88 protein-coding genes and 1 pseudogene (1 of these 89 running past the window's edge) are annotated in these 82,754 nt (G+C 57.8%); 51 read left to right on the plus strand and 38 right to left on the minus strand.

Going from position 1 to position 82,754, the window contains the following annotated elements; translation table 11 throughout:
- The 9 genes from EPL04_RS12825 to EPL04_RS12860 all read left to right on the plus strand — a co-directional run.
- On the plus strand, positions 1-232 hold the 3' portion of the coding sequence (locus EPL04_RS12825) for a DUF6166 domain-containing protein (RefSeq protein WP_128904648.1). It extends 173 nt beyond the left edge of the window; only the last 232 of its 405 coding nucleotides appear in the window; its start codon lies beyond the left edge, outside the window; its stop codon occupies positions 230-232.
- Between the two features lie 19 nt (positions 233-251).
- Entirely contained in the window at positions 252-530 is a 279-nt protein-coding gene (locus EPL04_RS12830) for a DUF7389 domain-containing protein (protein ID WP_128904649.1), read from the plus strand.
- A 39-nt stretch (positions 531-569) separates the two neighbouring features.
- Positions 570-1,241: an RNA polymerase subunit sigma-70 gene (locus tag EPL04_RS12835; protein ID WP_128904650.1), complete on the plus strand. Its 672-nt coding sequence runs from the start codon at positions 570-572 to the stop codon at positions 1,239-1,241.
- Positions 1,242-1,314: 73 nt separating this feature from the next.
- Complete coding sequence (locus EPL04_RS12840) at positions 1,315-1,536, plus strand: hypothetical protein (RefSeq protein WP_128904651.1); 222 nt, start codon at positions 1,315-1,317, stop codon at positions 1,534-1,536.
- A 53-nt stretch (positions 1,537-1,589) separates the two neighbouring features.
- Positions 1,590-1,889 (plus strand): hypothetical protein, encoded by a 300-nt coding sequence (locus EPL04_RS12845; RefSeq protein ID WP_128904652.1) that lies wholly within the window; start codon positions 1,590-1,592, stop codon positions 1,887-1,889.
- 155 nt (positions 1,890-2,044) lie between these two features.
- The gene (locus EPL04_RS12850) at positions 2,045-2,731 is read left to right on the plus strand and encodes a DUF6166 domain-containing protein (protein ID WP_128904728.1); all 687 of its coding nucleotides are present in this window, start codon (positions 2,045-2,047) and stop codon (positions 2,729-2,731) included.
- Positions 2,731-2,886, plus strand: coding sequence for a hypothetical protein (locus EPL04_RS18810; protein ID WP_164932745.1), 156 nt, complete (start codon positions 2,731-2,733; stop codon positions 2,884-2,886). Before EPL04_RS12850 ends, EPL04_RS18810 begins: the two co-directional genes overlap by 1 nt.
- A complete protein-coding gene (locus EPL04_RS12855) occupies positions 2,883-3,419 on the plus strand; it encodes a hypothetical protein (protein ID WP_128904653.1) in 537 nt (178 codons plus the stop codon). Before EPL04_RS18810 ends, EPL04_RS12855 begins: the two co-directional genes overlap by 4 nt.
- 171 nt (positions 3,420-3,590) lie before the next feature.
- Positions 3,591-4,751: a hypothetical protein gene (locus tag EPL04_RS12860; RefSeq protein ID WP_128904654.1), complete on the plus strand. Its 1,161-nt coding sequence runs from the start codon at positions 3,591-3,593 to the stop codon at positions 4,749-4,751.
- Positions 4,752-4,793: 42 nt separating this feature from the next.
- Here the strand turns inward: EPL04_RS12860 and EPL04_RS12865 are convergent, their stop codons facing one another.
- Both EPL04_RS12865 and EPL04_RS12870 read right to left on the minus strand, forming a co-directional pair.
- The gene (locus EPL04_RS12865; RefSeq protein WP_128904655.1) at positions 4,794-5,348 is read right to left on the minus strand and encodes a peroxiredoxin; all 555 of its coding nucleotides are present in this window, start codon (positions 5,346-5,348) and stop codon (positions 4,794-4,796) included.
- A gap of 101 nt (positions 5,349-5,449) precedes the next feature.
- Entirely contained in the window at positions 5,450-5,794 is a 345-nt protein-coding gene (locus tag EPL04_RS12870) for a winged helix-turn-helix transcriptional regulator (RefSeq protein WP_128904656.1), read from the minus strand.
- Between the two features lie 78 nt (positions 5,795-5,872).
- On the opposite strand from EPL04_RS12870, the gene merA reads away from it, so the two are divergent.
- Entirely contained in the window at positions 5,873-7,327 is a 1,455-nt protein-coding gene (merA, locus tag EPL04_RS12875) for a mercury(II) reductase (RefSeq protein WP_134671652.1), read from the plus strand.
- A gap of 2 nt (positions 7,328-7,329) precedes the next feature.
- On the opposite strand, the gene EPL04_RS12880 is transcribed toward merA, so the two are convergent.
- The gene (locus tag EPL04_RS12880) at positions 7,330-7,884 is read right to left on the minus strand and encodes an ArsR/SmtB family transcription factor (protein WP_128904658.1); all 555 of its coding nucleotides are present in this window, start codon (positions 7,882-7,884) and stop codon (positions 7,330-7,332) included.
- A gap of 131 nt (positions 7,885-8,015) precedes the next feature.
- Between EPL04_RS12880 and EPL04_RS12885 the strand changes: the two genes are divergently transcribed.
- Positions 8,016-10,292: a heavy metal translocating P-type ATPase gene (locus tag EPL04_RS12885; RefSeq protein ID WP_128904659.1), complete on the plus strand. Its 2,277-nt coding sequence runs from the start codon at positions 8,016-8,018 to the stop codon at positions 10,290-10,292.
- On the opposite strand, the gene EPL04_RS12890 is transcribed toward EPL04_RS12885, so the two are convergent.
- The gene (locus tag EPL04_RS12890) at positions 10,289-10,495 is read right to left on the minus strand and encodes a heavy-metal-associated domain-containing protein (protein WP_128904660.1); all 207 of its coding nucleotides are present in this window, start codon (positions 10,493-10,495) and stop codon (positions 10,289-10,291) included. The two genes, EPL04_RS12885 and EPL04_RS12890, sit on opposite strands and share 4 nt — an antisense overlap.
- 285 nt (positions 10,496-10,780) lie before the next feature.
- On the opposite strand from EPL04_RS12890, the gene EPL04_RS12895 reads away from it, so the two are divergent.
- From EPL04_RS12895 to EPL04_RS12905, 3 genes are all read left to right on the plus strand, one after another.
- Positions 10,781-11,782 carry a DUF6610 family protein gene (locus EPL04_RS12895; RefSeq protein WP_128904729.1) on the plus strand — a complete coding sequence of 334 codons (1,002 nt, stop codon included), beginning with the start codon at positions 10,781-10,783 and terminating at the stop codon, positions 11,780-11,782.
- Between the two features lie 75 nt (positions 11,783-11,857).
- Positions 11,858-12,205, plus strand: coding sequence for a hypothetical protein (locus tag EPL04_RS12900; RefSeq protein WP_128904661.1), 348 nt, complete (start codon positions 11,858-11,860; stop codon positions 12,203-12,205).
- A 112-nt stretch (positions 12,206-12,317) separates the two neighbouring features.
- Positions 12,318-13,247: an ArdC-like ssDNA-binding domain-containing protein gene (locus tag EPL04_RS12905; RefSeq protein ID WP_134671678.1), complete on the plus strand. Its 930-nt coding sequence runs from the start codon at positions 12,318-12,320 to the stop codon at positions 13,245-13,247.
- 124 nt (positions 13,248-13,371) lie between these two features.
- On the opposite strand, the gene EPL04_RS12910 is transcribed toward EPL04_RS12905, so the two are convergent.
- Both EPL04_RS12910 and EPL04_RS12915 read right to left on the minus strand, forming a co-directional pair.
- Positions 13,372-14,067 (minus strand): nucleotidyltransferase domain-containing protein, encoded by a 696-nt coding sequence (locus tag EPL04_RS12910; RefSeq protein ID WP_004594476.1) that lies wholly within the window; start codon positions 14,065-14,067, stop codon positions 13,372-13,374.
- A complete protein-coding gene (locus EPL04_RS12915; protein WP_134671679.1) occupies positions 14,064-14,735 on the minus strand; it encodes a helix-turn-helix domain-containing protein in 672 nt (223 codons plus the stop codon). The genes EPL04_RS12910 and EPL04_RS12915 overlap by 4 nt, the downstream gene beginning before the upstream one ends.
- A gap of 228 nt (positions 14,736-14,963) precedes the next feature.
- Between EPL04_RS12915 and EPL04_RS12920 the strand changes: the two genes are divergently transcribed.
- The 3 genes and pseudogenes from EPL04_RS12920 to EPL04_RS12930 all read left to right on the plus strand — a co-directional run bounded on the left by EPL04_RS12920 (position 14,964) and on the right by EPL04_RS12930 (position 16,969).
- Positions 14,964-15,782: a hypothetical protein gene (locus EPL04_RS12920; RefSeq protein ID WP_134671653.1), complete on the plus strand. Its 819-nt coding sequence runs from the start codon at positions 14,964-14,966 to the stop codon at positions 15,780-15,782.
- Between the two features lie 172 nt (positions 15,783-15,954).
- Entirely contained in the window at positions 15,955-16,278 is a 324-nt protein-coding gene (locus tag EPL04_RS12925; protein ID WP_004594473.1) for a hypothetical protein, read from the plus strand.
- A gap of 93 nt (positions 16,279-16,371) precedes the next feature.
- Positions 16,372-16,969: pseudogene (locus EPL04_RS12930) on the plus strand (hypothetical protein).
- Between the two features lie 454 nt (positions 16,970-17,423).
- Here EPL04_RS12930 and EPL04_RS12935 read toward each other — a convergent pair.
- A complete protein-coding gene (locus EPL04_RS12935; protein WP_004594472.1) occupies positions 17,424-18,680 on the minus strand; it encodes an orc1/cdc6 family replication initiation protein in 1,257 nt (418 codons plus the stop codon).
- 637 nt (positions 18,681-19,317) lie between these two features.
- Positions 19,318-20,346, minus strand: coding sequence for a Cdc6/Cdc18 family protein (locus tag EPL04_RS12940; RefSeq protein ID WP_134671654.1), 1,029 nt, complete (start codon positions 20,344-20,346; stop codon positions 19,318-19,320).
- Between the two features lie 527 nt (positions 20,347-20,873).
- Here EPL04_RS12940 and EPL04_RS12945 point away from each other — a divergent pair.
- The 5 genes from EPL04_RS12945 to EPL04_RS12965 all read left to right on the plus strand — a co-directional run bounded on the left by EPL04_RS12945 (position 20,874) and on the right by EPL04_RS12965 (position 28,864).
- Positions 20,874-21,557: a hypothetical protein gene (locus tag EPL04_RS12945; RefSeq protein WP_134671655.1), complete on the plus strand. Its 684-nt coding sequence runs from the start codon at positions 20,874-20,876 to the stop codon at positions 21,555-21,557.
- 135 nt (positions 21,558-21,692) lie between these two features.
- Complete coding sequence (locus tag EPL04_RS12950; RefSeq protein ID WP_134671656.1) at positions 21,693-22,880, plus strand: DUF5677 domain-containing protein; 1,188 nt, start codon at positions 21,693-21,695, stop codon at positions 22,878-22,880.
- Between the two features lie 83 nt (positions 22,881-22,963).
- Positions 22,964-26,299 carry a DEAD/DEAH box helicase gene (locus EPL04_RS12955; RefSeq protein WP_134671657.1) on the plus strand — a complete coding sequence of 1,112 codons (3,336 nt, stop codon included), beginning with the start codon at positions 22,964-22,966 and terminating at the stop codon, positions 26,297-26,299.
- The gene (locus tag EPL04_RS12960) at positions 26,296-28,008 is read left to right on the plus strand and encodes a hypothetical protein (RefSeq protein ID WP_134671658.1); all 1,713 of its coding nucleotides are present in this window, start codon (positions 26,296-26,298) and stop codon (positions 28,006-28,008) included. Before EPL04_RS12955 ends, EPL04_RS12960 begins: the two co-directional genes overlap by 4 nt.
- Positions 27,998-28,864 carry a phospholipase D-like domain-containing protein gene (locus EPL04_RS12965; RefSeq protein WP_134671659.1) on the plus strand — a complete coding sequence of 289 codons (867 nt, stop codon included), beginning with the start codon at positions 27,998-28,000 and terminating at the stop codon, positions 28,862-28,864. Before EPL04_RS12960 ends, EPL04_RS12965 begins: the two co-directional genes overlap by 11 nt.
- 51 nt (positions 28,865-28,915) lie before the next feature.
- Here EPL04_RS12965 and EPL04_RS12970 read toward each other — a convergent pair whose 3' ends face one another.
- From EPL04_RS12970 to EPL04_RS12990, 5 genes are read right to left on the minus strand one after another with little or no spacing between them, the layout of a single operon-like run.
- Positions 28,916-30,157, minus strand: coding sequence for an ATP-binding protein (locus EPL04_RS12970; protein WP_134671660.1), 1,242 nt, complete (start codon positions 30,155-30,157; stop codon positions 28,916-28,918).
- Positions 30,154-34,005 (minus strand): hypothetical protein, encoded by a 3,852-nt coding sequence (locus EPL04_RS12975; protein ID WP_134671661.1) that lies wholly within the window; start codon positions 34,003-34,005, stop codon positions 30,154-30,156. Before EPL04_RS12975 ends, EPL04_RS12970 begins: the two co-directional genes overlap by 4 nt.
- Positions 34,002-34,322 (minus strand): hypothetical protein, encoded by a 321-nt coding sequence (locus EPL04_RS12980; RefSeq protein ID WP_134671662.1) that lies wholly within the window; start codon positions 34,320-34,322, stop codon positions 34,002-34,004. Before EPL04_RS12980 ends, EPL04_RS12975 begins: the two co-directional genes overlap by 4 nt.
- A gap of 1 nt (position 34,323) precedes the next feature.
- On the minus strand, positions 34,324-35,082 hold the full coding sequence (locus EPL04_RS12985) for a hypothetical protein (RefSeq protein WP_134671663.1): 759 nt from the start codon (positions 35,080-35,082) through the stop codon (positions 34,324-34,326).
- 9 nt (positions 35,083-35,091) lie between these two features.
- Entirely contained in the window at positions 35,092-37,857 is a 2,766-nt protein-coding gene (locus tag EPL04_RS12990) for an alkaline phosphatase family protein (RefSeq protein WP_134671664.1), read from the minus strand.
- Between the two features lie 322 nt (positions 37,858-38,179).
- On the opposite strand from EPL04_RS12990, the gene EPL04_RS12995 reads away from it, so the two are divergent.
- Positions 38,180-38,356 carry a ribbon-helix-helix domain-containing protein gene (locus tag EPL04_RS12995; RefSeq protein WP_134671665.1) on the plus strand — a complete coding sequence of 59 codons (177 nt, stop codon included), beginning with the start codon at positions 38,180-38,182 and terminating at the stop codon, positions 38,354-38,356.
- Positions 38,357-38,386: 30 nt separating this feature from the next.
- Here EPL04_RS12995 and queC read toward each other — a convergent pair whose 3' ends face one another.
- The 3 genes from queC to EPL04_RS13010 are packed head-to-tail and all read right to left on the minus strand — an operon-like array spanning position 38,387 to position 40,363.
- A complete protein-coding gene (gene queC / locus EPL04_RS13000) occupies positions 38,387-39,097 on the minus strand; it encodes a 7-cyano-7-deazaguanine synthase QueC (protein WP_134671666.1) in 711 nt (236 codons plus the stop codon).
- A gap of 12 nt (positions 39,098-39,109) precedes the next feature.
- On the minus strand, positions 39,110-39,889 hold the full coding sequence (locus tag EPL04_RS13005) for a 7-carboxy-7-deazaguanine synthase QueE (protein ID WP_134671667.1): 780 nt from the start codon (positions 39,887-39,889) through the stop codon (positions 39,110-39,112).
- A gap of 6 nt (positions 39,890-39,895) precedes the next feature.
- Positions 39,896-40,363 carry a 6-pyruvoyl trahydropterin synthase family protein gene (locus EPL04_RS13010; RefSeq protein ID WP_134671668.1) on the minus strand — a complete coding sequence of 156 codons (468 nt, stop codon included), beginning with the start codon at positions 40,361-40,363 and terminating at the stop codon, positions 39,896-39,898.
- Positions 40,364-40,505: 142 nt separating this feature from the next.
- On the opposite strand from EPL04_RS13010, the gene EPL04_RS13015 reads away from it, so the two are divergent.
- From EPL04_RS13015 to EPL04_RS13035, 5 genes are all read left to right on the plus strand, one after another.
- Positions 40,506-42,440 (plus strand): tRNA-guanine transglycosylase, encoded by a 1,935-nt coding sequence (locus EPL04_RS13015; protein WP_167599473.1) that lies wholly within the window; start codon positions 40,506-40,508, stop codon positions 42,438-42,440.
- Between the two features lie 83 nt (positions 42,441-42,523).
- Positions 42,524-42,985: a DUF6884 domain-containing protein gene (locus EPL04_RS13020; RefSeq protein ID WP_368276181.1), complete on the plus strand. Its 462-nt coding sequence runs from the start codon at positions 42,524-42,526 to the stop codon at positions 42,983-42,985.
- A gap of 4 nt (positions 42,986-42,989) precedes the next feature.
- Positions 42,990-44,237: a tRNA-guanine transglycosylase gene (locus tag EPL04_RS13025; RefSeq protein ID WP_134671671.1), complete on the plus strand. Its 1,248-nt coding sequence runs from the start codon at positions 42,990-42,992 to the stop codon at positions 44,235-44,237.
- Positions 44,230-45,762 carry an ATP-binding protein gene (locus tag EPL04_RS13030; protein WP_134671672.1) on the plus strand — a complete coding sequence of 511 codons (1,533 nt, stop codon included), beginning with the start codon at positions 44,230-44,232 and terminating at the stop codon, positions 45,760-45,762. Before EPL04_RS13025 ends, EPL04_RS13030 begins: the two co-directional genes overlap by 8 nt.
- A 180-nt stretch (positions 45,763-45,942) precedes the next feature.
- Entirely contained in the window at positions 45,943-46,254 is a 312-nt protein-coding gene (locus tag EPL04_RS13035; RefSeq protein ID WP_134671673.1) for a hypothetical protein, read from the plus strand.
- A 10-nt stretch (positions 46,255-46,264) separates the two neighbouring features.
- Here EPL04_RS13035 and EPL04_RS13040 read toward each other — a convergent pair whose 3' ends face one another.
- On the minus strand, positions 46,265-46,903 hold the full coding sequence (locus tag EPL04_RS13040) for a helix-turn-helix domain-containing protein (protein ID WP_134671674.1): 639 nt from the start codon (positions 46,901-46,903) through the stop codon (positions 46,265-46,267).
- A 493-nt stretch (positions 46,904-47,396) separates the two neighbouring features.
- Here EPL04_RS13040 and EPL04_RS13045 point away from each other — a divergent pair, with 493 nt between their 5' ends.
- The 3 genes from EPL04_RS13045 to EPL04_RS18815 all read left to right on the plus strand — a co-directional run bounded on the left by EPL04_RS13045 (position 47,397) and on the right by EPL04_RS18815 (position 49,058).
- Positions 47,397-48,269 (plus strand): ParA family protein, encoded by an 873-nt coding sequence (locus EPL04_RS13045; RefSeq protein WP_128904668.1) that lies wholly within the window; start codon positions 47,397-47,399, stop codon positions 48,267-48,269.
- A complete protein-coding gene (locus tag EPL04_RS13050; protein ID WP_121513335.1) occupies positions 48,262-48,747 on the plus strand; it encodes a hypothetical protein in 486 nt (161 codons plus the stop codon). Before EPL04_RS13045 ends, EPL04_RS13050 begins: the two co-directional genes overlap by 8 nt.
- Before the next feature lie 146 nt (positions 48,748-48,893).
- A complete protein-coding gene (locus EPL04_RS18815; RefSeq protein ID WP_167599474.1) occupies positions 48,894-49,058 on the plus strand; it encodes a hypothetical protein in 165 nt (54 codons plus the stop codon).
- A 30-nt stretch (positions 49,059-49,088) separates the two neighbouring features.
- Here EPL04_RS18815 and EPL04_RS13055 read toward each other — a convergent pair whose 3' ends face one another.
- The gene (locus tag EPL04_RS13055) at positions 49,089-49,910 is read right to left on the minus strand and encodes an IS5 family transposase (RefSeq protein ID WP_134671675.1); all 822 of its coding nucleotides are present in this window, start codon (positions 49,908-49,910) and stop codon (positions 49,089-49,091) included.
- Between the two features lie 394 nt (positions 49,911-50,304).
- Here EPL04_RS13055 and EPL04_RS13065 point away from each other — a divergent pair, with 394 nt between their 5' ends.
- Complete coding sequence (locus tag EPL04_RS13065) at positions 50,305-51,537, plus strand: tyrosine-type recombinase/integrase (RefSeq protein WP_049987695.1); 1,233 nt, start codon at positions 50,305-50,307, stop codon at positions 51,535-51,537.
- A 33-nt stretch (positions 51,538-51,570) separates the two neighbouring features.
- Here EPL04_RS13065 and EPL04_RS13070 read toward each other — a convergent pair whose 3' ends face one another.
- The 3 genes from EPL04_RS13070 to EPL04_RS13080 are packed head-to-tail and all read right to left on the minus strand — an operon-like array spanning position 51,571 to position 54,392.
- Complete coding sequence (locus EPL04_RS13070) at positions 51,571-52,224, minus strand: hypothetical protein (RefSeq protein ID WP_004594625.1); 654 nt, start codon at positions 52,222-52,224, stop codon at positions 51,571-51,573.
- Positions 52,225-52,252: 28 nt separating this feature from the next.
- On the minus strand, positions 52,253-54,172 hold the full coding sequence (locus EPL04_RS13075) for a heavy metal translocating P-type ATPase (RefSeq protein WP_004594624.1): 1,920 nt from the start codon (positions 54,170-54,172) through the stop codon (positions 52,253-52,255).
- A 4-nt stretch (positions 54,173-54,176) separates the two neighbouring features.
- Complete coding sequence (locus tag EPL04_RS13080; protein ID WP_004594622.1) at positions 54,177-54,392, minus strand: heavy-metal-associated domain-containing protein; 216 nt, start codon at positions 54,390-54,392, stop codon at positions 54,177-54,179.
- Between the two features lie 201 nt (positions 54,393-54,593).
- Between EPL04_RS13080 and EPL04_RS13085 the strand changes: the two genes are divergently transcribed.
- Entirely contained in the window at positions 54,594-55,118 is a 525-nt protein-coding gene (locus EPL04_RS13085; protein ID WP_004048660.1) for an ArsR/SmtB family transcription factor, read from the plus strand.
- Positions 55,119-55,147: 29 nt separating this feature from the next.
- On the opposite strand, the gene EPL04_RS13090 is transcribed toward EPL04_RS13085, so the two are convergent.
- Positions 55,148-56,614, minus strand: coding sequence for an amidohydrolase family protein (locus tag EPL04_RS13090; protein WP_134671632.1), 1,467 nt, complete (start codon positions 56,612-56,614; stop codon positions 55,148-55,150).
- A 328-nt stretch (positions 56,615-56,942) separates the two neighbouring features.
- Here EPL04_RS13090 and EPL04_RS13095 point away from each other — a divergent pair, with 328 nt between their 5' ends.
- From EPL04_RS13095 to EPL04_RS13130, 8 genes are all read left to right on the plus strand, one after another.
- Positions 56,943-58,337, plus strand: coding sequence for a permease (locus tag EPL04_RS13095; RefSeq protein ID WP_004594620.1), 1,395 nt, complete (start codon positions 56,943-56,945; stop codon positions 58,335-58,337).
- A 125-nt stretch (positions 58,338-58,462) separates the two neighbouring features.
- A complete protein-coding gene (locus tag EPL04_RS13100; protein ID WP_011222408.1) occupies positions 58,463-59,062 on the plus strand; it encodes a helix-turn-helix transcriptional regulator in 600 nt (199 codons plus the stop codon).
- Between the two features lie 168 nt (positions 59,063-59,230).
- On the plus strand, positions 59,231-59,551 hold the full coding sequence (locus EPL04_RS13105) for a hypothetical protein (RefSeq protein ID WP_004594618.1): 321 nt from the start codon (positions 59,231-59,233) through the stop codon (positions 59,549-59,551).
- Between the two features lie 57 nt (positions 59,552-59,608).
- Complete coding sequence (locus EPL04_RS13110) at positions 59,609-59,962, plus strand: SHOCT domain-containing protein (protein ID WP_004594617.1); 354 nt, start codon at positions 59,609-59,611, stop codon at positions 59,960-59,962.
- Between the two features lie 95 nt (positions 59,963-60,057).
- Complete coding sequence (locus tag EPL04_RS13115) at positions 60,058-60,474, plus strand: DUF302 domain-containing protein (protein ID WP_004594616.1); 417 nt, start codon at positions 60,058-60,060, stop codon at positions 60,472-60,474.
- 3 nt (positions 60,475-60,477) lie between these two features.
- Entirely contained in the window at positions 60,478-60,831 is a 354-nt protein-coding gene (locus EPL04_RS13120; RefSeq protein ID WP_004594615.1) for an SHOCT domain-containing protein, read from the plus strand.
- A gap of 123 nt (positions 60,832-60,954) precedes the next feature.
- Positions 60,955-61,263, plus strand: coding sequence for a thioredoxin family protein (locus EPL04_RS13125; RefSeq protein ID WP_004594614.1), 309 nt, complete (start codon positions 60,955-60,957; stop codon positions 61,261-61,263).
- A 19-nt stretch (positions 61,264-61,282) separates the two neighbouring features.
- Entirely contained in the window at positions 61,283-62,029 is a 747-nt protein-coding gene (locus EPL04_RS13130) for a plastocyanin/azurin family copper-binding protein (protein ID WP_004594613.1), read from the plus strand.
- A gap of 284 nt (positions 62,030-62,313) precedes the next feature.
- On the opposite strand, the gene EPL04_RS13135 is transcribed toward EPL04_RS13130, so the two are convergent.
- The 5 genes from EPL04_RS13135 to EPL04_RS13155 all read right to left on the minus strand — a co-directional run bounded on the left by EPL04_RS13135 (position 62,314) and on the right by EPL04_RS13155 (position 65,435).
- On the minus strand, positions 62,314-63,066 hold the full coding sequence (locus EPL04_RS13135) for an ABC transporter permease (protein WP_004594612.1): 753 nt from the start codon (positions 63,064-63,066) through the stop codon (positions 62,314-62,316).
- Positions 63,063-63,665 carry an ABC transporter permease gene (locus EPL04_RS13140; RefSeq protein ID WP_004594611.1) on the minus strand — a complete coding sequence of 201 codons (603 nt, stop codon included), beginning with the start codon at positions 63,663-63,665 and terminating at the stop codon, positions 63,063-63,065. The genes EPL04_RS13135 and EPL04_RS13140 overlap by 4 nt, the downstream gene beginning before the upstream one ends.
- Before the next feature lie 127 nt (positions 63,666-63,792).
- A complete protein-coding gene (locus tag EPL04_RS13145; RefSeq protein ID WP_004594610.1) occupies positions 63,793-64,416 on the minus strand; it encodes an ABC transporter ATP-binding protein in 624 nt (207 codons plus the stop codon).
- A 216-nt stretch (positions 64,417-64,632) separates the two neighbouring features.
- Positions 64,633-65,235 (minus strand): AsnC family transcriptional regulator, encoded by a 603-nt coding sequence (locus tag EPL04_RS13150; protein WP_004594609.1) that lies wholly within the window; start codon positions 65,233-65,235, stop codon positions 64,633-64,635.
- 59 nt (positions 65,236-65,294) lie between these two features.
- On the minus strand, positions 65,295-65,435 hold the full coding sequence (locus EPL04_RS13155) for a YHS domain-containing protein (protein WP_011222411.1): 141 nt from the start codon (positions 65,433-65,435) through the stop codon (positions 65,295-65,297).
- Positions 65,436-65,729: 294 nt separating this feature from the next.
- Between EPL04_RS13155 and EPL04_RS13160 the strand changes: the two genes are divergently transcribed.
- Positions 65,730-66,269, plus strand: coding sequence for a universal stress protein (locus EPL04_RS13160; RefSeq protein ID WP_227262465.1), 540 nt, complete (start codon positions 65,730-65,732; stop codon positions 66,267-66,269).
- A 264-nt stretch (positions 66,270-66,533) separates the two neighbouring features.
- Here the strand turns inward: EPL04_RS13160 and EPL04_RS13165 are convergent, their stop codons facing one another.
- The 7 genes from EPL04_RS13165 to EPL04_RS13195 form a co-directional block, all read right to left on the minus strand.
- On the minus strand, positions 66,534-66,821 hold the full coding sequence (locus EPL04_RS13165) for a hypothetical protein (protein ID WP_004594603.1): 288 nt from the start codon (positions 66,819-66,821) through the stop codon (positions 66,534-66,536).
- 6 nt (positions 66,822-66,827) lie between these two features.
- A complete protein-coding gene (locus EPL04_RS13170; protein WP_004594602.1) occupies positions 66,828-67,361 on the minus strand; it encodes a DoxX family protein in 534 nt (177 codons plus the stop codon).
- Positions 67,362-67,680: 319 nt separating this feature from the next.
- On the minus strand, positions 67,681-68,856 hold the full coding sequence (locus EPL04_RS13175) for an NAD(P)/FAD-dependent oxidoreductase (protein ID WP_011222414.1): 1,176 nt from the start codon (positions 68,854-68,856) through the stop codon (positions 67,681-67,683).
- 28 nt (positions 68,857-68,884) lie between these two features.
- Positions 68,885-69,886, minus strand: a complete 1,002-nt coding sequence (locus EPL04_RS13180) for a DUF63 family protein (RefSeq protein WP_004594600.1) — start codon at positions 69,884-69,886, stop codon at positions 68,885-68,887.
- Positions 69,883-70,107 carry a DUF7123 family protein gene (locus tag EPL04_RS19530; RefSeq protein WP_004594599.1) on the minus strand — a complete coding sequence of 75 codons (225 nt, stop codon included), beginning with the start codon at positions 70,105-70,107 and terminating at the stop codon, positions 69,883-69,885. The genes EPL04_RS13180 and EPL04_RS19530 overlap by 4 nt, the downstream gene beginning before the upstream one ends.
- A 17-nt stretch (positions 70,108-70,124) precedes the next feature.
- Entirely contained in the window at positions 70,125-72,731 is a 2,607-nt protein-coding gene (locus EPL04_RS13190; protein ID WP_004594598.1) for a heavy metal translocating P-type ATPase, read from the minus strand.
- A gap of 94 nt (positions 72,732-72,825) precedes the next feature.
- On the minus strand, positions 72,826-73,416 hold the full coding sequence (locus EPL04_RS13195) for an AsnC family transcriptional regulator (RefSeq protein ID WP_049938493.1): 591 nt from the start codon (positions 73,414-73,416) through the stop codon (positions 72,826-72,828).
- A 134-nt stretch (positions 73,417-73,550) separates the two neighbouring features.
- Here EPL04_RS13195 and EPL04_RS13200 point away from each other — a divergent pair, with 134 nt between their 5' ends.
- Complete coding sequence (locus EPL04_RS13200; protein ID WP_049938510.1) at positions 73,551-73,748, plus strand: heavy-metal-associated domain-containing protein; 198 nt, start codon at positions 73,551-73,553, stop codon at positions 73,746-73,748.
- Between the two features lie 71 nt (positions 73,749-73,819).
- Positions 73,820-76,603, plus strand: a complete 2,784-nt coding sequence (acnA, locus tag EPL04_RS13205) for an aconitate hydratase AcnA (protein ID WP_011222418.1) — start codon at positions 73,820-73,822, stop codon at positions 76,601-76,603.
- Between the two features lie 11 nt (positions 76,604-76,614).
- Here the strand turns inward: acnA and EPL04_RS13210 are convergent, their stop codons facing one another.
- Both EPL04_RS13210 and EPL04_RS13215 read right to left on the minus strand, forming a co-directional pair.
- The gene (locus EPL04_RS13210) at positions 76,615-77,013 is read right to left on the minus strand and encodes an SHOCT domain-containing protein (protein WP_134671633.1); all 399 of its coding nucleotides are present in this window, start codon (positions 77,011-77,013) and stop codon (positions 76,615-76,617) included.
- Between the two features lie 28 nt (positions 77,014-77,041).
- Positions 77,042-77,602 carry a DoxX family protein gene (locus EPL04_RS13215; RefSeq protein WP_011222420.1) on the minus strand — a complete coding sequence of 187 codons (561 nt, stop codon included), beginning with the start codon at positions 77,600-77,602 and terminating at the stop codon, positions 77,042-77,044.
- Positions 77,603-77,716: 114 nt separating this feature from the next.
- Here EPL04_RS13215 and EPL04_RS13220 point away from each other — a divergent pair, with 114 nt between their 5' ends.
- From EPL04_RS13220 to EPL04_RS13235, 4 genes are all read left to right on the plus strand, one after another.
- The gene (locus tag EPL04_RS13220; protein ID WP_049938495.1) at positions 77,717-78,067 is read left to right on the plus strand and encodes an ArsR/SmtB family transcription factor; all 351 of its coding nucleotides are present in this window, start codon (positions 77,717-77,719) and stop codon (positions 78,065-78,067) included.
- 3 nt (positions 78,068-78,070) lie between these two features.
- Positions 78,071-78,346, plus strand: a complete 276-nt coding sequence (locus EPL04_RS13225) for a DUF7521 family protein (protein ID WP_004515576.1) — start codon at positions 78,071-78,073, stop codon at positions 78,344-78,346.
- Positions 78,347-78,483: 137 nt separating this feature from the next.
- Positions 78,484-78,879 carry a hypothetical protein gene (locus tag EPL04_RS13230; RefSeq protein ID WP_004594583.1) on the plus strand — a complete coding sequence of 132 codons (396 nt, stop codon included), beginning with the start codon at positions 78,484-78,486 and terminating at the stop codon, positions 78,877-78,879.
- 146 nt (positions 78,880-79,025) lie between these two features.
- The gene (locus EPL04_RS13235) at positions 79,026-79,223 is read left to right on the plus strand and encodes a heavy-metal-associated domain-containing protein (protein ID WP_134671634.1); all 198 of its coding nucleotides are present in this window, start codon (positions 79,026-79,028) and stop codon (positions 79,221-79,223) included.
- A gap of 173 nt (positions 79,224-79,396) precedes the next feature.
- On the opposite strand, the gene EPL04_RS19205 is transcribed toward EPL04_RS13235, so the two are convergent.
- On the minus strand, positions 79,397-79,990 hold the full coding sequence (locus EPL04_RS19205; protein WP_167599472.1) for an ArsR family transcriptional regulator: 594 nt from the start codon (positions 79,988-79,990) through the stop codon (positions 79,397-79,399).
- 6 nt (positions 79,991-79,996) lie between these two features.
- Positions 79,997-80,299 carry a hypothetical protein gene (locus tag EPL04_RS13245; protein WP_134671635.1) on the minus strand — a complete coding sequence of 101 codons (303 nt, stop codon included), beginning with the start codon at positions 80,297-80,299 and terminating at the stop codon, positions 79,997-79,999.
- Between the two features lie 295 nt (positions 80,300-80,594).
- Between EPL04_RS13245 and EPL04_RS19210 the strand changes: the two genes are divergently transcribed.
- The 3 genes from EPL04_RS19210 to EPL04_RS13260 form a co-directional block, all read left to right on the plus strand.
- Positions 80,595-80,942: a four-helix bundle copper-binding protein gene (locus tag EPL04_RS19210; protein WP_134671636.1), complete on the plus strand. Its 348-nt coding sequence runs from the start codon at positions 80,595-80,597 to the stop codon at positions 80,940-80,942.
- A gap of 43 nt (positions 80,943-80,985) precedes the next feature.
- Complete coding sequence (locus tag EPL04_RS13255; protein WP_134671637.1) at positions 80,986-81,363, plus strand: SPW repeat domain-containing protein; 378 nt, start codon at positions 80,986-80,988, stop codon at positions 81,361-81,363.
- A gap of 91 nt (positions 81,364-81,454) precedes the next feature.
- Positions 81,455-82,754 (plus strand): cell wall-binding repeat-containing protein (locus tag EPL04_RS13260; protein ID WP_209019623.1); only part of this gene is annotated, 1,300 nt, incomplete at its 3' end.

Consider the following 82,754-nt stretch of genomic DNA (forward strand, 5'->3'; position numbering starts at 1 on the left):
CTTCGAATGGGGATATGGTGGCAGCGGGCCGGCCCAACTCGCACTCGCCCTCCTGCTCGATTACACCGACGATGAGGAGGTAGCGCTTTCGGAGTACAAGGCGTTCAAGACCGAAGTAGTGAGCCAGCTAGAGTGTACAGGACCCGACGGCTGCTGGCGACTCACCGGACGCGAGATAGATGCTACCCTTCATGAGATAGTCGACGACCCAGTTGCACCGTCCGTCAACTAACGATCACAGAGCGCAATCAATGTCAGAACACACTCAGCAGCCTCGTGTGGACTCAGAATCGCAACAGAACCGTGAGCGTCAGGTGCCAACCGAGTACGTCGAGCGAAGCGATGTCGGCGTCTCACTCACCGTCAAACTCACTCGCGGTACTGGCACCCGCGATCAAGACAAGATCACGGCCAAAGTGAAGGGTAAGACGCTCGAAGACGCCCGCGAGGATATGGAAACCCTCCGCGAGTATATCCACGACCTCGCTGAGGACACTCGCCAGATCCAGCCAGCCGACCCACACGAATAGTACTTTTTTGACTATTGCACAGAATTGTGTAGCCGCAGGATGTACGAAGTGTGCGGTGAGAAGGAACTCAAGGTTATCCTCGCGCTTGATCCAGGCGATTCCATCTCAGGCGTCGCGCGGAAGATCGACGAGAACCGGGAGACGATCCGTCGCGTCGTGAATAGCCTCGAGGAGGCGGGATACGTCGCGTACGACGATGGGCTTCATCTCATCGATCAGACGCTCCGAGACGCCGGTCTCGAGTTCCTGACAGCGTCAGCGGACATCTCGCCGCCGTCAATCTCAGAAGCCTATGTCCTCCCGCAGTTCACGGGGATGGAGTATGCATACACTGGCATCGATGCGGTCTACGTCTGGACTCGCGGTGGCTACCAGGTCGCTCGCGACCCAGAGGACTATCCGCTGTTCATCGCCGTCCACGAGTCTGACCTCGATGCCTGGACGGCGTTCTTCGATCGGTTCGAAATCCCGACTGCGGAAGAACGCCTGCCTGCTGCCGACCTCGATGGTTCGATACAGGTGGTACTCAAGCCGCGGCCACAGATCGAGGCCGAGATGGTCGACGGACGGCCTGTCATCCCACTCGAAGAAACTGTGGCGTTCGCAAACGAGCACTACGCGCACTTCCAGTCAGCGCTCGACATGCTCGGCCGTATGTACGACAGCGTCGACACTGACGCGAACTACCGCCAAACTGACGTGGAGTTCTGACAGGAGATTTCTTCGACTGGGAGGGGCCTGGCCGCTGTTTGTTGCCGCCTTGAGAGAGCGGAGGCGAACAAAAATGAGCGATTCGTCAGATCTATCCGTCGAATCAGACGCTCTCACACCGAAACAGCGTCTCGAACCGCCAAATACCCGTCTCATCAATGCTGGTATCGCGACGATTCATGACATGGAGACGCTGCGAGCCTGCGTCGCCTACGAGAATGCGAATCAGCAACGGATCCCGATTCTTCGCCGGCTCAAAGATCGGGCCAGCGAAATTCGCGCAGAAGACAATTGACGCAGCACTCGGGGATGTCTGTCGGAGCCTCGGTGGGTGGAGGCTCGAATGAGATGAGCGATCAAGCCGAGATCGAAATTCAACGACAGACCGCATTCGGCGACGATGGCCAACTCGAAGTAACTGAAACGAGCGTCGAGACCTCACTCGAGGACTTCGGTGCTGACGTGGATCATCGCGACCGGGATTCACGTCTTGATCGGCCCGAGGCCAGTGTGTTCGGCGTCGACGATCGACCCGCAGTTGAGCAATCAACCGAAGGAGATCAGTCAACACTCTTCGCTGATACGGACGAGGATCAGCAGACCCTCGCTGGCGACGATGCAGCCGCTCGCTGTCTATTCGAAGAATAAACAGTCCCTATTGATTAGTTATCTGTAGAAATGTTATAGTTTGAACTATAATAGTCTGAGTTCTAACTTTGAAGCGACGCTGAGGGGTTAATAGCCGGTGGTAGTTTTTCGACCCCCAGCAGGGTGCGGGGAATCCGAACGCCCGCATGCAACCGATGGAGATGAATTCGACTACCGACCCACGAGCAGTCGTACAGGATGCGAGTGAGCGATGGCAGGCGAGTGCAGACTGCGTTGAGTACGTCGGAATGCGTGTCGACGGAACGCCAGTGGTCCTGAACCTCACCGCACACGAACGCCTCTCCCCAAATCGAAGTCTCGGTCTCGTGCGGCATAGCCCGGCGGAATTCGACTGGGGCTATACGGGAAGCGGACCGGCACAGCTCGCCTGTGTGCTCCTCCTCGATTACACCGACAACGAAACTGTCGCCCAGCAACACTACATCCAGTTCCGCAACGACGTGGTCAGTCAGCTGGTGTGTGATGGCCCGGCCGACTGCTGGCACCTCACCGGGGAGGATATCGAGGCGGCACTCGCCGAATTCGAAGAGTACCGAGCACTCACGCCAGATGGTGGGGCGCCGTCATCGTCACTGCCGGCGAATTGGAGTGCGGTGAGCCGGACAGATCGGACAGTCTTCCAACGTCGAGATATCGACCACTACGTCGTCCGCGCCAAAGGGAGCGAAGAGTGGTTGATCATACTTTGTGCGCAGGGGGACCGGGCGTATCCCGCCCCGCTTGACCATCGAACACTTCCGGTCGAGAACGACCCTGTCTCTGCCGTTCAGGCACTCGTCGCTGAGAGTAACGACCTCGTCGAGCCAGAGGAGGCCAACTGATGGAGAAATTCCGACTTTCGCGAGCAACGTACCAGCTCATCGAACGCGCTGTCACGGCGCTGGAGTGCATCGGCCGAGAACTCAAGCGATACAACGACCGGCACGAGCGAATAGCTGGGAAAGACACAGACGAGACGAATCCCGGCGAATCATGACTGGCGAAGCGACGCTTGATGACTTCGAGAGCGAGACATCATCCGGAGAGTCCGGCTCGCTCTCACTGGAAGAGCGACTCCTCACCCCGATCTCGCCGTCAGTGGGACTTCGGCTGATTCCCGGTCGTGGTGATCCGCTCTATCTCCAGAACCGGGGCACTGAGCGGTATCTGTTCCGCGACGAGCACAACCGATGGTTCATCCTTCAACCCTCGGCGAAGGACTCAGAAGAGGCGTTCGTCCGCTGGGTGTATCTCCCAGCAGACCGGCCCGAACGGCTGGCACAGTCGGCGCTTCGTCGACGGACAGTGATCGGCTATGATTACGTTCAGCGGTCGGCCGCACCAGATCCAGTCAGATCGACGGTGACGGCGATGTTCGTCACGGAACCGTGGTCCGACACCGCCTACGAGTGTGGGTCGTGTGAGGCGCTGTTCGACACGGCACAAGAGCACGCCCTGCACTGCTGGGACGCACATCCGTGGGTGCCGAATCCTGAACAGGTGCGCCGTCGACGCCACGCCGACGAGTGAATTGAAGAGCCGAAGCCAGGTGTCGAGACCGTCCAGATGTTTAACCAACAGTACTGGATTCGTGGGCGGGGCGTTGGTTAAGAGTGGTTGTTTTTGCGCCCGTGAGAGGGGCGCAGGGCGCGTGATGAGAGCGCCGTCGCGAGCGACGAATTCGATTTCGAGGTGACTGCAATGAAAGACCCAGAATCCAGAACCGTGTTCGCTGGCGTCGACGGACGAACCGATACAGAACTACCCGACTGGTACCGCCGGAAGAAAACGGTCGACGAACCGAAGTCCTTCGCCGAGACGATTCGTGACCTCCCGCAGGCCGTCGAGACGACAGTCGCATACCGGAATCCCTACTCCGACGAGTGGGTCGAAACGGAGCGCTTCAACGCCCTGGTCGAGCCGACAAGAGCGCGCGACCACGCGACAGACGGCGAGCCCGACGCAGACCCACTATTTCACGTCCCCACGGACAGTTACGCGATCATCAACCCGGTGGATGTGTACAGGCCCTTGGAAGAGGTCCTTCGCGAGGAGACCATCGACGGGTCGCCGCTCGGGAACGTGATGTTCGGCGAGATCCGGCGCTACCGGGGCGGCGGCGAGGTCCATATGGACGTGATGTTCGACGGCCTCGAAGTCCGGCTGCCCGGGCGGTCAGACCCGATCACGATGGGCGTGACCTCCGGCTACGACTTCTTCGGTGAGCACGCCGTCTACGTCGAGGGATTCGCTCAGGACGGGTACTGCTCGAATTCGATGCGCTCGCTCACCGACAAGGAAGTCATCAAGCACGTCGGGGACGTTCGGGACTTCCGGACCTGGTGGGAGGAGATTCTCGCCCAGGTCGAACTCGTCGCCGACGACCTCTTCGAATTCATCCGAGATGCGCAGGAGATCGATCTCGAGTTCTCCGAGCTCCCGTTCACCGTCACCGAGTTTTACAGCCTGCTGGGATTCCCGGACTATCTCGCAGAGCGTGCTGCCGAGGATGCCGAGGCGAACGCTGCGTCGCCGTTCGAGATCGATATGTGGACGCTGCACTCCGGCGCGACGTACGCGCTCACTCACTTCTTCCAGGGCAAGGAGGGTGCGTCGCTGGACGGCTACGTCCGCACGGCCAACGACATCCTGTTCAACCCCGAGGGTACCATCGAGCGCGTCGAGCGAGCCTACGAGGAGCAGCTCGAGGCGGACGGCGACGACGGGTCGCAGGCGTCGCTCGCCGGCGAGCGTGCGCTCGCGAGCATCGAGCGCGTCAGCGATGATCTACAGGAGAAGGTCGACCAGTTCGAGGAGCGTGAAGATGCGCTGCGTGAGCGGTTCCAAGAGGCGATGGGCTGATTGTCGGAGCGGCGTTCACTGAAACTGTCCTCAAACAGCCGTTTACGTGAGCGGTTCCGGTTCCTCGTTATATTCGACGACTAATTCGACATCATCAGGACCGAATTCATCGCGTTCCGCTTCCAGCGTATCAAGAGCGTCTTTAACCGGGAAGAAATCCGGCTTCTCGAGTGCATCTTCTGTGGCCCAAGCGTATCGAATCGTTTGCTCCGAATCGATGAGGAACACGGCACGCTGTGGAACGCGCTCGTGGTTCTCCCATTCGTCATAACAGACATCATATGACTCGGCAACCCGCCCGGAACTATCACTAAGTAACGGGAAATTGATGCCGTATTCCTCGGCGAATGCTCGGTGGGCGTAGACGCTGTCCCCAGAAATTGCCCAGACATCGAGCGCCGGCGTCAGCTGAAACCACTCTGCATCGCGGATCGCACACAGTTCGTTTGTACAAACAGGACTGAAATCAAATGGGTAAAAAACTAGCAACGCAGCCCGATCATCCGCAGTTGTCTCATCCAAGCTGTACTCGGTTTGTTCTCCGTCACGGAGACCTGGAAGAGTGAATGACGGTGCAGACGCTCCCTCGTTTATCATGCGTCACAGTAGCACACGAAGAAAGGATAGTCTTGGGGCTAACACCCCCACCTGAATGGAGTAGCCTCAAATGTGGGATGAAATTCACTGGAATCCGTACGTCAGGAGTTCGCCGTCGCCCACTCAAGAAGGGGTTCTAATCTCGAACGAATCTCATCCCCTTCGTCAGTTAGCGCGTATTCGACGCGTGGCGGAATTTCGTTGTACTGCGTCCGTGAGACGATCCCTGCCTCCTCGAATTCGTCGAGGCGTTTCGAGATTGTCGACGTGCTCGCTGTAGGGAGGTGCGCCTCGATCTCCGCGAACCGCAGCGAATCGTGTGCGCCGATGATACTGACGAGTTGCATCGCGTATTTTCGGCTCAACGTGTCGATAACTCCTGTGAGCGGACAATAGCACGTCCCCTCAACATCGCACGTTGGCGCCGGTGAAGTAGTATCTGCCATAGCTTCGTGGCCTCCAACCTACTCTATAGCTTCGGACTCTGGAGTATAAGAACTTCCCGTCGTAAAGTTTCGGTATAGATGACTCACACATCCGACTATGATCTCGTGATTCTCGGCGGTGGCGCCGCAGCTTTCGCCGCGATCACTGAAGCGAGCCGACGGGACCTCTCGACGGCGATGGTGAACACCGGCTTGCCCATCGGCGGAACCTGCGTGAACGTCGGCTGTGTCCCGAGTAAGCATCTGCTTGCCGTCGCCGAGAGCGGCGCTGCAGCGTCGGAGAATCCCTTCGACGCCGTTCGATACCCTGAGGAACCGACTGTCGACTGGGCCGACGCACTCGACGGGACCGACGACCTCGTCGAGGGATTCCGGCGGGAGAATTACGTCGATGTCGCCGAGCACTTCGAGACCGACATCTACGAGGGGTACGGCCAGCTGGTCGACGACACAACCATCGAGGTCGTCGACGGCGCCGACGAGGGCGCGCGCATTACTGGAGAGAAGGCGCTCGTCGCGACTGGCAGTTCACCGTGGGCGCCGCCCATCGACGGCCTCGAGGAGGTCGATTACTACACGAGCGAAACCATCCTCGAGGAGCGCGACCTCCCCGAGAGTATCCTAATGCTCGGTGGTGGGTACATCGCGCTGGAGTGGGGCCAGATCCTCCACCGTGTCGGCGTCGACGTGACGATTCTCCAGCGCTCCGAGCGCGTCCTCTCGGACATGGAAGGCCAACTTGGTCGCGAGATGCAGCGTGCATTCGATGAGGAAGGCATCGAGATACTCACCGATAACGACTTCCGGCGCGTCCGCAGGCCAGCAGCTGACGGCGGCGCCGAAGCGATCCAGTCGGGCGTCGCCGTCGAAACAACCGTCGACGGCACTGAGCGAACGGTCACCGGCGACGCGCTGTTCGTCGCGACCGGGGTCCAGCCCAACAGCGAGGAGATCAGTCTCGAAACGGTAGGGGTCGAAACGAACCCCGATGGAACGATTCGTGTCGACGAGTACTTCCAGACGACGAATCCCGACATCTACGCGGCGGGCGACGTGATCGGCGAGCCCGAACTGGAGACGGTCGCCGCCAAGGAGGGCAATCACGCCGTCAAGAATGCCTTCGGCAACGAGGGCGTCAGCATCGACTACGATGCAGTCCCCGCAGTCGTGTTCACCAGCCCCGAAGTCGCCGCCGTCGGGACGACCGAACTCGAGTATATGGACGAGCACGGCACCTGTTCGTGCCGGACCGTCCAGATGGCGGACGTGCCGCGGGCGAAAGCCGTGAAGAATACTGACGGCCTCGTCCAGGTCGTCAAACACCACGAGACCGACGAAATCGTCGGTGTCCACATGGTCGGGCCGCGTGCCGCCGACATGATTATGGAAGCCACGCTGGCTGTGAGGTTCGGACTGACCGTCGACGACATCATCGATACTGTCCACCCGTTCCCGACGTTCTCCGAGGCGTTCAAGCAGGCCTGTCAGGCGTTCCGTCGGGATACGTCCAAAATGAGCTGCTGTATCGAGTGAGGTCAGTCGTCGGTCGAGAACACGTCCTCGAGCGTGCCGCTCTCGCCCAGTTCGATGAGGGCACGGTTCAAAAGTTCGCGAACGATGAACTCCTCGTAGTGCTGGGTATCGCAGTATTCACAGGGTTTCATCTCGCGGGCGACCGCCTCGATCTCAGTACCGTGGTCCGCGTACAACGTCTCGATGAGGGATGTCAGCTCCTCGGATGCGGTGGACTGCGCCCCTGCAAGGGTTTCGTCGGCACCCTCCGGGAGCTCGTACGAGAAGACTCGCGTGTTCGACTTGTAGTACTTCCGCGTCCCCCCACCAGCTTCCTCGAGACGGGCGATCTCAACCATCCCCGCGTCCTTCAGGACATTCACGTGGTGGCGGACCGTTGTTTCCGCCTTCTCCTCGCCGCGACGATGCAGTTCGTCGTGAATCTCCTCGATCGTCAGTTCATCGGTCGCGAGCATATCGAGGATCTTCGCCCGGACGTCGTTCTCCAGCGCCTTCGCTTTTTCCGGGTCTGTCGTCACGACTTCGCGGATCGGCACATCAGATTCGAGGAGCGCCATTCTTGTGAGGAGATAGGCGAACAACGACAGTAAGAGTAACGCCACTCTCCCGACATCGGTATTAGGACTTTGATACCGCTATAATTATTGTCGTAATGATTTTCCGCGTCGCGCGATAACCACCACTCACGATGGGAACGACACACGAACAATTCAACGTCGGGGGAATGTCCTGCTCGTTCTGTGCCGAGAGCATCGAGAAGGCCTACGCCCGGACCGACGGCGTCGAGGACGTCGACGTGAGTCTCGCCCACGAGGAGGTACTCGTCCAGTACGACGATGACCGCCTGAGCGAGGTGGCGGTGAAGGACACACTCCGGGACCTCGGCTACACCATCCGAGATCCGGACAAGGCAAAACGATACGAGCAGCAGCAGGCCGAACTCACCGACGGGAAGCGGCGTCTCCTCATCGCTGGCGGCGCATCTCTCGTTGTCGCAGCCCTGATGGGGTGGATGATTCTCGTAATGGGACGCTTCGAGTCGGCATCGCTCGCGATGGACCTGGTGACGCTGGGGCTAGCGCTCGGGACGATGTTCGGTCCCGGGCGCTACATCAAACAGAAGGCGTTCCAGAGCCTTCGTCGGAGGATCTTCAACCAGCACGTCCTCCTAGAAGCGGGCGCCTTCGCCGGGCTCCTCGGGGGGTTACTCGGCCTGTTTGTCTTCCCGAGCTTCCCGACCGTCCACTTCTTCGCCGTCGCCGTGTTCATCACCACCTACCACATCCTCTCGGAGTACACCAGCCTCATCGTCCGCACGCGGGCTTCCCAAGCCGTCCAAGGCCTTCTCGACCTCCAGCCCGACACGGCACGCCGCGTCAGTGATGACGGTGACGTCGAGGAAGTCCCCCTCGACGACCTCAACGTCGGCGACTACGTCCGGGTCAAGCCTGGCGAGAACATCCCCGTCGATGGGATGGTCGTCGAGGGAGAGTCCACGGTCGACGAGTCGGTTGCCACCGGTGAGTCCATCCCCGAGGAGAAAACGGTCGGCGACACGGTGATCGGTGGCAGCGTCAACGAGACCGGGACGCTGCTTATCGAGGTGACTGCAACCGGGGAGGACGCGTTCCTGAATCAGGTGGCACGCGAGATCGAGGAGGCGCGGGCGATGAAACCCGGCATTATCCAGCTCGCCGACCGCGTCCTCAAGTACTTCGTCCCAGGCGTCTTGACGATTGCCGCGCTCTCGTTCCTCTTCTGGGTGGTCGCACCGCTCGCGTGGGGGGCAGACCCCAATGTCCAGCGAGGGGCGTTCGCAGCGCTGGCGGTCCTCGTCCTCGGCTATCCGTGTGCGCTTGGGATGGCAACACCGCTCGCCCTGATTCGGGGTGGCGGGAAGGCAGCGAACCGTGGCATCTTGATGCGCTCCGGCGACGCCTTCCAGATTTTCCCCGACGTCGACCACATCGTGCTGGACAAGACCGGCACGATCACCGTCGGCGAACCCGCCGTCAGTGCGGTCGTCGGGTTCAACGCCGACGAGGAAGACGTACTCGCGACGGCGGCCAGCGCGGAGGCCTTCTCCGAACACCCGCTCGCCGATGCGATCCTCGAGTTCGCTGACGAGCGAGATGTCGAGTACGCGGATCCCGACGTCTTTGACTCGGTGACCGGCAAGGGCGTCCGAGCGATCGTCGGCAGCGACGACGTGTTGGTCGGGAAACCCGGATGGCTCAGCGATGAGGGGATTGACCTTTCGAAGAGGAGCGACGATATTGAGCGACTTCAGGGCCGCGGCCTCACCGTTGCCGGAGTTGTTCGTCACGGTGACCTACTCGGCCTGATCGGCATCGGTGACGAAATCAAAGCAGACGCCGCCGAGACCATCCGGCGGATTCGCGACGCCGGCATTACGCCCGTGATGATCACCGGGGACAACGAGCGCACCGCGAACGCGGTCGCCGAGGAGGTCAGTATCGACCGCGTCATGGCCGACGTGTTGCCCGACGAGAAACGCGAGGAGATCGGTCGCCTGCAGGAAGCCGGCCACCGCGTGGCGATGGTCGGCGACGGCATCAACGACGCGCCGGCACTCACACAGGCGGACATCGGCATCGCCATCGGCGCCGGGACCGACATCGCCATCGAATCGGCGGACATCGTCCTGATGGGTGACCGGCTCGGCGGCGTGATGGACGCCTATGAGATCGGGAACGAGAGCTATCGAAAGACTCGCCAGAATCTCGTGACGGCCTTTGCGTTCAACGGCATCGGCGTCGCCGCCGCGACCACGGGGCTCGTTCACCCGGTGTTCGCGATGCTTGCGATGGTGTTGTCCGTCTCGGCCGTCCTCGCCAACAGCTTCGCTGGTCAGCTCCTCTCCGGTGAGGGTGTCAACACCGAATTCGCTCTCAAAGAACGCACCGACGGCGAGCGTGGAGACGGCCGAGTGACAGCCGATTAAGCCTTTACGTCATAGCCAGCCTGTTCGATTGCCGCGTTCACGTCGTCGTCTGAGACTCCATCCTTGAGGACGACGTCGACCGTGTCAGCGTCGTGGTCGGCCTCGACCCGATTTACACCATCGAGGTTTCGCAGGGCGGTCTCCACGTTCTGTTCGCACCCGTTGCACGACATCCCGATGACGGCGATCGTCTTTCGCTCCATACGGGCCTGTAAACACTCGCGGGGGATGACCATTACGGTAACTGTTGTATCGGTTTTATCTCTATTAGAGGCGGGGCGTCATCGTCCGGAGAGTTGTTTGTGTCGGCCCCAAAGGGGTGGAGGCTCTTCGAGAGGAGGGGACCACTGACGACGAAGAGTAAGTCCTGTCCTTAACCAACAATCCCCGCATAAGTTTCCCTGTTGTTGGTTAACAGACTGTACCTCGGTTTGTCAGGCCCCCAGAAGGGGCGCGGGGCGGCCAACAGCGGCCTCGTAACTCCAATCATGTCCCTCGAGCTGAGCTCCAGCGCCAGCACGGCGAGCGACATCGCTGCCGCCAGACAAGCCGACATCGTGGCGTTCCTCCATCGAGCGCCGTTCACTCTGGATGCCTATGAGCTCGGTTTCCTTCCCGGCTTTCGGGAGGACTGCGGGTATCAGGAGACCCAATATCAGAATCTCACCCTCCCCGTCGGGATGCTCGACAACGACTTCCAGAACCCCGATCTGGATCGATTCGTCGAGCGGTTCTTCGAGTACGAGCCACAGGTCGGTGTCATCGGCGACATCTACGAACCTACTGACGTTGACGCCCACATCGCTGCTGCTCGTGAGATTCAGGACAGCTTTCCCGATGCCGAGGTCATCATCGTCCCGAAATCCCAAGCGGTGATTGACACGATCCCAGATGATATCATCCTCGGCTATTCGCGAGGGTACGCCGATCGCCTGGCGCACGAGTTCTCCGACCCAACCGATTGGAGAGGGCGGCGCGTCCACATCCTCGGTGGGAGTCCGCCCAAGCAGCTCGACGCCATTCGACAGCTGACCAGGCCGACACTCACCGACGAGCCACCAGCCGACATCGTCGGCCTCGATTGGAACGGGCTGCATCGCGGCGCGCAGTTCGGGGAGTTCTGGACGGCTGACGGCTGGGATGATAGCGGTCGTGACGCCTCCCACGTCACAGTTCGGAAGACGGTGCGACACAGTCTCGCCCGCATCAAGGCCTTCTGGCAGTCCCACGGCGTCTGGCCTGACTCAGCGCCACATAGCGACATCCTCGAAATCGAGTACGAGGGGCCGTCACCAACCGACCTCGATAGTGCTGCGTGTACCGAATGTGAAGCGAACGTCTGGACGACTCGGCGCGGTCCCTTCATCGCGGAGTATGATACCGGCGTGCTCTGTGGCTACTGCAGCTACGAGTGCTACTTCTCGCATCGCCATCGGAACAACCTCGAGGAGATCGCCGGCGAGCAGAGCGTGTACATTCCACCGGCGTGACGCTACGAGTGGTTTTTCGCGCCCCGGAGGGGGCGAGGGCTCGATCCAAAAAGTCCTCCGAGAAGGTGATTTTCCGTGAGTCAACAACAGCGTCCGAACGATGTCTCGATCGACGATATTCCAGTCGACGTATCGAACACCCAATCAGGCGAGGTCGACCCCGCTGAGGTACCCGAGGAAATCCGATCGATCACTCGTGGACTCGCAAGCGAGCAACCGCCGACGAATCCGCTCGTCGTCCTGAAGGCCGCCCGCTGGTGGTATATACATGGCAAGGGCGGAACCGATCCCGCGTTCCAGTGGGCGATCGAGTGGGTTCGACACCTCGCGACGGACACGCCGAGCGATGTCGACCAGTTCGACGCGTTCCTCGAGTACCTCGTCACGGTCGGCTTCGCTGACGAGAAAGCAGCGCTCCGATAGCAGCCCCGATCTAAACCCCCCGAAGTCGCGCCGATGTTTATCGTGCGCCCCCGAGGGGCGCGGCGCGTCCTGACTTCTCGGAGACGTCGTCGTACTCGATGTGATGCAATCCATGATGACAGCCAGTGAGTCGGGAGTCTCGTTCGAGGAGACCGACACCCGACACGACGAGATGCACAGTACCATCGAAGACTGGATCGACGAGCTCGTCGCAGACGTCGACGAGGCAAAAGCCAGCCAACAGTTCCAGGAGTGGCTCGATGTCCAGTCCCGATTCCACGACTACTCCCATCGCAACACCCTCTTGATCAAGCTCCAGTGTCCCGAGGCAACCCGCGTAGCGGGCTACAATACGTGGCGATCGGAGTTCGACCGGCACGTCCAAGAGGGCGAACAGGCGATCTGGATCTGGGCACCCATTATTACGAAGCAGTGCCCCGAGTGCGAGAACTCACCGAGCTACCACGAGCAAAGCGACTGTGAGTACGACGAGACATCGCCGGACGAGTGGTCGAAAGGGCTTGTCGGATTCAAGCCAACGGCTGTCTTCGATGTGTCTCAGACCGAGGGCGAACCGCTCCCCGAGCTGGAAACCGAGGCCACTGGTAACGCCGACGACCTGGTGCCAGCGCTCCTTGATGCGGCAGCTACTCTCGATGTCGACGTCCGTGTCGTCGACGCTGCTGAGTGGGAGCATGACGACGCGAAAGGCGTCTGCAAACACCGGAATCTCGACGAGTGCCAACCCGTCGTCGAAGCGAAAGATAGAGCGAATCAGGCCGACCTCGCGGTGACGCTGATTCACGAGTACGCCCACGCACTGCTCCATTTCGATGTCAACGACGAACCCGAGCGCGCAAAACGCGAGGTCGAAGCCGAAGCCGTTGCGTACATCGTCGGGCGGTATTTCAACCTGGATACGAGCGGGTCAGCGTTCTATCTTGCCGCGTGGCAGGACGACGATGCGGAGAGCATTCAGGAGCGTCTCGGCCGGATCAGTTCCACCGCGCAAGAGATAATCGGGACGGTCGCCGAGGACTGAACACGCCTTCTCCAGCTGTTAACCAACGGCTTGGGGTACTATCCCACTCTGTTGGTTAATTCGTTCGGCGTCCGACCCTGCGCGTTTCGATCGATTCCAAGACAAACCCCACCGACAGTCGATGTTATCGTTCAGAATCGATTCGGCGCTGCTGGTCACGAAGGAACTCAACGACGGCATCGATATCCTGTTCGGGAACCGTTTGCTGTTCGAAGACTCCTTTGAATGCATCTGCGAAATCCTCCGACGTGAGGCGGTTGAGGACAGTCTCGATGCGACCAGCGAGCTTCTCGGACTCTCCGCGATGCAGATGGGTCGCGATCCGGTCGAAATCCGCGCCAGCAGCCAGCACCACCAGATCCCGAGAGTCTGCCTTGCGGCCACTGTGGAGTTTCACCGCGAACAGCAACTCCCGTTCCGGAATCCTGGCTGTTACCGGGCGCCCGGTTCGCAGTTCCTCGGTGACAGAGTGCTGGGCCAGATAGCGATACGACCATTCAGCTTCCGTCTGGCGACAGCCCAGCGCGTCCACCATCGCGTCGAACTGAACCGGATTCCCGATATCTTTCGTAAACCGGATAGTCCGGCCCTCGTAGAGTTCGTTTCGCTCGACATCGGCCGTTTTCTCGTAGCCGCGGGCGGTGAGAAGGTCGGTGTAGTCGTCGACCGCTTGTGCCGGAATGACGACGTCGACGTCCGTGGTGAAGCGCTGATTGAACGCCGCGATCGCCCACCCACCGACGAGCACGTACGGCAGGTCAGCGTCAATGACTGTCTCCAGGGTGTCCAGCAGCTCGTCTTCGCGTTCGCCGAGGCTCATGCATTGAGACGCGGATCCTCGTGGGACGCGTCGATATCACGGTCGTACTCGTCGGCGATCATCTCCAACGCTGGCTCGTAGTTCACCCGGTACTCCAACATGTGCTCGATTGTCTCGTCCAACGGAATGACCGGATTGCCGTCGACCCACTCGCGAGTGATCTCCCCACTCGTCGGGAACAACACGTACGAGACGGCCGCGTCGGAGTCGCTCGCATCCGGCCGCTCTTCAATCCGGCTCGGAATCCCGAACTCATCAAAGAACGCCGTCCACTGTTCGACGTCCTGATCGGCGACCTGGATGAAGATCGGATAGTCGTCGTGGCCGCGGGCGATCTGATAGCCGCCGTGGGTCCAGACGTAGACGCCGTCGATTTTCGTGTACGCAAAGGGCATCCCGGCGAAGTGCGGAATGACGTAGCCGTCGTCGATCGAGGGGGGAACAGCGCGAGAGATGGCCGCGACGAGATCGTAGTAGCGATCCCTGACAGCGTAATTCTCGATGTAAACGCCGTCCTCACGCCGGATGAAGCCTGCGTCCTCCAACCGCTCGATCCAGTCGTAGACCCACGAGTAGGAGCCGTCGATCTTCTGGGCGATTCGCCGGATCGAGTCACCCGGCCGGGCCGCGACCATGATCTTCGCCGCGGTCTCGTCGACGTACTCCATCATCGTTAGTTATCGGTATCGCATCTAACGGTATTAGTCTTGTCCCCTGTATTCCCTATAGAGTTATCTCTATACAGATATACTATTCTTAGCTCCGGTAGTCCGATCCGGCTCAGCATTCGAGCGGAGATGAATTAACCAACAGAGGATACGATGGATCGCTATTCGTTGGTTAAGTTTTTCAGCGCCCGCCGAAGGGCGGAGGCGCACTCCTGTCTCCACCGACCTATGACCGACCGATATCTAACGACCGTTCTCGACGAGGCAGAGCGAGTCGCAGAGCACCATGAGCAGGTCGCCCAATCTTCGGACCATCCGGAACACGAGTATCTCAGGTACGCCGTCCTTCGGCTGCTCGAAGGAGAGGCTGACGACACATCGGTGGAAGTACCGCAGGTTGACGGCGTGACTGTCGGCTACGGAGAGGACGACGCGATGTGCAACAGTTGGGACGACGACGTCGAGTGGTGGGAGACGGTTCCGCCGCAGGAGGAGTGTACTCGGTTCCGGGTGTTCTACCCCGACGAGTACGACGCTGTTCCGCGAGTCATCGTCGACGTGATGGCAGCACTCGGGGCGTGGCGTGTCTGGACTGGGAGCGCTGCCGCCTGTGGCTCCTACGACCATCGCGAGCGGCGGGAAGTCCACTATCTGTGGCCGGAGGGCCATCCAGTTGAGGCCCTGCTTGCGGATCGTCTCCAGGATCCCAAGGTTGCGGTTGCTCCAGACGGCGGCCGCACCGGCGACGTACGCGATCGGATGGTCGTCACGGAGCACTCAACCCAGCACGACGACCTCGAGCCGCGAACCAGACGTGCCGTCGACGAATCGATGGCCGTCTCGCTGCTCGAAAAGGGTGGCCGCTATGAGGTCCGATCGGCGTCCGGAAACTGGTATGAAGTCGACGTGATCAGCGAGTCGTGTACGTGTCCAGACTGGCGGAAGCGTACGCCCGAGGGCGGCTGTAAACACCTCCGGCGAGTCGATCAGGAGATCAAGCAGGGGCGGGTCCCACGACCTGATGGGCGTCTCCCCTCGAACTCGTAGGATCGCCCAGCGTTCGAGATCTCCCGAGGCTACTGTAACATCAGACGAAACTCCTTGATGGAGAGTTTCGAGTATTGATACAGCTGCTGGAGAACCGGTGAGAGCCGTTGGTAGCGGCTTAACCAACAAAACTATGCGGTTTGCGCCTTTGTTGGTTAACACAGATCGGCCCATGTCCTACGAGCCACCGACGCCCCCAGCGGACCTCCCCACCGACGTCATCGACACACTCAACGACTATTCACCCGAGCTGCTCCGAGACGTTGCCCACTATGCCGAGGACCTCGCCGAGCATCGCGAGCGCCAGGCCCGCCTTGCCGAAGCGGAGGAGGAAGACGAGATCGACGAGCGACCCGATGACCTCCCCGATGATGTCCCGACGAAGGCGACGATCACGATCAAGGAGATCAACGATAACCGCTACTACTACTGGCAGTGGCGGGAAGGAGATCGCGTCAAATCAAAGTACAAATCCCCAGTAAATCCGGACGAGTAGACGGACTAGTACCTCAGTCGGATGGCCAGTTGTTCGGGGAGACACCCCGTCTGCGAAGTGAAAGACGCAGGGTACGAGAGAAGTCCCGAGTTGATGAGTGAGGATCCGGTCACTGTCGACGAACTCGTCGAGAAAGCCGACGAGTATCTGCACGAAGCCTCACCCACACCGGAAGAATACGAAGCGCTGAAACAGAGTGTTGCGGAGCTCACGCCGATCTTCTCAGCTGAGAATTCGTACTTTGTCCTCGGCAGCTACGGGAAACCCGAAATCCGTCCTCTCCAGCTCGTAAAAGATCGCCTCAACCGACAGCCCGGTGCGTACGCGTTCCTGATGATCGACATTCGAAGCGAGTGGACGAATACCTACCTCAAGTTCCGGCTGCTCGCCGATCATACAGACGTCATCCTGGGCGTCACCGAACACGCCCAGGGCTGCTTCCTCGTCGAGCAGGGCTACTTCACAGCCCTTGAGGAGTACTTCGCGAAGACGCACGTGTTCAAACACGACGTACAATACGATAGATGTGGACGCGATCGACACAAACGTAGCCGTCGAGAGTCCCTACAGTGGAATGCAGACCGCGATCTTCGAGATGCTCAACGATGCTAGGCGTCTCTGCCGGTGGACGACTGAGGACGACCTCGTCGAGTGTACCGAGGCTCTCGTGAGTGATCAGGAATACCCGTAGACAGAGACGAATCGGTTACTCCCACCCCCGACGTTTCTGTCGTTTCTCCACGAAATCCTGTTCACCGATGGCCCAGACAACGAATGAACTCGAACAGGAAGACATCCCCCGTTTTCGAGTAGTAAGTGCGGGGTGAATCCGTGCAAGATTGGGTCTTCGAACCACGAACCCTTACGCGATAAGTAGCCCACTGAAGAGCGATTGCAAATGCTCGTAAATGAAATTTCGTTTAAATGCTGTCAGACACTCCACTATTGCCAGTAAAATCGGAGGACAAGACGCTATTTGATGAAATTGGCAACGGTGGTCCTGATAGTAACTAGTCGGATTGATTAGAACAAGGAAGTTACTGGCAACACCGGAGAGGGTACTGGAGAAACTGGCACTGACGGTTGCGCGGTTACTGGCAAAAGTGGAGAGGGTATTGGCAGTACTGGTGTTGGCGGTTGAGAAGTCACTCCAGAACCCGATGCCGCTTGGCAGTTTCACGAATGTCGTTGAGCTCACCTAGTTCGCTCTCGAGTGCGTCGAGGGCCGACGACAGAGAGACATCAAGCTCGTATTCGTTGTAGTTCCCGCGTCCACTCGACGAGTCGACCAACCGTAAGATCCCGTGGAGGCTCAAATCCGACAGGTGGTCGTGTACTCGCCTGCGTTTCAGTGGTTCACTGCCGTGATTACGAAGAACCTCTCGATAGCGCTCATAGATCAGTTTCGTCCGTTCGGGTGTTTCTCCCTCTGCCGCTAGCTGACAGACAGTCAGCAATACATATTGCCCCTGCCGGGTCAACGAATGCATCCCTTCGACAACCTGTTGTCGTTGGATCTGATGCTCGGCCTCCCGAACGTGGTCTTCGGTGATTTTCGCCTCTCCACCCGCCATCGCGTCGTTCTCGGCGATATCAGCTGCTTTCCGGAGTAACCGTAATGCCTGCCGAGCAGATCCCGAGTCCTGTGCAGAGAATGCTGCGCACAATGGGATTACATCTGATTCGAGGACATCGTCGTAGAGCGCGATATCGGCTCGGTGCTTGAGAATATTCTGCAGTTCAGTCGCGTCGTACGGAGGGAACAAGATTTCCTCTTCGCAGAGAGTGTCCTTGACTTTCGGAGAGAGGTTTTCTCGGAACTTGAAGTCGTTCGAGATGCCGACCACACCGATTTTCACATCGAGATCCAATTGCGAGCGTGCTCGTGGAAGCTCGTACAGAATATCGTCATCCGAGCCGATGTTATCGATCTCGTCCAGAACCACGAGAATAGTCCCACCGATCGACTCAAGGTCGTTGTAGAGTTCGTTGAAGATGCGTTTTTGTTGATACCCGGTTTCGCTCATCGGTTCGCGCGAAGACGAGACTGTGGTGAGAGGGTGAGAAGGAGAGCGAATCTCGTTCACGAGATTGACCGCTACCTGATAGGATGTGGTGCAGCCAGTACAGTTGAGTTCAATAACGTTGAGATCGACGTCGTCGTACTCTCCGGCGGATTCTTGCAGCTCCTCAAGAAGATCGTGCGTAGCAGCTGTCTTCCCGACGCCGGTAACGCCATAGAGAAAGACGTTGTTCGGTTGCCAGCCCTGAATGACGGGACGGAGAGCGGCCGCATATTCGTCGAGTTCTTCGTCCCGCTCCTCGAGTGTCTCTGGCTGGTAATCATCCCGGAGGACGTCTTTGTCTTGGATGATGAACGATTCTCGATTGAATCGGCCCATAGGCGGACTCAAGACGAAGAACCATCATAAAACCATGGGTTCCAGTATCACCACTAACCCACCACTCGAACCAATTATGCCAGTGTCGCATCCACTTATAAAACACACACACTCCACTATTGCCAGTAAACCTTTGCAACAACTGGAGGGGGTCAACGACCCCCTCTCTAATTAGCGATACTCTTAATACATTGTACGTTAAACCATACCCGCACTAACGAAAACTCCACTAGTTGTAGTAGGTTTAGATAACAGTAACTAGACTAGAGACGTGACAGTTTCTGCCCTCCCGTCCATTCTCCCCTCGTTACTGGCAATGGTGGAGTGAGAGAGGTACTTAAACGACGGTATTATTGGCAATACTGGCAACTCTGGTCGCCCTCTCCCTGCTACCATCGTTGCCTGGCCGATATTCCAGTCGAAATCTACCCTTCCCGACACCAGTCGATGATGACCGTGGACCTCTTTCGGTTAACCAACAAATCGTATGTATTAACCGTCTGTTGGTTAACTGCTCATGGCCTATGCTCGATTCGCAGTCGGCACTCAGTACTAGTATCCCGTGATTTCGGCGTTTCGCGATTCCGCAAGGGTTCGCTTGATTGCCGCTCGATCTCACCCAATCGGAGACAGGATATTACTGCATCGGCGACGCAGCTTCCGAACCGACGAGTGAGTACTCCCGGTCCCGGCTCGTGCCTTCCGCCTCGAGGAGGTTGTACTGCTCCATCTTCGAGAGGTACGTGCGAATAGTCCGCTTCGTCCGTGGATCATCGACCTCCTCAGAATATCGCTCGTGGATTTCGCTCGGCCCGACTGGGCCGTGCTCGCGAACGATGTCGTAGACGACGCGCTGGTGCGGCGTGAGCGAGTCGAGGCTCTTCTGCTTAATCTGCGCCCGGGCATCCTCGGCGGCGTTCAGGAGAATATCGTCGGTGATGCGCTCGTGGTTCTCGCGATCGGCCTTGCCGGCGGCCGTTCGAAGGATGCCGATTGCGAGGCGGGCGTCGCCGGCGGCCGCGTCGGCAATCCGGTAGAGCTGGCCGTCGGTGATGACGTCCTCGTCGAGCCCCCACTTCGCCCGCGCACTCAGAATGTCGTACAGCTGCTCGTCGTGGTACTTGTCCATCCGGACGTGTTCGCTGGAGCGCAGCCGGCTCACGAGCCGGTCGTCGACGCGGCTGAACAGCTCCTCTTCCTTGTTCGCGATGCAGATGATCGCGAACTGCGGGAGGCTGTGGAGGTCGTAGATGACGCTGGGATCCTCCAGCTGGTCGACCTCGTCGAGGATGACGACGGTTCGCGGGCCGTCATGCTGCTGGAGGCGATCGACGAGTTCGTCGTGCGGCGTCGACTGCCGGTGGATGTCGATGGTTGCGCCGAGATCGTCGAGGATCTGGTAGAGCGTGCGGAACCGGGTGTAATTGCGCCAGCAGTTGACGTAGGTGGCCTCGACGTCGAGGACCTCCTCACGTAGGCGTTCGGTGACGAATTGCGAGATGCACGTCTTGCCGGCGCCGCTGGGTCCGGTGACGATGGCGGTGTCAGCGGGTTCCCCGTTCGTGATGGGCTCGAGAACGCTGGAAAGGTGGTTGACTTCGGCGTCGCGATGCTCAACTTCCCGAGGAACGAACCCGGCGCGGAGAACGCGAGCATCGCGTATCATTTGTATCTGGATAGCTGATTTGGGGTTGAGTATTAAAAGTATAACCGGGTGGTTTCCGAAAAGCGGCTGATTGCCCCTCTTTACTTACTTGAACCACTTGCAGTAGTGCGTTTTTCTCTAAGAGAGTAGCTATTTCCGGAAAGCCACTTGTTCGGTATCGAGCGTTCATCGTTGCTCTCATCCTGCTGAGATGGAGATTGTTTCGAGTTCTCTATCTGACGCTGCCCGAGGCTGGTCATCGCCGTTCGGCGCGGACTGCAGTAAGGTATCTCGGACTGCTTCGAGAGCTCTGTAACTGACCACGTTTTTCTGGTTATGTACTGATGTACAGTTCTGGATTGGCGATTCTCGACGCACCCAGCGACAAGATGTACTACTCTGCTACAGTCGACCACAAGACTAAACCGTCACTGACTTGACGGACTGGAGTTAGAATTGATGCTGGTCATTCTACAAGGAGAGGAGCCATGTGACGCGACTTCGAGGGATGGTAGCTCAAGTGGTGTGCCTTTCTGGACCTACACGGTATGAGTAACGACGACAGTCTGGACCTTCAAGAGTATATCGAGGACCTGGAATCGGAGTATGGGATCGAGTTCCCGGAGGAACTGGAGATGCGGATGTTGGAAAGTGGATTCCAGGAATTGGCGCTGGAACGTGATGATTCGGTCCCAAGCAGGTTGCGACGGACGTTCACCCTCTCCTCGTTGAACCGGATCTATGGTGGGATGAGAGACAGCATCCAGCAGATCAACGAGATGATGGACAACGTCCCAGACGAGGATCTCGACGATGAGGAACTGGAGCAGGTGGAACGCGGCATGCTCCGCACCTTCATGGCAGACGACATCCTGATCTTCTTCGTCCTCGCACAGGATACGATCGAGAATCTGACCGTCGATGTCCTCAATGAAGACCTGATCGCGGAGGAGTATCAGGGGACGAACGAGACGATGAAGACGCTGCGAAAACGGCTACCACAGCCCGGGTGTGAACATCTCTTGCTCCGCTGCGGGATCGTCGATCATGAAACCGTCGACGAGATGCGGACCTTCCGGAAGCGGCGGAACCGCCTCGTCCACGACCGTGACGTCCACCACACACTCGACTTCGAGGACCCGGTTATGCACGAAGTCGACCGCGGCCTCGCCATCATCAACGCACTCTACGAACACCTCGAAGGCGAACCATTCTGGTCTACGGCCGAGTAGCCATCCCGCAATGGTGTCGTACAGGACCATCGATACGAATCCGAACGTTCGGATCTTCTTTTATCGAGACACACGGTGATAGAGGTGCCCTACAGTATGGTTTGATAATTGTCCAGGACTGACTGCTTGTAGAGTATGGCCACCGATGATGACCCATCATTACAGGGATTGATCGAGGAAAAACTGGAAGAAATAGCGGATGAGCTCGATGACGACGAAGATGTCGATGAGGTGGTCAGCGATCTCTTTGATGATCTAGTCGAGGCCAATTATGAGGGTCTGATGGACCACAGAGATACGATGTTGGAGGATTGGCGGGAGGAAATGAATGGATTTGAAGACCGGTTATATGATGATTGGCAAGAACCGATCGACCTGTTTGAGTCATTTATTGTTTTCTCGTTAGAGCTCGGGCAGATGTACAGTCGGGACCGGCAGGAGGCGGCGATGGACGATGAGGACTTGGTTCATTTAGTCCTAGTGAAACTCCACGCACGGGCATGTCTGATTGCCCGGGAGATTCTCGCATTGATCAAGCAAGGATATGCCGATGGAGCGCATGCTCGCTGGCGGAGTATTCACGAAGTAGCAGTCGTCGGCGAGTTCCTCCGGCAGACCGGACAAGAGACGGCGAAGCGTTTTATGCTGCATCAAGCGATCGATGACTACCACCAGGCAGTGGCCTATCGGAACGAACAGGACACGCTTCGAGGTGAGCCGATATCGGATGAAACGATGGAGGAGCTTGAACAGCGGCGTGAGAAATTGTTAGATCATTATGGATCGGGGTTCGATGGGACCTGGGGATGGGCCTCTCACGAGATCGAGAGAGGACGGTTCAAAGATATCGAGGAACATGCTGGCTATGGCCAGTTTTACCCATACTACAAGTTTGCCAGCAAGGCGAATATCCACTCGGGGGCAAAGGGCACGTTCGAACAACTTGCGACCAGTGACAGATATCGGTTATCGACGCCGACAGCTCCCGCTAATCTTGGATTCACACTACCTGCCACACATGCTGCCCGATCGCTCTTTCAGATAACGATGGCACTGCTTCTTCATCGACCCAACGAAGAATATATGGTACAGTTATTGACAGCACGGGAATTTTTGGAAGACATCGAACACGCCTTCCCCGAGGTGCGGGCGACAATCGAGCAACGCGACGAAGAGATGTGGGACGAGTATCTTGATGAGTACTTGTCGGATATCGAGGACAACCTTGACGAGTTCGTAGAGGAGATGGATGATTTCACACCGCCTATCGTTGAGATTGATCTCGAAGACTTCGAGGTCCACGTCGGTGGTAAGGACTCATAACCATCTGATCCGCCGCCAAATTATTTGAGTATTGACACACAGTATCGAGTAGCGTCCAAGCTATCAATTAGGTTTATGGTCGCATGCGGCGCTGGTTTGAGTATCCAGTTATGCCTGTTAACGTCCGTCCAGGAGCTACCACCGATGCGTTTCTGGATGAGATGCTTAGTCACCTCCGTCCCGATACGGAAGATGCGACGTATCTCGATCACATCTCCGCGGAACAGCTGACTGATTTCACCTATCGTGTCGGTGAACGGTTCCGCGATGCCAGTGATGGAAACGCACTTGTCCCAGAAGACGTTGCGGACTCCCAGCAAGAAGGGAGTAACTGGGACTATCCCTCCAGTCACTCATACACCTTCCTCATCGATGAGAACGACCTCGAGGACACCACCCTCGATCTGACGGTTGGGGGGTTCCAGGCTGCCCAGGTCAAAGCGGATTCAAGCGTCCGTGGCAACCTCTACAGCAACTTCCCGGAGAACCTGTTCACCGTAACAGTCGGGGACGAGGAGATAGACCTTGCCGGGGAGTACCGGCCACGAGCCACAGCCGCCCCATCGATCTATTTCACCTTCGAGGACACGATCGAGCTGGACGAGCTCGATGACTATCCCCGTCCCTTCACTGTTGAGGCGGAGGAGACCACGATCCAACGGTGGACGGCCGACGACAACAGGGTCATCTCGACGGATATCGACCGCGATGGCAGTCCTGACACACCGTTCGGTTCGGCGAATCACGGCGATGCTGATATCGAATACGAACGGCATGAGCTGGCCGGCCAGATTGATGTCGATCTTCGAGCATCACGCGAGTACGATGGCTACCACCGCTTGACGGTCCGCTACAGCAATATCACGCCGACCTCTGAGGATGCCTCCGCAGCAACGCGGAAAGCCCGGTTCATCTACTATCCGTTCACCCACATCGAGTTTGATGGGGCAGAGCCGCCGTTCCCTCAGCAACAACATGTGGATGCATTACAGGCTGCACTCGGCGACGATGAAGACAGCACGGGCGAACCCGTTGTCGAAGGATTACCGCACGATACCGTGGAGCGGCTGTACACACAGCGAGACTGTATCCTGACCCAAGAACCGGACGACCCGGACAGTTTCTTTTCCACCTCTTTTGGTGTCTTCGACTACGTCAGGCAGCGCCACCGGAACGCGGGCCGGGTCAGTATCCCAGATCTGATCGCCGAGGACACCGACCTCCCAGGTCGCATGGACAAGCTCTCGGATGCGGAGCAGGACAGGCTCCGTGACCACGACACCCTGCTCTACCATTTGAAGGTGGTCTTGGCGGCGGTCAACGAATGGCTGGGTGACAACGGCGATGAGCTGTATCCGTTCCAGTGGGCAGCGATCCAGGAACGGGTCCGACTCCTGTTGGACGACCGGGATGATAATCTGGTCGTTCAGGCACCGACCTCGGCCGGGAAAACACTCGTCTACTTCGCATCATCAGCACTGGTCGTCCTAGAACGAGATACGCGTGCCGTCCTCCCGTTCCCGACGCGAATCCTGAACGAGGACATGATGGAACGGGTGATCGATTTCACCTATGCGCTCCGGGAGTTCGCTGACAGCAGCCGGGACTTGGACTGTGGGATCTGTATCGGGCAACAAGAGGTCGAGTGGTCGTATCAACGCGAGTATCTCGAAGCCCAGGACATGCTCGATTACATACCTCGGTGTCACTCCTGTGGGAGTGATTCGATCGAGGTGAAAAGCGGCGATCACTATGAGCATCCGCACTGTGCAAGCTGTGGGTACGACTACGACTGGGTCTACGATGTCAAGCGGACGACGCAGTACCTGCCCTCCTTTGCCGTCGGGACTCCGGAGCGAATCTTCTACATGCCGACGCTGCAGACCCATACCGATCACTCGACGTATTCCACGCTCCCGTTTTTCGGCGCGCCCTATACCGAGTGCCGTGAGTGTGGCCGGGCCTTGACCGATATGAACACATGGCGAGTCCGGAACGACCGGAACCGGATCTACTGTGCGGAATGCGGGGTGTCCACCCAGGTGGACTGGCGGGTGGCCGAGACAGACCGCCCCGGTGCGAACCACTCGCCCGTCGGGCACATCGTGCTCGATGAGACCCATATGTACACCGGTCACTTCGGAATCGGGATGTCCATCATGATGGAATTTTTTGAGGTCTTAGCGTCCCGGCTCCGCGAGACAGAAACCATCGACCGGCACCAACACAGTATCTCGGCCGATGCCGGGACCGCCACGATTAGCAACAAACTGGAACACATCCGCAAACTGCTCCGGGCCGAGGAAGACGAAGTCGTCGCCATCCCGGAGGAGGACAACCACGGAGAGTACTTCGAGCCGATGGAAGACCGGGTGCGGTACCGGGTCTTAGGGATCAAACCGGTTGCTTCATCCAACCGTGAGTCGTTCCGCCAGAGCATCGTCCGGACCTACGACGACATCCACAATCCTGCCGACCAGACTTATCGACGGGACCTGGAGCAGGAGATTGACCGCACCCCGGTCCCGGCCGACCCATCGGACTACGAGCTCATCCTGGGCTATCTCTACAGGAAAAGTGAGGGCCGGGCACTCCAGAACTCGATCCGTGACCTCGCCGATGACATCAGTGACGGCCGGCTTGACCCACCGTTCCTCTCTGGTGACTCAAGCAAGGAAGCGATGCGTCGGCACATCGGAATGGGCGAGTTCGACGCCGAACCCGTCGTGTTGGCGAATCTCGTGATCTCCCTGGGGATCGATATCCCTGAGCTGAACAATCTCATCCTGTATGGTGCGCCACGATCGATGTCCGAACAGATGCAGACCATCGGACGGACAGGACGGGACGCAGCAGCAGGCCACGCCACGATCCACCTGTTCCCGACGAACCCTCGGGACCTCCACATCCACGAGCAGTTCCACACCCTGCTGTCCGACATCACGGACTACTATGAGCGGGCGGCGATCCAGCCGACGAATCCCTACCTGGCGGATGAACTGTTCGACTGTATCCTCGGCCCGTTCCTCACCATCGAACTCGCCATCGAGGAGGAACCACACGATATCGGGTCACTCGCCGACATCATGGAATACACCGACGAACCCCGCTCAAATCCGCATATTACGCGAGTGCTTGATGACCTGCTTACCATTTTCGTGCCGGACTCAATCGATCTCGATGAGAACCTGCAACACGAGATCGAGGACAACGTGACTGAACGACTTATGACCTACATCGGCTACGAGACCCAGGAAGGTATCTGGCGGCGACAAGCCTACGACGACGCCGACCAGAACGTCAACACCTGGCTACGCAACCGGGCAGACGGCCTCAATCTCCGCGGCTCGGACGCCGGCCACGTCAGTGAACGAATCGAGTGGGGTACTGAGACCCTGACCGGAGGTGACCAAGCATGACAGGACCGACCCCGTACCAGACCCTGCTGAGCTGTTACCCCAGCCGGCTCCGGTACGCCGGCCAACACCGGATGCGGTGTATCGACATCGACAACTGCGACCCGATCACCAACCTCGAACAGCTCCAGGACGATATCGCTGACCAGATCACCGACCTTGACACCGCGCGGTACCAGTACTTCGAGCAAGCACGTCACCAACAACAAGTCAATGCTGTAGGCGACGACCACGACGGTGACGGCAACGGCGATCAGCAGGCCGACGCTGATGGGTCAAGGGCATCATCCGCCTTAGACCGGTTCCAACAAAACGGCCAGGACACACAGCACGGCGACGATGACGGGCAGCCGGACCCGGGCCAGACAGCAGATTATGATCGGGACGACATCGAGTTGATGGAGATCACCCGGGATTCAGAGCTGGTCATGGCCCCGTACCCACGGAGCTTCCACTGTGTGGACTGTGGCCACTTCGAACTCTTAGACGGTGCGACGATCAACAGCGACACACCACCGACGTGCCAGTGCGACCAACACGGTGGGGGGAGGATGGAGAATTTCCCGTACGTCTTTGTCTGTCCCCGGTGTGCGCGGATGGAACATCCCAGCCCCGAACTCCACCTAGACGACGACCATCCAGGCCGGGTACGATGCCCGGAAAACGACTGCAATGGGCATCTCCACGTCCAGACAGCCGACAGCCTCTGGGACGTCCGCTTCCACTGCTCAGACTGTTCCTACAGCCGACGTCTCGAATCCAACTGTCCGGACTGTCACCGCCCCGCCACCGACGCCGAGCCGGAAGTCCAGTCAGAGTTCCGCCCCATCGTTGCGGACGCGACTCTCACACGGCCGCTCATCCTCAGCAACCTGTACAGCAGCCGCGGTATCCGGTTCGACGATATGCAGGCAGCGAGCCGCGGTGACCAAGCCGACGACCCGTATCACTGGACCTTGGACATCCTTGCCGAACCGAGCCAAGCAACGGTTCGTGACCTCTTCGGCATCGAGGAAGTGTTCACGGTCCAAGACGTCGACAGTGCGACCGCGGTCTACGGGTACGAAGCGACGGTCACCTCGATCAACACCGATCTCGGTGAGGCCGGCCGGTTGGCACGGACGTTCGCGGGGCACAACAGAGCCCGCCGCGCCTTCATGACCTATGAATCCGGTCGCTGCCTCGTGTTCAAATTCGACGAGGACCGCCTCCTCACAGCAGCCACCGGCGAGGAGGATCCGGACGTTACCTATGAGGAGCTTGCGGAGGCCGAGCTCGCCGATCTTGATGAGGCAGACTCCCGCGACCTCATCGGTGATACGACTTACCGGTTAGTCCCTGTCCTCCACGCCCTCCAACATGCCCTGTACAAAGCTGCCATCGAGGAAGCCGGGCTCGAGGACTTCCTGGGAGCGAAGCTATTGGTCCGGGATGGCGCGGTCGTCCTCGTCGAACGCGACGACGTCGGGGCCGGCGGGCTCACCCAGCTCACCATCAACTCCGACGGCGGCATCCTGCTCTCGTACTTCCACCGCGTGGCCGACATGCTCGAAGAATGCACCCGGGACTGCGATGACAGCTGCCCCGCCTGCGTCTACCTGGATGACGCACAGTGCCACCCGTTCATCACCGATGAGGTCCAGGGCTACACACCTCCGAACTCCTTGCTGGACAGACAGAGCGCAGCCGAGGTGATGTTCTATGAGGAGTGAAGACGTCTACATCTGGATCCTCAACCAGCTCCTCGAAAACGGCCAGGTTACCGTGACGGAGCTGGAAGCGGAGTTCGGCGAGGGGACGGACGAAGTCCTGTTCGGGCAGGACTACCTCCGACGACAAGCCAGCAACGATGTCCTTGACCGGGACGCCGGGACGTACCATCTGCTTGATCGGGCGGAGCTTGCCGCCCAGTACCGGGAGATGACGGAGGAAACGCCACCGCAGCCACTGGATTTCGATATGGCTGCTGTCATCAGTATCCCTTCCTCGCTCCGTTCAGACTGGGATAACGACGACATCTCGGCCGATTTCCCGGTGTTCTCCCTCAAGCAAGCGTTACAGCGTACGATCACGGAAGCAAATAATGACCTCTACCTTGCTGTTCCGTTTTTCGAACTTGATGGGTTCAATATCTTAGAAGACGAATTTCTGGAAGCAGCGGACAACGGGGTTCACCTCCACGTCCTCACTCGGGAGGTCTTTAACCCTCGGAATGAGGACAGTATCTTCCACAGCAAGAAGCTGAAAGCTCTTCGCGAACTCGTCGAACGCTACCAGAGCCGTGCACCGAACGGTGATTTCATCGAGGTACGGGATTTCTATCACCAGATCGGACCAGGCAATTCAGCCCTGGATATGAGTATCCATTCCAAAATGGTGGTTGCCGACCACTCCCTCGCTTACATCGGCAGCGGCGAGGTTCGGGACAGTTCTATGAACCTCAATGGTGAAGCAGGCTATCTCATCACCCGCGAAGACGACGTCGCTTTCTGGGATCAGTTCTTCCATTTCTTTTGGACTAAAGCTGATCCAGTCTCCCGGGGCTACCTCGACGAGCAAATACAGTAATTGGAATTGGTCCGCTGAAAAGTCGGGATATGAACTAAGAGTGATACTGGTTTACGATTCAGGGAGAAATTCTTCCAGTTTGGCGGATTCGCCGGCGTGCCAGCTTTTGCGGGGGCGGACTTTGACCGGGACGATGGTTTCGGCGTCGTCGTTCATAGCGTAAGCGTAGCCCGGCTCTTTCGGAATCTGTTGCATATAGTGGCTGATGGTTTGGGCGTCGTGGAGTTCAGAGATCTTGTCCCCGACAGCATCTGAGTCTTGACCAGCAGTAAGACGGTGGATGATGAGGGTGTCACACTGGGAGAGGATCCTGTTGTCGAGTGCGCCGGGTTGCTGAGTGGCCATGACCAGGGAGAGCCCGGGTCGACGGCCCTGCCGCACCCATTCAACGAGTGGATCCGTGCTGGGCTCGGTATGTCCCGACGGCGCGAACAAGTGTGCTTCGTCAAGGAACAGCCAGACCAACGGGAAGCTGACCTCGGTGTGTTCGCCTTTGATTTTCTTGACCTCTTCCCGGCTGCGGTCAAAGCTCCGCTTGTTGTACATCTTTTTGACGAGGATGCCGGTGAGCATAGTACGGACGTTCCACGGCAGAGCACCGGCACCGGAGAGGTCGAGGACGACGAATTCCCCGCCCTCGACAATTTCCTCGATCTTCGAGCCGGAGGAGCTGAAGATACCCCAGTTTTTGGCCTTCTCCAGACGGCGGTGAAGGGCGTCTTTGATATTGGCAGATTCGGGCGAGGCTTCGACCTTATCGAGGAGATCCATGATGCTGTAGTACTGGCCGAAGTCTTCCTCTGCCTGTTCGATGACCTGGGAGAGCAACCCGGCCTGTGCCTGGGTTTCATCGATGTCAAGCAGGTACAGCCAGTCCTCGACAGAGAGTTCCGAGGGGTACAGCTCGAAGCCTTCGTGGAAGTACTGCTGGATTTCTTCGTACTGCTCTTCGAGGCCGGCAGGATAGTAGACTTTGACCGGGTACTCTCTGGGAGAGATATCCCAGCCATCAAGGAGATCCGTGTCTGGTGTCTGGACCTGGAGACTCCAATAAATCCCCATCGCGTCGATGACCAAGCCATTCAGGTTCTGTCGAGCCTGGGCGGGCAGGGTCATCAGTTCCTCCATCATCACACCCAGGGTATGGGACTTCCCGGAGCCGCGTTTCCCACAGACGGTGACCATATGGGGTTCGTTGAGATCAAGGCGGACCTGTTCACCGAGCTCATCGGTACTGTCGAACTTGCGGCCAAGATAGGCTGATAGCTCTTCTTTGTCCCCGCCAATAATCATGATTCGTCACCGGTGAGTTCAGCTTTCACACGTATCTTTAGCAGGGACTGCTTTAGTTCCTCGGCAGCCGTTGTCGACCCGCGTAATCCGTCGATCACCTGCTGGAACTCATCATCATCCAGTTCGGTGAACCTGTCCGAGAGACCGTCCTCGGTAGCGTCTTCGACCACGTCTATCTCGATATCGGGATCGTATTTCCGGACGGTTTCTTCGAACTCGTCTTCACCGAATGCCTCTTTTTCTAGGTTGGTGCGGGCTGTCTCCCACTGCTCCCAGTAGTCCCCGTACTGGTCGTGGTCGAACTGGGCAGGTGAACTCTCCAATTCGGTCTCGCAGTTGTCCAGATAGGTTTGGCCGCGTCGCAGCCAGCTGGACTCACCGGGGATCCGGTCGCGGTACTCTGCTAACTCGTCTTTTGCTGCGGACACCGTCTCCTGTTCCTCCTCGATGGCGTCGGTCAGCTCGCCTTTGACGTACTCCAAGTCATCATCCAGAGCGTCTTTGTCGTCTTCAGCGTCGTAGGTGTCGACCTGGGGGACGATGCTTTTTCGCCTGCTTTGGAGCATATCGAACAACCGAGAGAGTTGGATATCGCCGTCGAGATATCCGTCAAGGTCATCGCCGACTGCTGCATCTTCGATGTTCCGTTCAACCTGGTGGGTCTCCCAGAACTCCTCGATTGTGGTGATGCACTCGATGTCCAGGTCCTCAGACTGGAGATCGGGATCGATACCAAACCAGTCCAGCTTCGTGGTGAGGTGTTCTAGATCCTCTTGCTTTTCCAGCACTGTCGCTGCTTTTTTGACCTGGGTGACGACGTGGTCGAGGTCGTCAAGGATCAGGTAGCGGAGCTCGGGGTCGATTGATCCGAGTGGTCGGACCGTGTTCGCATACGTCGCCACCTCCGTATCAGCAAACACATCGTTCGCAACGATCTCACGGAGTGACTCATCAACGGTCTGGAAGTCGAAATCCCAGTTAGCGTCGACCTCACCTTGGAGTTCATCCAGCTCCGCCGCATCGGCATCCTCCACGCTGTCGTACTTGTCTTTGAGCGCTTCCACCGGATCGCTGTCAGGGGTGTCCTGTTTCGCCTGGTCCAGGATTTCAATCTCGATGGCCCGGCCGATCTTGCGCCGCGTCTGGTCACGTTGTGTTTCGATCCGGACATCAGCGGGAATGATGGTCGTCTCACTGTCGTCCTCGAAGACCCAGCTGTAATCGTCCCAGTACTGGCCAAGGATCAGGAGAAGGTAGACCATCGCCTTGGTGACGTTTTCGACCTCGGTGGTCCCGAAGATCAGCTCAAGTATCTCATCGAAGTCAAGTCCGTCGTCATCGAGGTGAGATTCGATCGTGTCCAGCACAGAGCTGTAACTACTGAACTGGGGGACGATGTCGTACTCGCCAGTGTCTCGTTCCTGGATGAACGATTCATGTTCCGCGAACGAACTGACGATATCGCGGAACTCATCGCCAGCCTCCCGTGACCGACTGACACGGCCGAACGATTGGACGTCGATCCGAGGATGGTTGGGGTTGTCAAAGATGAGGTCGTCTTCGAGGTCTAAGTGTTTGATCCCGTAGACGAGGTTGAGATAGTTCTTACCGGTGTAGGACTCGTTGAACCCGAGTTTGCTTCGGGGATAGCCCCCGGCGATGTTGGTGACGCTGCTGTCGACCGTCTGGATGATCGAGAAGCTAGTCTGGTCAGCAGTCCGCACACCAACATCTTCGGGAAGCTCCTCCCCTGCCAGCGACGCAAGGGACAGCTTCAGGAACATCACATAGGCTTCATAATCGTCATCACCGAACCGTGGGTTGTTCTGCCGGATGGCTTCGATGAGATCGTAGTAGCCGCTGTCCTCGTCGAAATGAGTCTCCAGTTCCTGATTGAGGCTTGTCTCGATTGTGTCTGTGATATCAGGTGCCCGGCCGTTTCGTTCCGTGACGTAGAACCGTGCCGGGAGATCACCGTCGGTCGCCCGTCCGAACCGGATGACGATGTGGAGTGCTTCGTCATCGACATCGGCCTGGAGCTGTTCCGGCAGTTCGTCCGGGGCGACAGTGAAATAGACGTTGGACGTGTAGTTGAGGTCTCCCTCGGTATCGAAGACGAGGAACTGGTTCTGCTGGTTCTCGAAGGCGGTATCCGGGAAGCGGTGCTCCCGCATCGCCGCCCAGAGCTGTACCAGATTCTTGTCCGCCAAGTCCAAGTCATCGATGGCTTCGCCCACTTGGTCGGAAAGGGAAAGTTCGCCCCCACCAACTGCTGTCCCAGTCAGTTCGTTCGGATCGAATTCGAGACGCCCCTCTTCTTGCTCGAAGTACTCAGGGCCGCCGGCAGCACGACCGATCAGATCCTCAGCCTCGTCCTCACTGATCTGGAGTTCAATGGTGCCTGCAATGTCGGCGATCTCCTCGGCGGTGAAATAGACCGGACGTTCCTCTTTCTCGAGGATACCGACCTTGGCGACTTGGCGGAGGATACGGCGGTCGATCCTCGTGGCGGTATCGTAGTCTGCTTCGATCGTGGCCTCGATGCTGCCTTCGCCGGGGAGTTCATCGAGATTTACTCGTTCGACCTGCCCCCGGAGCTGTTCACGGACGTCGTCACCGTGTTGGTAGAGGAAGTCCAGGTCGATGCGGCCCTCGCCATTCCAGTGGTCGAGGAACGCGATCAGGATGCGTTTGTAGTCACGGAAGGCACGGACGACTGTTTCCCCCTGTGTTTCGTCTTCGAACTTCTGGACGATGCTCAAGGCGAAATCAAGGGTGTCTTCGGTGAAGGGGTAGACGTAGCCGTCATCGCCGCGATCCGTTGAAGCGATGGTGTCGTACCACCTTTGGGCATCGCCGTCGCGGTCTGCAAGAAGCGGGATGACGTAGAGGCGGTAGAGTTTGGCGAACAGTTCCTTGGTCTCGTCCTCTGAGAGGTCGATATTGTAGCTGACGCTTTCAGTGATGCGGTCGATCAGGTCTCGTTCTGCGCTGAACCGGTCCGTAAGTTCGTCGAGGGAGAGCGTGTTCGCGAACAGGATGTACGGCGGGGTATCGAGGTCGTCGAAGCCGGAGACGGCGTTCCGGATCATCTTCTGGATGATTGCCTTGAGGCGGTAGGTTCCGCCCGGATCCACGCCTTGGCGGAAGAGTTGTTCGAACTCGTCGATATACAGGGCGGGGTACCGGTCTTCGCGGTCCAGGTAGTACGTGGTGAACCAGGTGATGGGCTTGTGGGCGTCGCCGGCGGTCAGGGATTTACTGACGCGGGCGATGTCCTCCAAGGAGTCCGGATCCTCGAACCGATCGATGAGGTTCTCGCGCTGACTGGGCGGCAGCGTGTCATCGAAATCTTCGATTGTCAGGTTTATCTTCCGGTCGTTGAAGATGGCGATGAAATCGTCTGTGTCGACGCTGTCGCTGTGGTCGACTAGAGCTTGAAAGATGGCATAGAGGAAGTCGGTCGGGGTATCGTTCTGTTCCAGGCTGATCGTGATGCAGTCGATCGGTGTCTCCCCGTAGTGGAGCTGGTTGAACTCGTGGCCGCCGAACTCCTGACTTGAGTCACAGAGGAGTTCGATGTTTTCCATCATCACGGTCTTCCCGGAACCGTAGGCTCCGTGGAGGATGACACCGGGACTGTCCTTGCTGGCTAACCCGTCGTGGACGCCGTGCAGGATGTCGGCCCGTTTGTCGGTGAGGATAAAGTGGGTGCCTTCCTCGAGGAATGCTTCGAACTCGGGGAGGTCTTTCTCACGGGCCAGTCGCTCGCACTCGCGTCGGACGCGTTTGATCGTCTGTCGGTCGAGGATATTGACGACGTCCTCTTTAGCTTCCTCTACTGTCATGTATTGATCCGGTATTTGATGAGTTTGTGTTTCAGGTCGTTTGTCTGCTCGACGATGTAAATCCTTGTATCTAGCACGTTGTGCTCCGTGATACGGGCAGGATTCGACATCAGAATGATCTTATCGCCACTGCCCTCATCACGGTCGCGTGGACGGAGAAACTCGGTGTCGTAGTCCGTGTTCGGGGTGCGGCGTTGAACCTCCGTGGTGAACTCGAAGACAGTCCCGTACTCGGCGTGAACATCGTCGATTCCGACGATAGCGATATCGTTGCCGGCCCGGTCCAGGTGGTCTAAGACGTTGCGGACGATGCTCATGTTAAGTTGTGACCAGTTCGACCACGGTTTTGCCTTCGTATCGGTCCGTTGCCACCCGATTCTGGTCCTGTAATTGTTGTATGATGGTATCGACTTGTTTCCCGGTCCACTTGAAATCCAATGTGAGCAATCGTTCTAGCTCCGCACGGTCCATGCGGTTGCCATGTTCCGCGATGATGTCCTCAACGATGTCTTCGTCCTCACCCCGGAAGTAGGTGTACTGGGCAGGGTCAATCTGCCATTCACCGTCGTTTTCGACCACGATTTCGAAGTCACGGAGGAAACACGCTATCGCTCCTGCGGTCACCTTGTTCCCGCTGACCGTGTCTTTCATCAAGGTGTTGACGGTGTCCGCGAGGTCGGTTCCCATATCGTAGTTGCCGGCCTGGACCTTCCGGTCGAGTTCCTGGAGGAGAGTGTGGAAGTAGGTGAAGTTGGTCCGTGATTTGCGTTCTAACAAGTGGAATGCTGCAACGCGGAAGTCAGGGGCGTTCAGCAGGTCCAACCCTTCATCGGTGAGTTCGATGTGGTCGTTGTCCTGTTTGAGGATCTCGATGGACCGGTTCTCGTCTTGCAGGGTGAACGTGAGCCAGCCATCGATTGATTTGAACAGTTTGGAATCTCTGTCGCGGTTGATCGCCTTCATTTCGTCGCGGAGTTCGTCTTCGGTGAGCTCGCCGCGGAAGTGGACGATCTGGGCAAGCTTTTCGATACCCTTGAGCAGGTCTTGCCGGCCGATCCGGGGGATAGTCTTTGGCATAGCTGGTAGTCAGGCGTCTTGGTATGTAAGGCGGAGGGCGGCCATCTCGCTGATCGAGGTCCCGCCGTGGTAGCCGTGGTCGTGGCCACTCCTGTTTTTGATATCGTACCGGGAGAGCAGTCCGATATCAGGCAGGTCGAAGATACCGTCACCGCGTGGCTGGTGGGTATCAACGCTGTCGAACTGTCGGAGGTCACTGATCGAGGTGGCATCGCTGTCTGTACGCCAGCCGTAGACGAATTTGGAGCCTGACTGGAGATACTCGACTTTCTCAGTCACGTCCCTGAGTGTATCGTCACTGACGCCGTCAGCATCCTCCTCGGTGAGTAATGCACGGATTCGGTCTACTGGTGGGTCGCTGTCGTCGGTGGCCACGGCAACGAACTGGAGGTCGGTTCGGTTCGTGAACTCGGCGTCGCGGAAATTGATGCGGTAGGCGTGCTGGAGCGGGACAGTCTCTGTCAGCATCTGTTGGGTGAATTCATGTTCAGGGCGTTCGTTGAGAATCATTTCCATCTCGTAGCGGGTGAGTTTTCCGTGGTCTGAGATGACCTCGATGTCAACCGGGTTCTCAATGATCGTTGTAGCTTCTCGCAGGTCCTCCAGGAGGGCATCGAGGAAGTTGCCGAGCGTGTTGTAGTAGTTCTCGAACTCTGCGAACGAGAGCATTTCATGGAGAATCTTGTCGAAGTCCTCCAGGTAGAGAACGATGTGGGACCGTTGTGCTGCCCGTGCTTCTGGGTCAACATCGTCGTTGTTCAGGACGTGGTGCCGTTCGTTCAACGTGCTCTCGACTTCGTCCACGAACCCGTTCCGGACCGCGTCCAGGTGATCGGCTTCGATATTGAGATCAGAGGAGAACCGGATATCGGCGACCTGGTCAGCGAACCGGGAAATTCCAGAGGAATTGAGCTGCGGGCGCTGGATGAGGTGGAAATCGTTCTCGGTACGTTCCTCGATGAAGTCGAAGGCGTCGGGATCGTAGCTGCTGTGCTGGAGATCGAATATGTCGTCACCGTGCCGGGGTTGCCAGCTGTAGATACCGGTGGCTTCGGCAGGAAGTCCGGTGAGGATAGTCGAGATAGCGGAAGGCGTGTATGACGGCATGTTGGAGAACGCGAGGTCGACGTCATCAGGTTCCGTGGTCAGGAAGCCAAACTGGTTAAGGAGCAGGTAGTCGGTGTATCCGACGCTGTCGAGGATGACGGTGAGTTTGACCCTGTCATCATCTGGTTCCGTGAGCAGATCGGAGAGGTGTAGCCAGTTGTCGTCGGTGACGATTTCGTCGTACCGGTCAACGAGTTCAGCACAGTAGCTGTCGTACTTGCCGATCAGCTCTTGTTGCAGGAGATCCGAGACCGGTTCGTCATCCCGCGTGTCTGCGAGGAACGAGGTCCACTGGTCGAGGAAGTGGGGCAGCGTGTCTAAGTCTACCTCTAGTGTGCGGATGTCCTCTGCAAGGTCTTCGGCTTCGCGTTCACGGAGTTCCTGTTTGCGAGCCTGGTTCAGTGCGGTCAGGTACCGGTAGTCGAGCAGGTCCTCCCGGTCGTTCTCATAGGCGACGTGGATGAACTGTTCGAAGATATCCGTCCAGCGGTCTTCTGGGAACGCTGCGTTGACGAAACGGGGGTGTTTGATGAGTGCGACCTCAGCGAGGAGGTTGAGCAGGGTATCGACTTTCTCGATAGTGTTGAGTGCCTGGTCCGGTCCGTAGTCCTCGATTTGCTGGCTGTCACTCGACAGTTGGTCCCGTACCGTGTTAACGAGGTCGGTGAACTCGTCTTCGTCGACGGTGTGGAACAGGATGCCGAAATGCTGGGTCAGGGTTTCTGCGGCGTGTCCTGGTTCTTGGATGTTGACTGCCGTATCTTGGCCGGTGATCTGTTGGTAGCTTGCTTGGATGGTATCGATGACGTCCCGGTCCAACGCTGTTGTGGCAAGTTCGGTTAGGGTGGAATCGAACAGCCGTCGCTGGGCCAGCCATTTGATGACAAGGGCTCGGTACAGGTGCTGAAGCTCTGGGTCGAGCCCTTGGATTTCGGCTGCTACATGGTATTTAGGTTCGTTTTGGGCGAATCTGTCGCCATACGTGGCCAGGAGCCGGGTCGTGTAGACGTTCTGTTGGGCCGCTGGGTCGAGGCTGTCGAACAGTTCGGTAGTGGGGATTCCAATACTGTCGAGGAAGAACTCACGGACAGCTGTCGGGACCGACGGAAGGGTCTCATAGGGAATGTAGAACTCGTCCAATCGGTCATCAGTACTGGTCTGGATGTGTGTCGGACTGAGTTCAGCACCTGTCGCTGCCGCGGTGAAAGCCCGCAACGTGAACTCTGCAAGGTCATCGATGGTGCTCGGCCGCGGTTCGGTGCCGGCCCCACGTTCGAAGGCGTCACGGATGGTCCTGGTCGTGTCGTCAAGCTGGACGCGGTCAAAATGGACGAACGCTGTACCGGGGATATCCTGAATGCTGTCAACGAGGGGTCGAGGGCAAAAGAATACGATAGTCCCGTCCCCGTCGTTGTCCACGAGGTACTCGATGCCGGTGTAGATTGTCTCTTGGAACTCCCATTCATCGACCGGCATCGACAGGACACGGACATCGTCACTGTCCACGATGGCACTGAGTACCCGTTTATCGAACGGGACTGGGAGGTCAGTCGGCACGTAGAGGATCTTCCCCGCCTCGTCCGTGATCGCATCCTGCGTCCCAATGAGACGTTGGAACGCGGTGAAATCGAACGAATCCTCAAGAGACTGTTCCAGAGCTTCCTTCATCTAAACGGTACATTCTCAACCGCCCCACTTAATGCTTCCAACGTGGCGGGTCCACGCTGCGCGTCCAACATCGATAAATAAAATAACAATACCGGATTCTGAGCTGGGGCCGTCAAGAAGTTGGGTCTTGACTGGGACAACGTTCATCCATCGACTTTCTGAAGCACCTGTTGTCGGAAGCTCTCGAACCCGTTTTCTAGTCGGTCGACTCGGTCCTCCAGCTCGTGAGACAGGTGACCTCGATCTCCACGACACCTACGACTGACACCGTTCTCGACCACTTGGATCCGGGAATTAAGTATTCCCAGGAGAATACTCCGGCATGGCCAAGATAAGCGTGGAGATTCCCGATGAGCTCCTCGCAGACCTTGACGAGCACGTCGGCGATGACAAGAAATTCGTGAACCGCAGTGACGCTATCAGAGCCTCGATCCGGAAGACCCTCGATATGCTCGATGAGATCGATGCACGGCACGGCCGCCTCGAGCCTGACGAGTAACCCGTTCTCCTCCCAAGAGGATAGCCGTGGTCAGTCGCTGTAGCTCGGTCGTTCCTTGTACTCGATCGGATCCTCGACACCGGCTTCCTGAAAGGCTTTAAGCCGGTAGGCACAGGCATCACAGGTGCCACAGGCCGGTGCCTCATCTCGGTAACAGCTCCACGTCACCTCGTACGGCACATCCAACTCGAGGCCGCGTTCCGCAATATCCGTCTTGCTCCAATCCACGAACGGAGCTACCAGCTCAATCGAGGTCTCCGGTTTCGTCCCGACATCGATGACCTGCTGGAACGCATCGAAGAACTCGGGCCGGCAGTCCGGGTACCCTGAGTAGTCCTCGCTGTGAGCTCCAATATAGACCGCTTCACAGTCGTTCGCCTCGGCGTACGAAACCGCCATCGAGAGCAGGTTCGAGTTCCGGAACGGAACATAGCTAGACGGAATCTCATCGCTGTCGAGATCAACCTCGTTGACGTCGATGCTATCATCGGTCAGACTGGAGGCCCCGATCCGGGCTAAGTGGTCGGTCTCGATGTGGAGGAAGTCCGCGACATCCATCCGTTCGGCAAGCTGGTGGGCACAGTCGAGCTCCTTGGTTTCGGTCTGTTGGCCGTACGATGTATGGAGGAAGTACAGGTCATGACTCCTGTGTTTCGCCTCGAACGCTGCCGTCGCACTATCCATACCACCCGATACAAGGACAACAGCTCCGTTCCGTTTCTCGTTGGTTGCACTCGTCATCGTTGAATGTCTCTATGTTCCTGGTGCGTCGTTCCAGAGGTCGACATGGAGCCGAGGCGTGTACTGGTAGCCATGCTCCAGGGCGACCTCTGCAGTTAGTTCCCGCGTCTCGTTCAATCGTTCCCGTGTCGCGCCCTCCGGCATCAACAACACATCCGAATCACAGACCACAGCATCTGTCGACGTCCGCAGCCGGTCAACCAGCTGGTTGATCTCCGGCATATCGTCCCGATCCGTGATGACGAATTTCAACTGGAACTCGTAGTCCTCAACCAACTGAGACAGGACATCGATGTCCGTCCGTCGTTCGTCGTGCCGATCCGCCCACTGGCCGTCCTCTTTCGGATCCTTCTCCGGAGTCGGTGTACTGCTTGCGAGTTTGGGACTGATACTCGCTAAATCGATCGACGTGTCAGGGTAAATCGTGCCGTTGGTTTCGACCGTTGTGTGGTAGCCGGCGGCACTGAGCCGGTCCAGCAGTTCCTCTGTCTCATCGTGGATCAGTGGTTCACCGCCGGTCACCACGACGTGGTCTGCCTCATCGTGGTCTTTCACTTCGTCGACGACGGACTCGAGGTCGAGCCAGGCATGAGTCGGCTCCCAGCTGGTGTGGTAGGAATCACAGTACCAACACCGCAGATTGCAGCCACTCGTCCGGATGAAGACACTCGGCACACCGGCCAGTTTTCCCTCACCTTGTAACGAGTAGAACAACTCGTTGATCGGGATTGACTCCTCCGTGTCCACGTCGTCCAGGTTTCCGTCGACATCTGTATCAGCGTTGACCGGCATGTGCTGTTACTGTGGGCCGCCAGCTGCGAGCTCACCGGTCTCCTGTACTTTGACAGTGACATCGCTCACGGTATCGGGTAAGCCCTGTCGGAGACGCTGTTCGAGGACGAGGCTCATCACTTCGGCTGTCGGTGGCTGGTCCAAGACGACGACGGCATCACTGTCCCCGCTGGTGTCAAACGCCTCGATCAGTGGGTCGCCTTGTTCGAGCAGGAACCGGTGGTCCCAGTCAGCGATAATATCGGTGATGTCGCCTTTGTCGACCACCCAGCCGTCCTCGGTCAAGGTTCCGGTCACTACGACAGTGACCGCGTAGTTGTGGCCGTGTGGGCGACTACACTTCCCGTCGTGGTGTAGGATACGGTGGCCTGTACTGATACGGATCGGCCGGTTCTGGCCGACGTGGAGGGTCCGTTCGTCCTCTGTAAGATCCTGTGAGGGCAAGGAGTGTTCTTTGAGGGCACGTTGAGCCATACTCAGAGATTACTGGGGTCATACTTAAACTTGAACCACTCGCTGAAGGTAGCCTCTCCCAGCCAGATTAGTTCCGGATATGACAGTTCGGAGAGCGGAGGGTTAATTGAGGTCTCACACAGAAGTACTACACAGGTATTTAATGTCTGCATTCAGGACGCTCGAAAAGGATGAATATGGTCGCCGAGGCGTTATAGACACGCCTGCGGGCCAGATTCAGACCCCTGCGCTTCTCCCTGTTGCGAACCTTATTGGAGGAACTACACCAAAATCAGGCGGCATCTGGCGGTACACGCGTCGCCATCTCTTCCAGAGTGACACCGTCCAGGGTATCATGTTCCAGACGATGACGTTCTTGGATTACAACCTTACCCCGGACAACCTGGCGGAGTGGCGGAAGAAGTCGTTGAAGCAGCACTTCGAGGAGAGCGACGTCGAGCCAGGGTTCACGCAGCCATTGTTTGTCGACTCCGGCGGGTTCAAGCTGATGAACTCAACGACGTTCGGACAGCCGCCGGAGGAGGGTGGGAGCGAGAACGATTGGGGTATTTACACAAATCCAGAGAGCATCCTGAAGTTACAGCTGGATTACGGCGCGGATATCGTCGCAACATTGGACTTCCCGATTCCCCAGAACCTGAACCGGGAGGAGGCCACCGAGCGAATGGAGCGGAGTATCGACAACGCAGTCGAATGTCTACAGCTGCTCAATGACGCTGAGAAGCTTGAGGAATGGGGTGTCGACAAGACACCGTCCGTTTACGTCGCAATTCACGGCCATAGCTACGAGGACGTCAATTGGTACGTGAGCCGATTTCTGGACCGGGCTGAGGAACTCGATGAAGCGTTCGAGGGCTTTGCGCTTGGATCACTTGTCCCGCTCAGCAACTCGCCGGATGTCCTCGTCGACATCGTCCAAGGTGCAAGGGATGCGATACCGGAGGACCGGTACGACGATATCGCGCTCCACGTCTTCGGTATTAGCGGCCGGCTCTGTCCACTGCTCTCTCTCCTCGGCGTCGATACATTCGACTCCTCGAACTACCTGAGAGCAGCTCGCAACAAGAGCTTCATCCACCCGGAAACGTGGCAGCGGACCAAGTTGAGCGACTGGGACGAGAAATACTGCGATTGTCAGGCGTGCCAGGATATCTACTTCGACGATATGCGGCATGCCCTGTTAGAGTCCGATGTCAGCTACCAACGTATCGAGGGGGAGCACGGCAAGCACTACAAGAGCGAGTACTACGCACAGATAGCACATCACAACTTCGAGCTGTACAGTCGCCAGATGCAGGCTGTGCGGGACGCCATTGATGACGGCAAACTGCTTGAACTCGTGGCGGAGTTCGCTCAGGGGAAGAACATCGTCGAGAAGGGATTGAAGCGTGCACAGCTTCACAACCCGGCGCTCCGCGAACAGTTGGCCGACATCGGCTACGAGGAACTCGTTGCGGGACCGGACGCCGAAACGTTCCAGACCAAACTCTCTGGCTTCCTCGAAGGCGTTGAAGACACAACACGGGAGAAACGGACCATCTCGTTGAAGCACGGCCCCAACGATTTCAACATCCTCCAGCAGAACAACTACCAGCCGCCAAGCGAGGCAAATGTCCTGCTGATTCTGCCATGTAGCCAAGAGAAACCCTACTCAGATTCTCGAACACAGCAGGCAGTACTCTCTCCGCTTGAGGAGTACCGGGACCGGTTCCACAAGATATCCGTCTCAGGGTTGTACGGTCCTGTGCCAGAAGAGTTCGAGGAGGCGGATTCGGTGATGAGCTACGAATATGTCCTCACCACTGCGGACGACGACCAAGCCGAACTCGTTGCGAATCGGCTTGCCCAGTACCTGGACCAGTTTGGTGAGCAGTTCGACCACATCCTGGCCTACACGACGAGCAAAGCCTACCGCCGTGCTATCGACGAGGCGTTCACCCGCTATGGCCGGGGTGAGATATATCCATCCGACCCGCGAGCCCTCCAGCTAACCGAGCATTTCCGCGGCGAAAACATCGACGAACTCGTCGGGTATTTTGACAGTATCGACGGGGAGTGTGAGTCGAGAAATCGTTGAACCGCTGGAGACCGCCGGGGTATATGCCTGCTCAGTCGATAGTTTGATTAGGTCTCGGTCTGCTCCCTTGATCAAGGACAAGTATGTCGTCTTTACTCATTCAATCATGTTCAGCCACCAAGCAAGACGTCGAGAAACCGGTGCAGGCACTCGATTTGTACGATGGGTACTTCTTCAGGATCATTAAGAAGGCGGTGCGCGCGGGCCGGTTCCAATCCGGACTTGATATAATAATTATATCAGCAAAGCATGGTGTCGTCGAACCTGACGACGAGATTATGTATTATGATCAGCGGATGGCCCCCGAACGAGCCGAAGAACTGAACGATGCTGTTATCGATGCTGTCACCGACAAAGTAGCCGAAGCAGGATATGAGAAAGTGTGGGTCAATCTGGGGAAGGACTATCTCCCGGCTGTCGACGGACTTGAGTCCGCTGTTGATGTCCCGGTCGGCTATATCGAGGGCTGTGGTATAGGGATGAAAGGTAAGCGGCTGAAGCATCTGGTGTCCAGCGGCCGATCCATTCCGGTGCACGGTGACTGACAGTATGGTGTCGTTTGATATCGTTGCTGAGGCAGGTGAGGCACGACGTGGCCAGCTCCAGATCAATGACCGCACTCTGGAGACTCCGCACCTGTTCCCGGTGATCAACTTCTACGGCGGCGGCAACGAAGGCGCTCTATTTGGTGGCGGCGTCCACCGTACAGTCAAGGAATTCCTCGCTCATGACAACGAAGTCACCGGTGGTGAAGACTACAGTGATCTCTTCCGGGGTGTGATGACGTCGATATCCTCCCTCGCCGACTACGGCATTCGAGAAAAGAAGCTGAACTGGTATCTGGATAACGAGATCCGCGAGTGGGACTGTTTCAGCGACTATGACGGGATGATATTCGCTGACTCCGGCGGCTACAAAATTCTGAAGCAGGGCGGACTAGAAGGCCAGGACTTTGAGAAGGACATCGACCAGGACAAGGCGCTGGATATACAGCTGGCTCTAGGACCAGACATCGTGGTCAACCTGGATCACCCGATCCATCCTGATGACGAATTCGAAGAGCGGATCGAAAAGATGGAGCAGACCGCTGCCAACGCTGCCCGGTTCGCAGAACGCCGTGATGAGGTTGACGGGGCCTGCTATCTCACGGTACACGGCTATTATGAAGCGATGCTCGAACGATCCTTCGACCTCATCGAAGACGAACTCGCAGAACCAATCCCCGAAGCGTTCGATGGGATTGCTTTGGGTAGCCTCGTCCCGCGGAAAGACAACGTTGAGGTTCTCGTCGAAGCAGTATCCGACTGTAAGAGGGAGATGCAACAGCGAGGGTATGACAATCTTCCTCTACACGTATTAGGAATCTCAGGAAACGCAATGCCGCTACTCGTTGCTGTAGGGGCCGATACCTTCGATTCTGCCTCCTACCTACACCAAGCGATCAACGGGAAGTACTGCGTCAACCTGTTCGAGACGGTCCCGGTTGACGAGGCAGACTTCGATGCCTGCGATTGCCGCATCTGTAACGACGATTTCCACCGGGCACGGATGCGGAACGAGATGGACGACCTGTACCAGAAGGACATTCTCGGTTCAGTGGCGGCGCACAACTTGGCAGTTCAGCAACGGGAGCTCCGGGAGTTCCGCCAGTTAATCGCTGAAGGAGACGAAGAAAAGGTCGCTGAATACCTTGAAGAGGCTGTGAAGGACCAGAAGGGTTTCCGCAAGTTCGTCTACCAGCTGATCAACGAACGGATGAACCCGTACTTCGAGAATACAGACACAACCTATGCATAAGACACCACAAGTCAATGAGGTCAACGAGTTCATCGAGATAGCAAGCGACTTCGAAGACCCGTTGGAGGTCATCAGAGAAGCACTATCGAATTCCTATGACGCAGACGCGACGCAGGTCGACATCAAGATCGAGCAGGATGACGAGGGACGGAATACCTTGGTCATCAAAGACGACGGCCACGGGATGGACGAAGACAACCTGTCGTCGTTCTTCGACCTGGGGAACTCGAACAAGGACGACGCCATCGGGTACAAGGGTCACGGCACCAAGATCTACTACAAGAGCGACAAGATACGCGTCGAGACCGTCAAGGACGGGACGCGGATCGAATCGGTGATGGACCAGCCGTGGGCGAAACTGAACAACCGCGAACTCCCCACGTACTCGGTCGACACGACGGACGTCGAGGAGCCGTCACGCACACGGATCGAGGTCCACGGCTTCCGGGCTGGCCAGGGCTTTGACCCACAGCAGCTCACATACAACAAGATCGAGCATTACATCAAGTGGAAGACAATCGGTGGGTCGACGGCCTGGTACTTCAACGACGACTTCCACGAGATGGAGATCACCGTCGAGCTCTCACCCTCGATCGACGACACCCGGGACCCGATCAAGACCGATAACCGGTTGAAATTCCCTGCCGAAAATCTGGATCCGGACGGCGAGTTCGTCGCGGAAGAGATGTGCAAGCACTACCCGCCACGGGAGCTGACCGTCACACTCGATGACGGCTGTGAATTGACAATCGAGGTTGTCGGGATGGTCGGTGGGAAGGAAGCCCGGAATAAGCTGCCGACCTACGGGAAGCACTCCGCCCAGTTCGGTATTTGGCTGGCGAAAGACCACATCAAGGTTGAACGGTATAACGACGCTATCGGTGCGGACAACGAGTTTTTCCACTTCTTCTTTATTGCCAACTGTCAGGATCTAGAGCTCTCCGCCAATCGGGAGAAGATCCGGAACAAATCCGGGGACGTCTACCAAGCCATCACGGATGAGTTGGACCGGTACATGACCAAGGTGTGCCAGGAGTCGTGGTACCGGAACTACATCGACCGCCGCAAGCTAGAGGACAAGAAACGCAGTATCCGGTCACAGGAAAGTTCGCTCCAAGAACGGTTAGAACGCACACAGGAGCAGGAAGGGCTATCGCCGTCAAACCCGGCTGAGGTCATCGCCGCATTAGAACGGTACAGCGCCAATGGTGCGCCTAATAACATCCAAATCGCGGACTTCCAGATGGACGATGAGGTCAATGCGATCCTCGCTACCGACGACGGGTTCGACAATGCATCATTACAAGTGAAACTTAGCGACTTCTTTGAAGACGAGACACCGCTGACTAACATCGACCGATTCGTCTGCTGGAAGCTTGGGGACCTCGACGCGCTCACCAGAATTGAACGTTCCTCATATATGGGCGAATCAATCCGCTTTGACTTTCAGAATAACGAGATCAAGTACGGTGATGGAGACTCGGAGTCCATCTCTATTCTCGAATTAAACGGCAAGATTACGTAGTCCGACCATATCGTTCTCTTAAGGGATGGTCAATCCACGGAAGCTAATTACCTCTTAATTCGATTATACGATTGTCCTTGAAACATTTGGATAGAGACATCTTCTCTCCACCAAAATAATTCCAGATTGGCTTGAAACGGTCATTTTATTTCGCCTCGCTATGGGCGGAGGCGAGTTCTAATGAGACTCTCGATACAAGTTATCGATCAGAATGGGAACGAACAGACAATTTCCGGCGTTAAGCGGGATGACTGGGAAAATATGAATGATCCCTGTCCGGAGTGTGGAGGGCTTGAGTTCAACCATTTTTCAGCATCTGGCGGACATTACGGCTCACGTGATACTGCCGTTGTGATGCGTTCTGATTTTTGGGATGCTGACCGATCCCTATACACACGTTGCCGTGACTGCCGCGAGATTCTCTACAAGCATCCTGCATTCGATCTTCTCTTTCCCTCGGATGATAGTGAGGAACTCCTTTTAGACTTCTAACCTGTCCTCACTAGAGCTTGAGATCCTCGTACATCCGGTCAAGGATCGCCAGCGCCGACTGAAACTGGGCGTAGTTCTCACGCATATACTCGACCGTCTCTGCTCTCGGGATAACCGGGTACCCCTCGACGTGCTCGATGTCGAGAGACGGCCCTGGCTCGAGGACGATCTGTAGCGGTCCATCCATCTCGTGTCGGGGCTGTCGTTCGAGTGCGGTCGGGAGGTCGAACGACTCGAAAAATGTCTCCCAGGCGTCGACGTCCTGCTCACGAACAGCCAGGAACAGTGGATAGTCGTTGGGCTCGCGACCGACTTGGTAGCCGCCCTGAGTCCACACGTAGACGGCGTCGATCCGCGTGAACGCGAACGGCCAGTCACCGAATTGTGGGATGACGTATGTTTCCTCGATGGAGGGTGGACTGACGCCAGCGCTGGCAGCGACGAGCTCGAGCGCTGCGTCGCGTACGCGCTCGTCGACTACAGTGAGGCCGTCATCATAGGAAACGTAGCCTGCCTCTTCCAGCCGATTGACGGCCTGTCTCACTGTCTCGTAGGGCGTGTGGAGGTGTTGGGCGACACGGCGGATGGAGTCACCACTCTCGATGGCGAGGATAGTCTGTGCCGCCGTGTCGTCGAGAACCTCATACATCTGGTAGTTACCAATAATCCGGTAACAGCTAAAGGTCTTACTAGAAGACGGGGTAGAACGGCTCTGTCTGAGTTCTATCACTCGGGACTCTCCCATTGAATGACTGAAGAATGTAGATCTCATAGCCAATCTGCATAATGTGGATAATGTAGATAATGTAAATTGGGCTTCTTCAATTGGTTCGTGTGGGTGGCAAAGATTGTGATGAATGCGTATGAAATGCTGATTATCTAAATTATGTAGATTGCGTAGGGTCGACGGTGATTATGCCAATTGAGATTGTGCCAACAATCTACGTAATGTACAAAATGTAGATTGTGTAGATGGCGTACGCAATCTGTCTGGCACAGAATTAAGATGGACGAGCATCATTGACCGCGTATGACCAGTGCAAAACGTACATTATCGACAAAACTCGCGCAACCTTCAACATCTACCCAATGTACATTACCTACAAAATGTACAAAATCCGCTTCTTACGGGGTGCTGAGCTATGAGTGCTGACGAGTTTGAAGGGCTCCCCGGAGCAGCTGTCTCGTTGCTCAAGGGAGGGGTAGGGAAATCCACGATCGCGCTCAACATCGCTGATCGACTCGCTGCTCGTGGCCATGAGACGGTACTATTGGATCTGGATAAGGACGGGCACATGACGACCCAGTTGGGATACGACGATGCGTACGACCGAGATGCGAACCTCGGTGACGCCCTTATCGATGGTGAGGACCCCGAAGACCTGCTTATCGAGACGGACTTCGGCGTTCACCTACTCCCGTCGAGTAACGAGCTCGAGAACGTCGAGACGAGGCTGAAGGACGAACGGTTCGCAGACGTGAAGCTTCGACGGAACGTCGTCGATCCGCTCATTCAAAACGGATACGACTACGTGATAATTGATGCCGCAGGCGGCCGTGGGAAACTCTCCGACAATGCCCTCATCGCCGTCCAGCGCGTCATAATCCCGCTAATCCCGCGTGCTGGCTCGATCAACGGCCTCAATAAGATGATTGAACGCCAGATCTCCCCAATCCGGCAGAATATCGGGTTGGATATCCTCGCAGTCACTCCGAATATGATTCGCGAAACAATGGGACAACGCAACGAGCATCGGACTCTCGTTGAAAATCTCAACCGGGAGTTCGGTTCATTCGTCCCCGAGTACGCTCGTGTGGACCCGGAGATCTTCGATGCCCTCGATGATTCGGAACGCACCATCGATAGTATTCCGAAGCCAGGGATTCGCGAACGGACCGCGATTTCTCGCGCGTTCAAGCAAGGAATGCCGGTCTCGGAGTTCGACGAAGATTGCGACCAGATCCCGAATTTCGATCACTTAGCGGACCTCGTGGAGGAACACAGCCATGCCTAATGAGGACGACCGTTTCGGGGACGTCGCTGAACAGCTCAAACAAACGGAGGAAGGAGCCGAATCGGATGACGACGAACGTACTGACGCCCAGGATGAACCGCAACCGGATGAAGAGATAACTACTGAGGACACAGAGTCGGAGACTGAGTCCATTCCTGAGCAGGATGAGGAGGATGTGGACGAATCCACCGGTGGACCGGCCTTCTCCTTTGATGAGACCGATATGCACGGCTTCTATGTCCGGGAGGACACGTGGGATGGCGTCACCCGGATGCGATCATCGGTAACTGCTGCGTGTTCTATGTTTGATGTTCCCGAGTTTGAGGGAAGAGAGTTTCAAGATGCGTGTCTCCGGGTAATTGCGGACCACGGTGATGAGGTTGCCCTCCAGATCCTCCGGGAGCGTGGTATCGAAGCCGATGAGGAACGTGTTCAGGAAGTTGTTGAGATGCTGAGCGAGCAAGCTACGAACGACTAACATTGGATTTGGCTGATTTTCCTCACCATTCAAATTTTGTGCGCATTGGCTCTGTTGAAATCCTATTAGCTCGTCATATCTGTCGATAGCACCTGTGTCAATAGTGAGGCGAAAGAACCAATTGAGCATCTGAATAATGTCTCAATATGAGCCCTGAAGTCTGGTTTATTCTCTTCCTGTTCGTGGTCGTTACGGTTCCTGTATTCATCGGGGTAGTCGCCTTCATTAACCGTGCTACGGGCGAAGATACAGATGAGGAATTAGAGGAGCTGAAACAACGCGTCGAAGAATTAGAGGCACAGCAGGACTAATGTTCCGTCGGTGTTTTTCGCTTGATCCAGTCAGAGTGTCCGGTCAAGATTGTGAGTGAGACAGCCAATAGCGAGTTCACGGAACTGCTTCCACCAGTATTGAGACCGGACGAAAGCACCGTACTTCCGCTTAAGACGTGAGTTCACTGTCTCGTTTTGACTTCGTTGACCGTACAACTTCGAATCTAATCGTGCGTTCCACGCCTTGTGGAGCGACGAAAATTCGCGGTGCTTGATGAGCGGGCGAACACCAGTCTCACGGGCTAACGCGCGAATCTTCTGGTCGTCGTATCCTTTGTCGCCGAGGAGAATCGCTACTTCTCCGGTGTTTCGCTTGATGAGCGACGGCGCGATCTTCGAGTCGTGTTTTCGTGTCGTCGTTACGTGTAAGTCGATAATCGCGTTCGACTTCGTGTCTACGAGGAGCGTGACTTTCAACTGCTGAATCGTCAACTTCGTTCGCTTCGTGTAGTGCTTCGAGGCGTGACTACGGTCGAAGCCGGAGGCGTCGATACCGACAACACCGTTGGTCGGGAGGAGTGTGACCGAGAGATTGAGAAGGACACGCCAGACAGCCATATCGAGACGGTTGAACGCTTTACACAGCGTCGAGGGAGACGGGAGTTCCTCAAGGTTGAGGGCGCTCCGAATCCGGGGCATCTCGATGAGTTCGTCGAGAAGCGTTCGGTACGTCGTATTCTTCCGCACCTTGAGACACAGCAGAACGATGTGTTGGTGGAGTGTGTAGCGTCGTTTCGAGAACTTCGAGGAGTACCGAGCGACAGCTCGACGGGCTAAGTGCATTGCTTGTTCAACGAACCGGAGTAGTCGTGATTTCGGGAGGGCCTGCATCCGGTCAAACTACCGGACGAACCTGTAACTCTCTGAGGATTTCAACAGAGCCTGCGCATTGTACATTATGCAGATTGTGTAGCAAGCTATCTGCTTGCAGTCTTGCGATTATTCTCAGAACCGGGTCCGAACGGCGGTCGCGGTTTTAGTATATCGGTATATGGTTTATACCGTTGGTCAAATCCGAATTTCAGGGGATAGAACCCTTCTATCATCGGAAAAATGGTTATGAGATTTCTGTACTCGATGGTCCTGATTACGCCGGTAATCACGACCACTTTGAAGTACCCCGGCGCCGTCGGTGAAGCACGAATGCTGCAACCGCCTCACGACGACGCTTCCCCCAGGGTAGAGGACCCGAGACCGGGGCTGCAGGACGGTGGAGGGCCGGTGAATGCCTGACCGAGCGCTTTCGACGCCGCTCGACGACAGCTTCGAGCGCTACCTCCAAGACAAGGGGAAAGGCCGGGGCGGCGGCGGTGGGAACTATCGACGTAACGCTGCACGCGAGCTCGAACGGTTCGCCGAGTGGGCCGCCGGCGACCGCGGCGCCGACGACTGGACCGGGATCGCCGACGACGTCGGCCGCGAGCCGACCTTCGACGATCTCGACGAACGCGTGTTCCGGGAGTACGCCCGACATCTCGGTGGAGATCGGGGACTCAAGCAGAACACAGTACAAACCTATTACCGCTATATCTCTGCGTGGTGTGGCTGGTGCGTCAACGAGGGATATCTTGAGGCCCACTACGCGCAGCGAGCGAGTGCGATGGCGCCGCTGCCGGAGGACGACGGTCGCAAGCCCGGCGACCAGCAGGCCTGGACGTCCGAACAGCGCCACGCCCTCACCCGTCACGTCGACGAACGGGCCCGCGACGCCGTCGAGGCGTACACGACACTCCCGGAGGATACTGATCCCCTCGACAAGCAGCGAGCACGCTACGCGGCGTTGAAGGCGGCTCGTGACCGGGCGCTGGTGTTTGTCCTCGCGTACACCGCCGTCCGCGTTGGCGAACTCCTCCGCGATCCGAACGACCCGCGCCGGCGCGGCGTCCGCTGGGAGGACCTCTCCGTCGACGACGGGAGTATGGACGTCTACCGGAAGAAACAGCAATGGGATGCCGCGAGCCTTCCCGATCCGGTGATCTCGCCGTTGCGAAGCTATCGCCAGTTGATGGACCCACCAACGGAGCGCTGGCCGGTGTTTCCGACGTTCGACCAACGGACGCTCGCAGGGCTCGTCCGGGAAAACCTCGCCGAACGAGGGGAACGCCCAGAAGCAATCATTGAACGCCGTGCGGAGTACGCTCGCGACCTGCTGCTGGCGCTCGATGTGGACATTCGGCCGCCGTCGATCACGACGGACGGCGCACGGTCGATTCTCCAACGACTCTCGGAGGCCGCGGAGATCGACATCGACCATCCGAAACACGATTATCTTGCTCCGCACGGTGGCCGTCGTGGCATGGGCGAGGTTCTGGTCCGGGCATTCGGATATACTGTGGCGGCCCGATATCTCGATAATTCTGAGGAGATGGTTCGTGAGCGGTACTCGCATATCGAGGCTGGTGAGTTAGGTGATGTCGCTACTGAGGCCCTTGAGGAGATCGATAGTGTACCGCAGTAACTTATTTCGAGTGAGAGGGGTAGACCGTCGCGTTCACACCGCGTCGACGGTGAACAGCGAGTCGTCGCTGAGGACGACCTGTACCCGGCGGTGCCAGGCGTCAGCGAAAGCCTCTCGTTGCTGGTCAGTTGCCGATTCGTCGAGAATCCCTTGGAGGTTCCCGATTGCGGGTCCACCGTCAGGAACGTCGCTGACGTGGTAGGTCACTTCGACGGTCTCGTCCGTGTCGGTTCGCCGGAACCGGAACGTCGGGTCCGCCGTGTCCGGGTCGAACGCGTCGAAGCGCAGGAGGTCGCGGCGGCCGCCATAGCCGCCGGCGAGCCCGCTGAATCCGTCATCGCCGGTCGCGCCAGTCACGTACGAGATGATGCGGCTCATCACGCCGTACGCGGCATCGTCCTGCGGGCCGGCCGTCTGGACCTCGATTTCGCTCCGGACTGGATAGTCGTCGGGATACAGGGCGTCGAGCCCGAGCTGGACGATCCGATAGGCACCCGAGGCTGTCGGACAGGAGTGTCCGGCTTCTTTCACCGCGTCCCGGTAGGTGACGACGAACGGCTCGCCCGGTTCGAGGACGCCGAGGGCCTCCGCGACGGGGTCGCGGATTTCGATCGGGTCGGCGTCGTAGTCGACCTGCCAATTGGTTCTCGTCTGGGTCGTGTCAGTCGCAGTCGAATTCGATGTCATGAGTTGTGGTTGTGATCGTGTCTCGTGGTCAGTAGCGGAGCAGTCGCATCCCGTTGAGGATGACGAGGAGGACGCTGGCCTCGTGGACCAGCATTCCCGACGCGAGGGTGACGTAGCTGGTGAGCACGCCCGCGAGGAGGACGGTCACGGTCAGCACCGCGAGCCCGACGTTCTCGAGGACGTTCCAGCGCGTCGCCTTGCTGAGTTTGACCGCGTACGGGATGCGTTCGAGGTCGTCGGCCATCAACGCCATGTCAGCCGTTTCGATAGCGGTGTCCGTTCCCGCAGCACCCATCGCGATGCCGACATCGGCAGTGGCCAGCGATGGCGCGTCGTTGATGCCGTCGCCGACCATCGCGACGACGTGGCCGTCGGCCTGGTAGCCCTCGATGACGGACTGCTTGTCCTCGGGGAGGAGTTCGGCACGGTACTCGTCGATACCGACCTCCTCGGCAACGGCAGCGGCCGTCCGCTCGTTGTCGCCGGTGAGCATCACCGTCTCGATGCCAGCGTCTTGGAGCGCCGCGACGACCCCAGGAGCGGCCTCCCGGAGCTCGTCCCGCATCGCAATCGCGCCGATGATGTCCCCGTCCCGAACGACGTGGACGACTGTCTCGCCGCGCCCCTCACGCTCGCGGACGTAGTCGGCGACCCGATCGGGGACATCGACGTCGCGGTCGTCCAGCAGCGCGCGGTTGCCGACGACGACTTCCTGGCCATCGGCATGGGCGATGACGCCCTTGCCGGCGACCACGTCGAAGTCGTCGGGATCGGGGACCGACCTGCGCCCCACGTCCGTATCGTCCGCTTGGGCGACCGTCGCTCCACCGTCCGTCGCAGCCGTCTGGCGTTCGCGGGCCATGTCGACGATGGCGTCCGCGAGGTGGTGTTCGCTCTTCTTCTCGGCGGTCGCTGCGAGCGAGAGGACGTCGGCGGCGGCGACGCCGAACCCCTCGATACCGGAGACGGTGGTCTCGCCCTTCGTGAGCGTCCCCGTCTTGTCGAAGGCGACGAGATCGATCTTGCCGGCGCGTTCGAGGTGTTCGCCGCCCTTCATCAGCACGCCCGACCGGGCGGCGTTACCGATGGCCGAGACGATGCTGACCGGTGGCCCGATGACCAGCGCGCCCGGACAGCCGATGACCAGCAGCGTCAGCGACAGGATCGCGTTCTGCGTGACCGCGTACGCGCCGATAGCCAGGGCAATGACGGCCGGCGTGTAGTACTTCGCGAACCGGTCGATGAGACTCTCCGTGGGCGACTGAGCCTCCTGGGCCTCCTCGACGCGACGGATGATCCGTTCGAGAGTCGTATCCGATCCCGCTCCCGTCGTCCGGATTTCTAGCGCGCCCTCCTGGTTGACCGTCCCGGCGTACACCTCGTCGCTGTCGGCCTTGTGGACGGGCGCGCTCTCGCCGGTGACCGGCGCCTGGTTGACTGCGCTCTCGCCGTCGACGACGGTTCCGTCGACCGGGATCTTCCCGCCCGGCTTTACGACGACGACTTCGCCCTCTTCGACATCGCGGGCGGAGACCTTTTGGAGTGTCCCGTCGCGACGGACGGTCGCCGTGTCGGGCGTCATCTCCAGTAGCTCCTGAAGTGCCGTCCGGGTCTTCCGCATCGTCCGGCCTTCGAGGTAGCTGCCAAGGCTGAACAGGAAGACGACGGCGGCGGCTTCCCAGTACTCCCCGATGACGATAGCACCGATGGCGGCCAGCGTCACCAGCGTCTTGATGCCGAGCGTCCGGTTGGTGACCTCGTGGTAAGCGGTCTTGGCGATGTCGTAGCCACCCACGACCGTCGCGAGGACGAGGATGGCGGCGCTTGCCATCTCGAAACTCGTGAGGTAGCCGAGACTCCAGCCACCGCCGTACAGCAGGCCGCTTGTCGCCGTGACGATGGCCTTCCGGTGGTTCCGGTAGTACTGCGTGATCGATTGTTTGTTCATAGTGTTAGGCGGGCTGGGGAGTGTACCCCTGGTTTTCGATGGTCTCTGCGAAGGCGTCGGGGTCAGCGACGCTGTCGTCGTACTCGATCTCGACGCGGCCGGTCGCGTAGTGGACTTCGACGTGCTGGACGCCGTCGACGTTCGACAGGGCGCGTTCGACGGTACTCGCGCAGGTCGGGCAGTCGAAGTCGAGGACGCGGAATTGGGTTGTGTCGCTCATTACAGTTTGAGATAGTGCCCGTACCTCAATAAGTATTTTTTATATGATATGTTTGAATTCGGATACGAGTCGTTGGAACAGTCAAACGGGTCGTCTAGGGCTTTCGCTATCGCGGGTCCATCCTGTACTGGATACCTCGACAGACACCTACCCGACTCCTGCCCCGCTACCTTTTCCCGCGTGCTCGCGCTCAGTCCTCGTATGAGTGATTCCGATACCGACCACCGTCTCGACGACATCGCGGTGCGAGACACTCGGATTTCGGACGCCATCGACGAGCCGATGCGGGCGATGGTCCTCGACATTCTGTCCGAGGAAGCCCTAACTGCGACCGAGGTCCACGAACGCCTCGACGATCGCGGCATCGACCGGACGGAGAACACGGTCCGCCATCACATCAACGAGCTCCGGGATGCGGGCCTCGTCGACGTCGTTCGCTTCGAGGAGGGGCGTGGTGGGACGACGAAGTACTACCACGCGAACACGATCGTCCTCTCGTACTCACTACCAGATTCGGCCGACGCCGCCGTCGAGGAGATGATCGACGCTGCCCAGCCCCAGATCACGGACGCGCTCACTACGCTCACCGACGAGTACGACGACGCTATTGAGGAGATCGTCGAGGATATGCAGCCCTGCGAGCACTGCCAGACCCAGAAGTACGAGACGTACGTTCTTCTGACCGTCCTGCGACGTGCGTTCGTTCGCGCCCACAGAAATTCCTGAGGGGGAACCACCCCTACGCTGGCAGGGTCTTAGAAGGAGAACCGATCACGCGCGGATTGCATCGCGAGGCGAGTCAGGAGTCGCGCAGGGCCACGCTTTGGGAGGTCCCGTACAGTCTCGATGCTGGTCGGCGGTTCACTACCACCAATGTCTAACTCCCAGCCTGTCTCGTCCATGAAGCGTTCGACAGCCTGATTTACTCGCTGTCGCACGTCGTCCGAGTCCATTGTCTCGGGCACACCATTCCGGAGGACGACGTCGCCGTCAACGATCACTGTCTCGACGTCGGCCGGGACCGCGTTGTTCACGACGTGTGCGGGAACGTTGGTCAGTGGCGTGAACTTCGGTTTGTCGACGTCGAGGAGGATAATATCCGCGCGCTTTCCCGCTTCGATACTGCCGATCTCGTCGCCCATCCCCAGCGCGCGTGCGCCCTCGATAGTGAGCATTCGTATCAGTTCCATCGAGTCGAACTGCCCGGCTGAACGCTTGAGATTTGCCGCCAGCCGAGCTTGCCGCGCTTCACCGAACATGCTGTACGAGTCGTGCCAGTAGTGGTCGTCAATCCCTACTCCGACGTCGACGCCGGCGGCTCGAAGCTCGGGAACGGGCGTCCACTGCGTCTCCCCGTCCGGATTCCAGTAACAGAAGACGGACGGGCAGTGCGCAACAGCCGCGTCCGCCTCGGCGGTTCGCTGGATGTCCTCTTCGTCGCCGAGGCGGAAGTGAGCAGCGACCAGTCGGTCGTCCAGGAGTCCAACGTCGTCGAGCAATCCTACCGAGTCCTCGCCACCGTTCGCTCGTGCCATCGTGTTACTCTCCTCGAGTTCGAGCAAGTGCGTGTGGACGAGCAGGTCCGGGTACTCTGCGGCGAGGGACGCGGTCCGTTCCCACAGCTGCCTGGTACACGACCAGTCGTCGTGCGGGCAGATCGTCGCCCTGATTCGGCCCTCGTACGTGTCGTGGTACGTTTCGACGAACTCGCGAGCACGGGAGAACTGCTGATCGACTGGTTGGTCCCAGAAGAGGTCCGAGATCGCCGGGCCGAAAAATCCGCGGAGCCCTGCTTCCCCGAACGCCTCTGCACCTGCGGCAGGCCGTGCGTCCATCGAGTTCACGGTCGTGACACCGCCCAAGAGGAAATTGAGCGCTGCGAGCTCGACGCCTGCCTCGACGAGGTACTCGAATTCGCCGTTCCCTAATCTGTTAAACAAGGCCGTCCCACTCCCAAGCATCTCCGTCAGCTCGAGTTCGCTAAACGCACCGATGAGCGGTGTCATCTCCAAGTGCGTGTGGGCGTTCACCAACCCCGGCATCACCAGTTTCCCGTTCCCGTCGATAACGGTGGACGCTTCTAATTCTCCGTCTCCTGCACGTGATGGTCGGACTTCTTCGATACAGCCATCGGTGATGCATACTGTGCCGCGCTCGTACAGGCGGTTCCGTTCGTCGGCTGTGAGAACGAGTGCATCATGGATTGCCAGATCGACAGCCATCGTAAATTAGGAAGTGGATGTGACAGTTACCGTACTGGACAACCGAGCAGGCCGGCGAAGGCTGTTCTTCCAGGTGGTGTTCCCCTCATTTGGGATATCATCGGTCTCTACTGGTCCCATTAGCCTCTAATACGTCGGCGTGATTTAATCAGATTCCCCTTTTGAATCTGAAGTCGGATTCCGTGGAGCTTGTGGAGGTTTGCAATGTTTTCCCCTCTTCACGATAGATCATCTATGGCCGACGGTTACGATGCCATAGTACTGATACCCTCATAGGCAGTATATTCTAATCAAAACCGCAATAGATGATCCCTACAATGATACACCTATGCAGGCGACGATAATCGACGGAGTTCTTGAATCCCTTCGTATCGGTGTCGGATTTCTCTGGACGGCGGCGTGGGCGATCATCATGGGCCTCACGATTACGAGTCTGGTCCAGGTCTACGTCTCGAAGGAGCGGATGGCACAGGTGCTGGGTGAGGGCGATCTAACTGGACTTACCAAGGCGACTGTGTTCGGAGCAGCAAGCAGTGGCTGTAGTTTCGGCGCCGTCGCCATCGGGAAGGGCCTGTTCAAGAAGGGGGCGCACGCGGTGAACTTCCTCGCGTTCATGTTCGCGTCGACGAACCTCATCGTCGAACTAGGGCTGATGATTCTCATCCTGCTTGGCTGGGAGTTCCTCGTCGCGGAACTGCTCGGCGGCCTGATTCTCATCGCCGTCATGGCCGCCATCGTCCACCTTACGCTTCCCGAAAACCTGTTTAACGAAGTCCGCGAGAAGCTCAACGAGCGCGACCGCCAGGCGGGCGTCACGGAAGATCCCACCTGCGGGATGGAGGGGAAAGACGAGTACACGCTCACGACCGACGGCGGTGAGACGCTCAAATTCTGCTCGGAGGGCTGTATGGAGACCTATCGCCAGGAGACGTCGAGTAGCGGCGGGTGGCGTGACGAGTTGCTGTCGTGGGGTGGCTGGTACAAGGTCGGGAATCAGTACCGCAAGGAGTGGTCGATGATCTGGAAAGACATCGTCGCCGGCTTCCTTATTTCTGGGTTCGTCATCGTCTTCGTCCCGCAGTGGGTGTGGAACACGCTGTTCATTCAGGGCGACGGCCTGCTCGTGACTGCCGAGAACGCCGTCATGGGCGTCATCATCGCCGTCCTCAGTTTCGTCGGCAGTATGGGCAACGTCCCGTTCGCCGTCGCGCTCTGGGGTGGTGGCGTCAGCTTCGCCGGGATCATCGCGTTCGTCTACGCCGACCTCATCACCGTGCCCGTCCTGAACGTCTACCGGAAGTACTACGGCTGGAAGGTGATGCTGTACATCCTCGGCGTCTTCTTCGTCACGATGGCGTTCACCGGCTTCCTCATGGAGCTGCTGTTCGACGCGCTGGGTATCGTTCCAGATCTGGCGGGCGGCGAGACGGCGACTGAACAGACGTACTTCGAGCTCAACTACACGTTCTACCTCAATATTATCGCCTTTGCGCTCTCCGGGTTCCTTCTGTATGTCTACCGGCGGGGACTCGGCGCACCAGGTCAGTATCGAGATCCGGTGTGCGGGATGCGAACCGACGATGAGGGCCCGAGTGCGTCCCACGATGGGACGACGTACTATTTTTGCTCAAAGAAATGCAAGCGTACGTTCGAAGAAGAACCAACGGAATTTACTAATCAAAGCCCGCAAATATCGAGCCACGATCACGATCATGACCACTGATGATCGCACTGTGGTTCATCCGCTGTGATGGGGTTCATCATCACAGTTTCAATCCGCAATTGTCACACCTACTGCGCTCAAATAGACGGTATGAATAGTCAAATCCCGCAACTCGGGGCTGTCATATGAATCGCCGTCGAGCAGATACTGTCGTCGGTGTGCTTCTCGGGTTCGTTCTCCTGGCCGGCGGGGTACTCAGTTGGCGGGCCTATCAACAGCGTCGGGCTATCGAGCAATCGATGGGGTCAATGATGGGTTCATCTATGGGAACGATGCACGGCCCAGACCCCCTCTGGTACGTGGTTGGAACCCTGCTGGTTGCTGGCGTTATCGGTGGCGTCTATTACGTGGTCCGGGGAGAACTCACCGATCCAGAAGTGGCCGACACAACGGCGCCTGTCGATCCTGCACAGACATCGGCGGCAACAGCTACGTCGATGGATGATGACGCTGCACCGGCGACGTCTATCAATCCTGAATCGGACCCCCAAGCACGCGTTCTCGATCTCTTACCGGATGATGAACGACGCGTCCTCGAACCCGTCCTGAACTCCCCCGGAATCACGCAGATTGAACTTCGGGATCGATCTGAGTTCTCGAAGAGTAAAGTAAGCCAGACCGTGAGTTCACTCGAGGAGCGAGGTCTGCTGTATCGGGAACGACAGGGTCGGACCTATCGTGTGTATCCGAGTGATGACCTTCGGCAGCAACAACCGGGAAAATAGTCGCTATCTATCGGGCGCTCTCCCTCTCGAATTCCGTAGGTATGAACGGTCTCCCTCGAGCAAAACGGTTAGAAGATGTTATAGACGTTCTCGAACGTTCTCCTGTATGGATTCACACCCATGTCGATAACTCCCGAGCAGGCCTACGAGTAACCGAGGAGAGAGACAATGACCAACTTCAAACTCGGCCGGTGGCTGCTCGTGGCGCTCGCGATTGTCGGACTCGCGTTCGCCGCACCGGCAGTCAGCGCACACGACAACGCAACGACCGCTGACGACGCGCCTACGGACAATGCCACCGCAGATGAATGGGCCACTTGGATGGAGGCACAGATGACCGAACACATGGGCCCGGGTAGCGTCGAGTGGATGGAGTCGCACATGGGTGTGACCGTCGACGAGATGGCCCAGGACATGGCTGACGGGGAATACCACGACGGGGCTGACGACGGCTACAACGGCGGGATGTACGGGCAGGGCCACTGCTGACGGCTCTGGCCGTTTCGATCGCTCCAATCGAACACCACAACTCACCAACGCAAGATAATGACGCAACTCACCACTCACATCGGACGCACTGCTCGGCGACTCGCGATCCTCGCCGTCCCGCTGCTAGTTGCGGCGACTGGACCGGCTGTTGCCCACGGTAGTGGGAGCTACGGCGGCGGCATGATGGGGGGCGGCTGGGGCCTCTTCGGTGGAGCGATGGGGCTCTGGGGGTTCCTCTGGATGGGGCTCCTCATCGCCGTTCCGCTCTACATTGTCTATGCGCTCCTCAATCGAGGCTCCGGTGGGAACGAAGAGCAGTCGCTGTCGGTTCTCCGTGAGCGCTACGCCCGCGGAGAGCTCTCGGATGACGAATTCGATCGGCGGCGAGAACAGCTCGAACGCACCGGATGACTGGAGCAGCTGCTGTTCCAGCCGATACATCATATTCCCAACGGCCGCCGTTGCGGCACCCAACCGTTAACCCCGTAGACGGGGTATGATACTTCATGGAATACACAATACAGACTTCAGTCACCGGTGAGTTCGACGACGTCGTCGACACGACGATTGCGGCGCTCAAAGACGAAGGATTCGGCGTCCTCTGTGACATCGACGTCCAAGCGACGCTCGAGGAGAAACTCGGCGAGGAGTTTCGACAGTACTGCATCCTCGGTGCGTGCAACCCGGGGCTGGCACACGAGGGCCTGAACGAAGAGATCGAACTCGGCGCACTCCTCCCGTGTAACGTCATTGTCTACGAAACCGACGGCGGCGAGGTCATGGTGAGTGCCGTCGACCCACAACAGCTCGTCGGCATCGCCGACAACGAGGCACTCGACTCGATCGCGAACGAGGTCCACGACCGGTTCGAACGCGTTCTCGCCAGCGTCGCGGACGAACTCGAATCATCGACCGAGATCTGAACCATGACATCATCAAACCAACTCGACACCACAACCATCGTCCTCCTCATCCTCGGGGCGATCATCGTCCTCCCCTTGCTCACGATGGGGATGGGATTCGGCGGGATGATGGGATACGGTGGAATGATGGGTGGATACGGGACGACCAGCGGCTGGTGGCCACTCGTCGGGATGCTCGTCCAGCTGGTCTTCCTCCTCCTCCTGCTCGGTGGCGGATATCTCGTCTTCCGTCGCGTGACGGCATCGCAGTCGTCGCGGAATCCCGCAATGGAGGAGCTGCGTATGGCATACGCCCGCGGAGATCTCACCGAGGAAGAGTTCGAGGCGCGTCGGAACAAGCTCGAACGCTCGGAGTGACGGTCCGACCACCAACCTCCGGCGTTACTCACGTCCGGCCCCTTGGAATCCGAAATCTGTGACCCTCACAGCTTTCGGATGTGAATAGAAGTGTGCTAAAAGCATAAGACCATACTAGCTACTATGACGGAAGTTATCCTGTTCACACAGGAGACTTGTGGAGCGTGCGCAACGCAGCGAGAGAAAAACGAGGGTATCGAAGATGCGTATCCGGATGTCGAGTTCCGGGAGGTCGACATCCAGACCGATCTGGAGACGGCCGAGGAGTACGGTGTCCGAAAGACGCCAACGACGCTCGTGTATGCAAACGGGGAACAGACGGCCGAGTTCATCGGCATCGTCGACCGGGACGAATTGGAGGCTGCCATCGAGAGCGCCGGCCAGCAATCGCCCGGACTCACGAACCGGCTCGCCAGCATCATCCGTGGATAACAGAAGCCAACCAGCTACAATGACAGACTACAGTAGACGCCAGTTCCTGGGAGCGCTCGGTGCTGGCACAGTCGCGAGTGCGGGATTCACCCAACCAGTCGCCGCACAGGAGACGCCCGTCGTGAAGATGGGCAACAACTACTTCGACCCGATCGGGCTCCACGTCGAACCTGGCACGACCGTCCGCTTCGAGATAGCAGCCGGAGCTCACTCGGCGACGGCCTATCCGGACCGCGTTCCCGCCGACGCCACCGCCTTCGACAGCGGGACCATCTCGCAGGGGAGCTTCGAGCACACGTTCGAGGTGCCCGGAACGTACGACTACTACTGCATCCCTCACAAGACGGTCGGCATGGTCGGTCGCATCGTCGTTGGTAGCCCTGGCGGTCCAGCTGAAGACAGCCCGATCCCGGACGGCGAGGTCCCAGACAGCGAAACGATCGTCCAGAACGGCGCCGTTGCCGTCGGCTCGGACGTCGACGGCAGTGGGAGTACCGATGGCGGAATGATGGGTCCAGGGATGATGCACGGCCGGAACGGTGGATGGTTCGGTGGGCTGCCGTTCGTCGGCGGGGCACTCGGGATGCTGGGGCTGGTCGGCGGCTTCCTCTACTGGGCAATGGGTCGAGGCGATGCACCTCCAGAGAGTGACGATTCCGCTATGGAAACCCTCCAACGTCGTTACGCACGAGGCGAGATCGACGAAGAAGAGTTCCAGAAGCGTCGTGAACGGTTGGAGACTGGGAGTGAAGACCCATCTCGGTAAGGCGCGGTGTCGTCGCCATTTCTACACGCCTGAGGTCCCTCGCTCAGGAGTCCTTCGAAGACCTGTTCCTACGCCGCGGCACTTCTCCGCGGAACGTAAGCCGCACTCATCGGTGCCCAGAGAACGAGGGACACAGCAGCAACCAGAGTCCACCGAACCGTTTGCCCGATCAGACGGTCGTAGTGAAATCCGAGTCAAACTATCCAATTGAGCGAAGCTGGATATAGTGCTGTTTGGGTCTTCTCCCCTACAGTTACCGGAGTAAGTAGTCTACTGGCCTGATCTTACTTCTCCTGTGTAATTCGGTAGTAGACGCCGATTGTGAGGACAGCTACGAGGAGGAGGTATCCAGTAGCCCACACCAATGAGAGAGTCGTATCTACGTCCGTTGTGAGTCCGGTATCGACCATCACACGGACGGGCCAATAGCCGGGGAGTAGTTTCATCCACCATTCGGGCTCGGACTGGATGAACAGCGGATCCTGGAAGAGTCCGATATCGAGCATCGGGAGAATCAGCATTAGCCACATCCCGGCTAGGCGGTCGAAAACGGCCCCGACGAGCATCCCGATGAGACCATACGTGACCGAGACGACGAGCATCGCTGCGACGAACCACCAGAGATGCTCAGGCTGGAAATCGACGAGCATCACGCCGACTGAGACGCCGGTAACGATGAGAGTGATTGCTGCGAGGACCCCAAACCGGGCAGTGATTACCTGTCGTGCACGATAGCCGGCGACTGCCAGACGACCGTCTGTGTCTTTGGCTTCTCGCATCAGGAACAACCCGGCGAGTCCCGCGATGAGGGCGCTCGTAATCGGCGTCATAATCACGCCGTGGACCTCAGGCATCCCTCGCATGACCGTCACCGTCTCACCGTCGACGAGCGTCCGAACCGGCATCTCGACGTCCTGGGTGACTGCGAACGCCAACGTGATGAACGAGACCGGTAGGACGACCAGTAGAGCGACGAGGACGTAGTTTCGCGCCTGTTCTTTGATGCCGATTGTGAACGCCGTTGTCGTACGACTCATGCGGACCACCCACCACTGGTGCGCATCGTCACTCCGAACACTGCGGTGACGAGTACAAGCAGGACTAGCAGGTATCCGGCGACGAAGCCGAGATCACCCGTCGTATATGTGCCTTGGAACATCGCCTCCTGAAGGAGTTCCTTTGGATGATAGAGCGGGAAGTATTCCACGAACTCGGGAACGTCGGCGGCCAGCGGACTGTCGCCACTGAGGAACGCATCCATCATTGCAAGGAACACCACGACGAGCGAGCCTTCGAACAGTCGTGGAAGGAGCGCCCCGACGAGTGCGCCAAGAAACGCATAGACGAGGCCGGCAAGTACGAGGAATACGAACGTCAGGACAGGGGCTCCCGGTGAAATCGTCAGCCAGAGAACGCCGTAGTTTACGGCAGCCACGACAACGGTCACTCCTCCGAGCGCCGCTAATCGAGTCGCAAGCAGTGTTCGGGGTGGATAGCCTGTCTGAACGAGTCGCCGATCGGCTGCACGCGCACTAATCATCTGCGCGAGTCCCATCAGGCCGGCAATGATGGCGACCCCGAATATCGCTCCGAGAAGGCGACCTAGCTCGATCGGAATCGCCTCGACCGTCGGCATACTTGGTAACCCAGCCATTGCTTGTCCCCAGCCTTCGATAACGACAATCGGAAGGAGAAGTGCTAGGACAACATTCAGGGGGGTTCTGAGGAAGGTGGAGACGTTCGCCCGAATCCCCGTCCAAACCCTATTCATCGGTCTCTTCCCCCCGTTCACTGGCCGTTGCATCAGTCTCGCCTTCCTGGTCAGTCACGTCGTAGACCTGTCCGTCACGAACCTCATAGATGCGGTCGAGACGACTTTGCTCTTCGATCAGGTGTGAAATCATCGTGACAGCTGTTCCGTCGGCAGCGAGTTCCTCGGCGAGATCCCAGAACGTGAGATACGTTTCCCAGTCGAATCCAGTGTAGGGCTCGTCCAGCATGAGGACGTCCGGATCGTGCATCAGGGCGATACTGAGATTGATTTTCTGCCGGTTTCCACCACTGAGTTGGTCGATTCGGTAGTCAAGGTACTGCTCGAAATCGAGTTTCGACGCCAAGCGGTGTTTGGCCTCGTCGATTTCTTCGGCGGTCATTCCGTATCCGGAACCGAACAGTCGGAACGTCTCTCCGACCGTCAAGCGGTCGTAAAGCAGTGGTTCCTGTGGACACCAGCCAACGGTTCCCGTCCGTTCGACTGTTCCGGAATCCTGTTCGAGGACACCGACGAGGATGTTCATGAGCGTGGATTTGCCCGACCCGTTCGCGCCGACGATCCCGACGATTTCCCCCGTCCGAATTTCGAGATCGGCATCGGTGAGGACGGTCACTGACCGCGTAAATGGAAAACTCGATCCGTACGTTTTTTCAATCTCATTAGCACGGACGAGTACCTTGTTGCTTGTAGCTTCTCCTTTGGTGGTTGTGGACGCTTCCATAGGTGTATACACACGCTTCTAATTCACTGCGATTACTGTTTCAAATCAAAACTATTTGCAGCAAACTCGTAAGCAATCAGGAATTGAGTATACAGCTAATGCTAGACTCTAAGCATCAGATTTCTCTTGACTTTCTGTATACTGTTCCCTATACGTTGTTTCACAGTTCTCACTGCAAAACTGCTGGAGTGAACCACCGACACGGGTGGCTAGTCCGTCTTCACCGACAGTGGTTCCGCAATTTGCACATTTGAGTGCGGATTCAGTCCCCTCGGCATACGCTGATTGAGCAGCGTTCGACAGCAGTTGTACGTCGTATCGCCGCACGTCAGTCAGTGGTAGATATTGCTGCGCCCAGTTTCCGACTGTATTCCGCGGCGGCGTCGCAACAGCTACGATTTCGCCCTCCGCAGTTGTGAATACGTGTTCTACGGCTGGGGTCTCGAGGATCGATTCTCGAAGAGAATCCGTCTTTCCGAGCTCAGGCTGGAGGCGTACCATGACGTGTATCCGGTTTTCGTACTGTGTGAGGTCGAGATCAACGGTGAATCGACGAATGACATCTTCTTGCTCCAACTGACGGACGCGTGCTGAAACGGACGGGGGTGAAAGATTTACAGCCTCAGCAATAGTGCTGTAGGGTCGTCTCGCGTTCTCCGCTAAAAGACGGAGGATTTCGCGATCCGTGTCGTCAAGTTCTGGTTGGGTCATCGAAAGGCGGAATGGGGGTGGGTGTGGGGGAGCTACGACGCAGGTGTGGGGTGTGACGGTTAGACGTACTCCTCCGGTGTCGAGGTGAACGTCTCCTTGCAGCCCTCGGCACAGAAGTAGTACGTCTGACCGTCGTACTCAGCTGTGGCCGCCGGATCACTTTCATCGACGTCCATTCCACAGACTGGATCAGTTGCCATTCGGTTTCACCCCACATCAATGGTACGAGGGCCTGAATCAAGCAATTTGTTCTTAGCAATCCAAAGTCGGGATACATAGCGATTTGAGCCGTGCTGCACGGTTTGGCTTTTCTGACTCCACAATCAACGGTTAGTACCTCACAATCCCGAACTATCGTTCGAGTATACCAACGGATTCCTATCTGTGTCCTATATAAATACTGGAGTCTGAACCAATTCTAAACCTATGGGTCACGATCCACCACACGACAATCACGAGCAGTGAAGACCCTTCCTGTCTTGACGATACCTGATATGGATCCCTCTGATCCGGTAGGAGAGTTATCTACTAGTCAGTTCACAGATATTCTCGTGCCTACGGATGGATACGACGAGGCATCTGTGGCCTTCAAACATGGGCTACAAATTGCTAAACGGTATGATGCAACCCTACATGGACTTTTTATCATTTCCGAACAGTCCTATTCGAGTCGGCCTGGATTCACGTGGGAAGAGGTCACTGACTCTTGGGAACAGCGGGGAACTCGGCTCTTGGAGGACATTACGGAGAAGGCAGCGACCTTGGACGTTCCTGTCCGAACTACGTTGAGCTTTGGTCAACCTCAGCAGGAGATTCTCAAATACACTGAGGTGACTGACATCGACCTTGTTACAATGGGGACACGAGGATTGACTGGCATTCGTCGGCTATTACAGGGAAGCGTCGCAGCTCAAGTGATCGAGGAAGCAGATTACCCCGTTCTAACGATTAACCGAAGGACAGCTGAATTGAAAAAACACCCGTACACCTTTCTTCGAAAGACAAACCAGAATCGGAAGTCAAGGCTATATTGAAATATTATTTGTAATATACTAATTTCAGTCTTAAATTCGGAAATTCTAATTGCGTATTAATCCCCGTTTCTTCTACCAAACCAAAGAGTGTTAAGTTCGTTCTGCTGAATAAAGCGCGCGTACTGACCAGAAGGAAAACCAAGAAACGACAGGGCTACTCCTAAAAATCGTGTTTGTCTTCACGTTTAGGTGCATCAGATGGACGTTAGTGCGAGCAACGCGAAAAGTTAACTGGCAAATGGCTCCACGGACTGAGTTGTTGAACTAGTCGTCCATGCCGGATGGGGTTTGGCCCGTAGTCGATCCCGACGGTGCCGACCCTGCGGCAAACTTGTAAACGGCGACGAGTCCCCAAATCACCAAGCCGAGCAGGATGATGCCCGCCCTAATGTCGATGGGGACCACTGCAGCGTGTTCGATTGCTCCCTCGCTATCGACTGGGTGCCCGGCTCCCAGTAGCATGTCGAGCAGGCCGATCACGACGACGCCCAAGACAACCAGGCCACCGCCGACGTACATGGCGATTTGGTCTGCCGTTGATAAGTCACTCATTGGTAGTCACCCGAGGAGTTTCCGTAATCGCGTGTTCTCGAACAGTTCCATCTCACGCAGGCGGTTATCGACTGCCAGGACGCCGCCCGCTCCAAGTGCCACAATGGTTCCGAAGACCATGATCCCAAGGAGTTCACCCGTGACCATACCGTTGGCCCAGCCGCCACCGTAGCCGTTGATGAAGTAGAAGAACAGCATCATGAAGGCACCAAAGAAGGCGGCGGTCCTCGTGAGGACACCGAGTATCAGCCCGAGACCGATGGCGGTTTGCCCAAGCGGTACCGCCACGTTGACGAACGCCAACAGGATGCCGTCGCTGAACGGCGTGACGAAGGGGGCGAGAATCGTGCCCTGAGCGGCTCCGCCGACGAACCAGCTGGCGTCGAAGGGCCACGCCCAGATTTTGTCAAGGCCAGCGTGGAGCATCCACCACCCGGCGGTCAGCCGGAGCAGCAGGATCCAATACGACAACCAGGCTCCCGAGACCGAGAACGACGTCTCGGTTCCGAGAAAATTCGTACGGATGGATTGAGTTGACATGGCATACTTCACCTCACGGCTGATTTTGTCAGATGTAGTAAAAAAGATTGATGGTGTTCGTGATTTCTAAGAGTCGGGGCTCATTTCAGGAACGCGGATATCCGAGGTGAGTTGGATGATTCTCAAGAAGGAATTCGGTCACCCTCTACGGACTGATTGTGTGCTGGGGCGTGTAAGCGGGAACACTGATGAAGCCGAGCCCACCGAATTCTGGATCTCGGAAAATTCGCTTGAGGGACTCCATTTGCTGATTTAATCCTCTGTACTTACCGATCCTCCCAGTAGCTAACAGATTCTGAGAATTTAACTCGAGCGGATGTCAATTAATCAACTCCCATTGGTTAGTCATTCCTCCATAGACACGGTTTAAAACTCGTCGTCTCGAGAAAATACGGGCAAACAAAACAGGGTGGCGGAGGAGACGCAGTAGAACTGTACTCGGAGACCGGTCAACGTCTTCAATATCGATCCCGGCAGCGGCACGAATTGCTGCTCCCAGAACCTTGGGATTACGAGTTTCAAGAAAGTATCTCACAACTGTGGCGAAAATGTACTCCGTTTTCATCCTCTGATATAAACTGTCAGGAAAATTGTGTAATTGGCCGCTGTTAGCCAACTCTGCGGCCAAGAATCCCGATTCAACGGCCTGTGAAATTCCTTTTCCAGTGAGTCGGTTTGCGATCCCCGCAGCATCACCAACCCGTACGACGGAATGCTCCGGTAGATAGGTTCTGTCGGGATCGAGACTGGGTCCCTCGGGAATGATTGCGACGTTCGTCCGTTCCTGCGACGGGACTGGCCACCCATTCCGCTTACAGGCTTCCCTCAATGCCTTCATATAATCACTAGGCCGGTCACTGACCGTCCAGCCGATACCAACGTTGGCTCGTTGCGATGTCTTCGGGAATGCCCACGAGTACCCTGTATAGTTCTCCAGAATTATCCGGCTGTTCGGGTACAACTCGGTGAAGTCCCCTTCGACATCACTGTTAAGCGCTACCATATATCCTGAATACTCGTTGGTTGTTCCGAGCGCTTTACTAGAGAGTGATGGCTGACCGGTTGCATCAACGACGAGATCATACTCATCGGTGAACTCGTGGAAATCTGTCCGTGTGATAGACTGGTTTTCGTGGATGTCAACACCCTTCTCTGAGAGTTGTTCTGCCCAGGACTGCTCAACGACATTTCGGTCCGTTATATATGTATCCGCAGCAGGAAAGGTGCCGGCTCCAGTGCGGTGGCGATCGGCGTCGATTCCGTCATACACCTCCACTTCCATCGCTGGCAGCGGATTGAGAAAGCCGTTCTCTACAGTCGGCTCGAGTGGGATCTTCGATACCGCTGTCATCGCTTCTCCGCAATTAACGCGTTTGCTATCGTAGGACTGCCGCTCATATAGTTCGACGACGAATCCAGCGTCGTCGAATCCAGCAGCTGCTGCAAGCCCGGCCATCCCTCCACCTATTACCGCAATTTTGGACGTTCGTGTCATCGGTTTTTGCCAATCTTTGAGGCCATCGTTAAGCTCCCAACAGCATCCGAAGTGACCCACGAACGCCCATCGGGAGTCCGATCGCTCCGATGAAGAACGTCATAAGCCACCACCACGTGTGATTCATCTCCTCTTTCGCATCGGCGAGATACCACACGATGCCGACAGTCACGACGAGTTTCAGCACGAACGTCGATCCGGAGAATCCAGTCGCCTGGTACACGAGATTCGTCACGACCAGCTTTGGGGAGTAGCCGAGGAACGTCACACCGATGAGATTCTGCGCAGCGTCCCACAACTGGCCGAAAACGGCCAGCAGAATTAGCGGGTGTCGAAGGTGTGTGATATTGACGAAACTCGCGCCCCAGTAGTAGAGTGCGGTTACGCCGAGCGCTATCCCCGTCGTCGCGACAGGAACCCATAGGCGGAGTGGGGTCGATGTCGAGAGGCCGTGCCAAACAGCCCACCAGACGGCCCCGACAGCCCACACCGACCCGACGAGCCCGACTGTTAGCGGGATAGATCCGATATTTTGGTCACGCAAGAGTGCACCGACACCGAGCGCGAGGATGGTGACAGCGGTGACGACGATGTAAATCGATGGCGTGATGAACCACACCGCGTAGTCCCCGAGCAGCCCGAGATCCTCGAGGGCGCGCATCGCCCCACCTGCGATGATGATCGGAGCGAACCCGTAGGCCAGTCGTGCGTCGAACGTGACGTCGAGTTGGTCGAGATACGCACGTAGTCCGGGGAGGCTGTATACGACTGCCGCGAGGTAGATTACCGTGTTCACCGCGTTGTAGCCCTGGACAGCACGAACCCCCTCGTGCGTGACTGGCTGACCGGCCGCATCGGCGACGACTGGTCCCCAGAGATACTGCCAGATGAACCGGTCGTAGACCAACGTCGGAAACACGAGGATGCCCCCACCGAGGAGGACGAGCGGGGCCAGCAGGTACAGCGCCCACCACTCGCGTGAGCCGGTCTCCGGAAGGACAGTCTCGACGCGGCGGGTGACAGTACTCACGACCCGTTCACCTCCAATCGCCACGTCGTGCTTTTCGAGCGCCCCCACTGTTCGAGTGAAACGATTGTGAGTTCGTCCTGGAGCTGGCTGAGATACTGCGCGACTGCCTTGGGAGATCCGTCGAGGTCGCTGGCAATCTCGCGAGCCCGGAGGTATGTCGGTTCGCTACTGGCTGTCTCGACGAGGTACCTTCGAACCGTGTGCCGGGAAATATTCGACATTGATCTAGAGGTGACGGTTAGCGAAGAAATCCGAAGAGCTTGTAGTCGTGATCGGGGGTGTACCGCCGGAACAGGAGACTGTTCGTCAGCACCGACACCGACGAGAACGCCATTGCTGCTGCAGCGAGCACGGGCTGGAGGAGGCCGAGCGACGCTAACGGAATCATCGCCGTGTTGTAACCGAGCGCCCACACGAGGTTCTGTTTGATCTTCTGGAGTGTCGCGTCTGAGATTCGGATCGCCTTTACCACGTCGAGCGGGTCGTCTCGCATCAGCGTGACGTCTGCAGCTTCGATGGCGACGTCGGTGCCGGAGCCGATTGCTGTCCCGACGTGTGCGACCGCGAGTGCCGGAGCGTCGTTGACGCCGTCACCGACCATCATCGCCTGCCGGCCCTCGTCTTGAATACTGTCGACCGCGTTGGACTTGTCCTCAGGAAGGACTCCTGCGCGGACGTTCTTCGGGTCGATACCCACCTGTTTAGCGACCGCACGGGCAGTTCGCTCGTTGTCGCCCGTAATCATCATCACGTCAACTCCCCGCTCTTGGAGTGCTGTGACAGCCTGCTTGGAGCTTTCCTTCACTGTGTCGGCGTCGGCGACCACACCCACGAGCTCCCCCTCGTAGGCGACCAGCATCGCCGTCTTCCCCTCGTTCTCGAGGCGTTCCATCGTCTCCTCAGCGGGAGAGGGGTCGATCCCGTTGTCCCGCAGCAGCTTGCGGTTGCCGACCAGCACCTCGCTGTCACCAATGACTGCTTTGATCCCGTGGCCCGGAACGTTCTCGAAGTCGTCAGGCTCAGTCACGTCCAGGCCGCGTTCTTCGGCCCCTTCGACGATTGCACGGGCGAGCGGGTGTTCGCTGCCGCTTTCAGCTATCGCCGCCAGTCGAAGCACATCATCCTCTGAGAGGCGCTCACGGGTGCTGAGCTGTCCACCATCTGGGGTCGGCTCGCCACCGTCAGTCACCACATTTCCATCGCTATCAAAGACGACCACGTCGGTGAGTTCCATTTCACCCTCCGTGAGGGTGCCCGTCTTGTCGAAGACGACCGTGTCGACGTCTTTTGCGCGTTCGAGGATGTCACCGCCCTTGAACAGGACGCCGTTCTGGGCACCAATCGTCGTCCCGACCATCGTCGCTGCGGGCGTCGCCAGCCCCAGCGCACAGGGACAGGCGATGAGGATCGAGGACGCGAAGACAATTATCGCGAACTCGAAGACTGAAACGGTCCCACCGACCGGGGCCGGGCCGCCAGCAACCTGACCCCACAGCGGGAGCCAGTCGACGAAGCCAGCGAGAGCCTCGGGGAACAGGAACCAGACGACACCCCAGAGAAGGGCGTTCGCGATGACCGCAGGCACGAAGTACGCGGAGATGCGGTCGGCGAGATTCTGGATGTCGGGCTGGCGCGACTGGGCCTCCTTGACTGTCTGGACGATCTGTTGGAGGGCCGTGTCTTCTCCAACCTTCGTCGCCTCCACGACAAGGACGCCGTTCTCGTTAATCGTCGAGCCGACGACCTCATCGCCCTCCTCTTTCTCGACAGGCACAGATTCGCCAGTGACCATTGACTCGTCGACGGCAGACTGACCGTCGACAACGACACCGTCTGTGGGAATCTTCTCACCTGGACGAATTTTCATCCGGTCACCAGTTGTGACCTCTTCGAGTGGAACTTCTTCTTCACTGCCGTCCTCGCGGACAATGGTCGCCGTTTCGGCTTCCATTTCGAGGAGCTTTCGGAGGGCCTCACCCGCTTGGCCCTTCGACCGAGCTTCGAGATAGTTACCCAACGTGATGAACACGAGGATGAGGGCTGCCGTGTCGAAATAAAGTCCACCTGCAATGAGTTCAGCAAGGACTGCCACAGAGTATAGATAGGCCGTTGTTGAACCGATCGCAATCAGCACGTCCATATTGGCGCGGCCGTTCTTCACGATCGCCTTGTACGAGTTCTTATAGAACGGCCAGCCGAGGATCGCCTGTACCGGCGTGGCGAGGAGGAACTCAACCCAGCCAAGTTCCACACCGAAGACGGCTTCAGGGACGATCGCGCCACCGAGCAGATAATTGTCGATGAGGAAGAAGAGCAACGGTGCCGATAACACTGCCCCAAAGAGGGTCAACCTGAGTTGTTTCCGAGTTTCGGCTTGACGGGCGGCATCTCGTGCGTCCTGGCCCGACTCTTCGTCGGCACCATCTTCGCGGACGGGCGAGTAGCCAGCCTCCTCGATAGCATCGTACAGCGCACCAATAGATACTTCCGCAGGATTGTAGGTGACCTGTGCTTCGTCGGTTGCGTAATTGACCTCCGCATTAACGACGCCCGGAATATTTTCAAGAGCGGTTTGGTTGGTCTCGGCGCAGTTGGCACAGGTCATATCGGAGATGGCAATCGTTACCGTCTCAGAGACTGCGCCGTACCCGGCCTCGTCGATCGCGTCGTAGATTTCTTTGAGCGATACCTCTTCAGGGTCGTAGGTGACGGAACCCTCGTCGGTGGCGAAGTTCGCATCCGCCTCCGATACCCCGTCGAGCGATTCGAGAGTGTCCTGGATCGTCGCCGAACAGTTGGCGCAGGACATTCCCGTGATATCAAGATGGATTGTTTGGCTTGTCATGCTTGTTCTACTATACGGGGTCTAGGTTTAGGCGATTTACTGCTTCGAGAGGCGGGGTTTCGACTGCAGGAAAATTTGGATTCCAAAGACAGCGTTACGCTCCCTCTTCGAGTCGCTGATACCGATCGTCGAACCGTGTGAGACAGGACGGACAACAGAAGTGATAGATCTCTCCGTCGATTCTCGTCGTTTCACCTTGATTATCAACGGTATTGTTACATTCAGCACAGGTGAGTGCAAATTCGACGCCATCAACGGACGGCGTCCATTCAAGCTCGTCAATTAGTGTGACGGTGTAATCTGCTACATCGATCTCGTTAAAGAGTCCATCTACCCACTGACGTACGTTCTGGGCTTCAACACGGGCATAGAACCAAAGATCTCCTTCGGAGGTCGTGAAGACGTGTTCAACGCCATCTGACTCTCGAGCCCGCTCGCGGGCGGCCTCCAACGACGCTGAGCCGATTTCGGCCTGAATAAATACCGGTACACCAGCTCGGAGATGAGCCCGGTTGACGTCAATCGTGAAGTTGTTAATGATGCCAGCTTCCTGTAATCGCTTTACCCGGTCAGAAACGGCTGGCCCCGACAAGTCGACCTCCTCGCCAATATCGCTGAACGGGCGGCGGGCGTCATCAGCGAGTAACGAGAGGATTTCTAAGTCGGTTTCATCCAAATCGCGCATACGACCGCTTCGTCTCGCAGGATACATTATTGTTGCCCACAACACACCTTCGAAATCGGTGATCTAGGGCTGCGACAACATTGGATTCTAAGCAGAAAACCACATAGAATACTCGCCCCTATCTACGAATGGATATGACTCAGACAATCACCGTCGAAGGAATGACCTGTGAACATTGCGAGCAGACCGTCGAAGAGGCACTCGAAGAAGTTGAGGGGGTTACGTCCGCTACTGCGGATCGTGACTCAGAATCCGCGACGGTCGAGGGGTCCGCTGAACGGGATGAGCTTGTGACTGTGGTCGAAGACGCTGGATACGATGCCTCTGCGTAACAAATCCCGATTCTCGTCGAATCGGATTCGGAGAGGGATTGATACGACTGCCAATCCCAGGTGTAGATACTATGACTGATACACTTCCGTTCGATGCCGTCCGCGAGCTCGACGTCGACGGGACGACGTACAAGATGGCCGATCTTCGAGCACTCGAAGAGCAGGGGCTCTGTGACCTCGACACGCTCCCTGTGAGCATCCGTATTCTGCTTGAGTCGGTGCTCCGGAACGCCGACGGCGAAACTGTTACTGCAGCGGATGTCAAGAATGCTGCTGGCTGGAAGCCAGACGTACCGGACGCAGAGGTTCCGTTCTCTCCATCACGAGTCGTCCTGCAAGATCTCACCGGTGTACCCGCAGTCGTCGACCTGGCGGCCCTTCGATCCGAGGTCGACCGCAAAGACCGAGATCCCACCCTGGTCGAACCGGAGATTCCTATTGATCTCGTGATCGACCACAGCGTCCAGGTCGACTACTTCGACTCCGAGGACGCCTACGAGAAGAACGTCGAACTGGAGTACGAGCGAAACGCCGAACGGTATCGCGCGATCAAGTGGGCGCAGAACGCCTTCGAGAACTTCAACGTCGTCCCGCCGGGGACCGGTATCGTCCACCAGGTGAATCTCGAACATCTGGGTCGGGTCGTCCACGCCCGCGAGCAAGACGGCGAGAACTGGCTCCTGCCGGACACGCTCGTCGGCACGGACAGCCACACCCCGATGATCGGTGGCATCGGTGTGGTCGGTTGGGGCGTCGGCGGCATCGAAGCGGAAGCGGCGATGCTCGGTCAACCGGTCACGATGAAACTCCCCGAGGTCGTCGGCGTCCGTCTCGAAGGCGAATTACCCGAGGGCGCGACGGCTACGGATCTCGTGCTCCACATCACCGAACGACTCCGCGAGGTCGGCGTCGTCGACCGGTTCGTGGAGTTCTTCGGTCCCGGTGTGGAGAATCTCACAGTCCCCGACCGGGCCACGATCGCCAATATGGCGCCCGAACAGGGCTCGACGATCAGTATGTTCCCGGTCGACGAGCAGACGCTCGAGTATCTCGAACTCACCGGGCGTGATCCCGACCACGTCGACCTCGTTCGCGAGTACCTCGAAGCCCAAGGGCTATTCGGGGAACAGGAACCAGAATATACTGAGGTCGTCGAGTTCGACCTCTCGACAGTCGAACCGAGTCTGGCCGGACACAAGCGGCCACAGGACCGGATTCCGATGGGGGACGTGAAACAGAGCTTCCGGGGACTTCTCCACGGGGAGTTCGAGGACGACCTCGATGATGTCGACGAGGACGCCTTGCAGCGGTGGCTCGGTGAGGGTGGTGCAGCTGATGCGGAGACCGACGGTGGCGTTCAGGTCGAACCCGAATCGGAACTGCACCCGTTAACCAAACGTGTCGAGGTCGACCTCGACGGTGAGACGGTCGAAATCGGACACGGAGACGTCCTCGTCAGCGCCATCACGAGCTGTACGAACACGTCGAACCCGTCGGTGATGATCGCTGCTGGACTGCTCGCCCAGAACGCCGTCGAGAAAGGCCTAGACGTCCCGCCGTACGTCAAGACGAGTCTCGCACCGGGTAGCCGTGTCGTCACGCAGTATCTCGAAGAATCGGGGCTGCTTCCGTATCTCGAAGAGCTCGGGTACGCCGTCGTCGGCTACGGCTGTACCACCTGTATCGGTAACGCTGGGCCGCTTCCCGATCCCATCGAGCAGGCAATCGACGACCACGACCTCTGGACGACGAGCGTTCTCTCCGGGAACCGGAACTTCGAGGCGCGTATCCACCCGAAGATCCGCGCGAACTACCTCGCGAGCCCGCCGCTCGTCGTCGCCTACGGGCTCGCAGGGCGGATGGACATCGATCTCGAACACGAGCCGCTGGGCACTGACGATGAGGGTAACCCAGTCTATCTGGCGGACATCTGGCCGGACGCAGCGGACGTGCAGGCCGCAATCCACGAGAACGTCTCTCCGGAGATGTTCGAGGAGAAGTACGCCTCCGTGTTCGAGGGCGATGAGCGATGGGCTGCTCTCGACGCGCCCACGGGTGACGTCTACGAGTGGGATGAGGACTCGACATACATCCGTGAACCGCCGTTCTTCAAGGACTTCCCGGTAGAGAAACCCGGCGTCGCCGATATCGAGGACGCACGCTGTCTACTGACGCTCGGCGATACCGTTACGACCGACCACATCAGTCCAGCCGGCCCGTTCGGTCCCGACCTCCCCGCAGGTCAGTGGCTGCTCGATCACGGTGTCGAGCCACACGAGTTCAACACCTACGGCGCACGTCGGGGCAATCACGAGGTGATGATGCGGGGGACGTTCGCCAACGTCCGAATCGAGAACGAGATGCTCGACGACGTCGAGGGTGGCTACACGATCCACCACCCGACCGACGAACAAACCACGGTGTTCGAAGCCAGTCGCCGCTATCGGGACGAGGGGATACCGCTCGTCGTGATGGCTGGCGAGGAGTTCGGAACTGGGTCTAGCCGGGACTGGGCGGCGAAAGGAACGGACCTGCTCGGTGTCCGCGCAACCATCGCCGAGAGTTACGAGCGCATCTACCGCGACAACCTCGTCGGCATGGGTGTGCTTCCCCTGCAGTTCGATGATGGCGACTCGTGGGAATCTCTCGGTCTGGATGGGTCGGAGGTCTTCACGATCCACGGCCTCGATGACGGGCTCGACGTGATGGACGAACTGACCGTTATCGCCGAGCGTGCGGACGGGTCGACTGTCGAGTTCCCGGTCACAGCACAGGTCGGCACGCCGGCCGCCGTAACCTATATCGAACACGGCGGAATCCTCCACTACGTCCTCAGACGCCTCCTCAGACAGTAACACCAACGCGGTCAGAAACGATCGTCGTCGGACACCAGGCGGGCGCGACGGCGATCAAACTCCTCGTCGTCGATTTCGCCACGAGCGTACCGTTCTTGGAGAACAGCGAGTGCGCTGTCATCAGTATGGCCGTCCGTAGGGGACCGCGTTGTCAGCCAGTAAACGGCGTAGACTGGGAGGGCGATCAGAAGTGCCATCCACAGGAGCCCGAACAGTATCATCCCCCAGCCCCAGCCACCCCAGCCGGCCATGTGGCCGCTGTTCCACATGCCGTCGTGCCAGCTCCACATCATTGATTCTGGGACGGTCGCGTGCGTTAGCGCCATTCCGGCGACGACGGCCAGAGTCAGTGCCCCAACGACGATGAATCCCAGAGAACGAATCCCGCGTGCTTGAATTGGATTTTGCATTGTTGTACTCCCAACGGTCTCGGCGTGGTTAGCCGAGGATGTATTCGAGGGCGGGGTAGCGCTCGACGAGCGTCTCGCCGCCGACGTCGTAGTTCTCGATGTACTGGTCGAGGCCCAGGATGCGGCCCGCGGCGAACGCGGCGACCGCGAGGAACACGAGCATGTACGCGAAGTCCCCGTTGATGAACCCGTGACCCATGTCCCAGTTGCCGAAGTAGAACATGAGCATCATCAGCGCGCCGAAGAACGCCGCGAGGCGGACGAACGCGCCGACGAGGAGGCCGAGGCCGATGAACAGCTCGCCGTACGGCACGGCGACGTTCGCGAACTCGACAAACCACGGCGTCGAACCCATCCACGCGAACAGGCCCGCCAGCGGGTTGCCGTTCGTCGCCGCAACGTTCGAGAGGTAGCCGCCGGCCGCGAACTCGCCGGTGATCTTCGTGAAGCCGGAGTACGCGAACGCGTAGCCCATCATGAGACGGAGCGCCAGCACGAACCACGCGCTGAGGCTGTGGACTTTCCCGCCGACGGTCAGGCCGCCGACTCTGCTCTCAAGCTGGTTCATGCCGGAGTCGAGTGTGGACATAATTATTGCACCTTCAACTATCAGTAGGCGGGTAGAGACGATATAATAGCGAGCCGGCGTTCTGAGTCAGAAAACCGGCGGGCTATATTACCCTCCTGTAGCGAGTACGGACGTGTGACTGAGGAGGCCGACCCGTCGGACATCTTCGCCACACTCGACGACGAGTACGCCCGCAACATCCTCGTGGCGACGAAGACCGACCGACTCTCCGCGAAGGAGCTCAGCGAGGAATGCGATATGTCACGCCCGACCGTCTCGCGGCGTGTCACCCGCCTCGTCGAGCAGGGCCTCCTCGAGGAGTACACGCACGTCGACCCCGGCGGACGGCACTACAGCGAGTACGAGGCGCGACTCGAGCGTGTCGAAGTACTCCTCCAAGCAGAGGGCTTCGACGTGCAGATCGATGTTCGGCCGGACCCCGCCGACCGGATTACGTCCATCTTCGAGGAAATGCGGGGAGACTGACTCATGGAACACACGTTATTCGTCATCGGCAAGCTGTTCACGACCGCCCTGGCGCTGGTGATCGCCTACCAGGCCTATCGCGGATACCAACGGCATCACACGCAGTTACTCCTGTACGTCGCCGCCGGCTTCGCATTGGTCGGGCTTGGCGGCCTCCTTGAAGGCGTCCTCTTCGAACTCCTCCAGGTGTCGATCTTCGAAGCAGGATTCGTCGCAGCACTCGTCACCGCAGCCGGGATGCTGTCTATCCTCTACGCCCTGTATGCCCCGAATCCATAAGGATTCAGGACGCCCATTCGACAAGCGGCCTCTGCGCGTCGTGCCCGGTTCGAAGCCGCTACTGTTCGGACTCCCCTCGTTCTCGATAGTGTAGCGTCGCAGTGGGAGTTATATCCATATCGGTCGTACCATATCGTATGATTCGAACACTCGTCGGTGTCCTCGGCGCTATCTCAGCGCTGTTCCCGGACGAAATCGTCGAGCTCTTCGAGAAACTCGCGATTTCGAATCCAGACGAGGGAACAGTGAGAGGGTGGATACGTCCAGCAGTCCGGTCGGAGGGTGTTCTGATAGCTGCGCTTTCACTCTTTAACGGGCGAGCATACGCGTTGCTGATGAATCTTACCGGCGTGTTCGGCGCGATAGTCCTCTTATTTCCCGACCTGTATCAGAGATTTGCCACCGCGTTCCTGTACGAGCGTCCAGAGTCGATAGAATGGAACGAGCGATTCCGCTTGGGCATTCGGGCTATCGGCGCACTCTATGTCTTTTTAGCGGCGAAGACGTACAGGGAGCGTCACAACGATACTTGAGCCTTCTCGCTATTGACACCTGGCGCATCCGATGTCTAGTTCGTTACGGCCGCAGGTATCGCTTTGAATCTAAAGTTTGAGCCCCACGATATCAGTATGATCGAAGGGGAAATCCGCTAAAGAGAGGAGGCCGTGTGTATCCCTGTATGACGACGACGATCATCGTGGAAGGCATGACGTGCGGTCACTGTGAGCAGACGGTCGAAGAGGCCCTCGAAGAGGTATCCGGCGTGACTGACGTGACCGTCGACAGGGAGAGCGAACAGGCGAGCGTCGATGGCGAGGTAGAGGTCACGACCCTCGTGGAGGCCGTCGAAGACGCCGGATACACCGCTCACGCCTGAAAGTAGTTCTCCCCCTCGCCAGGAACCCCAGTTTACTCCCCCATCAAGGAGATGATTGACGCCGTCCAGCCCTAAATTGCGGATTTACTTGCGACGTTAACGGACAAGATAGTCCGGATATTCGAAGCCAAGTACTGAGATATTTCACAGGCAAACTGCAAATCCGTAATGCTTTAGGGTTGTTTTCGGTGGTCTCGTCGCTCCCAAAAACGAGCGAGAGGACCATGGGAAATCGAGCCTTCGATATACTGTCTTCCCAGCTCTGTAATCCGGTATTTTCCGCGCTCAACCTTTATGACAAACCCGCGGTTTTCAAGTTCACTAAGCCGGCGGTTTACTTCCTCACGACTGTAATCAATATTGTACGCTATAATTGTAGGAGTTAGAATCAGCTCCTTTGAGTGGAAGAGGCCGAGAATAGCATCGTCAATCGGCATCATCCATTCATCCTGCTGTCGAACCTGAATCGGTTCTTGGAGAAAAACATCTGCCCACGCGTCTCGGCGCAGGTCGTTTTCAAGTGGATTATAGAGACCAAAAATGACCAAGAGGGCTGCAACTCCGTGTACCCAATGAACCAGTGACGGGAATAATAGCTCAGTGATTGGCCCACCAATCAGGAATAGTATCAGTCCAGCGACAGTGAGTAAGAGGAACCGATGGTAATCTACGACAGTGGGCTTGAAGAACAGAAAATAGAAGACCCCGAAACCTGTTATAAGGCCAACTGCGAGGTTATAATAGGTGAACAGAGAGTTTTCGAGCACCGCTAATCACCCTTCTACCGCGCTATTCTTGATTTGCTGATGGGTTGCGATAACTAACCAAAGAAAGATAGCCACGATAGTATAGAGGGCGCTTCGAATAGTGGCAAATAGTACGGTATCTGGTTCAAGGATGAACAGGATAACGTGATACACGATCGTCGCGGTCATCGTTACTGAGAGAAGCGCAATGACCGTACCAAAAGGGGATTCACGGAGAATGCGCCAGAAAAAGAGCGCTAAGAGCCCGGCTCCTGTTCCACTCATGATCGCAAAAATCGCGCTGAGTGTGTGAATCGTAGAATCGACCATAGTCGGGCTACGGTCCCAACAACCTTTAGTCCAGTTGCAAAATCCGTAGGCTGCCGATCACTTTTCCCTTGGAACGTCAAAGAGACGTCTCTAACACGGTATTAATAGGAAAATCGGATCTGCAGGACCTGCTTCTCTAGATATCACTCCCGACGATGCAGGGGAAATACGATATTACTCTCCGTCTCACCTATTGTGTAAATCAGGGTTACGCAGCAATAGGCCGTCTCACTAGTTCTCGTTAGGGCTCGGGGTGCTGATAACAAAGTGTGGTCGCGTTAGATGAGATAGTGAAATGGCTCTGACCCAGATCGACCACGTAGGCGAGAACGAACAAATGGCTGAATGTATCGATAACTGTCTCGCAGCGGCCCAAGCATGCGAGTGGTGCGCTGATGAGTGTCTCGGTGACGAGGAGATGGAAGAGTGTGCCCGTCTCTGTCGAGACGTCGCTGATCTCACTACGCTGCACGCGCGCTTCATGGCACGGGACTCGAACTACAGTCCGCAGCTCGCCCAGGCCTGTGCCGGGGCCTGTGAAGAATGTGCTGAGGAATGTGAGCGTCACGATGCAGAACACTGTCAGGTCTGTGCTGAGGTACTCCGCGACTGTGCGGAGACCTGCCGCGAGATGGCTTCATAAACGTAGAGTTCCATAACTGTCCATATTTGTTGGACCCGTTTTCATGGATACACCAACGAAGTCTATTACAGTCTTCACCGGGGCCCTCGGGATCTGGCTCATGGCTTTCCCGTTCATAGTGGGCTCACCGTCTCCTGCCAAGTGGAACGACGTAGTTGTAGGTGGAATGATCGCCACATTAGCAGGGTATAATTACTCACGTGAGCGAATACAGGGTGGACCCAGCAAGGGAATTTCTGGGATACTCGTGCTGCTTGGCGGGTGGCTTCTGTTTGCCCCGTTTGTCACCGGAGTCACTGGAGGTCTTCTTTGGAATGACGTGGCTGTCGGCGTTCTAGTGACCGCGTTTGCAGGATACAACGTGTACGTAGCCCCGTCTGAAGAACAGACGGTTACTCATACGCCAACCAATGATACCTGAATTCCCAGCTACAACTGACCGTGTAGATGCCTTTCAGACAATGAGCGCCCACACGGGCAACGTTCGAAAACAGCGCGGGGTGAGCTAGTAAATGGATATCTGGAAATTGGTAGCGATGGGTGTCGCTGCCATTGTCGCGATTCTCGTCGCTACACAACCGGTCTTCGTCGTCGGGCTGACGTTGTTCGACTACGGGCAGGCACCGAGTGAATCGTACACCACGATGCAGACTAAGGACGTGAGCAGATTCCCTGTCAATGATCCACAGCGCCAGAGTGAACTCACTGCCCGGGCTGCACGGCCACCTGACTCAGGTCTCAATTATTCAACTGTGGTTCGTGTTCCCGAGAACGACTGGCAGACGGCTATGGCGGCATCTCGACTACGGGCGAGCGAAGACGCTCTTCTCCTCTTCGGGAACGCCACTCCCCCCAGTAGCGCAAATGGAACGAACACGTCCAGCGTCTCTACTGTTGACATCTCTGGTGGAAACCCCGCTGAGACAGCCGCTTCTATCGCCACCCGTGGGAACGGATCTGACGACATCAGTCAGAACAACGTCATCATTGTGAACTCTGACGAGCCACAGTGGGCACTGCCCGCTGCCGCCTGGAGCGCCTACTCTGGTGACCCAATTCTATACGCGAACGAAGACGGAGTCCCAGATGCCACCCAAGAGGCAATTGAGGAACTGAACGCCTCACACGCCTATGTCCTCGCACCGCCCGGCCTCGTGAGTGACGAAGCGCTCTCTGACCTCAACGTCGAGTGGACACGAGTTTCAGGGGACACCCCACAGGACCACGCCATCGAGGTGGCAGAGTTCCGTGATGAGTCGCGAGACTTTGGCTGGGGAATCCATGAACGTGATAAAGTCGGTTACTACAACTTTATGCTCGTCAATCCCAGTGAGCCCGAGCACGCAGTCTCGTCGACAAATCTTCAGTGGGGGAAAGCTGGCCCAATCCTACTCGTCAACGATGACGGGAGCCTGCCAGCGGTAACTGAAAACTACGCGTGGCAGTCACAGCCGGCCTGGTTCTCGACCCCCGCAGAAGGGCCGTTTAACCACCTCTTCGCAATGGGGTCGACGGATCAGGTTTCCTGGGTGTCCCAGGGCCGGCTCGATTACGCGGTTGAGATCACGCAGTACCGCCATCAGGGGGCCGGCCTCAGTCCGCTAGAATCGCTCGCTGCGATCTGGGCCGGGTTCAGTATCCTCGGGGCGTCGTTTGTGTTCGCCCATGCACGTCACCGGCTACCTGAGATGAACGACTGGACGACGATGGTCTGGCCGCTGCTAACCCTTGTCCTTGGCCCATTTGGGCTGGCCCTCTACTGGCTCTCCTACAGGGGAAGACAGATCGTTACAACTGATCAGGGACCACGCG

It is taken from the genome of Halorussus marinus, from assembly GCF_004521895.1.
GTDB lineage: Archaea > Halobacteriota > Halobacteria > Halobacteriales > Haladaptataceae > Halorussus > Halorussus marinus.

Coding starts and splice junctions, on each gene's coding strand:
- EPL04_RS12830 (WP_128904649.1), top strand. CDS start 252: ATGTCAGAACACACTCAGCAGCCTCGTGTGGACTCAGAATCGCAACAG.
- EPL04_RS12835 (WP_128904650.1), top strand. CDS start 570: ATGTACGAAGTGTGCGGTGAGAAGGAACTCAAGGTTATCCTCGCGCTT.
- EPL04_RS12840 (WP_128904651.1), top strand. CDS start 1,315: ATGAGCGATTCGTCAGATCTATCCGTCGAATCAGACGCTCTCACACCG.
- EPL04_RS12845 (WP_128904652.1), top strand. CDS start 1,590: ATGAGCGATCAAGCCGAGATCGAAATTCAACGACAGACCGCATTCGGC.
- EPL04_RS12850 (WP_128904728.1), top strand. CDS start 2,045: ATGGAGATGAATTCGACTACCGACCCACGAGCAGTCGTACAGGATGCG.
- EPL04_RS18810 (WP_164932745.1), top strand. CDS start 2,731: ATGGAGAAATTCCGACTTTCGCGAGCAACGTACCAGCTCATCGAACGC.
- EPL04_RS12855 (WP_128904653.1), top strand. CDS start 2,883: ATGACTGGCGAAGCGACGCTTGATGACTTCGAGAGCGAGACATCATCC.
- EPL04_RS12860 (WP_128904654.1), top strand. CDS start 3,591: ATGAAAGACCCAGAATCCAGAACCGTGTTCGCTGGCGTCGACGGACGA.
- EPL04_RS12865 (WP_128904655.1), bottom strand. CDS start 5,348: ATGATAAACGAGGGAGCGTCTGCACCGTCATTCACTCTTCCAGGTCTC.
- EPL04_RS12870 (WP_128904656.1), bottom strand. CDS start 5,794: ATGGCAGATACTACTTCACCGGCGCCAACGTGCGATGTTGAGGGGACG.
- merA (WP_134671652.1), top strand. CDS start 5,873: ATGACTCACACATCCGACTATGATCTCGTGATTCTCGGCGGTGGCGCC.
- EPL04_RS12880 (WP_128904658.1), bottom strand. CDS start 7,884: ATGGCGCTCCTCGAATCTGATGTGCCGATCCGCGAAGTCGTGACGACA.
- EPL04_RS12885 (WP_128904659.1), top strand. CDS start 8,016: ATGGGAACGACACACGAACAATTCAACGTCGGGGGAATGTCCTGCTCG.
- EPL04_RS12890 (WP_128904660.1), bottom strand. CDS start 10,495: ATGGAGCGAAAGACGATCGCCGTCATCGGGATGTCGTGCAACGGGTGC.
- EPL04_RS12895 (WP_128904729.1), top strand. CDS start 10,781: ATGTCCCTCGAGCTGAGCTCCAGCGCCAGCACGGCGAGCGACATCGCT.
- EPL04_RS12905 (WP_134671678.1), top strand. CDS start 12,318: ATGATGACAGCCAGTGAGTCGGGAGTCTCGTTCGAGGAGACCGACACC.
- EPL04_RS12910 (WP_004594476.1), bottom strand. CDS start 14,067: ATGAGCCTCGGCGAACGCGAAGACGAGCTGCTGGACACCCTGGAGACA.
- EPL04_RS12915 (WP_134671679.1), bottom strand. CDS start 14,735: ATGGAGTACGTCGACGAGACCGCGGCGAAGATCATGGTCGCGGCCCGG.
- EPL04_RS12920 (WP_134671653.1), top strand. CDS start 14,964: ATGACCGACCGATATCTAACGACCGTTCTCGACGAGGCAGAGCGAGTC.
- EPL04_RS12925 (WP_004594473.1), top strand. CDS start 15,955: ATGTCCTACGAGCCACCGACGCCCCCAGCGGACCTCCCCACCGACGTC.
- EPL04_RS12935 (WP_004594472.1), bottom strand. CDS start 18,680: ATGGGCCGATTCAATCGAGAATCGTTCATCATCCAAGACAAAGACGTC.
- EPL04_RS12940 (WP_134671654.1), bottom strand. CDS start 20,346: ATGATACGCGATGCTCGCGTTCTCCGCGCCGGGTTCGTTCCTCGGGAA.
- EPL04_RS12945 (WP_134671655.1), top strand. CDS start 20,874: ATGAGTAACGACGACAGTCTGGACCTTCAAGAGTATATCGAGGACCTG.
- EPL04_RS12950 (WP_134671656.1), top strand. CDS start 21,693: ATGGCCACCGATGATGACCCATCATTACAGGGATTGATCGAGGAAAAA.
- EPL04_RS12955 (WP_134671657.1), top strand. CDS start 22,964: ATGCGGCGCTGGTTTGAGTATCCAGTTATGCCTGTTAACGTCCGTCCA.
- EPL04_RS12960 (WP_134671658.1), top strand. CDS start 26,296: ATGACAGGACCGACCCCGTACCAGACCCTGCTGAGCTGTTACCCCAGC.
- EPL04_RS12965 (WP_134671659.1), top strand. CDS start 27,998: ATGAGGAGTGAAGACGTCTACATCTGGATCCTCAACCAGCTCCTCGAA.
- EPL04_RS12970 (WP_134671660.1), bottom strand. CDS start 30,157: ATGATTATTGGCGGGGACAAAGAAGAGCTATCAGCCTATCTTGGCCGC.
- EPL04_RS12975 (WP_134671661.1), bottom strand. CDS start 34,005: ATGACAGTAGAGGAAGCTAAAGAGGACGTCGTCAATATCCTCGACCGA.
- EPL04_RS12980 (WP_134671662.1), bottom strand. CDS start 34,322: ATGAGCATCGTCCGCAACGTCTTAGACCACCTGGACCGGGCCGGCAAC.
- EPL04_RS12985 (WP_134671663.1), bottom strand. CDS start 35,082: ATGCCAAAGACTATCCCCCGGATCGGCCGGCAAGACCTGCTCAAGGGT.
- EPL04_RS12990 (WP_134671664.1), bottom strand. CDS start 37,857: ATGAAGGAAGCTCTGGAACAGTCTCTTGAGGATTCGTTCGATTTCACC.
- EPL04_RS12995 (WP_134671665.1), top strand. CDS start 38,180: ATGGCCAAGATAAGCGTGGAGATTCCCGATGAGCTCCTCGCAGACCTT.
- queC (WP_134671666.1), bottom strand. CDS start 39,097: ATGACGAGTGCAACCAACGAGAAACGGAACGGAGCTGTTGTCCTTGTA.
- EPL04_RS13005 (WP_134671667.1), bottom strand. CDS start 39,889: ATGCCGGTCAACGCTGATACAGATGTCGACGGAAACCTGGACGACGTG.
- EPL04_RS13010 (WP_134671668.1), bottom strand. CDS start 40,363: ATGGCTCAACGTGCCCTCAAAGAACACTCCTTGCCCTCACAGGATCTT.
- EPL04_RS13015 (WP_167599473.1), top strand. CDS start 40,506: ATGTCTGCATTCAGGACGCTCGAAAAGGATGAATATGGTCGCCGAGGC.
- EPL04_RS13020 (WP_368276181.1), top strand. CDS start 42,524: ATGTCGTCTTTACTCATTCAATCATGTTCAGCCACCAAGCAAGACGTC.
- EPL04_RS13025 (WP_134671671.1), top strand. CDS start 42,990: ATGGTGTCGTTTGATATCGTTGCTGAGGCAGGTGAGGCACGACGTGGC.
- EPL04_RS13030 (WP_134671672.1), top strand. CDS start 44,230: ATGCATAAGACACCACAAGTCAATGAGGTCAACGAGTTCATCGAGATA.
- EPL04_RS13035 (WP_134671673.1), top strand. CDS start 45,943: ATGAGACTCTCGATACAAGTTATCGATCAGAATGGGAACGAACAGACA.
- EPL04_RS13040 (WP_134671674.1), bottom strand. CDS start 46,903: ATGTATGAGGTTCTCGACGACACGGCGGCACAGACTATCCTCGCCATC.
- EPL04_RS13045 (WP_128904668.1), top strand. CDS start 47,397: ATGAGTGCTGACGAGTTTGAAGGGCTCCCCGGAGCAGCTGTCTCGTTG.
- EPL04_RS13050 (WP_121513335.1), top strand. CDS start 48,262: ATGCCTAATGAGGACGACCGTTTCGGGGACGTCGCTGAACAGCTCAAA.
- EPL04_RS18815 (WP_167599474.1), top strand. CDS start 48,894: ATGAGCCCTGAAGTCTGGTTTATTCTCTTCCTGTTCGTGGTCGTTACG.
- EPL04_RS13055 (WP_134671675.1), bottom strand. CDS start 49,910: ATGCAGGCCCTCCCGAAATCACGACTACTCCGGTTCGTTGAACAAGCA.
- EPL04_RS13065 (WP_049987695.1), top strand. CDS start 50,305: ATGCCTGACCGAGCGCTTTCGACGCCGCTCGACGACAGCTTCGAGCGC.
- EPL04_RS13070 (WP_004594625.1), bottom strand. CDS start 52,224: ATGACATCGAATTCGACTGCGACTGACACGACCCAGACGAGAACCAAT.
- EPL04_RS13075 (WP_004594624.1), bottom strand. CDS start 54,172: ATGAACAAACAATCGATCACGCAGTACTACCGGAACCACCGGAAGGCC.
- EPL04_RS13080 (WP_004594622.1), bottom strand. CDS start 54,392: ATGAGCGACACAACCCAATTCCGCGTCCTCGACTTCGACTGCCCGACC.
- EPL04_RS13085 (WP_004048660.1), top strand. CDS start 54,594: ATGAGTGATTCCGATACCGACCACCGTCTCGACGACATCGCGGTGCGA.
- EPL04_RS13090 (WP_134671632.1), bottom strand. CDS start 56,614: ATGGCTGTCGATCTGGCAATCCATGATGCACTCGTTCTCACAGCCGAC.
- EPL04_RS13095 (WP_004594620.1), top strand. CDS start 56,943: ATGCAGGCGACGATAATCGACGGAGTTCTTGAATCCCTTCGTATCGGT.
- EPL04_RS13100 (WP_011222408.1), top strand. CDS start 58,463: ATGAATCGCCGTCGAGCAGATACTGTCGTCGGTGTGCTTCTCGGGTTC.
- EPL04_RS13105 (WP_004594618.1), top strand. CDS start 59,231: ATGACCAACTTCAAACTCGGCCGGTGGCTGCTCGTGGCGCTCGCGATT.
- EPL04_RS13110 (WP_004594617.1), top strand. CDS start 59,609: ATGACGCAACTCACCACTCACATCGGACGCACTGCTCGGCGACTCGCG.
- EPL04_RS13115 (WP_004594616.1), top strand. CDS start 60,058: ATGGAATACACAATACAGACTTCAGTCACCGGTGAGTTCGACGACGTC.
- EPL04_RS13120 (WP_004594615.1), top strand. CDS start 60,478: ATGACATCATCAAACCAACTCGACACCACAACCATCGTCCTCCTCATC.
- EPL04_RS13125 (WP_004594614.1), top strand. CDS start 60,955: ATGACGGAAGTTATCCTGTTCACACAGGAGACTTGTGGAGCGTGCGCA.
- EPL04_RS13130 (WP_004594613.1), top strand. CDS start 61,283: ATGACAGACTACAGTAGACGCCAGTTCCTGGGAGCGCTCGGTGCTGGC.
- EPL04_RS13135 (WP_004594612.1), bottom strand. CDS start 63,066: ATGAGTCGTACGACAACGGCGTTCACAATCGGCATCAAAGAACAGGCG.
- EPL04_RS13140 (WP_004594611.1), bottom strand. CDS start 63,665: ATGCCGACGGTCGAGGCGATTCCGATCGAGCTAGGTCGCCTTCTCGGA.
- EPL04_RS13150 (WP_004594609.1), bottom strand. CDS start 65,235: ATGACCCAACCAGAACTTGACGACACGGATCGCGAAATCCTCCGTCTT.
- EPL04_RS13155 (WP_011222411.1), bottom strand. CDS start 65,435: ATGGCAACTGATCCAGTCTGTGGAATGGACGTCGATGAAAGTGATCCG.
- EPL04_RS13160 (WP_227262465.1), top strand. CDS start 65,730: ATGGATCCCTCTGATCCGGTAGGAGAGTTATCTACTAGTCAGTTCACA.
- EPL04_RS13165 (WP_004594603.1), bottom strand. CDS start 66,821: ATGAGTGACTTATCAACGGCAGACCAAATCGCCATGTACGTCGGCGGT.
- EPL04_RS13170 (WP_004594602.1), bottom strand. CDS start 67,361: ATGTCAACTCAATCCATCCGTACGAATTTTCTCGGAACCGAGACGTCG.
- EPL04_RS13175 (WP_011222414.1), bottom strand. CDS start 68,856: ATGACACGAACGTCCAAAATTGCGGTAATAGGTGGAGGGATGGCCGGG.
- EPL04_RS19530 (WP_004594599.1), bottom strand. CDS start 70,107: ATGTCGAATATTTCCCGGCACACGGTTCGAAGGTACCTCGTCGAGACA.
- EPL04_RS13190 (WP_004594598.1), bottom strand. CDS start 72,731: ATGACAAGCCAAACAATCCATCTTGATATCACGGGAATGTCCTGCGCC.
- EPL04_RS13195 (WP_049938493.1), bottom strand. CDS start 73,416: ATGCGCGATTTGGATGAAACCGACTTAGAAATCCTCTCGTTACTCGCT.
- EPL04_RS13200 (WP_049938510.1), top strand. CDS start 73,551: ATGACTCAGACAATCACCGTCGAAGGAATGACCTGTGAACATTGCGAG.
- acnA (WP_011222418.1), top strand. CDS start 73,820: ATGACTGATACACTTCCGTTCGATGCCGTCCGCGAGCTCGACGTCGAC.
- EPL04_RS13210 (WP_134671633.1), bottom strand. CDS start 77,013: ATGCAAAATCCAATTCAAGCACGCGGGATTCGTTCTCTGGGATTCATC.
- EPL04_RS13215 (WP_011222420.1), bottom strand. CDS start 77,602: ATGTCCACACTCGACTCCGGCATGAACCAGCTTGAGAGCAGAGTCGGC.
- EPL04_RS13225 (WP_004515576.1), top strand. CDS start 78,071: ATGGAACACACGTTATTCGTCATCGGCAAGCTGTTCACGACCGCCCTG.
- EPL04_RS13230 (WP_004594583.1), top strand. CDS start 78,484: ATGATTCGAACACTCGTCGGTGTCCTCGGCGCTATCTCAGCGCTGTTC.
- EPL04_RS13235 (WP_134671634.1), top strand. CDS start 79,026: ATGACGACGACGATCATCGTGGAAGGCATGACGTGCGGTCACTGTGAG.
- EPL04_RS13245 (WP_134671635.1), bottom strand. CDS start 80,299: ATGGTCGATTCTACGATTCACACACTCAGCGCGATTTTTGCGATCATG.
- EPL04_RS19210 (WP_134671636.1), top strand. CDS start 80,595: ATGGCTCTGACCCAGATCGACCACGTAGGCGAGAACGAACAAATGGCT.
- EPL04_RS13255 (WP_134671637.1), top strand. CDS start 80,986: ATGGATACACCAACGAAGTCTATTACAGTCTTCACCGGGGCCCTCGGG.